Source organism: Pseudoclavibacter helvolus, from assembly GCF_014191305.1.
GTDB classification, from domain to species: domain Bacteria; phylum Actinomycetota; class Actinomycetes; order Actinomycetales; family Microbacteriaceae; genus Pseudoclavibacter; species Pseudoclavibacter helvolus.
This window is the reverse complement of the sequence record NZ_JACHWJ010000001.1, coordinates 229,941-343,409: the sequence shown is the minus strand read 5'-3', so window position 1 is coordinate 343,409 and position 113,469 is coordinate 229,941. Positions and strand designations below refer to the sequence as shown.

Sequence of the window (113,469 nt, the reverse complement as noted above, 5' to 3'; positions counted from 1 at the left end):
GCGAGGTCGAGTTCGAGTCGTCCGCTCTCCTCGGCACCGGCGATCGCACCGGAACCCCAGCTCGCGGCCGCGATGGTGAGCAGCAGGAATCCCATGAGCCCGAAGAACGTCGCCTGCGTGTACCCGGCTCCCGACCCGATCTGGTCGTAGCCAAGCGAGCTGACGAGCTCGGCGGGCAGGCTGTCGATGATGGCCTGCATCTCGCCGTTCCCGCCGATGCTGGGGTACAGGGGCAGGTAAAGGAAGAGGACCGCGGCGAGCCCAGCCGTCCACAGGGCCACCCCACGCCACGATTCTCGCAGCGCGCGAGCGAACACCGGCAGGCCCCTAGACATGGCGGCCTCCACGTCTCGCCTGCCGGTTCGTGCCCTGGGATGCACCCGGCGGATGCTCGCGACGGGAGCCACGCTCCGGCCGAGCTCCGTACAGCTCAGACCCGGACGGCTGAGACCCGTACAGCCGCAGCACCGACTCCTCGAGGTCGGGCTCCTCGACGGCCAGGTCAGCGACGGTGTGGGCCGCGGGGACCTTGCCGAGCCCATCGATCTCGCCCTCGACCGTGGCCGACACGCGGATCGGCCCCGGCGCGGTCGCGTTGTCGAACGTGACGTTGTGGAGGTTCGGGGCCGTGAGAGCTCGGCGCGAAGCGAGCTCTCGTCCGTGCCGAGGAGTCCGGCGTGCACTCGGCGCACCGCGCTGAGCCGCAAGGACGCGACGTCGCCCTCGGCGACGGCGCTGGCTGAGGAAGTCGAGGCCTCCGTGATCGAGGTGGTTGGTGGGCTCGTCGAGGAGCAGGAAGTCGTGGTCGGCCCCAAGCAGGCAGGCGAGGCGCACCCGGTAGCGCTGACCGACGGAGAGTTCGGCGAGGGGCCGTGTCTGGTCGGTCTCGGCGTCGAGGGCCTCGAGAGCGATGAGCACGCGCCGTTCGGCGCCCCAGGCGTCGAGCGCCTCGGCGACCTCGAGGGCCGCCGCGTAGCGCTCCTCGGCACGGGGGTCTTCGCCGCCGAGCGCCGCACCTGCCCGGTCTAGCTCGGCGAGCGCCGCGATCGGCTCGGCTATCGCGGCGGCGATGGCTTCCCCAACGGTTCGATTGTCGTCGGCGCTCATCTCCTGTTCCGCGAAGCCGAGCGTGCCGATGCGCCGAACCGTGTCGCTGTCTGGCACGAGCGTCCCCGCGAGCACGTGCAGGAGCGACGACTTGCCGCGCCCGTTCTCGCCGACGATCGCGACGCGGGAGCTCGACGTGACCACGAGATCGACCGAGGTGAGGACCTTCGTCTCGCCGCGCAACAGCGAGACGTCCGAGATAGTGAGTTGCGCGCGGTGGCGCGCTGGAAGAGAGATGGAGGTGGCGTGCATGGTGATTCGTTCCTTCAAGGAGACGCACCGGATGCCATCGGCAGCGCAAAGAGGCGTGCCACGGCAGGGTGCGCGAAACGGCGACCCGGGAGGGTCAGAGCAACCGGCCACCGCCCGCTCGGAGGATCTCAACACGAGATCGAGCTCAACGAGCGCGGAAGGCCTACTCAGCCGTTAGGAGAAAATCAGAAGGAACACGCCATCACGGTACCAGCGTCGTCCTGGCCCGTCGAGAGCGTGCGGCCCGTCGCGACCGAATGCGCGTGGCGGCGAGGTCAACAGCACACGCCAGCAGGCCCGCGAGCGCGTACACGAGCAGGTCGCGCGGGTCGAAGCCCGCCCCGAGGACGAGGCTCGCCGGAGCGAATGCCTCGGCCGCGCGAGCTGGAACGTCGGTGAGCTGGAGAAACTCGACCGCAAACGACCAGCAGATCGCGAGGCTGGCGAGCAGCCAGGGGCGGGCGCGTGGCGCGAGCATCATGACGCCGTGGTACATCGCGACCGTGTACAGCGCGTCGCCCGCGACATCGGACACCGGACCGGAGGGCAGCAGGAAGTGCGTCGCCAAGCCGAGCGCAACCGTCACGATGAGGAGAGTCGCCGCGGTGATCCGACGGCGGAGTGTGCTCGTCCCGCCTGCTCCTCGGGCCCCGTCAAGTCCGCCCGCTTCGCCTGATCCCCGTGCTCCTGCTGCTCGCCCTGCTCCCCCGGTGGGGCCGGCCCCGTCGCTGGGACCGGGCCGAGCGCTCACACGGCACCGCCCTGCGCATCAGTCAGCCCGGAAAGCGCCCCGACTGCCCGGAGCCCAGAGACGACAGCCCCGTTGAGTGTCTGCTCGAGTCCGGTGTGCTCCCCCGCGAACGCGACTCGGCCGGCCGCCACGGCGAACGCGTCAAGGTCGGCCGGGGTCCAGCCGAGGGACGCGGCCGAGTAGGAGCCGCGCGTCCACTCGTCTGCGCTCCAGTCGGTGAGCAGCACCTCGCCGTCGATCACCAGCTCAGGGCGCATCGCGCGCAGCTGCGCGACCCAGCCCGCTGGGCCCTCGGCCGTGCGCAGGGCGTCGAGGGTTGTACGGCTCCCGGCGAAGCAAGAGAGGCCCGGGATGCGGTGCTCTCCGTCAGCGGAGAGGGAGCGCCACGACCACCAGGTCAGGTCAGGGCTCTGCAGGGCGATGTCGTCGTCGACCGCACTGAGCGGAACCCCGAGCTTCGCGGCCGTGCCCATGATGCGGTGGTCGAGGGCGGTGCGCTGCGCCTCGGGGAGGTCGAAGCCGAGCCGCAGTTCGCGCAGGATGGGCAGCGGTACCGCGACGACCGCGGCATCGCCGTGCAGCCGAGAGCCATCGGCCAGCGTCGCCTCGACCCCAGCCTCCGACTGGTCGAGCGCCGTCACGGGATTCTCGAGCCGCACGGCGGCCCCGAGTCGTCTGGCGAGCTCGATCGACAGCGACTGGTTGCCCCCGACAAAACGCCCGCCGTCGTCGATAAAGGGCTGCCCAGCGTCAGGGTCATAGAGGAACGCGGAGGCGGCGCTCACGAGGTTCGGGTCGCTCGCGAGCGACGTAACCATGCGCCGATACACCGGGTTGCGCTGGTACCCGGGTCCAAGCGCCTCCCGGTGCACCTCCTCGACGGAGACCCGCGTGAGCCCGTCGCCGAGCATGCGCCGAAGCGTCTCGGTGATGCGCGACGTCGTGGCCTCAAGCTCGGCAAACGAGACGTGACTGCCGTCGACGGTGCGCCTGGCGTACCGCACGTTGTGGCTCAGGATGGGCACCCCGACCTCGGCCGAGAGGCGGCGAATCGCGAACTCGGTCGGGAAGACGTACTCGCCGCCACGTTCGGTGAGCTGGCCGTTGCCGAGCCGCTGCGACCAGGTGCGACCCCCGACTCGGTCGCGAGCCTCGAGCACGGTGACGCTGTGGCCGAGCTTCCGCAGCTCCCAGGCCGAGGTGAGGCCCGCGAGCCCAGCTCCGATGACGATGATGCGCATGGGTTCTCGCCGCCTTCCGTCGTGGCGACCGTGCGTCGGCCGCTCCCCGATTCTCGCGCAGGCCAAGCGCATCATGTGCGCATCCCGCGCGCAGCCCGCGCGCATCCGAGTTGATTTGCTCCCGCCCAGGTCGCCTCAGCGCTGGAGCCAGCACTGGAGTCAGCGCCCGAGTCAGGGCTGGAGTTGGGCCAGCCGCCCGTCGACCAAGTTCACGGAGCTGTGTAGGCGCGGGAGGTGCGTGAGGTCGTGCGTGACCAAGAGCGTCGCCGTCTTGAGCTCTTCCGTGAGGCGAATCACGAGGTCGATGATGGCGGCGCCGCGTTCCTGGTCGAGGGCGCTTGTCGGCTCGTCTACCAGGAGGGCGCTCGGGTTGTTCATGAGTGCCCTCGCGATGTTGACCCGCTGCCGTTGGCCTCCTGAGAGCTGGTGCGGCCGCTTGGCGCGGTGATCGGCGAGGCCGACGGCAGCGAGCAGCTCGTCGGCGTGCGCGGATGCGGCTTGTCGGCGCCCACGACTCCCGGGCTCGCCGAGTTCGTTCATCACGAGGAGCTGCTCGCGGGCGGTGAGCGAGGGAAGGAGGTTCGCCTGCTGGAAGACGATGCCGATGCTTGATCGGCGGAGGGTTGCCGACTCCGAACGGGTCAACGTGCTCGCATCGACATCGCCGATGAGCACGCGGCCCGAATCTGGTCGGATGAGGGTGGCGGCGACGGCGAGCAGGCTCGACTTCCCGGAGCCGCTCGGGCCTGTGATGCCGGTGACGGTGCCTGGCTGTGCCTCGAGGCTGACGCGGTCGAGCGCCGTCAGGCGGCCGTCCCCGTCCGGGAAGGTGAGCGTGACGTTGTCTAGTGCGATCATCGGTTGCCTCCGAGGGCGGTAAGGGGGTCAGCGGTGGTGACGGATCGCAGCGCGAAGGCTGCGCCGGCGAGGCCAAGGGCGATCATGATCGCGCCAGGCAGGAGGGTCGTGAGCGGGCTGAGGAGGAACGGAAGTACCTGTCCCGCGAGGGTCCCGAGGATCGCGACGAGCGCCACCCCGGTGCCGATCCCGGCGAGGAGCACGAGCAGGGCTTGGCCGAGCGCGTCGCGAGCCAGCGATGCTGTGCTGGCGCCGAGGGCCTTGAGCACCGCGATGTCGCCTTGCCGTTGCATCGTCCACACCGTGAAGAAGGCGCCGATCACAAGACCCGAGATGCCGAAGAGCATCGCGACCATGAGCAGCAGCGAGCCAACTTCAGAGCGGAACGCCGACAGCGCGGTGAGCGAGCTGATGAGGGTCTCCGAGACGACCCCGGTCTCCGCATCCACGGCCGCCCAATCCGGGTCGCCGGAAACGGCGAGCACGGTCGCAAATGCATCGGGTGCCCCGGTCGCTTCGGCGAGGGCCCGCCAGTCCTCGAGTGCCACCTCGACGACGGGTGTGTGGCTGTACCAAGATTCGGGACCGACGGCTTCGACTCGGAAGCTCGAACCCCCGATCGTGACCTCGTCCCCGACTGCGGCGGTGAGCTCTTGGGACGCCGACTCGGAGAGCACGATAGCGCCGGGGGTCGAGGGTGACGAGGCGGTGAACCCTGCGGCCACGCCGAAGACGGCAACCGCTGCGCCAGACGTGGCACTCTCGGCGCGCAGTTGGCTGATGCCGATCGGGGCGACGCTGCTCACGCCTGGCATCGCGGCGAGCGCATCCGCTTGGTCACTCGTGGGCGACGAGGTCGAAAAGCTTGGGGCGTCGTCGCCGGCCGGCACCGTGAAGGCGAGGCGGTCGGCCGGGAGGGCGAGGACGCCCGAGATGTTCTGGGTGGCGAGGCCCCCGGTCAGCCCGCTGAGAAAGCCGACAAGCACGGTGATGAGTGCGACGACGGAGCCGATGAGCAGAAATCGACCCTTCGCGAAGCGCAGGTCGCGGAGCGCGACGAACATGGTTGGTCCTTTCCCGCCGTCGGTTCCGGCGGCTCAGACAACCCTCCCGCTGAGCCCCGTTGCCGGGCATCGGCCGTCCGCACACTCCTCCCGCGCTGCAGGGTGGAGGCGCCGCTCCAACTTTCGAAGGATGCCTCTCCTCCTGCCCGTGTCTAGGCTGAGCGCCATGTCCCCAACTGCGCTCACTCCCGTCTTCGTGGGTCTGCGCACGGGTCTCCACGCGCTGCTCTTCGGCCTGCTCGCGCTCGTTGTCGCCCGCGCTTTGGTCGCACCAGGCCAGGGCACGCTGGTCATCGTCGGCGCGGCGGCGCTGTTCGGCGTGACGTACGGCCTCGGAGTCTTCGCGAGCTCGCGCACAAGGTCGGTGCCGGGCCCTGACTCCGGCCGTCTCCTCTGGCTGACCGCACTGACTGTCGAGTGGATGCTCCTCCTCTGGCTCTCACGCGAGGCCGCGTACCTCGTCTTCCCGCTCTTCTTCGTCTACCTGCACCTGCTTGGCCGAGCGGCCGGGATGCTGGCAGTCGCCGCGACGACTGCCATCGCCGTCATCGGCCTGGGCTTGCACGAGGGCTGGTCGGTGGCTGGCGTCATCGGCCCGTGCATCGGGGCTGGCGTCGCCGTGCTCATCGGCCTGGGGTACAAGGCACTCGCGAAGGAGGCCAGGGAGCGCGAGCAGCTCATGCGCGAGCTGCTCGAGACGCAGGACCACTTGGTGGCGACCGAGCGCGAGGCGGGGACGCTCGCGGAGCGCGCGCGGCTGGCCAGGGAAATCCACGACACGGTCGCGCAGGGCCTAGCCAGCATCCAGATGCTCCTGCATGCGGCGGAGCGGGCCGAACCGGAAGGGCCGGGAGTCGCGCACGTGCGCCTGGCGAGGGAGACGGCCGCCGACAACCTCGCGGAGACGCGGCGGTTCATCCGTGAGCTGTCGCCGCCCGACCTCGACGGCATGGACCTAGAGCACGCGCTGCGGCGGCTCGCCGAGGCGACCACGGCGGCCCACGGGGTGCGCGTCGACGTTTCGGCCAGCTCTGCCGCGCTGCCGATGGCCGTGCAGACCGCACTACTCCGCATCGCCCAGGGCGCGCTCGCGAACGTGGCGCAGCACGCGGCCGCAACGCGCGCCACCATCGCCCTTGACAAGACCAAAGCCGGGCTGACCTTCACGATCTCCGACGACGGGCGGGGGTTCGATTCGGCCGTAGACGCGCACCCGACCCGACCGCGCAGCGACTCGTTCGGGCTTGTGGCCGTGCGCGAGCGCGTGCAGCAGCTGGGTGGGACCTTGGACGTCGCCTCCGCGCCAGGGCGGGGCACGATCCTGACGGTCACGCTCCCAAAGGAGGCCATCGAATGACCAGCATGATCAGAGTTGTCATCGCCGACGATCATCCCGTCGTTCGGGCGGGGCTCCGCGCACTCCTCGGCGTCGAGGCCGACATCGACGTTGTGGGCGAGGCGTCGAGCGCCGACGAGGCCGTGCGGGCAGCGGCGGATGAGCGCCCCGACCTCGTACTCATGGACCTGCAGTTCGGTGCGCGCGAGAACGAGAGCGGGGCGTCTGCGACCAAGCGCATCCGCGCCCTGCCTGATCCACCGCACGTGCTTGTCGTGACGAACTACGACTCAGACGGTGACATCCTCGGCGCCGTCGAAGCCGGTGCCAGCGGGTATCTGTTGAAAGACGCGCCGCCCCATGAGCTGCTCGCGGCAGTGCGGGCCGCCGCCAGCGGAGCTAGCGCGCTTGCGCCTCCCATCGCCTCACGCCTCATGGACCGACTCCGCGCACCGCAGCAGAGCCTCTCGCCTCGCGAGATCGAAGTGCTCCGGCTTGTCGCCGACGGGCGTTCCAACACGGAGGTCGCAAACGAGCTGTTCGTGACCGAGACGACCGTGAAGTCGCACCTCGCGCACGTGTTCACGAAGCTGGGCGTGACGTCGCGCACGGCGGCGGTCTCCGAGGCGAGGGCGCGCGGCGTCCTCCGCTAGCCGCCGCGGCGTTGCCCGCGAGCCCTCAAGCCCGAGTACTTCGGAGGTCGCGTGCCCGATTACCCGAATGCTCAAATGCTCAAATGCTCAAATGCTCAGATGCTCAGATGCTCAAGGTCTCGTGATCCGAGCCACGCTCGACACCACCGGCCACTCAGATGGCGACTGCACGAAGTCGCGCAGGCAGCGGGCGTTCCTGTGCCTGAGTCGGATCTAGATCGGATCTAGATCGGAACTAGAACGGTGGCGTTGTGACTTCGTTTGGCTGCGCCGGCGGGGTGCCGCTGACTGGGCGCCGACGTTCGTCTCGACTCGACGGTACGGTACCGCCGGGTCGGGGCAGTTCGGCGCTGGGCCTGAAGATCACGCCGTAGGGTTCGGGTCGGTCGATGTAGATCTTCCCGCTCGGAGTCGTCCACTCGAGAATCCCGCCGCCTAACTGTCTGACTTGCCAGGCGGTGTGGTGTTTCACGATGTGGTGGGCGAGGCAAAAATCGCTCAGGTTCCAGACGGCAGTCTTCCCGCCGTATTGGTGGTCGATCGTGTGGTCAAGTTCGCATCTCGCGGCCGGTTGCCGGCAGCCGATGAAGCGGCAGTGCACGTCGCGGGCTTGCAGAAACGCGCGCATCGCGGGGGTGGGTTTGTAGGAGTCGACCGCCTGCACGGCGCCCGTGACGGGGTGCAGGAGCACGCGAATGAAGGCTGGCGCGGTGGCGGCGAGGCGCTTCGCGTCCTCGAGGGGCATGGGCGACATGCCATCGAGGAGCGCCGGAGCAAAGCCCGACTGGTTCAGGCCGCCGGTGTTGGGGGCGGCGAGCATGCTCGTCGCCGGGATGCTGACGTGAGCGGTCGCTTGGATGCCGCGGGCGGCGGTGGCGGAGGGGTTCATCGGGTCGCTCGTGAGGAGCATGTCCGCGATGACATCCGACACGACCTGATCGAGGGTGCGCTCGTCGGGCGCGAGGGCCGTGCTGTCTCCACCGCTCGCCGGGTTCGCGCTCGTGCCGGCTGCAGGATTCTCGCCGACTGCTGCCTCATCGATGTGCGCGCCGGGCTTGGGCCGTGCCTTGATGATCGCTTTCCCCTGCTTCCGCGCCCGGTCTAGGACGGCGTTCGCAACAAACGAGCTCATCAGCACACGCAGGACACTCATCCCGTCGCCGAGATCCTCGACGCTCGCGCGGCGGCGCTTCTTCACCCGCTCGTAGCGCTGATCGATAGACTCCCCGGTGAGCTCCTCCGCGACCCGCTCAGCCGCCTTCTGCAACGCCCTCGGCGGCAACGGTTCCACCCGCACTCGCTCGAGCATCACCTGCAAGAACTCGGCACGACGCAGCGCCTGCTCCGCGGGATCCTCGTGGTTCACCTTCAGTCCGACGCTCGCGAGCGTGTTCGCCTGCGCGGGCGTCGCCAGGTTCTCCTCGAGGGCGAGCGTGAGCGCCGGAAACTCCCGCAACGTCACGGACGCCGACGCGAGGTGCCCCTGCGCGGTCCCAGCGGCGAGCTTCACGAGCAGCCCCACCTCGTTCGCGATCGACCGCACATGCATCGCCGACTCCGCGCATCCCTCCGCGACATCGAGCGCGTGCCCGAACTCGTACGCCGCCGCATGCGCCTGCAACTGCAACGCAGTACCGGCCGCGAGCATCGCCGCAGCCGCCTCCTCCAACGCAAGAATCTCCGACCGCCGCGCCGCGACCGACGCCGGATCCGAAGGATCAAACCCAGAGTCCGGGAGGTCGGAGCTACGGTGCTTCTGCATGCCCCAGAGTTTACCGGACCGGTCCGACATTTGGGAGGTTCGTGGATAACTTTTCAGCCCGAGAACCCTTGCCCACAGGGCCCTCCGGGACTTATCCCCAGATTTGACGGGAACTAACGTCTTATTGTTTTAGTATTTAGATTCGAATGAAGAGATTTCGATTGCAAGAACTCGGGTTCACATAGCTTTTCCCTGTGGACCCCAGACCCCAAGAACCCGACCGCACGAATCTCTAGTTCGTCTCTCCGCGCAGCAGCTGCACGGGGTCGACGCCCTGGCGCCGCAGGTGCCTGTTGGTGAGCGCGCACGCGATCGCGATGACCGCAGTCATGCCGAGCGTCGCAAGCAGCTGCTCCCTGGAACCCTCGTTGAGCATGGTCAGCACGATGATGACCGCGAGGATCACGCCGGCCAGGATGCTCAACCAGGGGAAGCCTGGCATACGGGCCGCGAGGGTCTCGCCGCGCGCATCCGCTCGCCTTCTGAGGACGAGCTGCGACGCCGTGACCATTGCCCAGAGGACGATGAGCGTCGAGCCGACGACGTTGAGCAGCGTCGGGAGGACAGCGTCCGGCGCGAGGAAGTTGAAGATGACAGTGAGGAAGCCGACCCCGACGGAGACGAGCACGGCGACGGTCGGCGTGCCGTTGCGGGCGAGGCGCTGCATGCCGCGGGGCGCGAAGCGGCGCTCAGACAGCGAGTAGACCATGCGCGAGGCACCGTAGAGGTTGGCGTTGAGCGCCGAGAGCAGAGCGATGACGATGATGACCGACATGATGAAGTCGACGCCCGGGATGCTCGTGAGGGCGAGCACAGCCGCGAACGGGCCCGCGACGACTGCCGGGTCCATCCACGGCAGCGCGGCGACGATCACGAAGACCGAGCCGATGTAGAAGAGCAGGATGCGCCACAGCACGCTGCGCACGGCGCGGCGGATGCTCGTGGCTGGGTCGCGCGTCTCGGCGGCGGCGATCGCGGTGAGCTCGGTGCCGCCGAAGCTGAACATGACGATGAGCAGGGCTGCGGAGATGCCGAGGATGCCCGTCGGGGCGAAGCCGTCGTGCGCGACCAGGTTGGAGAGCCCGGGCGACGGGACGTTTGGGATGAGCCCGAGCAGGAGGGCAGCGCCGAGCACCAAGAACCCGATGATGGCGGCGACCTTCAGCACGGCGAACCAGAACTCGAAGGAACCGTAGCGTCGCACCCCGAGGAGGTTGATGAGCGTAAAGGTCACCATGAAGGCGAGCGCCCACACGCCCTGCGGGATGCCTGGCGTCCAGGCCGCGACGATGGCGGCGGCTCCCGTCGCCTCGGCGGCGATGACGATGACGAGCTGCATCCAGTAGAACCAGCCGAGCGTCGCGCCTGCCGTCGCGCCGAACGCCTTCGCCGCGTACACGGAGAACGCGCCGCTCTGCGGGTCGGCGGCCGCCATCTCGGCGAGCATGAAGAGCACGAGGATGACAAGCAGGCCCGCGACGGCGTACGACACGATGACGGCGGGCCCGGCGACGGCGATCGCCTGGCCGGAGCCAACGAACAGGCCGGCGCCGATTGCGCCGCCGAGTCCCATCATGGCGAGCTGGCGTGGCGAGAGCGAGCGCTGCAGGTGGTGCGCCTCGCTCGCCTGCCTGGCGACGGCTTGCGGGTCTCGCGCTGCCTCGTGCTGGCTGGAGTTTTCGGATGCACTGGCTGAAGTCACAAGCCGGAAGTCTCTCACGATTGCAGAGCTCGGCTTGTCGCCTGTGGAGAAGCGCGAGCCGACGCGTATCGTCCGCGTATCGAAACCCGCATACGCCCTCGCAACACGCCCCTCGAGAGGCTGTAGCCATGAGCTACAGCCGAGCAGACCAGACCCTGGAACTCCCGACCACGCGGGCGTTCGCCAGCACCCAGCCGCGACAGCGCACGCGGCGTCCGTCGCGCGCGCCACGACTGTTGGTTGCTGGCCTCTTCCTCGCCTACCTCGTGCTGCTCACCTGGCTGATCGTGTGGAAGCTCGAGGTGCCGTTTGTGGGCTGGGGCGAGACAAGGCACCTCAAGCTCATGCCGTTCGTCGCGAGCGAGGGGTACGCGGCCAGCCGACCCCTCGAGGTGCTCGCCAACGTGGCCGTGTTCGTGCCGTTTGGCCTCTGCACGGGTTTCCTGTGGCGCGTAGCGCCCGGCCCGAAGACCTTCTTCGCCGCGGGCTTCGCGAGCCTCGCCATGGAGACGACGCAGTTCGCCCTCGCCGTCGGCAGCTTCGATACAACTGACATCATCGCGAATACCGTCGGCGCGCTGATGGGTGCGGCGATCATCGCGCCGAGCGTGCGACGCGCGGCGTTCAGCTAGGCGCGGTCACGGGCGCCCGCCCCGCCTGCCGCACCATCCGGCGCGGGAGGCAGCCGCACGATCACGCGCAGGCCTCCCCCATCGCGCGCTTCGAGCTGCAAGGCACCGCCGTGCGCCTTGACGACGCTCTTCACGATCGCCAGCCCGAGCCCCACGCCGGCGTGGTCGCTTCTAGTGCGCTGCTCGCCGCGCTGGAACGGCTCCGTGAGGGTGGCGAGCAGCTCTTCACTGATCGGGCTGCCCGTGTTCTCGACGACGAGGACCGCCGCGTCCGCGGCCGCGCTCGTCGTGAGGCGAACCGAGCCGCCCAGCGAGACGTTGTGCACGATCGCGTTGTGCAGCAGGTTCGTCGTGAGCAGGCTCAGCAGCGCGGGCGAGCCGATCGTGGATGCCGCCTCCCCCGCCGTCTCGATGGCCACGCCCCGCTTCTCGGCGAGCGGCAGCAGCGTCTCGGCGGCTTCCTCGGCAACGAGCGACAGGTCGACCCGCTCGGTCGCGAACGTGCCGTGCTCGGTGCGACTCAGCACCAGCAGCGCCTCCGTGAGCTCGATCGCCCGCGAGTTCACCGAGTGGAGCCGGTCGAGCACGGCAGCGTGGTCGTGCTCTGGGTCCTTGCGCGCAACGTCCAGCAGCGTCTGCGAGATCGCGAGCGGGGTGCGGAGCTCGTGGGATGCGTTTGCCGCGAAGCGCTGCTGCTGCGCGACGTGCGCCTCCAGCTGGGCGAGCATCGCGTCGAAGCTGTCGGCCAGCTCGGTGAACTCGTCACTCTTGCCAGGGAGGCGGATGCGGTGCGACAGCGACCCGGCCGCGGCAGCCCGCGTGGCGACCGTGATGCGGGTGAGCGGGGCGAGCATCCGACCGGCCAGGAACCAGCCGCCCACCAGTGCGATGACCAGGAGGAAGAGGAGGGCCCACGCCGCAGCCGGCACAAACGCGCGCACGAGGTCGGTGCGGCCGGGGAAGAACGTCCACTCGCTGGCCATCGCCTCGGCGGGTACGTAGCGGAGCAGGAAGGCGTAGACGACGGCGAGCAGCAGCGCGCCCGCGATCATGAGGAAGGCCGCGTAGCTGAGGGCGAGCTTCAGCCGAACGCTGAGGCCTCGCTGCCGTGTCACCTGGGTTCGTTCTCGTCGAGCACGGAGCCAGCTTCGGCGTCGATGCGGTACCCGACGCCTGGCAGGGTGACGATGAGCCACGGCTCGCCGAGGCGCTTGCGCAACGCGGAGACCGTGATGCGGACGGCGTTCGTGAACGGGTCGGCGTTCTCGTCCCAGGCCTTCTCAAGCAGCTCCTCGGCGCTGATCACTCCGCCGCCTGCGCTCATGAGCACCTCAAGCACGGCGAACTGCTTGCGGGTGAGCGCAACGTAGCGGCCGTCCCGGTACACCTCGCGGCGGAACGGGTCGAGCTTCAAGCCGGCGATCTCGTGGATGGGTGGGCGGCTGTGCGCGCGGCGGCGGTTCAGAGCGCGGAGACGCAGCACGAGCTCCTGCAGCTCGAAGGGCTTCGTGAGGTAGTCGTCGGCCCCGAGCTCGAACCCGGACGCCTTGTCGTCGAGCCGGTCGGCGGCAGTGAGCATGAGGATGAGGACCCCGCTGTTCGAGGCCACGATGCGCTTGGCGACCTCGTCACCCGAAGGGCCGGGGATGTCACGGTCGAGCACCGCCACGTCGTAGTCGTTGACGCTCAGCAGCTCGAGGGCGGTGTGCCCGTCGCCGGCGATGTCGGCCGCGATCGCCTCGAGCCGCAGCCCGTCGCGGATCGCCTCCGCCATGTAGGGCTCGTCTTCAACCAGCAGCACACGCATGAGCCGATGATACGAGTCGCGGCATATCGCCGGCGTATGCGAATGCCGGAACGTCCGGGCAACGTCGCATTGCCTGAACTTGTCTCATGACGCTCACCAGCTCGCCCCGCCACCAGCGCACTCTTCCGAACCTGCCGAAGCGGCCGAACCTGCCGAAGCGAAAGCGAACCGCGCGGCTCCTCGTGGGCGGCGCTGCCCTCGTCGCCCTAGCAGGTCTCGGCGTCGCGCTCCTTTCGGCGCAGCACGGGCAGAGCACGGCGTCGCAGAGTGAGCCGCCAGTTCGGGATGCGGTGCTTGCGGCGCCCAGTGCCGCAGAGGCGTCCGGCGACGCAGCGACCGGCAGCGCCCCAAACGTGGGCAACGTTGGTGCCGAGAACCCCGATGGCCGCCTGCAGTTCGGCACGACGGCGTTCGATGCCGAGTACGCCGGCATCAGCAACCTGTCCCCCGGGTTGCTCGCTGCGCTTCAGGCGGCGACCCGAGACGCCGAGTCTGAGGGCGTCTACGTCATGGTCAACAGCGGGTGGCGCTCTCCCGAGCTTCAAGCCCAGCTGCTGCGGGATGCGCGTGCCGAGTACGGCCCGGAAGAGGAAGCCGCGCGGTGGGTCGCCTCGCCCGAGACCTCGCTCCACGTGTCTGGCGATGCTGTGGACGTGGAGGGAGGCGGAGCCGCCGACTGGCTCGCCACCAACGGAGCCAGGCACGGCCTCTGCCAGACCTACCTCAACGAGCCGTGGCACTTCGAGTTCCAGGCGTCAGCATCCACGACTGGATGCGCTGAGCCATATCCGGACCCAACCTACGACCCGAGGCTGCGCGGCTGACTCGCCAGCGCTCTGGCCGGGCGGACCCGCTAGCGTCGGCGTTGCCGAGGAGCATCACCTTGGGGTTTCAGGACCACATCCAAAGTCACTGCTGCAGAGACAACCAACGATAAAAGCGGATCTTCAAGACCTCGGTGTATTTCGAGCACGTAATGATCAGCCTTTGTGAACGCCTCTCGAGCGAGCCCTGCACGCGTTTTCGTGACTCGAGCGATCTCCGTGCCATTGGCGTCTTGGATATTGAAGTTCCAAGCGCGCCAGTCCTCTGCGTTGATAGTGCCAACGACTTCACCATCCGCCTCCATGCGGAAGCGATCATTGAACCTACCTCCGAGCGCGGAGGCGAGCAGTCCGAGGTTGTCCTGAACGATGTGCCCGACATGCGTTCCATCGCCGCGCATGACCGACACTCTCGACTTCACGATTGTGGTTGGTTTAGTAAGAGTCAGCAGCGTATTGCCGCCAGCGTCTGAAATCTGAAACCGCTTGGTGCTGTTGCTCGATGCAACAAGTCCTGCCATGGCAGAGCCAAGCTGACGCACCTGACCCATTGGGCGTCCCAGTTGGTCGAAGATCGCATACTCGACACGCTTCTCGATCAGCTTCGCCTTTTGATGCACGACCAAGACTCTCTCTGAGAAAAGAGTTCCTCCACCATCGTCGTTCGGGCTGCCAAGGCCCAATTTCTGGATCTGGCGCTGGGCGCGTTTGTTGGTTGGGACCTCTGGCGCCTTCGATCCTCGACGCTCAGCGGTCGCAAATGGCGCCGGCGGGGGAACTGTCGGTGAGTCCAGCATTTGGGTGCCGTTGGCTCCCACGTGCTCGGTCCATCGGAACCCATCCCAAAAGCGGTGTTCAAATCGGCCGAACGGATCAGGGAACCATCCCGCTGGTGGGTGCGCTGTCATCGAGAGAGGCTACCAATTTGCGGCGAGGACCGGCACGTCGAGACAAGCCCAAGGCAGCAAACCTGTCAGTCCGCAGACGGCCGCCGCCGCTGGGCCTTCGTCGCCGACCGCTGCCCCTTCGATTCGAGCCGTCGCCGCTGGGAGCCCTTCGTGGGCTTCGTCGGGCGGCGCTTCGGGCCGGGTGGCGCGAGGCCTTCGCGGACCAGGCCAGCGAGCTTCTCGAGCGCGGCCTCCCTGTTGCGCAGCTGCGATCGGCGTTCCGAGGAGGTCACCGTGAGCACCCCGTCGACGAGGCGCTTCTCGAGACGCTCCAGGAGCACCCGCCGCCGGTCGTCGGTGAGCACCTGCGATTCGCCGATGTTCCAGGAGAGTTCGACTCGACTATCGGTGGTGTTGACGTGCTGCCCGCCGGGGCCGGAGGATCGCGAGAATCGCCAGCCGAGCTCCGCGGCCGGAATCGTGAGCGAGCGCGACACCTCCAAATCCATGTGCCAAGCCTTGCACGCCCCGCAGCATGCGGAGGTGGCGCGGCGCGCGGACGGCACACAAAACAACCACCGCCACCTCCCTGACTTCAGGAGGTGGCGGTGGTCGTCAGCGGATTCCCCTAGCGGGAGCCGCGGTGTCGCTCAGCCGTTAGGCCTTGCGGCGGCGGAGCAGGAGCGTCGTGCCGAGGCCAGCGAGGATGAGCGCGATGGCTCCGCCCGCGAGGAGGCCGACGTTCTCAGCGCCGGTCGTGGCGAGACCGCCGCCCGGAGCTGCCGATGCGGTGGGCGTAGCAACCGGCGTCGTGCTCGCCGGAGCCGTCGTGGTCGGCGTGACCGTCACGGTCACAGGGGGCGTCGCCGTCGCGGTTGCCGTCGGCGTGCTGGTCGCCGTCGCCGTCGCCGTTGGCGTCGGGGTGGATGTTTCAGTTGGCGTCGGCGTGGTCGTTTCCGTAGCGGTCGGCGTCGTGGTCGGGGCAGCCGTGACCACAACGGTGGTCGTGGCCGTCGCGGTCTGGCCGTCGACGGTCGTGAGCGTGACGGTCACCGCGTACGTGCCGGGCGCACCCCAAGTTGCCGTTGCCTCATCGTCAGCGCCTGGCGCGACGTCGGGGTCACCCTCGACGAGCGTCCAGGACCACGTTGCGACATCGAGCGGCGCGCAGTCGGCTCCGCTGATGGTCGGCAGCGCGATTGCCTCGCCAACAACACCCGAGTACGACTCCTCCGTGAACTTCACCCACGGACGCGAGACAACTTCGCCGGTGAGGCGCTCGAGGATCTCGTCGATGGTCTCCGCGGAGCCGTCGAGCGTCGTGACGAAGCCGCCCGTTGCTGCTGCGAGTGCCGTGTACTGGCCCTCACCGTCAGCGAACGAGCTCGTGAGCAGTGGGAAGACCTGCGTGTTGCTGGCGTTGAGGTCAGCAGTGACGCTGGCTGCGGTGAGCGTCGGGTCTGCGACGTCCGGGTCGTGGAACGTCTCATCCGTGATGAGGATGATCGCGTGCGGTGCGCTCGGGGTCCACGAGAGGTTGTCGAGCGTGTGGTTGAGCGCGTACAGCACTGCCTCGGGGCTGTCACCGCCGCCGTATGCGGAGAGCGTCTCGGTCGCCGCCGCGAATGCTGCCGCGTCGGTCGTGAAGTCGGTTGCGGTCTGGGCGACGATCGTGTCGCCAGCATCCTTGTATTCGACGAGCGCCACACGCCCGCCGGCGGCGCTGATCGTGTTGGCGGCCGACACCGCGGTGTCCTGGGCAGCGGAGATCGCACCGCTCATGGACCCGGTCGTGTCGATGAGGATGGCCACGTCTTGCGGTACGGCCTCGCAGGTCGGGGCCGGCTCGGCGGGAGCTGGGGCCGCGAATGCGGGGCTCGCGACGGCGAAGAGCCCCGCGATTGCGATGCCGCTGATGACGGCGGTGAGTGAACGTCGGACGCGCTTTGGCATGCAGTCAGCCTTTCAACGGACGTGCGGTGGGCACGTGACCTGGGAGAGCGGAGGCGCCGAAGGAGTGAATGCTTCAGCGGATTCAGGCCCACAATAATCGAAGCTGAGCGTTTGCAGTGAGAAATTTACATTAACCACCGGACTAATGGATGCACTTAATCCTTGGTGTCACTCCCGTCACATTCGTCACAGGGCCCAGAATGCTCCATAGGCTTACGTCATGACGGCCCTGATCACCGATCTGACGCATCCACTTGTCTCCGGCATGCAGATCTACCCGGGTGACCCCGAGGTGCGGGTCGCCTCCGCCGCGTCCCTTGACGACGACGGCGTCGTCGTCCACCGACTGCATCTGGGCACGCACTCCGGCACGCACCTGGATGCGCCCTCGCACTCGATCGCCGGTGGCGACACCGTCGAGCGCATCGCACTCGGGCGACTCTTCGCTCCACTGCATCTCGTCGACGTGACCGCGCTCGCGCAGCCGCAGCCGCAGGATCGAGCTCGGCGAGGTAGCTGCTCAGCTGGATGCGATCGAGGCCGGCGCGATCGTCGTGTTCAGGACCGATTGGTCGGAACGGTTCGGGCAGCCCGACTACCTCGACCATCCGTTCTTGGATCCGGCGATCGCGAAGCGCCTGCTCGAGGTCGGGGTGAGCGTCATCGGGGTCGACACGCTCAGCCCCGACCAGACCGACGCGAGCGCTGCATCCGCCGGATTGCCGTTCCACGAGGCGTTCCTCGGCGAGGGCGGTGTCATCATCGAGAATCTCGTCGGGCTCGCCGCAGTCGACACCACTCGACGGCCGTGGCCGTCAGCACTCCCCCTGCCCTTCGCGGGCCTCGACGGCTCACCCGTCCGCGCGGTCGCGGTGCACCTCTCGTGACCGTCGAGCCGGTCTCGCACATGCTCTCCGAGATGGTGGCAGACAAGAACGCCTCCCTCGGCGAGCACCGTTCGTGTGGTGCGAGGCGAGGCCGGCGGAGGACTGCGGCGAGGCCGGTGTCTGCGTCCGAGGACTACATTGCTCGAAGCGCGTCGAGAACCTCCGCAGACGAGGCGACCTCCGCCAGAGCCGGGAAGACGTTCGCGAGCGAGTGCTCGTGGGCGGCGGGCCGCGGATCCGAGATCGCGTCAGCGGCGATAACGACGTTGTACCCGAGGTCGTAGGCGGCCCGAGCCGTCGACTCGATGCCGAACGTCGTCGCGAGACCGGCGAGCACGAGCTGCGTGACTCCCCGAGCCCGCAGCTGCGCGTCGAGGTTTGTGCCGGCGAAGGTGCTGAGCGCGGCCCGCGAGACCTGGATCTCACCTGGCCCGACCGCGAGCCCCTCGTCGAGCTCGAGCAGCTCGTCTGGCCAGACCCGTCCGCTACCCCCAGCCGCGCCCCGGCCCGGCGGGGTGCCCGTCGAGATCGCGAATACGACAGTGCCGCCTGCCTCTCGGAACCCCGCGAGCAGGGCTGCGACGCGCTCGCGCAGGAGGGCAAGCGGCACCACGACGGCGTTGCCAACCGTGAGCGCCTGCAGGTCAACGACAACAAGTGCCGTCTTGGGATCGAGAGTGAGCATCCGCTGCCCTACTGGAAGACCACGACGACTTTGTCGGTCGCGCCGGGTGTGGCCGCCAACTTGAGGGCACGATCGACCTCGGCGAACGGAACGACGTCGCTGATGATGTGCTGGTACTGCTCCCACTGCTCGATGATCGAGTCGGTGACCTCGAAGATCTCCGTCGGGTAGCCCATGGAGAGGCGGATGTCGACCTCGGTGGTGAGGATCTCCTGCAGGTCGATCTCGACGGGCGTCTTGTGGACGGCGACGATGGTCAGCACGGCGCGGTTCTTGGCCGCCTCGAGCGCCGTCTTGATCACGACGGGCACACCGGCCGCGTCGAAGTAGACGTCTGTGGCGGGCTTCGACCCGCGACCCATGAAGCCTGGTACCTCACCGTGCAGCTCCTTGAGGCGTTCGATGACGTTCTCCTCGGCCGAGTTGATGACTGCATCCGCGCCCACGAGCAGGGCCTTCTCGAGGCGGTTCGGCACCACGTCGACCACCACGACGTGCTCGACTCCCTTCGACTTGAAGCCGATCGCCGCTCCGAGGCCGACCGGCCCCGCCCCGAAGACGACAACCTTCGAGCCCGCACCCGCGCCCGACCGGTTCACCCCGTGGTAGGCGACCGCCATGGGCTCGTTGAGCGCCGCGACCGCCCAGGGAATGTGCGCCGGGATGACCCGGAAGTGCACGCCCGGCTGCGCGTCGAAGAGCACAACCTCCTCGGCAAGCGCGCCCTGGGCGCCGCCGTTGCCAATTATGCCGTCGCGGTTGGCCATGGGGTTGATGACAACGTGGTCACCGACGGCGACACCCTCGACGTTCGCGCCAACCTGCACCACCACGCCGGCAGGTTCATGCCCGAGGGGCGTCCGGCCGATGCGGGGAGGGATGCCGCCGTTGTGCACGTAGAAGACGTCCGACCCGCAGATGCCGCACGCCTTAATGCGGACGACAACATCCGCATCCCCCCGCCTCCGGTCGGTCGACCTGCAGGAGCTCGGCCTTGTCGGTACCTGTGACGATGAATGAGTCCACTGTGCTGCTCTCTATCTCTTGAATCTCTGGGGTTGCGTGGCGGGCGTGCTGTTGTCTTGGCGGGTGGATGCGCGTGCTTCAGCGCCCGGGAAGCGGCACTCGGCCCGAGGCGACGGCGGCGACGTTGCCGCCGTCGACGAGGAGGTCGATGCCGGTGATGTAGGTCGCCTGGGGTCCGACGAGGAACGTGACGGCGTCGGCGATGTCGCTCGGCGTGCCGATGCGGCCGGAGCCGGAATGCTCCACCATCGCGCGCATGAAGGCGCCGGAGGGGCTGTCGAGTTCGAGGCGGCCCATCGCCGTCGAGATGACTCCGGGGCTGACGCTGTTGATGCGGGCACCGCGCGCGCCCCACGTGCCGCTCGCGTGCTGCACCTGGATGCGGTTGGCCTGCTTCGAGAGGCCGTAGGCGACGCCGGCGTTGCCAAGCACGTCGGGAGCGAAGAAGGGCAGCTCGAGCAGGCCTTCCGGGGTCGAGATGCGGATGGCCTGCGCCTGCTCAGGTGAGAACGGTGGGGTGAGGTAGCTCGAGGAGCTCGAGATGAGGACGCCCGCGCCACCAGGTGCGACGACGTTCCCGAACGCTTCGAGCACAAGGGCCGCGGCCAGGAGGTCGATGCGCAGGACGGCTTCGAGCGGCGCCTGGGTTGGCGAGACACCGGCCGTGTGGACAACCTGCGTGACCGGCCCGAGCTCGGCAGCAGCAGCGGCGAGCGCCTCGACAGACTCGCGCGAGGAGACGTCCACCTTTGCCGTGCGCACGTCGAAACCGTCGGTCTCCATGGATGCGGAGAGCCGGTCGAGCAGGTCCGTGTTGAAGTCCGCGAGCAGGGTCGTGCGACCAACCGCGAGGCGCCGCGCGATAGTCTCGCCCATTCCTCCGGCGCCGATGATGACCAGGACATCCGACATGGTGCCTCCTTTGGCAACGAATGATTTACGAGACATTGTGCACCGTAAATCGCGGATAGCCTGGGAGCATGACATCTGCCACCGCACAGCGAGGACGCCCGAGGAGTGAGACGTCTCGCCAGGCGATCCTCGCGGCGACCCGAGACCTGTTGCTCGAGGGTGACTACGACTCCCTGACGACGGCCGAGATCGCGAAGCAGGCCGGGGTTGGCCGGCAGACCGTGTACCGCTGGTGGAACTCGAAGGCTGCAGTCGTCGCGGACTGCGTCATCGAGGGCCTGGTCATGCTCCCGCTGGAGACGCCCGCCGCGACGGGGGAACCTGCCGCCGACCTTCGTGTCTGGCTCGAGCTGTCGCACGAGCGCCTCGCATCGCCGTCGACGGCACCGCTCGTGCGCGCCCTGACTGCCGCTGCGACAACCGATGCGCAGGCGACTGAGAAGATGGCCGAGCTGTTCGCACCCGTGCGCGAGGCCCTGCGTTCTTCGCTGGCTATTGGCATCGAGTCAGGACAGCTCCGTCCGGGCACGAACCCTGACGCTGTCGTCGACCTCCTCGTGGGAAGCCTCATCTACGCGGTCGTGAGCCGCGATGCATCCGCTCGCGACCGGGCGCAGGCCGCTCTGGATGTGGTCCTCGCCGGGATCCGAAAGTAGGGGGCGGCCGCCCCACTCGAGGAGGAGCACCTCAGGTTCTGCGCCCCTGGCGGACAACGCCGAACTTGGGCGGCTCGAAGCCTAGGCTGAGCCGTCTGCTTACGGAAGGAACCGCTATGAGCATGGAAGGCGTGGCCTGGAGTTCGCTCTACAAGATCTCGAACGCCAAGAACAGCAAGAACGGCATCTCCCGTGAGTCGGTGCGGCGGATCTTGACGTTCGCGGTGCCCTACCGGTCGAAGCTGGTGATCTTCATCGCACTCTCGATCGTGGGCGCTGTTCTCGCGGTCGCGACGCCGGTGCTCGCCGGCCGGGTGATTGACGTCATCGTCGCGAAGGGCGCGGTCTCCACGATCGTGTGGCTCGCCGTCGTCATCGCTCTCGTCGCCATCGCCGACGCCGCCGTGTCGCTCGTGACGCGCTGGTACTCGGCGCGGATCGGCGAAGGCGTGATCCTGGACCTCCGCACCGCCGTCTTCAACCACGTGCAGAAGATGCCGATCGCGTTCTTCACCCGCACACGGACGGGCGCCCTCGTGAGCCGCCTCAACAACGATGTGATCGGCGCTCAGCAGGCCTTCAGCGGCACACTGTCTGGCGTGGTCACGAACCTCGTGGCGCTCATCCTGACCCTGATCGTCATGCTCAGCACGTCCTGGCTCGTCACCGTGCTGGCCGTGATCATGCTCCCCATCTTCCTCATCCCCGCACGCCGGATGGGCAGCCGCCTGGCCGCGCTGCGTCGCGAGGCCGCCGACCACAACTCGGCGATGAGCACGCAGATGACCGAGCGCTTCTCGGCGCCCGGTGCGACCCTCGTCAAGCTGTTCGGTCGGCCGGATGAGGAGGCCGAGGAGTTCCGCGTCCGCGCGGCCCGCGTTCGCGACATCGGAGTCCGCACCGCGATGCTGCAGTTCGTCTTCTTCACTGCACTGATGCTCGTCTCCGCGCTTGCCCTCGCCCTGGTCTACGGGCTTGGCGGCGTCCTCGCGCTCGGCGGCCAGCTGGAAACCGGTGACGTGGTCACCCTGGCGCTGCTCCTCACCCGCCTCTACGCGCCGCTGACGAGCCTCGCGAACGCGCGCGTCGAGATCATGAGCGCCGTGGTCAGCTTCGAGCGCGTCTTCGAGGTGCTTGATCTTGAACCGCTCATCCAGGAGAAGCCCGACGCCATCACCGTTCCCGAAGGCCCAGTTTCCGTCGAGTTCGACGATGTCCACTTCGGCTACCCGTCCGCCGACAAGGTGTCGCTCGCCTCGCTCGAGGAGGTCTCGACGCTGGATACTCGCGGCGGCGAGGAGGTGCTGCACGGTGTGTCCTTCCGGATCGAGCCGGGGCAGACCGTTGCCCTCGTCGGCACCTCCGGCGCCGGCAAGTCGACGATCGCGCAGCTCCTCTCGCGCCTCTACGACGTCGACAGCGGTGCCGTGCGTCTTGCGGGCGCGGACGTCCGCGACGTCACCTTCGCCTCCATGCGGCACACCCTGGGCATGGTGACGCAGGACGGCCACTTGTTCCACGAGACCATCCTCTCCAACCTGCGCCTCGCCCGGCCCGAAGCGACCGACGACGAGGTGTGGGATGCGGTGCGCCGGGCGCGGCTCGAGCCGCTCATCCGCTCGCTGCCCGACCAGCTGGACACCATGGTTGGCGAGCGTGGCTACCGCCTGTCTGGCGGTGAGCGCCAGCGGATGACCATCGCGAGGCTCCTGCTCGCCCAGCCGCGGGTTGTCATCCTCGACGAGGCGACGGCCGCGCTCGACTCGACGTCGGAGGCCGCCGTGCAGGCGGCCCTCAGCGAGGCACTCCAGGGGCGGACGGCGATGGTGATCGCCCACCGGCTGTCCACCATTCGGAGTGCCGATCAGATCCTTGTGATCGAGGATGGCTCGATCGTGGAGCGCGGCACACACGAGGAACTGCTCGCCGCAGCCGGGCGGTACGAGGAACTGCACCGGACGCAGTTCGCCGTGCAGAAGAATGTGGCGGCGGATGAGGATGCGGCGGGAGTATCCTGAGTTCGACGCGCGAAGGCGCCTCTTAGGCAACTGACCGGAGCGCGGTCCGCGTAGGGTGATCGGATGCCTGACATTTCCTCTTCAGACCCTGCGCCCGTTCCTGTAGACCTGCCGCTCGAGCAGCGGCTGGCGGCTGCCGTCGAGCGGTACGGCCAGCCCGAGTTTGTTGAGCGAGCACTCAACCTCATCAAGGGGCATGACGAGGGCGACGACCTTCTTCTCTTTGTCGGCGGCGATCACGCGCAAGGAATCCTCGACGGTGCGCCTGTCCTCTACTGGCCGGAGCTCTGGGGCACGCGAGCACTGCTGTACGTCTGGGATGAGTCGGCCGCGCCTGCGGTGATCGGCACGCTCGGCAACCCGGCTTGGCGCGTCCGTGAAATGGGAGCAAGGGTTGTCGCGGCGCGCGCGCTCCCAGCAGCATCCGAACTCGCCGGACTGCTCGGCGACAGCGTGACTCGAGTGCGATCGGCAGCCGCGAGGTCGTTGGGAGCCGTAGGCGCGGTCGAAGACGTGGAACTCCTGCGCCCGCTGCTGAAGGATCCCGAAATCGAGGTGCGGCGAAGCGCGCAACAGGGCATCGACGCGGTGCGCGCGAGGTTCCCGAAGAACTGAGGCGCGTCCCGCTTGAGCGCGATCCACCGACTCTGTGGGAGGTCGAATCGGCAACGAGGCTCAGAGAATTCGATCCGGGCGCGCATGCTGATGAGGTCCCGACACCGACCGCGTCTACGAATCCGGCGTCGTCATCTCCGGGTCGAGAGCAAGATCCGCCTCTTCCCCCATAAACGTGTCTGTGCACAGCAGATCGCGCATCCGATGCGCGCTCTGGACAGCCTCGTTCAGAGCAATGATTTCTCAGACGCGCAGCGTGGCATCGGGTCTCGAGGGCGTCACCCGATGACAGATCTGGCCGAACGTCGGATTCGACTTATCGAACTGGCCAAACCATCTCGGTACACAAAGTCCACAATGCGATAGACTCGTGGTATGAAAAGTGGAGATGAGCTCAAGTCACTCTTAAACGTTCGCGAAACAGCGAATCTTCTTGGGGTGCACGAGAACACAGTCAGGAACTGGGTCACGGCGGGCACCCTCATTTCGGCGCGTGTGCCTGGCTCGAAGCAGCATCGCTTCGCTCGAGAAGAGGTACTGCGTCTTCAGAAAGAGCGTGGTTCAAGCGCTTCGTCAGTTGCGCCCGCACTCCGCACGGACGGACCGGAGCTTATTACCGCGAACGAACTGAACGTCTGGGCTGCTCGCGATGATGCGAAGGCCGCCTTTCCCGAACTGATGCGCCGCCTTCTCGCGGTGACTACCGGCATCAGCAATCTGCAAGTCCGTGCTCACGAAGGTGTGGCGGCGCCTGGTTGGGACGGCACCGCCACGTCTGCAGGTAGCGCGCACCTCCCGGCCGGCGAGCTGCGCCTCGAGTTCGGCACGGACGCAAATCCGAAAGGAAAGGCTCAGAGCGACTACGACAAGCGGGTGCTCGCGCTCCCCGCTGACGCGAGTTCAGTCTTTGTCTTCGCCACGCCGAGAAACTGGGCTGGCGGTAGTGCGTGGGCTTCCGATCGCGCCGCCGAGAAGAAGTTCTCTGACGTGAAGGCTATCGATGCGCACGCTCTGGAGAGTTGGCTCCAAGAATCTCCGTCCGTACATCGTTGGATTTCGGAGCGATTAGGCTACCGACCGCGAGACGCACAGACCATCGAACGGTGGTGGCAGGCTTTTCAGGGTCGCACGACGGTGGCGCTCCCGGCTGACTTCTTCGCGGCTGGACGCACCGCTGAGGCCGACGAGTTGCGTGCAACCCTTACTGCTGCAGGATCCGGCGATGGGATCTTGGCCGTTCAAGCGCCGTGGCGCGATGAGGCCCTTGCCTTCACGTTCGCCGCCTTGGCTGCGCAGAGCGACCTTCAGTACCGGGCCATTGTTGTCACCGACAGCGCCGCCTGGCAGCGGCTGACCGAATCGCGGTCTCCTCTGATACTCATTCCGTTGTTTTCCGATGTGCCCGACCTCGCGGCCGCCGTCGACAACGGACATCGGGTGATCTTGATCGCCGAGTCTGGTGACATCATTCGAAACGCCAAGAAGATTGAGCTCCGCAAGGTAGACCGCGCAACCGCTCGCGAGGCGCTTAAGGCCGTCGTGTCCGACTCGAACAAGGCCGAGGCGATGGTGGCCCTTGCGCGTCGCAGTGTGCCCGCGCTCGTTCGTTCGATCGCGCGCGAACCACGCTTCCGAGCCCCAGAGTGGGTCACCAATACCGATCAAGCCGCAATCCTCGCACCGCTCGTTCTGGTTGGTTCGTGGACGAACGCTGAAGGCGACATCACAGTAATCGAAAGGCTGACCGGACGATCACGCGACGATATCGATCGCCTTTTGAAAAGTCTCGCGGGCCGTGCGGATGCACCGTTCGTTCGTTCGGGCGGCACCTGGCGCGTCACCTCGCCGGCAGAGGCTGCTCTTCTTCTCCTACCGACGCTCACTGATGGTGAACTATCGAAGTGGGCCGAGGTTGTCGCAGATGTTCTGTTGACACCGGACCCCAACCAGGGCATGGATGCCGTCGCTCGTCTGACCGCGAGCGCCCAAGGCACCAACCCGACCCATTCAGAGACGCTCAGAAAAGGCGCGGCGGACGGACTAGCGCTCGCCGCCGCGAGTGACGTCGAGCTTCCCGCTGACCTAGCCATGCAGGGGCGGGTCAGCCGGCTCGTTCACGATCTACTTCAAGCTGCGAACGCCGACGACACAGGAACGACCTGGGCTCGACTGGCCAGCGTCCTGCCCAGCTTGGCGGAAGCCGCCCCGGAGATATTTCAGGATGCGGTTGAACTCGACTTGGACCGCACCGGCCCGATTCTTCGCACGATGTTCCAAGACAGCGGCACAGACACTCTTTTCGGACCATCGTCGCCACACCCCAACTTGCTGTGGGCACTCGAGACGCTGTGCTGGTCGCCGACCTATTTCGGTCGGGCGGCAGCGCTTCTTGGAAGGCTGTCCGCGCTGGATCCCGGTGGTCGGCTAAGCAATCGTCCGCTCGAGAGCCTGCAGAATGTCGCCGCGGGCTGGTTGCCTCAGAGTGGCGCGAGCGTCGACGACAAGCTCGCCGTTATCGCGCGTATCCTGCAGCGCGAACTCGATGTCGGCTGGAAGCTTGCCCTCGGCGTCTGGCCTGAGAGTCACGCAGTTGCTTTCCAGCCGCACGCTCCAACGTATCGCGACTGGTCGCCCATCCGGCAATCGGTCACCTATGCGGACTGGGGGCATTTCGTTCATGAGCTCGTCAGCCTCGTCACCGCCTCTGCTGGGACCGACGCAGCACGCTGGAAGGAGCTTGTTCCGCGGATCAATGAACTGCCACCCCAGGAACGAGTCACAGTCCTAGCCAAGCTCCGCGAGGTCATCGGCGCTCAAGACTGGTCGCCCGAAGACGTGTATGCGGTTTGGGAAACGCTGAGCAGCGAGGCAGATCGGCACGAGGAGTACTCCGACGCCGAGTGGGCTATGCCCGCTGAGGACGTGGTCACGTTCCGCGAACTTGCCGACGCCCTTGCGCCCACCCAGGACGGGCGACGGTTCTCCAGTCTCTTCGACTGGCGGGCTCACGTACCCAATCTCAAGCTGGGCGACGACGGATACGACATCGAACTCGCGCGACTTCAACGCGAGGCGCTCGACCACGTACTTGTGCTCGGCTCAGACGCACTGCGCTCGCTCACCATCGATGTCAAGACACCCCATGTCGTGGGACGGCTGCTCGCAGGCACGGCCAATGCACCAGATCAAGAGATTCTCGGGTGGCTGAGTTCATCGGAGCCCAACTTGAATCAAGCAGCGTTGAACTACGTGGGTGTGAAAATCCACGAAGGCGGGATGGAGTGGCTGAAGGAAGCCTTAGCAAGCCCGGCGCTTCAGGAGGCCGAAGCTCGAGAGATTCTGATGGCGGCAGTGCCCCTCTCCCGCCAGTACTGGACTGAAGTGTCCTCGCTGGGCGAAGGACTCGAAGAGGCCTATTGGAAGCGAGCTCAGCCCTTCGCTGCGGCCTCTGCTGATCGGGTGGAGGGTGTTCGGCGCTTCGTTCACCATGGTCGCCCTTGGGAGGCGATGGCACTTCTGAGCATCATGCTGCACGAGCATCAGGAACCGGAGATCAGTCTCGTCAAGGAGGTGTTCGACGCAATACGTCGAGGAACGGAGCCTCCCCAGAACACCACGATGAGCGGCTACGACGTCGGTAAACTCATGGAATACATGGAACAACGGGTGCCCGACGACGACGAGCTCCCAGGCTACGAGTTCATGTTCTTTGAGCTTGTCCACGACCATGAGCCTTCGGGCGCCCTCTACCGGGCGCTGAGTAAGGATCCCACTGACTTCGTCAATATGGTGAGCGCCATCTTCCGCGCGGAAGGGGAGCCCAAGCGAACACCCACCCCACAGGAGCAGGCCTTCGCGCACCTATCCTTCTCAGTGCTCCGCAACTGGCGCACGCTCCCCGGACTCGCGGACGACGGCAATATCGACGCCGACCACCTCACGGAATGGGTACGCGCCGCCCGCCTTGCCCTCGCGGATAGTGGGCGAGCATCGATCGGCGACGAGCAGATCGGGCAGGTACTTGCCTCGAGCCCCGTTGGGTCAGACGGGGTTTGGCCGGCCGAAGCCGTTCGGGAAGTCATCGAAAACGTTGGCAATGCACGGATCGACACGGGCTTGCACATCGGCAGGACCAATCAACGTGGTGTGACTTCGCGTGGCCTGTTCGATGGCGGCGATCAGGAGCGTGTGCTCGAACAGCAGTACCGGGAAATGGCTAGCAAGATCGCCACACGGTGGCCACGCACGGCTCGCATCCTGCGGGGCATCGCAGACAACTATCAGCATGAAGCCCGCCGTAACGACGCAGAAGCGGAACGAATGGGCGACGACGGATGATGTTCTTCCCCTCAACCACGATGCATCGCCGGGCGGCATCGGCGATCAACTTCCGTAGCAGCCGATCCGCGCCGAGAGGAGCTCGCTTGCTGGCTGGCTCCGCCGATCGATCGTGTCCCACAACCACTTCGACATCGTCAAGCATCTCGATGAACAGCCCCCGCTTCTCGGCCGTTTCAATGCGAGCGCCAGTGCCGGATGATTGCGGCATCTCGCAACGATCCTCCCCTCGGAGTTCTTCACTCGAGAGACATGATGATCCGGACCAAACGAGTCCGTGCACAGACCCGCTGAACGAAACTGGACAAGCGGAGCAGCGTGTCCAGCCCGGCGAGCAAGCCGAGTGAACATTCCTAATATCGACTTTGCCCGCGTGCGGTCGTTGGGCGCTGGCGGCCAGCGCGACGGATACGAGCAACTCATCTGCGAGCTGGTCGCGCAGGAGCCCGCGGACGCCGATGCGAAGTTCGTGTCCCTTCACGGAGCCGGAGGCGACGGAGGCGTCGAGTGCTACTGGACCCTCCCCGGCGGCGCCGAGCACGGGTGGCAAGCGAAGTACTGGACCAGCCATGCCGCCGTTGATAAGTCACAGCTGGACGCATCCGTCAGAGCTGCCCTCACCAACCACCCGGATCTCACCAGGTACATCATCGCCATCCCCGCCGATCCAACCGGCCGCACGAGCGGCAAGGGGAAATCGCTGCTGGAGAAGATAAACGACCCCGGTGGCTGGCTCGACGGCTGGCAAACGATGGCGGCCGACCACGGCATGACCGTCACCTTCGAGTTCGAATGGGCAACGAACACCGCCGCACGCCTAACCCGCTTGGACGCCTCGGGCACCCAGCGGCGGTACTGGTTCGACGCCGACGTTCTCTCCCAACAGTGGTGGATCGACCGACTGCAGGACGCGACCGAGGCTGCTAGACCTCGGTACAGCCCAGAGTTGAACGTGGACGTCCCTGCCGCTCTAAGCATCGCCGCGCTCTGCTCGGACGTTGAGTGGTGGCAGGTCGTCCTCGGCCAGGTCGACGAGCTCACGGAATCGACACAACGCCTGCAGCACGCCGAAAGCGGTGCAACGGCGGCTGATCTGGATGCTGCTCGTAACGCCGTCACGACCGTCATTGAGGCACTTAGGACATGGGAGCGCGCCCGGACGGATGCTGAGTTCCATCGCCTCGACCAAACCCTCAAGACCATCATTGCTGTGGTCAGGGAGCAGGAGGCCGTCGAGGTGGATCGGATGAACGCCACGCACGAGCACTGGGACACCGCGGGGTGGAGGCAGTATCAGCGCGAATACATGGTCCAGTTCCCGGCCGAAGCCGTCGATGCTCTCCGTGACGTGGGCGGGAAACTCGCAAATGCGATCGAGCTCCTCATCAGCCCCCTCGGAACGCTCGCCAGTTCGCAAGTTGCGCTGATGACCGGACCCGCTGGCATCGGCAAGACCTACCTCGCCCTCGATGCTGCGACCCAGCGCCTTCAGAAGGGTCGGCCCAGCATCGTGATGCACGGTCGCTGGTTCAATGACCACGCCCCACTCACCCACCTCCGCGACGTTCTCCAGATGCCAGCCGACCTGACCAGCGAGGAGACGATCGCTCTCCTGGACCAAAGCGCGCGCGCCGCAGGAGCACCCACCCTGCTCGTCATCGACGCGCTCAACGACACCCGCCCCCGGTCGGTTTGGCGGGACAACCTCGACCGCCTCATCTCCATCGTCAGCAGATACCCGCACGTTCGGTTGCTGCTGACCGCGCGCACCCACTACGTCAACCAGATCCTCCCGCCCGGCATGTCCATTCCCCGATTCGAACACACGGGATTCGAAGGCGTCGAGTTCGAGGCGGTCAGCGAATACGCAGCGTTCTACGGCCTCGAGCCTCCGACGTCACCACCGATCCACGGCGAGTTCGATAACCCGCTCTACCTCCGGTTAGTCTGCGAAGCGCTGCAATCCGATGGCCGCCTCTCGCTCGACCAGGCCAACATGGGGCTGGGCGAGCTCACCAAAATCGTCCTCGACCACGCGAACGAGGCCGTCAGCAACCGCATCGACGCATCAGTGTCCGACCAGATCGTTCACCGCGCGATGCACGTCCTGGCCGGCGCTATCGCAGACCAGGACGGCGCCCCGCTCACCCGCGTCGCCGCGCAGGCGGTGCTGAACCCGATCTGGTCCGATAACAGTGTGGAGAAGTCCCTGCTCGATGGACTCATCGCGCAAGGTCTTGTCGAAGAAGACGTTATCCCGGACAGCAGCCCTTACGGCACCGACATCATCACCATCACCTTCGAGCGCATCGGCCACCATTTGATCGCCTCCGACGCTCTCGCGCACGTGAACGACGCGGCTGGCATCCGCACTCAGCTGTCCGGTCGCCTCGGAGACCTCATCGGACTCGACACGACCATCGACGTCGGACTCCTCGAAGCGGTCTCGGTGGTCGTCGCCGAACGCTTCGGGCTCGATCTACCCGCCTTCACTGCCGAGATCCCCGACACCGCAGCCCGCGACGCTGCCGTTATCGCCGGCACGGCCTGGCGAGCTGTGTCCTCCATCACTCCCGACACGGGCAGCATCATCACCAACGCTTTGCGCCGCCGTGAGACCTTCGACGCAGGCCTCACGATGCTGTTCAGGCTCGCAGCTCGCCCTGGCCACCCGCTCAACGCCGACTTCCTCCACGAGTTCCTCAGCGGACTCAACATGGCGGCCCGTGATCAATTTCTGGCCGGGTGGCTGCACACCAGTCACGGCACCAGCGGAGCGGTCGACCGTCTCATCCGCTGGGGAGGTGAGAAACCACTCGACCAGGTCGGCGCGGAAACCACACGCTTGTGGGTCACCGCACTGCTGTGGGCAACTAGCGCGACGGATCGTCGCGTTCGCGAGCCAGCCACCATCGCCGCAGCCCGCCTGCTCGCGCGCCATCCTCACCAATCCGCCGCCCTGCTCGAACGATTCTGCGTCGTCGACGACGAGTGGGTCGTCGAACGCGCGCTTCAGGTCTCCTACTCGGCGCTGCTGTCCAGCGGCAGCGGCGCGGACTGGACTGCAGCGGCCAGCGTCGTCTGGGCCGCATTCTTCGCAACCTCCGCAGACCTGACCCCCAACGCTGCCGTTCGCGACGCCGCACGCTGCATCCTCGAAGCGGCACACGATCGCGGAGCGCTCCCCTCAGAAGTCACGCCCAACCGTTTCCGGCCCCCTTACAGCAGCACCTGGCCGCTGACGTGGCCGACGGAAGACGACATTGCCCCTTACGACAACACCGACTACCCGAAGCTCGTGCACTCCACCACGGCCGACGACTTCTTCATTTACCATCTCACGCACGAGCTCCTTGATCGGCCAGGTGTTGACGTCGCAGCCGGCGCGCGATGGGTGGTCGCAGAGGTCATCCGGTTCGGATACCAACCCCGCCTGCCTTCGAATTTCGACGGCTACGTGCTGGGTAAGTACGGGCCGGGGCGCGGGAAGCCGAAGTGGATCGAACGGATCGGCAAGAAGTACCAGTGGATCGCGCTCAACCGGCTTGTCGGGCATCTATCCGACCACGCGCCTAGGACAAGAGACTCTTGGGAAGCCCCTCCGCCGGCAGTTCCTGGACCCGAATCCTCCATCGTCCGGCAGGTCGACCCCACAGTGACCGAGTTTGAACCCGCGAGCGATGCGCCCCGTCCCTGGGTGCCGGCCTACAACTGGGACGCGAAGATTGGAAGAACTGACGCCCAATGGGTGGCTGATGACTCCGACCTGCCCACTATCGATGTCACCTCCGCCGAACGAGACGGACGCCCCTACATCGTTGTGTCGGGCTCATACAGCTCAGACCTCACCGGCGACACCACGAAGCGCACCCACCAGGTCTGGACCAACCTCTACACCCACGTGGTGAGCACCGACGATCTTCCCGTCGCCCTTGGCGAACTCGAAGGACGGGACTTGATCAACGGCCTTGGGATGTCTCGGCTCCCCACTAGCTACAACGGGTACGTCGGCGAGTACCCGTTCGGGCACCACCACGGCGAGACGCTGAGTGTCGTGAAGCACGAGTGGACGAACCCACTCACCGTTCCGACGCGACCCGCAGTGTGGGAGCTGCTCGGCGAGAACGAGTACGCGCCAGGAAACCTCGAAACCATCTCGTTCGATACCCCCGCTCCTGAGTTCTTTGGACCCGCACCGGGCATCCTCCACTGGAACGGCCGTAACGGGTGGACCGACGCGAGCGGCCAACTCATCGCTGTTCTGCGGCACTCTGTCAACGTCGGCCAGAACGAGCTCCTGATAGACGCCCACTTCCTGCAGGACTGGCTCACCGCGGAGCGGAAGTCGCTGATCTGGGTCGAGAACACGGGGAAGGACGTGTACCGGGAGATGGGTTCGGGCAAGTCCTATCCGGGTGCGCTCGTTCGTTCCCAGGTCAGGGCGTGGACCCCGGGACAGGACCTGCGCACCGTTTCACCGGGCTGGCAGCGCATACCCGCCCGCGAGGATTGATATCGCGATCGGCTCGACTTTTTCCAACGAGGAGCATCGATGCCACCTTTAGTAGCTCGAAACTTTCACGAACGAAGGGCTCCTCGTCAGAGGCTCGCTTGAGCTTCTCGACATCAACGACGTGAAGCTTCGAGCCTTTCCGGATCGAACGGGCTGTGCGGGACGACAGCTCAGGGTTCATCGGCATACCCAAGCAACTCTTCATGTGATGGCGAATCCTCGCGCCAGTGGGCGTTCGCGCCGTCCGGCTTTGTTCGGTGGCGCGCTGTCGTCAGGACGAGCTCATCCTTCGCCCGTGAGATAGCCACGAAGAACTCGGCCTTCACGTCGGCGTCCTTTTTGCCCCAAAAGAACTGGGGCTCAACGCCGAAAACGATGACCTTCTCGAACTCCATACCCTTGCATTTGTGCACAGTCAGGATCCGGACGGCATCTTCTTCCGACAGGCGGTCGAGCGCGGCGACCGGCTCACCGTCGACCGCCAACTCGCGCTTGAAGCCACCGGCGGCTTCCTTCATCACGTCATTGAGCCGCGAGCCCTGCTGATACGACGGCGACAGCGCATTGAGCGCCGGACGCGTTACGAACTCGACGAACGAGTTGATGAGCGGCTTCCACGAGGCGAAGCCCGACGTATCAAACCCGGCAGCGCGCACGGTCAGCCGTGCTTCACGGAGGAGCGTTCGGAGCTTGCTGTCCAGCACGCCGTCAGCTTCTTCGATTCCGCCGCGCGTCACCATGCGCACCAATTCCGAGTACGCCTCGGGACGGCCGTCGTCCGCGACGACCCGGAGGAAGTTGAAGATCAGGGCGGCAGCGGGCTCCGCGGTCAGATCCTGGGACTGCTGCTCGTTGCGGTACGGGATGCCAGCAGCGGTGAGGTGCTCCCCCAAGACGCGCGTGATGAGGTGCGGCTGTTGACGAGCCAGCACTGTGATCTCCCGTGACGGCACTCCTTCGTCGAGCCAATCGCCGATCATCTCCGTGACCGAAGCTGCTTCATCCTCGTCGGTGTCGAAGCGGAGCACTTTCAGGATGCCTTCTTCGCCTTCGAGGTCTTCGTCCGGGCTCACCGCGGACGGGTCCATCTCCAAGATCATGCGGTTCTGCATCCGGCGCAGCCGAGGCTTGGATCGGAAGTTTTGATAGAGCTGCAGAGCAGTCGCATCGAAGTCGTCGGCGAAGGTCGCCATGACACCTTCGAGTGCGTCCGCGAAGCCCATGATGCGCTGCTTGGTGTCACCGACGCCGATGAGGTGCACGCCGGTGCCGGCGAAGGCTTCTTTCAAGAAGGCGTACTGCGCCGTCGTTGCATCCTGAAACTCATCCATGAATACGTGGCTGTAGGTCTGTCGCAGCGCGCCGCGGGCGTAGTCGTTCTTCTCGAGGATCTCCAGCGCGAGAGGCACGAGGTCATCGAAGGTGATCTGCTGGTTCTGGATGCGCGTGCGGGCATCGATCCGGTAGTCCGGGTTCAGCGCGTTCTGGCCCGTGAGTGCCGGACGGTAGTTGTCGATGAGGCGCTTGGCAAACGCGTGGAAGGTGAAGCTGTCGAAGCGAGCGGCGTATTGAGAACCGGAGCGTAGCCGAACGCGGGACTGCAGGTTGCGGGCGGCGTCGACCTTGAACGAGATCGCCAGGATGCGCTTCGGGTACGGGCTCGCTCCCGTCCGAAACAGGAAGTCGGCGCGCTGGGCGAGCAGCTCGGTCTTGCCTGCGCCAGGGCCAGCGGTAACGACGACGTTCGCGTTGGTCTCGCTGACTGCTTTCAGAGCGTTCGGCTCGAGCTCCAGCCCGCCGACCGCAGTCCAGTCCTCTGGCGGAATCACTCGGGAAGCGCCTCGAGTTTGGCCTGCAGGTCCGCGACCAGGCGTTGCAAGACCTCGGGGAGATCCGCCAGGAGTTGCTCGTTAGTCAGGGCCGCCATCGCCTTGAGGTGCGACGCGGGCTTGCTCTTGAGATCAAACAAGCGGTGGTAGTCATCGAAGAGCTCGAAGGCGTCCTCGGGCAAGTGGTCCTCATTCGCGTGAGATTTGCCGAGCACGGCGGCGATGGTCTTCTCGTCGGGCGCTTCGACCGACTCCACCCCGTATGCGTCGGGGAAGGCCTCGAGCATCATCAGGTCGAGGTCTACCGGGTGGGAGAAGTAGACGCTCTTTTGCTCCAGCGCATAGATCGGGCCGTGACCGATCTTACGGCTCACATCGTTGTAGACGGGGAAATCGACCACGTCGTCCCACTTGGCGAGCCCGTCAATCTGGGCGTCCGTGAAGGTATCTGGGTTGAGTTTGTTGTACTGCTTAAGTGCGTTGCTCACGCGACCCCACCCTCCCTGGTACCGACCGGAATCCAGATCAACCAGGGTAACGTGCGGGATCTCCAGTTCGTTCAATAGGCGCCAGAAGTGATTGACGTGGCGACCGCCCAGCGGGACAACGGAGACTGACGCGTCATCTTCCGCAACGCCGGCCGCAGCAAGTACGCGCGGCAACACGATTTGCTCACTATCGCCCTCACCGAGAACGACCAAGCGCGAGAAGTAGAGCTCGGGGAACGCCAACACCGCCTCGCGAACGTACTTCGCCGTTTCGTCGTTCTTGGACGGTAGGACGATCCGACGCACCTGAGACTGACGATCACCGTCAAGACGGAGGAAGCAGATGGCCTCAGGATTGACGCGGCGCAGCAGGGCAGGTGAATGGGTTGCAATCAGCGCTTGCGAGTCTCCATGCTCGGCGGCCTTGCGGAGCTGCCGGATGATGCGACCGAGGTATTGCGGAGCAAGGCTGTTCTCCGGTTCCTCCAGCGCGATGATGGTGTGCACCGGCGGTCGGAGTCGGTGCTGATCGAAGGCCGTCTCCGTGCCGTCCAACACCTCCCGCGCGAGCGACTGCCAGGCGAGCACTAGCGAAATGTAGAGCAGAGACTTCTGGCCATCGCTGAGCCGATCAAACGGCAGCGACGAACCGGCCGGAGACGGCGCGAACGAGACCGTCAGCTGACGCAGCACACTCTCCAGGTCGCCACTGCCGAACGCGATTGAAGGGTCAGTGAAGAAGGCGCCGGAGTGAAGCCCAGACCATTCCCCAGCAAGCTGCACGCCGATGCTTTTGACCGCTGCGTTCCCTGCAAGCGAGTCGGTGAGATCCTTGGACAGCGTGTCGAGCGTGGTGCGCTCCGCTGTCCAGTCGGCAGCACGCAGCGCCCGTCCGACGAGCGAAGCGGTGGTATAGGCGATGAGCTCAGCGGGATCGCGGCGCGCAGGCAGGTAGTGCACTTCGATGTTGGCGCGGTCGAATCGGGACATATCAGCTCGCTGCGTCGGCGTCCCATCGGCGTCAGCTTCGAGGATGTACTGGAGCTTCTCCTCGATGACATTGTCCGGAGCGATCGTGGCGGTAAGTCGGACGCGGATTCGAGGTACTCCGTCTTCAGTTGCGATGCGCATGTGCGCGAAGTTAGGCGGGACAGACGGATGGTCGCCGTCCTCGCCCGATTCCGGGACCTCGATGTCTACTTCGATCCAGAGCTCGGGCCCGTCTGCATGCACCTCGACAGCGGTGCGACCGGCGGCGATGTGGAAGTCGGAGTGTCGGATCTTGCGCTGCGTAGGAAGCGGGCTGAACAGCCGCGACAGCGCCTCGAGCACCGCCGTCTTTCCGGCTCCGTTCGGGCCAAGTACGTAGGTGATATCACGCAGCGCGATCGTGGTCGGCGTCGGACCGAACGATTGGAAGCCAGAAATACGGAGGTAGGTGATCTGCATTAGACTTCCTTGTCTCGCTGCACACGGGCAAGTGCTCCTGAAGCCGAGTAGTCAGCGGGTTTGTGCGAAACCACCTCATCCTGTTGATCAGGTGGAGCACATAGATGGTGACCGGCCCATTATCGTGTGCGTTCTTCGTGCAGAACCAGCAAACACGCCGCGACTACGCGCAAGCGACTGATCCCCGCGACGTCGAAGCGAGCGGCTTCCTTCGGAGATAGGTCCGCCTCGCGAACATGGCGCCCGGGACCTCTGAGATTTCGAGGCCTAGTGAGGACCATTGGCTCCGCTGAATGAGAGGTAGAAGCAAGCTCTGCACAAGGCACGTCGGATGCGGGCCGCGATCCGGAAGGGAACGCGAGCGTGCTGCGACAAGGCGCAGCAGCGCGAGCGGTAGGTGAAGGACATCGACCTCTTCGGGAGGGGGTGCCGTCGACGAGCCAGGTGAACTAGGGCTGCAGGCAATGCAGTTCCACCCAAACGAGCACTAGATGAAATAGTAGACGCAGGTGCAAGAAGTTCCGGATGACGTCGACTAGACACCTTACGAGCGGATGCAGGCGGACTACGAGCCACATCTGCGAATGCCTGGGCCCATAGAGCGACGCTGTGCCCCCGTCCTCAAAATTCCGCTAAGGCGCCAGCATCGAGAGACCATTAACCGGACCGACACAACCACTCAGACCGGCGATCCCAGGTGACTTGGACGTGATCGTCATCTACGCGACTTACGGCAAAGTCCTTTGCAAAGTCAGCAAGGACTACCAACCCGCCGGCATCCCGAGAGACCCTCACCAGAAAAACGAAATAGCCCGAACCTGCAACTGCAGGTTCGAGCTATTTCGATGTCTTGCGACATCTCACCGTCGGGCTGACAGGATTTGAACCTGCGACCCCCTGACCCCCAGTCAGGTGCGCTACCAAGCTGCGCCACAGCCCGTGGCTTTGTTCTCCGCGTGGACAACTCGACCATCCTAGCGGAACCTGAGAGCTCCGCGCACCACCGTGTCGCCGACGTGTCGCGAGCGGCGGTGTGGCGCGCGGAGCCACCGCTGGCTAGTTGTAGAGCATCCCGCCGTCGACCAACAGCACCTGGCCGGTCACGTACCCGGCGTTGGGGCTCGCGAAGAACGAGACCACGCCCGCGACGTCCTCTGGCGTCTCGATGCGGCCGAGCTGAATCGACTCGACGTTCTCCTTCAGGTTCTGGCCGAGCGGCTTGCCATTGATCTTCGACAGCTCGCTGTCGATGAGCTCCCACATGCCCGTACCAACGATGCCGGGGCCGTACGCGTTGACCGTGATGCCGTGCGTCGCCAGCTCCTGCGCTGCGACCTGCGTGAGGCCGCGCACCGCGAACTTCGACGCCGAATACGCGCCGAGGATCGGGAAGCCCTTGATAGCCGCGATCGACGCCGCCGAGATGATGCGCCCCTTCACTCCCCGCTCGATGAACGACTTCGCCGCGGCCTGAATGCCGTAAACGACCGAGTTCACGTTGATCTGGAAGATCTTGTTGAGTTCCTCCTCCGTGACCTCGAGGATCGGCTTCACCTGCGCGATGCCAGCGTTGTTGACGATCACGTCGAACCCGCCGAGCTTCTCGACCGCCGTCGCGACGGCAGCCTCGACGTCTGCCTTCTTCGACACATCCGCCGCCACGAACACGGCACGGCGACCGAGGGCTTCGATCTCCGCGACGACCCCGGCAGCCTTCTCCGCCTGGAAATCGAGGTCGGCAACCACGATGTCGTAGCCATCCGCGGCCAGCTTCAGCGCGATCCCGCGCCCGATTCCCTGACCTGCTCCGGTGACAAGCGCGACCTGTGTGTCGGTCATGACAACTCCTAACTCGAGGTGCGGCCGAGCAGGCTTCGCCTGCGGCCGCTGAACGACGCCACGGTAGGACCGCATCCACGCCACCTGCGAAGGCACCGGATGCACGACTCGGCTCCCCCGCGGCATGCCGCACGACGACATCCCACGCAACCCTCGGCAACCCCCGAACACCTCCTTCAGGTAACCCGCACGCGAATGGGGTTGAATCGACTCCTGGCGCCCAGACTCCAGCACGATGCCAGCAGACGCAGCGACGCGAGCCGGTCCGCCAGAAAGGCGACGGCATGACGCTCCCCCTCGAAGCGGCGTTCCCCTCCACTCAAGACCTCACCTCATACTCGCGGCTCCTCAGCGACGTCTACGACGCGGAATTCTCCGGCAAGCGGGCCCCCGCACATCCGCGCGACGTGATCGCCGACTCCTGGGCACGGCTTCGCCGCCGCGGAATCCGCCCGAGTCGCGGGCCCGCGAGCGCAAAGCAAGCCGAACCCACCACCGCTGGAGCCGCCGCAACAAGCGAGCTCGACTCCGATGCCCTCCTGCTGACGTCGCTCATCCGCGCGAACCTCGGCCACCTCTCGACTCTGCTGCGCGACGACACCGCCGTCCTCGTCGTCAGCGACCGCCACGGCCGCATCGTCGCCCGCAGCGGCGGCACGCAGATACTGTCCCGCGCCGACGACCTCGGCTTCGTCGAAGGCGCAGCCTGGGGCGAGAACAGCGTCGGCACAAACGCCATCGGCACAGCCCTCGCCACCCGCCGCGCGGTGCAGGTACACGGCGCCGAGCACTACTCCCGCTCCCAGCACCTCTGGAGTTGCACCGCAGCCCCCGTCCGCGACCCCAGAAACGGACGAACGCTCGGCACCGTCGACCTCTCCTTCGAAGTCGCCGACGCGCACCCCATGTCGCTCGGCCTCATCTCGCTCCTCGCCCAGGCGGCGACACAAGACCTCCGCGAGCGCCACCACCGCGACATCGCGGAGCTGCGAGCCGCGAGCTTCAGCGCCACCCGCGACCTCGACCACCCGTGGGCCGTCGTCGACGAATGGGGATGGATTGTCGCTTCTCACGGCGTCGACGTGAGCTCCCGCATCCCGCTCCCCCGCGGCCTGCAGGCAGGCGACACCTGGACCACACCATCCGGGGAGGTGTTGATCAGCGGGCTCGACCGAGGGTTCCTGCTCGTCCCTGCACGCGCGTCCACGAGGCAAGCGGATGCACCACCCGAGACCGCGATCACCCTCACGGCCACCAGCACGGGTGCGCTGGTCGAACTGGCCACCCCAACTGGCTCGCGCGAAGTTCGCATCCCTTCCCGCCAAGCCGACATCCTCTTCCTCCTGGCCGCCGCGCCCCGAGGACTCACGGCACCCGAGCTCTCCACCCGCATCTACGGGACGCCGGAACACGACGTGACCGTGCGGGCGGAGATCAGCCGCCTGCGTCGCCACCTCGGGGACGTGCTTGTCGCCGCCCCATACCGGTTCGCGCCCGGCATCACCGTCGTCGGGGCCCGCTGAGTCGGAGATCCCCGCCCGGTAGGCGCAACAACGCCTGGACTGTCGTTCTTCGGCCAACTTCTCACCGACCCCTTGGCGACCCTGCGACCCCTGGCTACGCTCGGCGCGGGGGCACGACAGGAGCACACGATTGATCACTGAGCCGCAACCGCCGATCCAGGTTCCAAGCACCGGCACGAGCCAGGCGCTGCCGACCGAGACCGCAGTTGCCCGGCCGGCCCCACGCGGCAGCTACCCGCTCATCACGGGGCTCTACGTCACCAAGTACGTGGGTATCGGATTCCTCGCGAGCGCCCTCATCGTGATCCTGCGCGGCACCGGCACCCCGCTCGACCAGCTTGGCCTCATCTCGCTTGTCGGCATCATCTGGCCCATCAAGTTCTTGTGGGCACCGATCCTCGACCGCTGGGGTTCCGCACGCTTCGGCCACTACCGCGGCTGGATCCTCGTGCTGCAGCCCCTCATGGTGCTGACGATCCTCGCCATGCTCCCCTTCGGCGACCTCACCGACCTCGGGGCGATCGTGGTGCTCGCGATCCTCCTCGCCTGCCTCTCGGCGACCCAGGACACGGCCAGCGACGCCCTCGCGATCCGCGCCATGCACGGGCAGGCCCGCGGCATCGTCAACGGCATCCAGGTCATGGGCGGCTACCTCGGCAACCTCCTCGGCGGCGGCGTCACACTCATCATCTACGGCGTGGCCGGCTGGACGCCCGCGATCCTCTTCCTCGCCGTCGTCACGGCGCTCCCCCTCATCACCCTCGCCCTCTACCGGGAGCCGGCGCGCGCCACCGACCGCGCGCAGCCGACCCTCGGCCAGGCATTCCGCGCGCTGGGCACCGTCCTCAAGCAGCCGGGCGCACCCACCTGTGCCCTCGCCGTTTCAGGCACCGCGATGCTCGTCGCGACCGTGCCGTTCATCCTCATCGCGTTCGGCGGTGCGCCATTCGCGGGCACCGCCATCACGCTGGGCCTGGTGATGTTCGCGTACACGGCCCTCAGCGCCGTCATGCTCACCGTGTCGATGGACTACGCCCGACCCTCCACAGCAGGCACCGACTTCACGCTCATCGTCTCGATCGCGCAGCTCGCGTCATTCCTTGCATCCGCCCTGTCACTCGTCGCCGCCGAGTACTTCGGCTACACGAGCGTCGCCTGGTTCTCCATCGCGCTCACTGGCGCGGCCGTTGCCCTGGGGCTCCGCCACCTGCGCGTGCACGGGGCCTACCTTGCGTCACGCGCGTAGGCGCGCTTCCATCGCCGTTGCCCTCTCCTCGCCGCTTCTCTTCCCCCCACCTCGTTCTCCAGAGCGGCTTCGACGCGAAAACCGCCTCCAAGCCGCGCCCGCGCTCCGAGCGACCGAGGAGATCTCGGAACATTGAGTGAGAACGAGATGCCCCAGAGGAGGGTGGTCACGCAGAGGGCGAGGCCACCCGGCATCAAAAACGCTAGGTCCCCCGTCCATCACGGCAACCTCGACGGGCTTCCCGTCATGACGGTATCGAGTCGCACGACCCACGCATGAGGAGGTGGTCATCCATCCCCGAAGCGCCGTCCTCCCGCTCTCATTCCACGACGAACTGCTCCAGGACGATCTTGATCGTCTCGGCGTCCACGCCGACGCTGAGGTGCAGAGACGGGCGGGCAAGGATCGTTGCGTACGCGCCCCGAACCCTGGACGCTTCCTGCTTGGTGACATCATCTCCGACTCGGTCGCCTCGGGTGACGAGGGCGGCGAGGATCGACAAATCGTTGAGGTGGCGTTCTGCCTTGACGCCCTCGCCGATCAGCATTGCGGATGCCTTCGCGATGACGGCTCCCTGAAGCGTGGGTCGAATGACGGTGCCGGTGACGCCCGCGACGGTGACCCCGATCACCTCGGAGCGATCCAAAGCGCCTTGGCCGCCAGGTGCGGCGATGGTACGGCCGCCCGTGACGCCGGTGCGATTGTCGGCGCGAACCCCCAAGAAGCGCGGAATGAGGACATCGATCTGCGCGTCACCCTTCACCCAGCGATGCTGCACACCCTTGACACCTTCGAGGATCGACGGCGACTCGCCGAGGGACTTGAAGCCAAGGTCGGTGAGAGTCTTGGTGAAGTCGAAGAGCATGGTCGGATGGGCCCGGATATCGAGGACGGCGTCCGCGTCCTGCGTAGGCCGCGGCGGGTTCGCCTCGCGCTCCCAGCAGAGCGAGTGGACCATCTGCCCGCCGACGAGCGCCCAGCCCTCCGGGTTCGCCTTGTAGACCTCGAAGAGCGCGTGCCACGCCTCCGCCTGGGCTGGAGTCATGGCTGGGGCGGTGATCATCAATCGTCCACCTTTCGGAGGAGTTCGGCTACGCGGGATCGCTCGCGGACGCCGTCATGGTGCGCGAGGTCTACGAGGAGTAGCCCGAGAGGCAGGGGTGACGGTGGTTTCTCATCGGCGAGGTGCAGGAGGACGTTGGGCCTCTCGGATGGGCGAAGCAGGTATTCGCGGCGGATCGCGGCGGCATCATCCTTGGCGATGCGGGCTTCGAGCTGGCCCGCGGCGGCGATCTCGGCGCGCGGATCGCTGAATCCGGACTTGACGATGCGCTCATCAGCGGCGAGATCGGCGAGGTCGCTGGGAGCCACCTGGAGCTTCAGAGGCGCCTGCTCGCGGATCCAGGCGCCGAGGATGCGGTCCGGATCGGGGCTGTGCATGAGTTCATTGCGGTAGCGGCGGAGTCGTGCACGTTCGGATGCCGAAAGCCCTTCAGGGGCATCTCCGGAGAGAATCGCAAGCAGGTTCGCGCGCATCCGGTCGGCCAGCGGGCGCGAGAGCGCGGGGCGGTGCGCCGACGACTGGTCGATGAGCCACTGCCTACCCACCCGGCGGGCCGGAATGGCGCCTTGCTCGATGAGCGCGCGCACGCGACGAGGGGACACCCCCTCACGCTTCGCGAACTCCGCAACGCTCTCTTCGGGCATATACACAAGCATACCGCTAACGGTAGGGATATGTGTATGGTGGCGACCGTTCGCTGCAACTATGCGCGGAACATGCACCGGCGACGACGTCGGTGCCCGGCAGCGACGGCCACGCACGCCGGGCGCTACGCGCGACTGCATCTGCCTCTCGGGTTTTGTTCGCACAATTGGCTTCCTGGGAATAGCCTGGTACCTGCGCAACGTTGCGAACCCAGTCCCCTATCTCAGAAGCAGAGGTCCGCAACATGCAGGTCATGCCCGAACTCACCCCCTTCCGGCGCGGAATCGCCCTCTTCGCGCTTGCGCTCGGAGGCTTCGGCATCGGCGTCACCGAGTTCGCCACCATGGGCCTGCTGCCCGACATCGCGCGCGAACTGCTCCCCGGCTTCGAGCAGAACCCGGATGCGGTGATCGCGCAGGCGGGCATCCTCATCTCCGCGTACGCCCTCGGTGTTGTGGTCGGTGCCCCCGTGTTCGCGGTGCTCGCGGCCCGCATGTCGCAGACGAAGCTCGCCTTCTGGCTGCTCGGCATCTTCATCGTCGCCTCCGCCGCATCCGCCCTCATGCCCGACTTCGGGACAACAGCCGTCATGCGCTTCATCGCGGCGCTCCCCCACGGCGCCTACTTCGGTGTCGCCTCGCTGCTCGCCGCCCGCATCATGGGCCCGGGCAAGCAGGGCCAGGGCGTCGCCCTCGCGCTCTCCGGCCTCACGATCGCCAACATCTTCGGCGTGCCCCTCGCGACCTGGCTCGGCCAGGCCAGCGGCTGGCGCTACGCGTACATCCTCGTCGCCGCCATCTTCTTCGTCACGTTCCTCCTCGTCTTCTTCTTCGTGCCCCGCTACCCCGGCAACCCCGAACGCAGCGCCATGAAGGAGCTCATCGCCTTCAAGAACCCGCGCCTCTGGATCATGGTCGCCGTCGGCGCCATCGGCTTCGGCGGGTTCTTCGCCGTCTACTCGTACATCGCAGAAGTCACGACGCGCGAGACGGGCCTCGGCCCCGGCATCGTGCCCTGGGTGCTCGCGACCCTCGGCGTCGGCATGACCCTCGGCAACCTCATCGGCGGATGGGCCGCCGACCGCAACCTCACGCGCACGATGTTCGTCGGTTTCGGCTCGTTCATCGCCTCGCTCGTGTTCTACAGCCTCATCGCCTCGAACCCGGTCGGCCTCTTCATCGCCGTGTTCTTCCTCGGCCTCACCTCGTCGTCGCTCCTCCCGGCCATCCAGTCGCGACTCGTGCGCATCGCCGACGAGGCCGCCCTCTTGGGCGCCGCCATCAACCACGCAGCCTTCAACGTCGGCAACAGCCTCGGCGCGTGGCTCGGCGGCATGGTCATCGCGGGCGGCCTCGGCTACCTCGCACCCGGCTGGGTCGGCGTAGTCCTCGCCGTCCTCGGCATGGCGCTCACCGCACTCGGCGTCTCGGTCGAGCGACGCGACAAGCGCCACTCGCTCGACACGACCGGCCTCCGCACGATCCCCGCGGCCGAGCGCGCCGAGGTCGGCGCGTAGTCGACGCCGGGCGCTCGCCGCCCCTAGCGGCTCGCCTCACTGTTGCTCGCCACAGCTGTGGACGATCAGGCCGAAATCCCGTCACGAGCCTCACCAACGACCCAATCCAGACAATCAGCGTGATGGCAGGCGCTGGCCCCTGTGGAGAGATTCCCCGGGCAATGGTGGAATTCCGCTAGAGTCCCCCGCGACAGTTGGGGGACCATGGAGATCTGAGGTGCACACACACGGAGCGGGATGCCGTGTCAGAACGATGCAAGGACGTGCGAGTACCACCTGGCCACCGGAGGCATCACCGTCCCGAGCGAGGCTTCCCCGCTCACGACTCTGAGCGAGCAGTCCGCACCCCGGCGGAGTGCTATCCGCAAGTTCGACCCGCCCGCCCACGACGCTCGCTCGAGTGCCGCACGATCAGCCCCTCGCCCGCAGCAGACAATGACGGAACCGTCAGGCTCAAGCGGCGGGAATCGAGCTGAGACCACCCCAGCACCTGTGCGGCGCAAGCCTCACCTCGCGGCGTGGTTCGGTCAGCTGACCTCTTCCGCTGCGCGCTGTCGCAGCCGCGGCAGGTAGCCGACGTAGCCCGGGCGCGACAGCCAGCCGAAACCCACGAGGGCCTCCACGCTGAGCGCTGTGATCGCGCACCAGAGCGGAACCCCGAGCCACACCCAGGCGAGCGCGGACGTGGCCGGCACGCTCAGTACCTCGAGCGTGAGACCGAAGTCGGCGATGAACGTACCGACCGCCACGACGACGCAGCTGACGAGCGACCCGAGCAGCGCATACAGCACGCTCCAGCGTGCATCCCTCACCCCGCCGACCAGCCACGCCGCGAGCTCCGCGAAAGCGACCGCCAGGACAGGCAGCAGGAACTGGCCAGGCGCCACCGGGCGGATGCCGTCCTCCGGCGTTGTCCCCCACACGCCCCAGAGCACCAGCACCGCGAACGTCACAAGGAAAGCCACGAACTGCGCCGCAAAACTCGACGCGTACCAGCTAAGACCGGGCAGAAAAGCCCGACTGCGCACACTCATGAAGACCCCCATCCCCCGTGGGCCCGAATGTAGCACCGGCCAGGGACACCCCAGCCTCTGCCGGGCGCCGTCGAGTCCACATACACGCGCCGGCCTCGGAACTCCGAGAAAGCGGCCACGCACTGCACAGCATCGCTGCCCGGGCGCGAGCGAGGGCGCCGCGGCGCGCACCGCAGAGACCAGCTACTGCACCGTGGACGCGAAGAGGTTGAGGCCGAGCTTGTTCGAGAGGTGGCGGGAGGCGCGGATGCCGCGAACGCTGTTGCCTGCCGCGTCCAGTGGCGGGGAGAACGTCGCGAGCGAGCCCTTACCCGGGGCGATCGCTACAATGCCGCCAGAGACGCCGCTCTTGCCCGGCATGCCCACCTCGAACAGCCAGTCGCCGCTCGCCTCGTACATGCCGTTAGTCGCCATGACGGAGAGCACGTCGCGGCTCACGGACGGGTCGACGACGTCGATCCCGGAGATGGGGCAGTCGCCGCCGTCGGCGAGCGTCGCGCCCATCGTCGCGAGGTCCTCGGCCGTGACGAGCAGCGAGCACTGGCGCGTGTACAGCTCGGTGACCTGCATGGGATCGAGGGAGATGTGCCCGTAGCTCTCGAGGAGACGCGCGATGCCGCGGTTGCGGGTGTTGGTCTCCATCTCCGACTCGTAGACGCGCTCGTCGATCTCGAGCGTGTGCCCCGCGAACTTCGAGAGCCCTTCGTGGATGAAGTCCCACTTCTCGTCCCACGTCTTGCCCGGCACGAGCGACGTCGTCGCGAGCGCTCCCGCGTTGACCAGCGGGTTCATGGTGCGGCCGCCGTTGAGCTCGATCGCCATGACCGAGTTGAAGGGCAGGCCCGTGTTGTTCACGCCGATGCGCTCTCGCACCTCGACGTGGCCGAGCTCCTGCACGACGAGCGCGTAGACGAACGCCTTAGAGATCGACTGGATCGAGAACTGCAGCTGCGCGTCCCCGAACGAGAACCGTTGCCCCGTCGCCGAGGTGAGGCTCAGGCCGAACCACGACGAGTCGGCCTCGGCAAGCGCCGGAATGTAGTCGGCGACCCGCCCGTCCTGCACATCGCGGTAGCGCTCGTAGGTCCCCGCGAGGATCTCACGCACCTGCACGGGGTCTGGCAGGTTGCCCGTCGAGACGACGCGGGTGTCCGGGCTCACGAGGTCGGGTTCGTGCGGGAACTCCGTCGGATGCTCGAGCACCGCTGGCAGCGCGGCGTTGCCCGCCTGCCCTTGGCGCGTTTGTCCTGGGCGGGCTGAGTCGGGGAGAGTCGTCATGACCCCGAATCTAGTCTTGAACGGTGCCGGACGCGAAGAGGTTCATGCCGAGCTCGTTGGACAGGTGCCTGGCGGCTTTGATGCCGCGCACGCTGTTGCCGGCGTCGTCGAGGCGCGGCGAGTAGCTCGCGAAGCCGCCCTTGCCTGGCGCGATCGTCACGAGCCCGCCGGAGACGCCGCTCTTGGCGGGCATCCCGATCTCGTACAGCCATTCGCCGCTGGCTTCGTAGAGACCGTTCGCGGCCATCACAGCCAGGGCGTCGCGGGATGCCCCCTGCCCGATGACCTGCTCGCCCGTCTTCGGGTTCCTCCCGCCGTCGGCGAGCGTCGCACCCATGACGGCGAGATCCTCCGTGCTCACGAGCAGCGCGCACTGGCGCGTGTACAGCTCGGTCACCTCGTGCGGGTCGAGGGTGATGTGCCCGTAGCTCTGCAGGAGGCGCGCGATGCCCTGGTTGCGGATGTTGTTCTTCCGCTCGGACTCGAACGCGTCCTCGTCGATCTTGAGGTCGCGCCCCGCGAAGGCGGAGAGGCCGCGGAGGATGAAGTCCCACTTCTCCTCCCACGTCTCCCCCGGCGCGAGCGCCGAGGTGGCAAGAGCGCCCGCGTTGACGAGCGGGTTCATGGTTCGGCCGCCGTTGATCTCGATCGCCATGACCGAGTCGAACGGCAGCCCGGTGTTGTTGACGCCAACAAGCTCGCGCGCCTTCGTGTGCCCAACCTCTTCGCGCACGAGCGCAAACACAAACGCCTTCGAGATCGACTGGATCGTGAAGAGCAGCTCCGCGTCGCCGCGGCTGTACGCCTGCCCCTCCGTGGAGACGATGCAGATCCCGAACAAGTCGGGATCCGCATCCGCCAACGCCGGAATGTAGTCGGGCACCTCGCCGTCGTCGACCGACGAGAACTGCTCGTACGTCTCGTCGACCGCCGTCTTCACGTCGTCCGAGTCGGGGAGCTGCCCCGTCGAGATCGCCGAACGGCTCGAGTGCACCATCTCCGGGTCGTCGCCGAACATGTGGGTCGCGTCTACGGTTCCGGTGCCAGTCACAGCGGAAGGCTAGTCGAGGCGCACGGGAGCAAGCTCCGACCAGACGTCACCCGGCCCGGGGTTCTCGGCTGCGGATGCGCCGCCCAGGTGCTTCGCGACGCCCCACACCGCGTTGAGCGCGGTCGTGACCGCACCCTCAGCCCAACCGGCCGTGAACGAGATGTCGTCGCCCGCGAGGAAGATGCCCCGCTGCGTGGCGTCGAGCTCGTCCTGCACGAAGTGCCCGAAGAGGCGCTCCTGGTACCGGTAGTGGCCAGGCAGGTTGTTCTTGAACGCGCCCATGTAGTTGGGGTCGGCCTCCCACGACACCGTGATCGGCTCGCCCACGATGTGGGCGCCGATGTCGAGGCCGGGGTAGATCTTGTCGAGCGAGTGCAGCATGAGCCGCGTGCGCTCCGAAGCGTCGAGGGCGAGCCACTTGAGGGCGTCGTCGTTCCACGTGTAGGAGAGCAGGATGACGGCGGGCTTGTCCGGCCCCTCATCGATCAGGTAGGTCGCCCGCGGGAGGCGGTCGGTGAGCGTCATACTCATGACCGGCTTCCCTGTCTCGGGGTCGAGGTCGCGCCAGAAGGGGCGGTCGACCATCACGAACGTCTTCGACGAGAGCATGTAGTGGCTCTTCTCGATGGCGGTCCACATCTCCGGCGAGAAGAGCTCCTCGTCGGTGTCGATGCGGGCAGACAGCAGCCACGACTGGCAGGTCACGATGGCAGAGGCGAACTCCTGCGTGCGCCCCCACTTCTCCGTGATGCTGACCCCGCCGTTCGACCCGCGCTTGATCGCCGCGACCGCCCCGCGCGGAACCCCGCCGTGGAGGCTCGCGAGGCTCGTGCCCTCCGGCCAGTGCTCAAGTTCGGCCGGCTCGTGGTGCCACAGGTCGACGGGCAGTTTCTGCGCCCCGCCCACGATGCGCCGGTGCGCGTCGTCGGCGTTCGTGAACACGACCCGCAGGATCTCGAGGATCGAGTTCCCGAAGTCGCTGTCCCACCCGCCGGTACCGAAGCCCACCTGGCCGAAGGCCTCGATGTGCTCGAAACTGAGATCCCTGAAGGCCGCGCTCTCTGCCACGAATCCATAGAACGAGCGGTTGTCGAACTTGTCGACCAGCTCGTTCCATGCAGCCTTCAGGGTCTCGGTGTCACGCGCCCGGATGGCGTCCTGGATGCGAACCAGGTCGGCCTCCTCCGTCAGCGCGCGCTTCCACGCCTCCGCTACCTCCGTGAAGAACGGGGGCAAGTCGGCGGGAGTCTCTGCGTAGAACGACTTGCCGGCGAGCTCGATGACCGTCGACGGCGTCACCTCGGCAAGTGGGTTCGGGAACGCCTGCGTCTCGAGGCCAAGCAGGTCGACGTAGTGGTAGAACGCGCGGCCCGACTCTGGGAAGCGCATCCCGCCCAGGTCGGCGACGACGCTCGGCGCCGCGTCGAACGAGCGCGTCTTGAGCCGCCCTCCGATGCTGTCGGCCTCGAAGATGACAGGCTTGAGGCCCATCTTCATGAGCTCGTACGCCGCGACAACACCGGCGACGCCGGCGCCGACCACGGCAACCTCGGTACCGTGGCGGTGCTCCGGTACCGAGCCGAGGCCTGCCGGGTGCGAGAGGAACTCGTCGTAGCTGAACGGGAAGTCCGGGTTGAGCATGGTCACAGGCGCGTCGTCCTGCGGCTGGGATGCACCTTCGGCGCGCTGCGGGCCGCTCGGCATCGGGGTCGCGATGGTCACTTGTGCTCCTTCATGATGACGGGGGTCGCGGCCGTTGCCGCGTTGACGTAGTCGTTCTCGCTCATGGCGCCGACGATGGAGTGCTTCCGACCGTACGCGAAGTACAGCGCGACTCCCACGACCATCCAGAGCCCGAACACCATCCAGGTGGTGCCGCCGAGCGTGACCATGAGGCCGAGGCACATGACGATGCCGAGGATCGGCACGACGGGGAAGAACGGCACCTTGTAGCTGCGGGGCAGCTCGGGGCGGGCACGGCGCAGGTAGATGACCGAGAGGTTGACGAGCGCAAACGCGAAGAGCGTGCCGATGCTCGTCGCATCCGCCAGCTCGCCGAGCGGGATGAACGCAGCCACGACGGCGATGATGACGCCGACGATCACGGTTCCGGCGACCGGGGTGCCGGTCGAGGGGCGGACGCGGCCGAAGATCTTCGGCACCATGCCGTCGCGCGCCATACGGAACAGGATGCGCGTCTGCCCGTAGTAGACGGTGAGGACGACGCTCGCGATGGCGATGACGGCGCCGACCGAGAACATGAGCGCGAGCAGCGGCTGGCCGGTGATGTCGGTGAGGATGCGCACGAATGCGGCTTCGCCGTCGTTGAACTCGGTCCACGGCAGCGCGCCGATGGCGGCAACCGCGACGAGGATGTACACGGCCGTGACGATGACCATCGAGAGGATGATCGCGCGCGGCAGGTCCTTCTGCGGGTTCTTCGCCTCATCGCCTGCCGTGGAGGCGGCGTCGAAGCCGATGTACGAGAAGAAGAGGCGGCTCGAGGCGGCTGCGACGCCGGCAGCGCCCATGGGGGCGAGCGGCTCGAAGTTCTGCATCGTGAACGCCGTGAAAGCGATGAACACGAAGACGAGCAGCACAACGACCTTGATGGCGACCATGACGGTGTTCACCCAGGCGCTCTCCTTCGCGCCGCGCACGAGCAGGAGCATCGCGACGATCACGAGGGCCGCGCCCGGCAGGTTGAAGAAGCCGCCGTCCAAGCCGATCGGGTTGGCCAGGGCGGGCGGCAAGGCGAGTCCGAAGACGCCGAGCGCCTCGTTCACGTATTGGCCCGCGCCGACCGCGACGGCCGCGACAGAGACGCCGTACTCAAGTACGAGGCACCAGCCGCACACCCAGGCGACGCCCTCGCCCATCGTGGCGTACGAGTAGGAGTAGCTCGAGCCAGAGACGGGCACCGAGCTCGCCATCTCGGCGTACGAGAGCGCCGAGAGGAGCGCGGCGAGACCCGCAACGGCGAATGCGATCCAGACCGCTGGGCCCGCGAGCGGGACCGCGGTGCCGAGGATCACGAAGATTCCCGTGCCGAGCGTCGCGCCGACGCTGATCATCGTCAGCTGCCACATGCCGAGGGTGCGCTTGAGGCCGCCCTCGCCGGACTCGACGAGCGACTCGTCGGTGAGCTGCTCGAGCGGCTTGCGGCGCAGGAGCTGCGCGCCGAGCGGCGTGCGCGACCTGCTGGTCGCAGTGGGTGATGTCGCCATTGACGGTTCCGTTCTTGATCAGGGATCGATCAGCTCGGTGTGAGCGTGGCCATCGTATGGTCGCACCGCGCACCGCATCCACGGGCGATATGCTCGGATCGTCGCGAAGATGCGACAGAATGCACGAGAGCTGTCATGCCATCACCATCGTCACCGCACGGCCAGATCACGCTCGCCCAGCTGCTTGCCCGGCCCGAGCTGCACCTCGAGGTCGTCGTCGAAGGCGCATTGGAGACCAGCATCCGCTGGGTCGCCTCGAGCGACCTGCCAGACCCGACCCCGTACCTGCTCGGCGGCGAGTTCCTCTTGACCGCCGGCGTCGGCCTGCGCGGCCTGGGCGACGACGAGCTCGCGACCTACGTCGACCGGGCCGTCGCGGTCGGAGTCGTCGCGATCGGCATCGGCATCGGCCCCGTCTTCACGTCCGTTCCGACGGCGCTCGCCGATGCGTGCGATGCGCGCGAGCTCACGCTGGTCATGGTCCCGAACGACACCCCCTTCGTGTCGGTGACCCGCACCTTCGCCGAGATGACCGAGCTCCGGCGAGTGGATGCTCTGCGCACCCTCGCCGACGCGACCCGCAGGCTCCTGCGAGCCGCCTCGGCCGACCAGCCAGAGACGGCCGTCGCGGCGGCCCTCGCCGAGCGTCTCCATTCCTGGGTCGCCATCGTCGGTCAGGGCGGAACGGTCCGGGCCAGGGCGGGGCAGGTTCCGCCGGCGCCCGTCCTCGGCGCGCTCGCGGAATCCGCTGACCCTGCCAGGGGCGGGGCGGCGGCCTACCCGCTGCGCAGCCTCGGCGGGGCAGCCCTCGGCACCCTGCTGGTCGAGGCCGCTCCCCCTGCAGGATCGACGGCGCACGCCTTCCTCACGACAGCCCACGGCATGCTCGAGCTCATCGCGAGGCAACGCACCTCTGGCAGCGTCGCGCCTGGCCAGCTGCTCGTCCCGCTCCTCCTTGAGGCGGAGGACGTCTTCGCCCGCCCGGACATCGGGCAGGACGGCGAGCTGTGGCGCGAGCTGCTCGCGCAGGCCGCCGGCGGCGACGCACGGGTCAGGACGCTGCGGGTTGTCGTCGGTTGCGCCCCGGCCGCGGCGAAGGCCACCAGCGAGCTGCACCGGTGGCGCAGCCTCTTCGACACGAAGCTCGTCACGATTTCAGCGGAGCACGCCGCGGTGACTCTCATCACGCGCCTCGACGTGACGGAACGACGGCTCGCGTCGCTCCTCGACGAAGGCTGGAGCTTCGTCGTCGGCCGACCCGTCGCGCCAGAGCAGCTCCGCGCATCCGCCGCCGAAGTGCGCGCCCTCGAGCGTCGCGCGCGGGAGGACGGCGGGGTTGTGCGCGTCGGCGCCGACCTCGCGCCAGTGCACTCGTTCATCGGCGCGGCCTCCGGCAGGGCACTCGCCGAACGACGGCTCGAGACGCTCCTCGCCCTCGAACCGGAGGCCCGCACCGCACGGCTCGCGCTGCTCCGAGCCTGGCTGCACGCGAACGGGCACTGGGATGCGACGGGCCGCGAGCTGGGGATGCATCGCAACAGCGTGCGGCGTGGCATCGACCAGCTGCGCGCGCTGCTGGGGCTCGATCTCGACGACGCACGCGTGCGCGCCGAACTCGTCATCGCCCTGGATTACGTGGAGTAGCTACCCGGCGAACCACTCGGTCAAGACCCAGAGCAGGACCAGCGCCCCGACGAGGATCGCGAACAACGGCGCACCCGCCACGACCACCTCACCGAGGCTCGCCCCGCTTCGGTATCGACGCCGCACCTGCAGCGGGGAGAGCGGTTCGCTGACGAGAGTGACGCGGCACCCGGCCGAGCCAAGCGCATCCACGACCGCGCGACCGTGCGGCGTGAACGCCGCGATCGTGTTGCCGTCGCGCCGCAGGACCACTCGCACGGCAGTTCCCGGCCCCATCCTCGCCGGAAGCAGCAGGCGCTCGATGACGACAACCTCGTCGATGACGGCGAGCGGAATGACCCGCTGCCTTCGCCAAGCTGATGTGATCACGAGACCGGGCTCCTCGACTCTCGCTTCGACGAACCGACCGAAGAACACCGCCCCCACCGCGAGCGCCACGGCCCCGAGGAGCGCGAGCACCGCGCCGCCCACCGAGCCCTGTGCCCACGGCCCCGCGGCGACCTCGACGAGCGCGAACCACGCGAGGCCGACGAGGAACGCAACGGCAGATAGGACAAGAAACCATCGTCCAGCCCGTACCGACATGCGTCTCCTCCATTCACCCAGCCTCGCGCCGCTGGCCGGGCCTCTCCGCCTCATGCCCCTTGCGAGCGGCCACCCGCACGAGCAAGCCACAAGGGTAGCCCGCGCCACACCGCAGCGACCCGCCGCCGGGGTAGGCTTCGTCCACGCTCCCCCGGGCGCGCAGCCTGCCTCCACGCTTTTCGTGGTGCGTGACCCCGCTGCATCACGTGGCACGAGCTGAGGTGACTTCGACGTGACCCGTTCCACCGAAACGCGAGCACTGCCGGTCCCGATGCGGACTGCCCGCGGTGATGCGCTACGCCCGGCGCTCCTCCTCATCGCCGTGCTCGCGCTGGCCCTCGGTGGCGTGCAGCTCGCGGTCGGGGCGAACTCGCCCGTGCCGTTCTGGGTGCCAGCCGCGTTCACCGCCGTCTTCTTCGTCTGGACGGCCGCCGGAGTCATCGCCTGGTGGCGTCGCCCGCTGAGCATGGTCGGCGGGCTGCTGCTTGTCGGCGCCGTCGCCATGTTCCTCGGCGGTGTCGGCAACCTCGGCTTGCCGGTGCTCGTCGAGCTGAGCACCATCTTCGCGACCCTCATCCTCTCGGTGACCGTGCACCTGCTGCTCGCCTTCCCTTCAGGGCGGCTGCACGGGCGACTGTCGATCACGACGGTGGCCGTCGGCTACGGGGTGACGCTCTTCCTCCAGATGCCCCTCTACCTGCTGCCGCCCGAGTCGACCGCTCACCTCGTCGCCGTCTGGGTGCAGGCGGCCGTCGGCCTGGGCGTCATGGGCGTCACCGCGGCACTCCTCATCCGGCGCCTGCGCTCCGCCGACCCGAAGAACCTCCGCGTGCTGCTGCCGCTGTACCTGTACGGCATCCTGGCGGTGCTCAGCATCCCCCTCTCCGCGAACGTGCTCCGGGTGCTCGGGACCCCCGGCGAAGTGATCGGCTCGATCCAGCTGGTGGTCATCGCGGGCATCCCCATCGCGTTTCTCCTCGGTGTGCTCATCGGCGGTTTCACGCAGACCGTCGAAGCGGAAGCGCTGAGCTCGTGGCTGAGCCTGGCCGGTTCCGCGCGAACGGTGGTCGGCCTGGCACTCGCCCGCTCGCTCGGAGACGACTCGTTGCGGGTCTCGTACTGTGCCGAAGACCGGCAGTCGTTCGTCGACGAGGAAGGGCTCGACGTCGACGTGCACGCCCAGACCGCGCCCCGCCTCTGGGAGGAGGTGTACGTCGAGTCACGCCTGGTCGGCGCGATCAGCTACGACAGCCGTATGATCGCCGATCCCGACTCCGTGCGCCGGGCCGGCCGCGTGCTCGCCATCGCGCTCGACCGCGAGCGCCTCACCGCCGCGCTCCTCGCCAGCAACGAGGCCCTGCAGCAGTCGCGGCTCCGCATCGTGGAGACGGCCGACCGCGAGCGCAACCGCATCGCGCGGGACCTGCACGACGGACTCCAGGTGCAGCTGGTACTGCTCGCGCTCGAGGCCCAGCAGATCGCGAACTCGGTCGACGCGCATCCCTCGACCGTGTCCGAGGCCACCGCCCTGCGCCGCCGCATCGACACTGCCGCGGCCGACCTGCGCAGCCTCGTGCACGCAGTGCTGCCCTCCGCGCTTGTCGAGCGGGGGCTCACCGCGGCCGCCGAGGACCTCGTCGACCGGCTCGAAATCCCGGCGAGGCTCGTGAGCGACACCGACGAGCGCACGCTCGCGCCCGCCACCTCGCAATCGGCGTACCTCATCGTCGCGGAGGCTCTCACCAACGCCGTCAAGCACTCGGAGGCCCGCTCGGTGGATGTGACGATCACGCAGGCTGGCGCGCTCCTGAGCGTGACGGTGAAAGACGACGGACGCGGCGGGGCTCGCGTCGAGGACGGCTCCGGGCTCAAGGGGCTCGTGGATCGGATCGACACCCTCGGCGGCTCCTTCGAGCTCGTCTCGCCGGTCGGGGCCGGAACAGAAGTGCGAGTGGAGTTGCCATGCGGGTTGTGATCGGCGAAGACGAGGCGCTGCTTCGGGAAGGCCTCGGCCACGTGCTCACGAACGACGGCTTCGAGGTGGTCGCCTCCGTGGGCACTGCCGTCGAGCTCGAGGTCGAAGTGGAGCGACTCGCGCCCGACCTGGTGATCACCGACATCCGGATGCCCCCGAGCTTCACCGATGAGGGGCTCGTCGCCGCGCTCCGCATCCGCCAAGCCCACCCTGAGGTTGCCGTGGTCGTGCTCTCGCAGCACGTGCAGCGGAGGTACGCGAGCGAGCTCATCGGGCAGCGAGACGGCGGCGTCGGCTACCTGCTCAAGCAGCGCATCGCCGACGTGCGGGCGTTCACCGCCGACCTCCGACACGTACAGGCTGGCGGCACCGTGCTCGACCCCGACGTCGTCGCCGTGCTCGTGGCACGCGCGACGAAGATCAGCGGGCCCGTCGGCGAGCTGACGCCTCGCCAACTCGAGGTGCTCGGCCTTATGGCCGAGGGCCGCAGCAACAGCTACATCGCCGCGCACCTCGGCTCGTCTGAGAAAGCGGTTGTGCACCACACGTCAAACATCTACGACGCGTTCAGCCTGCCCGTCGCGGCCGACGACCACCGGCGCGTGCTCGCCGTGGTGCGCTACCTGGCCGCTGCGGGCGATCTGGGTGCGGGCTCGGGCATCCGCTGAGAGCATCCGCTCGCGTGCCGCCGAAACTTCGGCTTGCGCGGATTTGTAACAGACGCCGGTTTCTGGGCATGTAGTAGATGTGAGCCCGAACAGACTCGAGAATCAACGCGCGGAGCGCTTCTCCGCGCTGTACGACGACAGCTACGTCGACGTGCTGCGCTTCCTCGCCCGCCGCACGTCGCTTAATGCGGCTGAGGACGTCGCACACGAGGTCTTCCTCACCGCGTGGCGCCGCCTCGACGACGTGCCAATGCTCCGCGATGAGGCGCGCGCCTGGCTGTTCGGGACCGCGCGCAACTGCCTGCTGCGCGAGTGGCGCGAGGCCGGCAAGCGGAACGAGCTCAGCGTGCGGATCGCCGACGCAGCATCTACCCTACGGCTCAGCGACGAAGCACAGACAGCCGACACCCGCCTCGACCTTGCCTCCGCCTGGAGCCGGCTCGACCCCAGTCATCAGGAGGTCCTCTCGCTCGCGATCTGGGAGCAGCTCCCCTCCTCGCTCGCGGGGACGGTGCTCGGCATCAGCGCGCAGAGCTACCGCGTTCGCCTGCATCGCGCACGCTCGGCCCTGCGGCAACACCTCGACGAGCCAACGCCACCACAGCACTTCCCCTCGACCGTGACGGAGCACCAGGCATGAACGTCGACGACGAAACCCTGAAGCAGCTGCGAAAGCTCGACGCTGCATCGTTCACGACCCTGACCGACGAGCAGCGCGCGAGGGCACGGTCCGGCAAGGCGAGCATCCTCGCCACCCCGCTCGAGGGTGCAGCGCAGCCGCTCCCAGCCGGTCGATCACGGAAGGGCCGCGCACGCACTCGCCCGCGCCTCGCGTGGAGCATCGGCCTCGTCGCCGTGACGGGCGCAGCCGTGGCTGCCCTGGTCTTCGCCGCGACCACCTATCTCGGCGACCCGGCGCCCGTCGTCGGCACCACCCCGGTCGCGACAAATGAGCCGTCACCGTCAACGCCCTCACCCGCAGATCAGCCGCAGCTGACCAAAGCCGAGGCTGTTGCCGGATGCGTCGAGGCGTGGCGCCCGGACCCGGACATCCAGTCGAAGGAGCAGTACGAGAGCTTCTACGTGAACGACAGATCAATCACGAACGTCGTCGACGGCGAATGGCAGATCACCCTCGTGCCAACGCAGCGAATCGAAGCGGAATGGAACCTCTACTGCACGTCGTCCGACGACGTCGTGATCATCTACACCAATGGCTACGAGGACTGGCCGACGATCGAAGAAACGCAGACCACGACGATCGCTGAGACGGTTCTCCTCGCAGCCAACCGAGCTCCGGCAACGGTCATGGAAGCTCGAATAAGCGGGACGCTCGGGCTCAACGAGGGCGGCTGCTGGGTTGTGATCCAGGGCGAGTACCAGACGCTGCTGCAGTTCCCCTTCGGCTCCGCCCTCGCGCCGGATGGCCGTGGCGTAGAGGTTCCTGGTGTCGGCGTTGTCGGGGTGGGCGACACAATCGAGGGCGGTGGCGGAGTCGATTCGGCTGCGCCCGAGACCCCCGCGGTCTGCGGGGGCCCGGCCCAGCCGATGGCCTTCTGGCAGGTGCCCTGACTCGGCTACCCCTCCACAGGTTTGCTGTACAGCTCCCCGATGAGGGCCCTCGCGATCATGGTTGCCGGCCCCTGACCGTTCGCCGCCGGGGCGAGGTTCGCCCAGACCACCAGCGTCACGTCGGCCTCCGGGTCGTAGCCCATGAAGGAGTTGAAGCCGGGCAGTTCGCCAGTGTGCCCATAGAACTGTCCGAAGTGGGCGATGTTGTAGCCGTACGTCGGATCTGCCGGGTTCTTGCTCGTGGGCTGGAAGCTGTCCATCCGCGCCTGCTGCATGTCCGGTTCGAGGATGTCGCCACTCTTGCCGCCGAGTGCCTCCACCCAGTCGGCCAGGTCACCGGCCGTCGAAATACCGGATCCAGCCGACCATGCCCACGACGGGTTGTCGAGGGTGCCGTCGTTCGGCGTGAACGTGCCCTCCTCGACCTGCTTCATGAGGTCGGGCGGGAGCTTCGATGAGCCGATCGTGTTGACGTTGGTCCACCAGAAGTAGCCGTCGGAGTGCGGGGTCGGGATGCTGCTGTCGCCGATCTCCGGGAACGACGTCTCGTCGAGGCCAAGCGGCGTGAAGATCCGCTCCTGGTAGATGTCGGCGAGGGGCTTGCCGTCGAGGTCTTCGGCGATGAGGCCGAGGAGGATCGTGTTGGTGTTCGAGTAGTGGTAATCGGTGCCCGGTTCGAAGTCCACCGGAAGCGGCAACGCCATCTTGATGAGCTCCTCCGGCTCCCACACGCGATCGGGGTTCTCATCCAGTGCCGTGTTGAGCTCGAGCGTCTCCGTGTAGTTGGCGAGGCCGCTCCGCATGAGCAGCATCTGCTCGATCGTGATGTTGTCGCCGTTCGGCACGTCGGGCCGGTACTTCGACACCGGGTCCTCGAGCGCGATCTTGCCCTCCTGCACGAGCTGCAGGATGACGGTGCCCGTCCACGTCTTCGTGTTGGAGCCGACGCGGATGTGGTCGTCGACCGAGACGGGCGTGCTGCCGCCTGGCTTCGTCACGCCGTAGGTCGCCGTGAACTCGCCCTCCGGCGTCCGCAGCAGCATCACCGCGCCCGGCTGGCCGAGCGCCTCCGCAGTCTCCTCGAAGACGGCTGTGACCGCTGCTTCATCGAAGGGCTTCAGAGTGGATGCGGGAGCCTCGGTCTCGGCGGCCTGAGCAGAGCAGGAGACCAGCGCCAGGGCCGCGACCATGGCGGCCGCCGTGTACGCCGTTCTTCTCGCGATCTTGGACATGCGCTTTCTCCTCGTGGATTTCGTGGGAAGTGCGTGGTCAGTACGCCTGTTGGATGATCGCCGCGACCTGGCCGACGTTGTCGTTCGCTTCGAAGACGCCTGGCATGCCGTCATAGAAGCCCTGGTTGACGATGATCGTGAAGGCCAGGTTGCGGCCGCCCTCGGTCTGCATGACGCCGCCGAGGGTCTTCGTGCCGAGCCGCAACCGCCCGTTGAACGAGTCGCCACCGACGAGGGTTCCCGTCTTGGCGTACACCTTGCCCGCCGCTTGGCTGTCTTTCTGGACGTCGGCGAGCGAGCCGTCAACGCCGAGGATCGGCATCGTGTCGCGCCAGCGCTCTGCATCGGGCCGCGCAGCCATGAGGGCCTGGATGTCGACGGCGTTCTGCGGTGTGATGTAGTTGCCCTCCAGCCCGGAACCATCCACGAGGGACGTCTGGGTCGTGTCGAGGCCCGCCTCAGCCCAGATCTCCTGCGCGACGCCCATGCCTTGCTTGTCGCAGTTGGTTTTGCCCGCCTCAACCGCAAGGCGGCAGATGAGGGTCTGTGCGCCTCGGTTGTAGCTGACCTTCATGACGTAGGTCACCTCTTCCTCGAGCGAGAGCGATTCGAGTTCGGCAACCGAGGGCAGCGCCTCGACGGCTGCCCAATCAGGCAGCGACGCCTTCGGGTTGGTCTTCAGCGGGTCTGCCGTCACCGTCACACCCGCTCGCTCGAGCGCCTCGATGAAGGCCGTGCGGGCAAACGTCGAAGGGTCGTCGAACTCGAACACTCTGAGCACCGGGTCGGCGTCTGCCGTGATCGTGCCCGTGACGACAATCGTGTTCGGCGCATCCGCCGACACCTTTGGCGCCTCGATCTCCGCTTCCTCGCCGGCTCCGACCGTCTCGACTTGCAGGTCGAGGGTCCAGGCACCGACCGAGGGCGTGAGCGCCGCCGTCGCCGGCTGCCCCTCCTCGCCGGGAGTGATGAGGATGTCGAGCAGGTTCTGGTTGATGACGATGGGCGTGATCGGCTGCTTCGCGAGCGTGCCCTGGAAGAGGCGGTCGTCGATCACGACGTCGCCGTTCACCGTCGTGATACCTGATGCCTTCACCTGCGCGGCCAGTTCGTCGAGGCCCGTGAGCGGGTCCTCGGTCGTGAGGGTCGCACCGGGCAGCGGGTTGGCGTCGTTGTGGTCGAGGTTCGTGAAGCTGACGGTGCCGTCGTCCTTGGTGCGCCCGCCCATCGTCAGGTCGCCCTGTCCGACGAGCACGAGGTCGCCGTCCAGGGTCCCTGCCGTGACTTCGCCCGACTGCTTCACGGGCGTCGTGACCGTGTGATCCGGCCCCCACTTCACCCAGGCCGCGCCCGCACTGTACGTCTTCACGAAGGAGCCGGGCTCCGCGAGCTTGCCCCCGTCGAGGTCGATGAGCGTCTCGCCAGTATCGAGGTCCTCGACCGAGATCGACCAGCGGCCGCTCGCGAACTGCGGCTGGTTCATCACCTCGAGCGCCTCATCCGGGAGTCCAGGAACCGAGACGAGCGTCGTGCCGTCCCAGACCGGGGCGTCCGCGTTGTTTGCATCGGCCGCGACGCACCCCGTGAGCAGCAGCATCGTGACGGCCCCCGCCGTCAGAATGCTTGCGCCGCGGCCGAGCTCTGTTCGGCGCATCCGCTCGGCACCCTCGCCCGAGTTGGGCTTGCCGGCGATCATGCGCCCATTCCGTTCGCGAGGGCCTCAGCCAGCGCACGGAACCCCTGATCCGCAGGATGCGCATCCGGGTTGTTCGATTCGTTCATGTAGACGACGATGCTCGCCCCGGTCGCCGGGTCGTGGAAGGTTGCGGCCGTGAAGCCGAGCCCCTCGCCGTTGTGCCCGAGCCACCCGTTCGTCTCGCCCATGCCGACCGCGTAGACGTCGTACGGAGGACTCGGGATCTTGTGCCCGACCTGACGCAGCTCCTGCGTCTCCGGCTTCAGCAGTGCACCGCTGCCGAGCGTCTCGGCCCACGCCCTGCCATCCTCGAGCGTCGAGAACAGGGAGCCCGCCGCGCCCAGGATCGAAGGGTTCTCGTCCATGGGAACCGGCTGGCCATCGACGATGACGTAGCCCGTGGGATGCGGGCCCGTCCAGTCGGCGACATCCGTCAGGTACGACGTGCCCGTCTGGCCGAGCGGCGTGAGGATGCGCTCGTCGAGCGCCTCCTCGTACGGCTTGCCCGTGACCTTTTCGATGACGGCGCCGAGCAGGTTCGTGTTCGCGTTCGTGTACAGGTACTCGGCACCCGGCTCGAACTTCGCAGGCTGGTCGATGACGAAGCTGTTGAGGTCCTCGAGCGTGTAGATCCTGGTGGGGTCCGCTTCGAACTCGTCCGAGAACGCCTGCGTGACGTAGTCGGCGTTGCCGCTCGACATGTTCGCGAGCTCCAGCAGCGTGATCTTGTCGCCGTTCGTGATGCCGTCCACGTACTGGTCGATCGTGTCGTCGAGGCTCAGCTTGCCCTCGTCGGCGAGCCGCAGGATGAGCGTGACCGTGTACGACTTGGTGATGCTGCGGATGGGCCACGACATGTCAGTCGTGACGGGGGCGTTCTCCTCCACGTTGGCCAGCCCGGTCGCGGTCGTCCACGAGCCCTGGCCAGGGACCCAGACGCCGGCGGCCACTCCCGGCACGTCGTGCTCTGCCATGACCTTGTCGAGGGCCGCCTGCAGTTCGTCCTGAAGCTCCGCGGGTAGCTCACCTTCGGGCACCGCGGGTCGCGTTACCTCAGGCGACGTGGGATCCGCGGTACTGCCAGACGCGTCGCCGCCCGCGTTTGCGCATCCGCTCGCCAGCAGGCTAACAACAGCAGCCATGGCTGCCAAGCCGAGAAATCTGGCGGTTCGTCTGGGCACATGTTGGGTCGGCATGATTCCTCATTCGTCGAGGTTCCCTGAGAGGCGTCGGGGGATGACATCTCGGGATTCAGACTCGCGGATGAGCGTGCGTCCGGGAAGGGACCTAGGTCCCTCATTTACGGGAGTTTTTCGCCTTTCCCGGCAGCGCCTACTTCAGCAGTCGCCTGAGGCTCGGACGAACTCGCGTGCGCGGCATCCCTGCGCCGGCGCGATGCCTGCCGGTACACGACCCAGAGGATCGCCGTCGGCATGACGAGGAGGAGCCGTAAGACGATGTCGCCGGTTTGGAAGGATGCAGCGACCACGAGCGCTGAGAGCAGGACGAGCCCCGCGAGTATCAATCGACGCTTCGTTGTAGTGCTCATCCGTGCCCCCGCTCGCCGGCCCCGTCACGGCTTGGTGGTTGTACCCAATTACGCCAGGCTCCTCGTTCCCTAGAGGCGCCAAGCCGCTGCGTCTGGGCGCTCGTGCGGTCAGGCTTCTCCCGAACGCACCGCATCCGCGTGCATCGCCGTCTGTAGGAGCGCCGACGCGAGCGTGAAACCTGAGAGGTTCTCCCAGCCGACCGACCAGGTGAGCCGAGAAGCGACCTCGAAGATCGAAGCCTCGGGATACGACGCGAGCGTGCTCGCCACCTCGTCGGTGCGCCGCCGGTGGTGCTGCGCGTGCTCGGCGCAGCGCTGCGCGAGGCCCACGAACCGGTATCCGTGACCCGGAACAGCCTCCTCTACCCCGAGGTCGGCGATGCGTCGCAGCGAGCCCTGGTACTGGACCACCGGGTTTCGCCCGTCGTCGCCACCGAGGCCGAGGCCAGGGTGCAAGACGGGCGACACGTGGTCGCCCGTGAAGGCGAGCAGCGCATCCTCGTCAACAACGGTGAGGTGCCCCGGCGTGTGCCCGGGCGTGTGGATGGCGCGCAATCGCCGACCCGGAACCTCCAGCAGCTGCCCGTCGTCGACCAGAACATCGGCGCGCAACGACACGGGCGTGGCCGACTTCCCAACGAGCTCCAGGATCTCGGAGTGGCGGTCCACCGGCACTCCCCAGCCGAGGAGCCTGACACGCTCCGCGTCGACGTTCGGGCGGTCGGCAGCCAGCCGATCGAGGGCGAGCTGCTCGTCTCGCTGCAACACGAGAGGCGCAGCCGTCGCATCCCGGAGCCGCTCGGCCAAGCCGAGGTGGTCGTGGTGGAGGTGCGTCACGATGATCGAGTGCACCTGGTCGAGGCGGTGTCCAGTTCCCTCGATAGCCGCGATCAGCGCGGCGAGGTTCTCGTCAGACCCTGACCCCGGGTCGATGATGTGCACGCCGCCTGCGTCGTCGGCGACGATCGACGCCAGCGTGCACGGGATGTGCCCGCCCGGCATCGCGATACCGACCGTCCAGATGCCGTCCCGCACGAACTCGAGCGGCGCGACTCGCCCCTCGCGCCAGGCTGTATCCTGCACGGCGCTGCTCGCCTCGATCCCGGACGCCGTCATGACGCCGACACCGGATCGTGCGGATTGACTCGAGTGGTGCATCCCATGCCAGAAGCCTAGGACGCCACACGCACTCGGTCAGCGCGACCCGTGAATGTTCTAGCTGCGCACCGCGAACATCGACACGAGCTCGTACACGACGTGCGCCGCAGCAACACCCGTGAGCTCGGCGTGGTCGTAGGCAGGCGACACCTCGACGACGTCGGCGCCGACGACGTTGAGGTCAGCGAGACCGCGCAGGATCTCGAGTAGCTCGCGGCTCGTCATGCCGCCAGCCTCAGGTGTGCCGGTGCCCGGCGCGTGGGCGGGGTCGAGCACATCAATGTCGATGGAGATGTAGAGCGGGCGGTCGCCGATGCGCTCCCGCAGCTGCTGCACGACGGCGTCGGCCCCGCGGCGGTAGATGTCGGCCGAGCTGACGATGCCGAAGCCGAAGCGCTCGTCGTCCTCGAGGTCCTGCTTGCCGTAGAGCGGCCCGCGCGTGCCGACGTGGCTGAGCGCATCCGTGTCGAGCAGGCCCTCCTCGAAGGCTCGACGGAACGGGGTGCCGTGTGTGTAGGCCGCGCCGAAGTACGTGTCCCACGTGTCGAGGTGCGCGTCGAAGTGCAGCATCGCAACAGGGCCGTGGATGCGCGCCATGTTGCGCAGGAGCGGCAGCGCGATCGTGTGGTCGCCACCGATCGTGACGATCTTCGCGCCCGTGTCGCTCAACGCCTTGGCGGCGGCCTCGACGGTGCCGAGCGCCTCCTCGATGTCGAACGGGTTCACGGGCACGTCGCCGGCGTCGGCAACCTGCTGGGCCGCGAACGGCGACACGTCGAGCGTGGGGTGATAGGGGCGCAGGAGTCGGCTCGACTGCCGCACGTGCGCCGGTCCGAAGCGGGCTCCGGGGCGGTACGAGACGCCGCTGTCGAAGGGAACGCCGAGGATCCCGACGTCGAGCTTCTCAACCTCGTCGACTCGGGGCAGCAACGCGAAGGTCGCTGGCCCCGCGAAGCGCGGAACCTGTGCCGAATCGGTTGGTCCGACGTTGCCGTCCTGCGTTACCCGAGGCGGGTTCGTCCAGAAGAAATCGTTGCTCACTGTGGGGCCTCCTTGCCGCGTGCTTCTTGTCCGAAGCTAGCGAAACGAGGCATCAAGGGGCGAGCACTTTGCATTCGAACTACTCACCTCGGTGCAAATTGCCCGACAAGAGCGATCCCGTCGAGCCTCGCAAGAACGATCGCTGCCCGGCGTTTCCCCCTCTGGGCGTGTGCCGAGAGGGGGAAACGCCGGGCAGTGATGGATCAGCGACGCCTCAGGAGAGCTCGCCTCGAACGAGGCGCCGCACGACGCCGGTGAGCACATCGAGGCCGGCGACGAGGTCGCCTGGCTCCGTGTACTCCCCCTCGTTGTGGGAGATGCCGTCGACGGAGGGCACAAAGAGCATGACCGTGGGAACAAGCTCCTTCATGTTCGTCGAGTCGTGGCCGGCGACGGTCATGATCTCGCCGTTCGAGAGGCCGAGCTCCTCGGCGACGGACCTGGCCAGCTCGACGCCGTCGGGCTGGTACGGGTTGACGTCCCACGAGTGCGACAGCGTGCGCTCGATCTCGACGTCGGCCTTGGCCTCGATCTCCGCGAAACGTGCGTCGAGCAGCGCGTTGGCTTCGGCGAGGATCGCCTCGTCGTCGCAGCGCAGGTCGAGCAGCAGCGTCACTTCGCTGGCGACGACAACCGGCGAGTTCGGGTACACGTCGAGCTGCCCGACGGCCGTGTGCAGCTTTCCTGGGAAGCGGTCGGTGAGCTCGCGCGCGAAGACGACAAGCAGCGAGGCGCCGTAGAGCGCGTCCTTGCGGTCCTCCATGACGGTCGCGCCTGAGTGGGCCTGCTCGCCGCGCACCACAACCCGGTACTTACTGGCTGCCCAGGTCGCGGTGACAAGCCCGATGGTCGTGCCGGCGTTCTCGAGCAGGCGCCCCTGCTCGATGTGGATCTCGGCGCAGAGCGCGGCAACGGGGCCGGCGCCTTCGCCCAGGAATCCGGTGGGACGCAGCGCTTCCTCGACGCTGATGCCCGCCTTGTCGCGCACCGCCAGGGCAGCCTCGAGCGGGAGCACGCCCGTGTAGACCGACGAGCCCATCATGGAGGGTACGAATCGAGAGCCTTCCTCGTTGAACCAGTTGACGACCGCGACGTTGTACTTCGCGCCCTCGACAGCGCCCGCTGCCGCCTCGTCAGCGATGCGGAACGCGGCGTGGGCCGCGGCGAGCACCCCGTAGGCCCCGTCGTACTTGCCTGCCGTCGGCTGCGAGTCCATGTGCGAGCCGATGAGCACGTAGGGCGCACCGGGCACGAGCTCGAGCAGCCCGAACTGGTTGCCGATGCGGTCGTACTCGACCGTGAAGCCTCGGCCCTCGAGCAGGCCCTGGAACCAGCGGCGCTGCTCGTTGTCCGCCTCGCTCGCGGCCTGCCGGTCGACGCCGCCGTGGCCCGTCGCCCCGAAGCCGCCCATCGTGTCGAAGTCGCGGAGGAACGCGTCGTGGCTCGCCGAGGGCGCGGCGGTGGATGCTGTGGTGTCGGCCTGCGGCGTCGCGCGGTCGTGCTTTTCTGTCTGCTCCGTCGCGCGGTCATACTTCTCGATCATTGAGGGCTCCAGTTGGGGTCGGCTGGTGCGCCGAGCTCGGCGATGATGTTGAGCGCCGGCTGGGTCTCGTAGCCGGCGAGGGCCGCATCCGACCACCAGGCGGTGTGCGGCGTGATGAGGGTGCCGGGGTCGGTGCGCATGGAGTCGCTCGGGTGCGGCGGCTCCCCGTCGAGGACGTCGGCCGCGTAGGTGCGCAGTGCGCCGCTCGCGAGTGCCGCCTGGACGGCGGCTTCATCCACGAGTGCGGCTCGTGAGACGTTCACGACCACAGCGCCGGCGGGCAGCAGCGCGAGCGCTTCCTCGCCGAGGATGCCGCGCGATTCCGCGGTCAACGGCAGATGGAGGCTGAGCGAATCGGATGCTCGCAGCAGCTCCGCGAGCGAGCCGACGAGCTCGACCCCCTCAGGCGCGCGCTGCGCGTAGGGGTCGAAGGCGAGGACTCGGCCGAAGCTGGGCCGCGCGATCTCGGCGAGCCTGCCGCCGATGCGCCCGAGGCCAACAAGCCCGAGGGTGAGGGAGCTGAGGCGTCGGGGCACCTGGAGGCGGGCCGTGGCCTCGTCGGTCCACTCGCCGCTACGCACGAGCTGCAGGCTGCGCAGCAGGGAGCGCTCCGCGGCGAGCAGGAGCGTGAGCGCGTGCGCCGCGACCTCTTCCGTGGCGACCCCTGCGAGCGTCACGACCTGCACGCCTCGCGCGGCTGCCGCATCCGCGTCGATCATGTCGGTACCGACGGAGCTCGTCGCGAGGACGCGAAGCGACGGCAGCTGGGCGAGCACGTCGGCCGTGATGCGCGCGTAGCCGACGACCGCCGCGACCGCGTCGAGATGCTCGCGCGGTACCACCGCGTCGAGGCCTGGGGAGGTCGGCAGCTCGAGGTGGGCGGTCGCGTACCCGGCCTCTCGCAGGAGCCTGGCGGCAGGTTCCTGCGAGAGGTCAGTGGTGTCGGTGAAGATGACCAGTGGGCGAGTCATGTCCGCGGGCTCACTTGAGAACGCGCGCCAGGAAGCGCTTCGTGCGCTCGTGCTGCGGGTTCTGGATGACGTCCTCCGGGGCGCCCTCTTCGACGATGACGCCGCCGTCCATGAACACGACGCGGTCGCACACGTCGCGCGCGAAGCCGATCTCGTGGGTCACGACAACCATCGTCATGCCCTCCTTCGCGAGCTTCGTCATGACCTGCAGCACTTCGCCGACAAGCTCCGGGTCGAGCGCCGATGTGGGCTCGTCGAAGAGCAGCACGCTCGGCTTCATCGCGAGCGCGCGGGCGATAGCGACTCGCTGCTGCTGGCCTCCGGAGAGCTGTGACGGGTAGTTATCGCCCTTGTCGGCGAGGCCGACCTGCTCGAGCAGCACCTTCGCCGCCGCGATGGCCTCGGACTTCTTGTGGCCGAGGATCTGCACTGGCGACTCGATGATGTTCTCGATCGCCGTCATGTGCGGGAAGAGGTTGAAGCGCTGGAACACCATGCCGATGTCCCGGCGGCGCTTCGCGATCTCGTTCGGCCGCAGCTCGTAGAGCTTGCCGTTCTTCTCCTTGTACCCGACGGGCTCCCCCGCGACTCGGATGACGCCGCGGTCGGCACGCTCGAGGTGGTTGAGGCAGCGCAGGAGCGTCGACTTTCCAGAGCCAGACGGGCCGAGGATGCTGACGACCTCGCCCGCGTGCACGTCGAGCGAGATGTCCTTGAGCACTTCGACGCTGCCAAACGATTTGGCGACGTTGCGCAGCTCGATCATGGGGGCAGCCTGCGTGGATGCTGGCATCAGCGGAGCACCTCTCTGCTTGTTCCTGAAGACCTGCGGTTGGGCAGAATCGAGTTGAGCACTCGCTTCCACACGGGATCTGGGGTCGCGAAGCCGCGCGACTTGCCGAGCTTGCGCTCGAGGAAGCCCTGGCCGATGCTCGCGATCGAGGTGAGGATCAGGTACCAGATGCTCGCGACGAGCAGCATCTCCATGCGGCTGAAGTCGGCGGCACCGATCTGCTGCGCTCTCGTGAGCAGGTCGCCTGCGCCGATGACGGACACGAGCGAGGTCTCCTTGAGGAGCGTGACGAGCTCGTTGCCCATGGGCGGCACGATCGAGCGCAGCGCCTGGGGCAGGATGATGCGGAACATGATCTTGCCCTGCGTCATGCCCAGCGCCTCTGCAGCCTCCTTCTGACCCGGGTCGATGGAGATGATGCCGCCTCGGATGATCTCCGACATGTAGGCGGACTCGTTGGCGGCGAGGCCAAGCACGGCCGCGGTGAGCGGCAGGATGAGGGCGTTCGTGTCGAGCTGCACGAAGACCAGGTCGATCTGCGGGAAGAACAGCGCGAGGTTGAACCAGATGAGGATCTGGACCAGGATCGGCGTCCCGCGGAAGATCCACACGAAGCCGCTCGAGATGGCGCGCAGCACCGCGTTGCTGGAGATGCGCATCACGGCGAGCGTGATGCCGCCGATGATGCCGAGGATCATGCTGACGACCGTCAGCATGATCGTGATGAGGAGGCCTTGCATGATGGCCTCTGCGAAGACTCTCGAGCCGACCTTCTCCCAGCGGATGCTCGACCCCGTCGCGACGTCGTAGGCGAGCTTCGCGAGGAACAGGAGCACGATCGCGGCGAAGATCCATTGGCCGTAGTGCCGCAGCGGGACGATTTTGGGGGCGTCGGCCGCGGGCACGACGGGGGCGGTGGAGACCGCTCCCGTCGCGCCCGTGGAGGGGCCGGTCGAGTGCGTCACGTGTTCTTCAGCTCCGTTGTGGTTCTTCGTGCTTGTCGCTGTTACTCGGCGCCGTTGATGACGACTTCGGTGACGGCTCCGCCTTCCTGGCCGTGGGCGGCCAGGATCTCGGTGTAGGTGCCGTCGTCGATGAGCGACTGGAGTGCTGCCTGGATGGCTGCGCTCAGCTCGTTGTCCTTCGCGACCGCCATGCCGAGGGGCTCAGGCTGGAAGGGCTCCTCGTTGGCGAGCTCGAAGCCGCCTGCCTGCTCGACGTTGTAGCTCGCGACCGGGTACTGGCTGACCGACGCGACTGCGCGGCCGGACTGCACCTGGATGAGGGCGTCGTTGTCGGTGGCCTGCGCCGAGATCTGGATGGGGCTCGATGCGCAGATGTCGGTGTTGAACGCCTCGAGGATGCCCTGCTGCGCGGAGTCGCGGAGCACGGAGACGGCCTTGCCGCAGAGGTCGGCCTCGGCGGAGATGCCCTCTGGGTTGCCCTCGGCGACGACGATGCCCTGGCCAGCGTTGAAGTAGTCGACGAAGTCGTAGTTCTCCTGGCGCTCCGGGGTGTCGGTCATGGCGGCGACGACGACGTCGTAGCGAGCCGTGTCGAGCGACGGGAGGAGGGTGTCGAACGCGACGTTCTCGATCGTGACCTCGAGGCCGAGCTTCTGCCCGACGGCCTTGATGAGGTCCATGTCGAGGCCGATGACGGTGGCGCCGTCGGAGTCGAGGTACTCGTAGGGCGGGTAGTACGCCTCGGTGCCGACCGTGAGGGTGCCGGCGTCTGCGATCTCCTGCGGGAGGAACGCAACTGCCGCCTCGTCGACGGCGACCTCGGAGACGTCGGCCTCCGGGGTGTCGCCTGACGCGCATCCTGCGAGCAGTGCGGTGAGTGCGACGAACGAGGCGCCAGCCAGGCCCGCCTTCATGAGCTTCTTGGATGCCATGTGAATTTCTCCTTCTCTTGACCACCAGCAGTGATCATCTGTAGGCAACATGCGTAATCTAGGAGGCAACTTGCCGCGAAATGCGCCAAGTCACGCAGGGTTTACAAGGGTGTTACGTGCCGAGCGAACGCTCGGTCTGTGCAGGCAGCTGACAGTACTGCGTGGATGGAACTCAGGTGGTGCCTCCCCACGCCGCGGGCGCCAGCACCCAGAGGAGCTCGACCCCCTCGGTCGAGTCGCGCGTGTGCCACGTGTGCGGCTCGCGCCCGTCGAGCGTGATCGAGTCGCCGGCCTCGAGCTCCCAGGTCTCTGAGGCGAGCACCACCGTGATCGACCCCTGCAGCACGTGCAGGAAGTCGACCTCGCAGTTCACGGAGTAGAGCTCCTCTCCCCCGGTGCCGGACATGCCGGCATCGACGCGGGAGCGGACGACCTGGAAGCGCGGGTCGTTGCGCGGGCTGAGCAGGCGCTCGTACACGTTGGTGCCGCCGAGGTTGATCTGCGGCGCGTCCTCGAAGCGCACGAGCTTCGCATCCGGTGCGCTGAAGAGCTCGCCGACCTCGATGTTGAGCACGTCGCAGAGCAGCACGAGCGTGGAGACGCTCGGCGACGTCTGGTCGCGCTCGACGCGGCTGAGGAAGCTCTTGCTGAGCCCCGTCGCGCTCGCGAGTTGCTCGATCGTCATCTGCCGCAGCTGGCGCACCGACCGGAGCCTGCCGCCGATGGCGGCCGGCTCGTTGCGGGGCACAACGGGCAGGGCTCTCATCGGTGCACCGCCGGTCTGTGCGTGTGGGTCGGCTCGAACAGCTCGAGCGTGGCGGGGAGCACGAGCACGCGCGGTCCAGGGGTGCGGATGCTCTCGGCGAGCTCGGCCGCGAGCGTCTCGGGCTCCACGGCCCTCGACTCGACGCCGAACGCACGCGCGACCGCCAGGTAGTCGGGTCCGGTGAGCTCGGTCGCGGTCGAGCGCCCGTAGGCCTCGTTCATGTAGCCGCGGAGCACGCCGTAGCCGCCGTCGTCAACGACCAGCCAGGTGACGCTGAGCTGCGACTGCGCGAGCGTCGAGAGCTCGGCGACGCTGTACAGGCCGCCGCCGTCGCCGGAGACCGCGACGACCGGGGCGCCGTTGGGGAACTCGCGGGACCGCGACGCGAACGATGCGCCGATCGCTGCGGGGAGCCCGAAGCCGAGGCCGCCGCACTGGGCGTTCTCGTAGGCGCCGCCGCGCGCATCCCACGCCGACCAGGCCCAGTAGGCGCTGATCGTCATGTCCCAGAAGGTCGCCACGTCGTCGGGGATCGCCGAGCGCAGAGTGTCGAGCAGCTCGCGCTCCTTGGCGAGCGGCTGCGCGTCGAGCCTCGTGCGCACGGTCGCGAGGAGCTCGTCGATGGCGGGGCGCGCATCCGCCCGCTCGCCTGCCCCGATGGCCCGCAGGCGATCGAGCAGCCCCTGCAGCGCGAGGCCGGCGTCCGAGCGCAGCGTGATCGTCCCGTCGTGGTTCGCGCCGAGCACCCGGGCGTCGGCGTCGATGTGCACCACGACGCCCTTGGGCGCGAAGCGGAAGTAGTTCGTCGTCAGCTCGCCGAGCCCCGTGCCGATGACGAGGAGCACGTCGGCGTCCTCGAGGAACTCGGTGGTCGCGATGTCCTCGATCCAGCCCTCGGCCGAGAGCGGATGCGCCCACGGGAACGCACTTCGGCCGCCGAAGGTCGTCACGACCGGCGCCTGCAGCTGCTCGGCGAGTTCGACGAGCAAGCCACCTGCACCGGAGCGGACCACGCCTGCACCCGCGTAGATGCGGGGCGTCGTCGACCCGGCCAGGAGCCTGGCGACCGAGGCGAGCTGTGCATCCGACGCCTCAGGCGCCAGCGCGTAGGCCTCGGCCGCGATGCCGCCGAGCTGCCCTTCGGTGAGTTCGACGCTCGCCTGCTGCACGTCGTGCGGCACCTCGACGTACGCGGGGCCTGCTGGCGCGCTCTGCGCCGTGCGCCAGGCCTCGACGAGCGTCGGGACGATCTGGTCGACCGAGCGGATGCTCCACGTGCCCTTCGCGATCCCCCGGAAGTGCGACTCCTGGTCGCGCAGCTCGTGCAGGTACCCGTGCGCCTGGCCGCCGATGCCCGGCGTCGGCACCTGCGCCGAGATGAGGAGGACGGGCGAGCTCGCGGCCGCCGCCTCCTGGAGACCAGGCAGCGCCGTGAGGGCGCCCGGGCCGGCAGACAGGAGCAGCGGGGTGACCGTGCCGGACACCCGAGCGTGGCCGTCGGCCATGAACGCCGCGTTGTTCTCGACGCGCGCCCCGAGGTAGTCGAGCGAGCTGTCGCCGAGCGCGTCGAACATCGGCAGCGCGTGCTGGCCGGGCAGCCCGACGACCCGCTCGGCGCCGAGCGCCTCGAGCGTCCGGATGACGAGTTCCCCGCCGGTGACCTTCTCAGACATCGTTACCAGTCCCTCTGGAGTTCCATCGTCGAGCAGTGCAGCCCGCCGCCGTTCTTATTGATCTCGCGGTACGTGACGGGGATGATCTCCACGCCGTACTTCGAGTTGAGGAGCTCGGCCGTGCGCGGCAGGTGCGACGGGAACAGCAGCTTGCGGCGGTCGAGCGTGAGGAGGTTGCACGCCCAGTCCTCCTGCGGCGCGACGTCGACCGTCTCGATGCCGAGCTTCCAGAGGGCGTCGAGGAAGTCGTACGGCGCGATGCGCGAGTTCACGAGCGCGAGGTCGTCGTCGAGCATCGCGCAGCACAGGTCGAGGTGGATCTGGTAGCCGGGCATCTGCGAGTGGACGAGCGTGATGCCCTGCTCCTCGAGGATGTTGCTCAACTGGCGGTACCCCTCGACGTTGCAGCGCACGGAGGTTCCGAAGAACGCGAGGTCGGGACGCACCTTGATGAAGCTGCCGCCCTCGACGAGGCCAGTGCCCGTGATCGTGCCGAGGATCGGCATGCCCTGGGCCGCGACCGTCTGCGTGATCGACTGCTCCTCGCCGCGGCGCATGCGCGGGGCGAGCCGGCCGATGATCGCACCGCCGGGGATCGTGACAAGTGGGTCTCGCGTGAACACCGACTTGGTGAAGCTCGGGGCCAGGTCTGGGGCCATGACGACCTCGACATCGTTGTCCTCGAGCACCTTGACGAAGCTGTCGAACTCGGAGTGCAGCTTCTCGAGGTCGGGGAACTCTCGTCCTGACCAGTACCAGCGACGGTCCGGGTCGACGTAGGCGCCGATCTCGGGCATCCACGTGGCGTCCCCCGCCTTCTCGACGGCCTCGAGGCCCGCGCTGGGGCGGCGCATCATGATCGTGCGGAGTCGGCCGACCTCGTCCTGGGCACCCCATTTGCGGCCCCAGTACTCGGGCAGCTCCGTGTCGGCGAGGAAGCCCGGTTCAGCTTCTGGGCCGAGGAGGCGGTGGAAGGCGCCGTCTGACATCTCGAGGGTGGGGTCGACGTCGGTCATGTGAAAACCTTTCGTGGTCGCGTCGTTGCGACTTCAAGAAGTTTCGCTCACGACATCATGCGTTGTCTAGTGCGAAACTACGGCTGCCTGTTTCCGAGCGCGTGACACCCGTGTTTCCAGCCCGTAACTTCTGCTGAGTCCATGCATAGCCACGTTTCTGTCACTATGCAGTCACGACCCAGTACGAAGTGCAGCGCGAGGCCGTCATCCCGGCAGACATCGAGCGCGTTCACACCCTCATCAACTCGTTCCACAAGTGGAGTTCCTGGTCACCGTGGGAAGACGTCGACCCTGCGATGCAGCGGCGATTCTCCGGTCCGGAAGCGGGCCCGGACGCCCACTACGAGTGGGAGGGCAACCGCAAGGCGGGCAAGGGCTCCATGACGATCGTCGCCTCCGCGCCGCAGCGCATCGACCTCGTCATCGACTTCGACTTCGACAAGCCCTTCAAGGCGCACAACCCGACGTCGTTCATCCTCGAGCCCATCGACGGCGGCACGCACGTGCGGTGGGTCATGACAGGGAAGCACACGGGTATGGCCGCCGTCGTGTTCAAGTTCATGTCGATGGACAAGCTCATCGGCCCCGACTTCGAGCGCGGCCTCAAGCGGCTCGAGGCTGCCGCCGTCGCCTGACGCGGAGGGCGTGGGCGGAGGCTCGAGGCGGAGGCGGAGGCTCGGCGCAGACCAGCTGAGTCGGCTCAGAGCAGCGGAAGGTCCTCTACCGGGGCTTCGCCGAGCGCCTCGCGCAGCAGCGGCAGCGCGGCCGTCCACGCCATCGTCTCGATCTCGGCCGACGTCGAGTCCGCGGCGATCCCCTCCAGGTCTTCGAACCCCGAATGGCGCACGGTCAGGGCCGAGCCGCCGTCTGCGGGTTCGATCGTGAACTCGACAACCGTGCTGTTCTGCGGCTGCGGGTCCTCCTCCGGCACGGCGGCCAGCCGGTAGCCGAAGCGGCGGGGCGACTCCACGAGCATTACCTCGCCCCGGAAGGTGCCGTGCTCCGGCCAGTGCACGGCCAGTACGCCGCCAGGCTCGGCCTCGATCGTCGCGCCGCCAAACGCGTACCAGCTCGCGAACGATTCCTGCTCGGTGAGCATGCTCCACAGCCGCTCGGGCGCAGCCTCGAAGGTGATGGACTTCTCGACGATCTCGGGCGCGTCAGCCATGGTCGCTCCTCAGCTCGGTGGATGCTCGACTCCCCATCTTCGCAAACCTCGGCGGGAAGCGCCCCCAACCCGCAGCTCCGTTCAGACGACGAGGCCGCCCCTCAAGCACTTCACGGCACCAACGCAGAGGGCCCGTCGCCAGGAGAATCCTGGTGACGGGCCCTGCGCGCGGCAACCGCTGAGCTCAGCGGCGCCCGGATGCGCCTAGTGCATAGTGGGCGCTTCTGCGCCCTCTCGCCTCGGGGTCGACTTCACGAAGAACGTGCCAACGATCGTGACGAGCGAGATGCACGCACCCACGAGGAACGCCGAGTGGATGCCCTGCGCTTCCGCCGAGATCGGGCCGAAGCCCTGACCTGCCGCCGCGACGGTCGAGTTCGCCATGACGACGACGAACATCGCCGTGCCGGCAGCACCCGCGAGCTGCTGCGCCGTCGTGACGACCGCGGAGCCGTGCGAGTACAGCGACTTCGGCAGGTCGCCGAGCGCGCTGGTCATGAGCGGCGTGAACATGAGCGCGAGGCCAACCGACAGCGTGACGTGAGCGGCGATGACCATCCACTGCTCGGAGTTCTCGCCGAGCATCGTCATGCCCCAGATCGCCGCGCTCACGACGAGGGAGCCCGGGATGATGAGCGGTTTCGCGCCGAAGCGGTCGAACAGGCGGCCGACAAACGGCGCGAGGAGACCCATCGTGAGGCCACCGGGCAGCAGGGTCAGGCCTGCACGCAGGGTGTCGTAGCCGAGCACTTCCTGCATGTAGATCGGGAGCAGGATGATCGTTCCGAAGAGCGACATGAAGCTCACGGCGAGCAGGACAAGCGACACCGTGAACTGGCGGCTCGTGAAGACGCGCAGGTCGAGGAGCGCGACGTCCCGCTTCTGCAGCGAGATCTGGCGCCAGATGAAGGCGCCGAGCGCGAGCGCACCGACGGTGATGGGCACAAACGCCGGGATGAGCGCCGTCGCCGAGCTCTCGCCGAGTCCGGAGAAGCCGTAGACGAGCCCACCGAACGCGAAGGCCGACAGGATGATCGACAGGACGTCGATCTTCGCCTGGCGCGGCTCCGTCACGTTTTTGATGAAGAGAGCCCCGAGGACAAGCGCGACGATAGCGATGGGAAGCACGAAGCCGAACATCCAGCGCCACTCGAAGACCTGCAGGATGAGGCCGGAGACCGTCGGTCCGATCGCGGGTGCGACGGAGATGACGATCGAGATGTTGCCCATCGTGCGCCCGCGGCGCTCGGGCGGAACCATGTTGAGGACGGTCGTCATGAGCAGCGGCATCATGATGGCGGTTCCCGAGGCCTGCACGATGCGGCCGAGGAGCAGGACCTCGAAGCCTGGAGCGAGGAAGCTCAGCAGGGTTCCGAGCGAGAACAGCACCATGGCGGCGATGAACACCTGGCGCACGTGGAAGCGCTGCAGCAGGAAGCCCGTGATCGGGATGACGACGGCCATGACGAGCATGAAGGCGGTCGTGAGCCACTGACCGGTGGCCAGCGGGATGCCGAGATCGGCGTTGAGGGCTGGCAGCGCCACGCCCATGATCGTCTCGTTCAGGATGACGACAAACGCCGAGACCAGAAGGAGTGGGATGACGAAGCGAGTGCGCGGGTCGCTGCCCTGCTGGCTCGCGGAGGCGGCCGAGCCGGCGGATGCTGGCTGGGCTGGGGTCGGTTCGGCGTCGCGTGTCGCGGTGCGCGAGTCGGTCACAGTACTCCTTGAAAGGTTCAGATCTTGGTGCACGGGCACGCCCGCACGGTCGTTCTTAACGCCGGAAACGCTCGAGGCATTCCCCGGCGCGTCGCTCAGCGGGTCGCGGCGAAGGCGACGTGAGCTGGCGGAAGGTGGACGATCACCGGCTGACCTTCGTGCAATCCCCCTGGAATGCCTGAGCCGGTGTCGAGCGGAAGCCGCGCGGTGAGACGGGCGGATGGTCGCTCATCGCCGAGAAGAAGTGTAACGCTCACCGAGCCCAGATCGCGTTCGACGTGCAGAACCTCCGCGCGCCAGGTGTTCGGGGCGAGCGGCCTGGCCGCCGCGGCCGGTTCCTGAGCGTCTCCCGCCCCGGGGAGAACAAGCTCGAGACGGTCGGAGCGGATGCTCGCGAACATCCGCTCACCCGTTGCGTTCCGAGGATCGGGCGCCCCCGGCATGCCGCCTTGCGACAGGAGTTGCCCCCGAATCTCGCCAAGCGCGCCGTGCACCGCGACCCCCCGATCGCGCAGCGCGACCTCGAACCCGGTGCGACCGACGAGCGCAGCGACGTAGGCGGTCGCGGGCCCCGCGGCGAGGACTTCTGGCGTGCCGAGCTGAGTGATCGCACCTCGCTCGACGATCGCGATCCTGTCGGCCAGCGCAGCAGCATCCGCCGGGTCGTGCGTGACGACGAGGGCTGCCCCCTCGAAACCCGCGAGCACGCGGCGCAGCTCGGCACGAACTTCCGAACGCGATTCCACGTCGAGGGCCGCGAGGGGCTCGTCAAGCAGCAGGACACGAGGCGAGGTCGCGAGCGCCCGAGCGAGCGCAACCTTCTGCGCCTGCCCTCCAGAGAGCTCGGCAGGGCGACGGGACGCGAGGTCGTGGATGCCGAGGCGCTCCAGCCATTCGGCGGCGACTCGGCGCGCCTCCCCGCGGCCGATTCCTCGAGCGCGCAGCCCGAAGGCCACGTTGTCGAGCGCGCTGAGGTGGCCGAAGAGGACGTAATCCTGGAAGACGACGCCGAGCTGTCGCTCCCTCGCGCCGAGCCGTATACCCCCGGGCGCCTCCTCCGCGAGTCGCCCCCCAAGCTCCAAGGTGCCCTGTTCGAGTGCCGCGAGGCCGGCGATCGCGCGCAGGAGTGTGGACTTGCCTGCCCCGTTCGGGCCGAGCACGGCGAGCACCTCGCCGGGCCGCACCTCGAGCTCGTACCTCGCGTGGAAGCCGCCGACGGCGACGCTCGCGCGAATGGCCAGCCCCGCGCTCATCCGCTGCGCCCCGAACCACTCGCCCGCACGCCACTCGCCCGCACGGACACAGAGGCGCCGAGCACCGCCGGAGTCCCTGCGACGCCGGACACCCAGCGACCACGCAACGCGAAGAGCACAACCACCGAGACAAGCAGGAGCAGCAGCGCGAGCGCGATCGCCGCGTCCGGATCCGACTGCATCGCGAGGTAGGTGGAGATGGGCATTGTTCGCGTGACGCCAGGGAGGCTGCCTGCGAGGGTGATGGTCGCGCCGAACTCGCCGAGGGCGCGGGCGAAGGCGAGCACTGCCCCGGCCCCGATCGCGGGCCCGACCATCGGCAGCGTGACCCGCGAGAAGGTGAACCATCGGGTCGCGCCAAGCGTCGCCGCCGCGTCCTCGACCCGGCGGTCCGCCCCCAGCAGCGCCCCCTCGACAGCGATGACGAGGAACGGCAGGGCCACGAACGTATGGGCCACGACAACCGCGGCGCTCGTGAACGGGAGGCTGAACCCCGTGAGCTGCGCGATGGGGGCGCCGAGAAGGCCGGAGCGGCCGAAGAGCAGCAGCAAGGCGAGGCCACCGACAACCGGCGGGAGCACAAGCGGGACAAGCACCAGCACCCGGACCACGCGGTACAGGCGTTGCCCCGGGATCTCCGCGAGCGAGACGAGCCACCACGCGAGCGGCACTCCGATGACCAGGCACACAAGCGTCGCCGCAACCGCGCACGAGAGGGAGAGCCAGAGAGCCTGCCCGACCAGCGGTTGTCCGACGATCTCCGGGAACTCGGCCCACGGCACGCGCAGGACGAGGGCGAGGATGGGCAGCACGAGCAGCGCCAGCGCCACCAGCGCGAAGGGGGTCAGCGCAGCAGGCGGGCGGCGACTCACCCCGGTCATGTCATGCTGAGGAAGCCGGCTTCCTCGAAGACCTCGACGCCTCGAGCCGTCAGGATGAACTCGGTGAACGCGGCGGCCGCTTCCGGGTTCGGTGCCGCCTTGAGGGGCACAATGCCGTAGTTGTTGACGGCGTCGAGCGCTTCGGGGAACTCGATCGGATCGACCTCCAAAGCCGCCGACTTCGCGTCGGTCGCGTAGACGAGGCCGGCGTCGACCTCGCCGAGACTGACCTTCGTGAGCACTGCCTTGACGTCGCTCTCGAGGGTGTCGGGCTTCGGCACGATCTCGGCCTGCTCGAATACCTTCGCCGCAGCGGCACCGCACGGAACCTCCGCGTCGCAGAGGGCGATCTTCAGATCGGGGTCCGCGAAGTCTTTGAGGCCCGTGATGCCGGCGGGGTTGCCCTCCGGGGTCACGATGACCAGCGCGTTGTGCGTGAACGTGGCCGGCGTCCACTCGACGAGCCCCGCATCCACGACCGTCTTCATCGTCGCGTCGCTCGCCGAGGCGAACACGTCGACGGGTGCGCCGCCCGTCACGATCTGCTCGGCGAGCGTCGAGCTGCCGCCGAAGTTGAGGGTCACCGTGACGCCGGGGTGGTCGGCCTCGAATTCGCTCGCGAGCTGCGTGAATGTCTCGGTCAGCGAGGCAGCCGCATACACGGTGACGGTGCCTGTGGGGCCAGTCTCTGAAGGTGAGGGCGAGGCGTCCGCGGTGCCGGATGGGCCTGCCGGCCCGGCCGCGGGCGTGCAGCCCGCGAGGGCAGCCAGCATTAGGACGCCTGCGGAGGCCGTGAGGGCGCGCACCGCCCCGAGTCTCCGCGTCTTAGACACTGTGCACTCCGTCGATTCCCACGTTGGTGGCCTTCACGCTCGCGACGACAACACTGCCGACCTCGAGGCCGAGCTCATCGACGGCTTCGCGCGAGACCAGTGAAACGATTCTGAACGGGCCTGCCTGGACGTCGACCTGGGCCATGACCGTGTCGAGCGTCAGCTTCGTGACGATGCCGCGCATCCGGTTGCGAGCGGATGCGGGTGGCAGGTCTACGAGGTCGGCACGCGGGCTGCTCTCCGCGAGTTCCTTCGCCAGGGCCGCAAGCTGCGCGCCGGAGACGGTCTTCGCGCCGACGTCGCCCTCGAGTTCGAGTCGGCCGCTCGCGCCCCAACGACGCACGGTGTCGTCGCTGACGCCGAGGAGCGAGGCTGCCTCGCTGACGCGGTATCGCTGTTCTGGCATGTGGGCATCCTCTCACGCGAAGCCGCAGGTGCGTCGATCAACCCTGGTCGAGACCCGCACCTGCGCCTGGAGGGCTCGAGCGGGCACGAGCGCGCGTGCCGCTCAGTCCCAGCTCTCAGCTACCGCAGGATCTCGACGAGAAGCACCCACGCGTTGAGGGTGGCCCCGGCGAACGTGAGCAGGAACCCCGCGGCGACCCAGTAGAGCGCATCCCACGTGTCGAACGCGAGCACTCCGCCGATGAGCATCGGCAGGAGCTGCAGGACGGTGAACGCCGCCCGCAGCACCTGGTCGCGCAGGTGCCCGTGGGGGTTCTTGAAGCCGATGATGCTCGTGCGCCAGTACAGGGCCACCACGATCACGGTGAACGCGAGCGTCACGCCGCCGAACGCCATGTTGCTGATGCCGGGGATCAGTCCGGCGGCTCCGACGATGACGATGAGCAGCAGGGACGCGATGGTCGCGCCTGCCCTCGACGGCATGCTCTTGATCGTGATGATGGTCGCGACGTTCACCGACATGGCGACGATGATGAGGCCGGCAAGCGCGGCGCCGGCGCCGACCGTGGCAACGAAGAAGCTCTCCCAGGCGTCGAGACTCACTGGCTGGCTTCCGCGTCGTCGGAGTTCAGGATGCGGTCGGGGCGCGAGTAGATGACCATCGACTCACCACGCAGGAAGCCGATCAGGGTCATTCCGCTGGCTTCGGCGAGCTCGGCCGCAAGCGAAGAGGGTGCGGAAACCGCGGCGAGGATGGGGATGCCCGCCATCTTCGCCTTCTGCACGAGCTCGAAGCTCGATCGGCCCGAGACCTGCAGCACCGTGCCGGTCAGCGGCAGCCGGTCGTTCTGCACGGCCCAGCCGACGACCTTGTCGACCGCGTTGTGCCGGCCCACGTCCTCCCGCAGGACAAGCAGCTTTCCCGTCGCGGCGTCGAAGAGGGCGGCCGCGTGCAGCCCGCCAGTCTTCTCGAAGACGGCCTGCTGCTCGCGGAGCTTGTCGGGGAACGTCACGAGCAGCTCCGCGCCGACCGTCACGGGGTCACCCGAGACGTCGTAGCTCGACGTCAGCTCGACGGCGTCGATGCTCGCCTTTCCGCACAAGCCACACGAGCTGGTCGTGTAGAAGTTGCGCGCGAGGTCGGGGTCCGGCTGCGGCGTGCCTGGCGAGAGTCGCACGTCGAGCACGTTGTAGGTGTTGAGGCCGTCGGCCGTGCCGTCCGCGCCCGCGCAGTACATCGCGGACTGGAACTGCTCCCCGCGGGAGATGACGCCCTCCGAGACGAGGAAGCCTGCCGCGAGCTCGAAGTCGTTCCCTGGCGTGCGCATCGTGATCGCAAGCTGCTGGCCGCCGACGCGGATCTCGAGCGGCTCTTCGGCCGCGAGGAAGTCGGCCTTCCGACTCGGGGGCTTCCCGAGACTCAGCCGCGTGACGCTTCGCCGCACTGTGATCCGACCCACGCGCTCATGCTAGCCGCCGCCGCGCATCCCGCGCACGGGCCCGCGCAGGGCCCGCATCCGCTGCCGGCAGAGGAAGTGTGGTCGTCAAACCTCGAGTTTGACGACCACAACTCAGCCCTCGGCGCGAACTGAGGTGGTGAGCCCGGCACCACAGTCACTGGCGGCTCGGGATGCGGCGGTAGGGTGACGCCATGCGCCTCGCCCCGCTTGTTGCACCGTCCCCCGAGCTTGGCGGCGACGAACTCGCCCGCACCGCGCGCCAGCGCCGCCTGCCGGAGCTCGGCGAGGTCGGGCAGCGCCGCCTCGCCGCCAGCCGCGTGGCGGTCCTCGGCGCGGGAGGCCTCGGCGCGCCGGCGCTCCAATACCTCGCGGCGGCCGGCGTCGGCACGATCGGCGTCATCGACGCGGATGCGGTCGAGCCGAGCAACCTGCACAGGCAGGTCATCCACGGCATCGGCGACGTGGGCGAGAGAAAGACCGCGAGCGCCGCCAGGAGCCTGCGCGAGCTCGCACCTGACGTGACCGTGATCGAGCACGACGAGCGACTCGACGAGTCGAACGCCGCGACGATCCTCGGCGGCTACGACCTCGTGCTCGACGGGGCAGACAACTTCGCGACGCGCTACGCCGTCGCCGATGCCTGCGTGGCGCTTGGCCTGCCGCTCGTGTGGGGGTCGGTGCTGCGCTTCGACGCGCAGCTGAGCGTGTTCTGGTCGAGCCCGCCGGCCCCGGCCGAGGGCGTCACGTTGCGCGATGTGTTCCCCGAGCCGCCGCCCGCGGGCTCCGTGCCCTCGTGCGCCGAGGCCGGTGTGCTCGGCGCCCTCTGCGGCGTGGTCGGCTCGATGATGGCGGTCGAGGCGATCAAGCTCGTCACCGGCATCGGAGAGGTGCTGCTCGGTCGGCTTCTTGTTGTCGAGGCCCTCACGATGCGTGTGTCCGAGCTGCCGCTCCGCGCGGTTGCCGTTGGCGCTTCCGCCCAAGCCTCCGCCGCAGGCTCTTCAGAGCACACCCCGCAGACGTCCGCACGCAGCGAAGCACCGGCTCGCCCGCAACCGCCAGCCCCCCGCGACTACGACCCCGTCGTGGATGCGGGCGGCCACTTCGTCGACGTGCGCGAGCCGGACGAGTACGCGGTCGACGGTCTGCCAGGCGCCTCCTCGCTGCCGCTGAGCGAGCTGCTGCAGCTCGAGCACGACCCGGGGAGTCTGACTGCGCGTCTGCGCCGCCTCGCCGACGAAGGGGCGGGAACCGAGCAGGCAACGCTCAACCTCTACTGCGTCTCCGCCACGCGCGCGAGGCGGGCGGCGCTGCTGCTCGCCCCACTCGGCATCGAGGTTCGCGTCGTGCAGACGCCCGAGCTGAACGCGCTCCGCGCTCCCGCGGGAACAGCGTCCGCGAGCTCGCGCGAGAGCGCCGCCCAGAACGGGGCGTCCTCGTGATCGAGGTCGAGGCCCAGCTCGCAGACGTGCTCGCGGCGACCGTGCCGCTGCCAAGCGACACGGTGCCGCTCGCCGCGGCCCACGGCAGGGTCATCGCGGAGACGGTCACGACGAGGTACGCGCTCCCGCCCTGGACCAACTCCGCCATGGACGGCTACGCGGTGCGCGCTGCGGACGTGGCAGCGGCGAGCAAAGAGATGCCCGTCGCCCTGGATGTCATCGCCGATCTGCCCGCGGGCACCTCGGCCGACCCGCGCATTCTGGCGGGCCAGGCGGCCCGGATCATGACCGGTGCGCCCGTCCCGGCCGACGCCGATGCGATCGTGCCAGTCGAAGCGACCGACGGCGGTGAGGAGCGCGTGATCATCAGCGCGCCCGCGACGCCAGGGGTGCACATCCGCAGGGCCGGCGAGGACCGCCAGCCGGGCGACCCGCTCGTCTCCGCCGGCTCGCGTGCAAGCGCGGAGGCGCTCTCGGCGCTCGCCTCGGCCGGCTACGGCACCATCGCGGTCTCGCGCCGCCCGCGTCTCGCCGTCATCGCGACGGGCAGCGAGCTCGTCGCGCCGGGCGAGCCGCTCGCCCGAGGGCAGATCCCCGACTCCAACTCACTCCTGATCTCCTCGCTGGCCGTCGAGAACGGCGCCGAGCTCGTCGACGTCGTGCGGGTCTCCGACGAGGTCTCCGAGCTCGACGCCGCGCTGCGTTCGCTCGCGAAGCGCTGCGACGTCATCGTGCTCACCGGCGGCGTCAGCATGGGCGCCTACGACCCCGTCAAGGAGCTTCTCTCCCCCGACGGGCAGGTGCACTTCTCGAAGGTCGCCATGCAGCCAGGCAAGCCGCAGGGGTTCGGCCGCCTCGCCGAGCCGTGGGTCGCCGACGACGAGCTCGGCCCCCTCGTGTTCGGGCTCCCGGGAAACCCCGTCAGCGCCTGGGTCTCGTTCCTGGTCTTCGTCCGGCCATGCCTGCGCGCACTGCAAGGCGCATCCACCGTCGAGGACCCGCGCCTCAGCGCACGCGCCGAGATCGACTGGCGCACCCCGCCGGGACGGCGGCAGTATCTGCCTGCGCGCATCCGCACGACGGATGCCGGGGTCACGGTCTCCCCCGCCGCCGCGAGGGGGTCCGGCTCGCACCTCGTCGGCAGCCTTGCCGACGCCAACGGCTACGCCATCGTCGACGCGAGTGTCGAGCGCGTGTACGAGGGCGACGTCGTGCAGGTCGTGCGCCTGGTGTCGGACGTGGATGCCAGACTCTGAGCATGACGAACTTCACGCACCTGGACGCAGCCGGCCACGCACGCATGGTCGACGTCACCGAGAAGCAGCCGACGGTGCGGGCCGCGACGGCCTCCGGCATGGTCTACTGCGGCGAGCAGGTGCTCGAGGCGCTCTCCAACGACTCGGTACCGAAGGGCGACGCCTTTGCTGTGGCGCGCATCGCGGGCATCCAGGGCGCGAAGAAGTGCGCCGAGCTCCTACCCCTCGCCCACATCATCGGCGTGCACGGGGCGAGTGTCGACCTCGAGCTGCGTGACGACGGCGTGCTGATCACCGCGACCGTCCGCACGGCCGACCGCACCGGCGTCGAGATGGAGGCGTTCACGGCGGTCTCGGTCGCCGCCCTCGCGCTGGTCGACATGGTCAAGGGCATCGATAAGTCGGTGACGATCGGCGACATCAAGCTCATCGCCAAGACCGGTGGGAAGTCGGGCCCGTGGAAGCGCGAGCAGTAACGCAGCCGACCCGCGGCACCGGCGCGGAGGGCGAATTCGACGCGGTCATCTTGGCGGGTGGGCGCGGGTCGCGCCTCGGCGGAGCCAGCAAGGGCGACCTAGAGGTCGGCGGGCGGCGCCTCGTCGACATCGCCGTGAGCGCCGCGCGGGAGGCCGGTGCCGCCCGCATCGTCGTGGTCGGGCCCGTCACCGTGGATGCTCCTACCGTTGTCGTCCGCGAGGAGCCGCCGTTCGGGGGGCCCGCGGCCGGCCTCGCCGCTGCGCTCCCGAGGGTCGCCGCGCAGCGCGTACTCGTGCTGGCCTGCGACCTGCCAAGGGCCGCCGAGCTCGTGGCGCTGCTCCTCGGCAATGGCGGGCAGCGGCGTGAAGGCCGGCACGAGAGCGCCCGGGACCGTGCTGATCGGCCCGGCGCAGACGGACGCGTGGTCGTCGACGGGGACGGGCGCACGCAGTGGCTCGCCGGGCTCTACCGGACCCAGGCGATCAGGGACGCGGTCGCCACCTGGGGGCAGGCAAACGTGGACGGCCTCCCGGTCCGCCGCCTCCTTGAACCGCTCGACCTCGCGCCGCTGCGCGACGAGGAGGGCGCCAGCGCCGACATCGACACCCCGGAACAGCTCGCGACTGCCCGAGAGCGCGCCACCCAGACGGGCGACGTGGGCCTCGAACCGCGAGCCGCGCACGCCCCAAACGAAGACCCAGACGTAGCCGCCAACGAGGAAGGACCCTCAGCGATGACCGAGAAGCCGAAACACCTGCCGCCGGAGGCGCTCGACGAGTGGCTCGCGGAGGCCAAGCGAGTACTCGAGATCGACGACGACCTCGACATCGGCGCGCTCCTCGACGTCGCCAAGGAGGTGGCCCACAGCGTTGCGCGCCCGGCTGCCCCGCTCACGACGTTTGCGCTCGGGGTAGCACTTGGCAGGCAGAGCACCGCCTCCGACTCACCCGAGGTCTTCGCGCGCCTGGCGGAACTCGTGACCGCACGCGCTCACGCCTGGGAGGTCGGAGCATGAGCGCGCTATCTCGCGTCCGCGTCTTCGCGGGGGCAGCTGAGGCCATCGGCGGCAGCGAGTTCTCGCTCCAGGTCGACTCCATCGGGGCACTCCTCGCCGAGCTCAACCCGTCCACCGATGCGCACGTCGCGGACGTGCTCGCGCGCTGCTCGTTCCTCGTCGACGGAGTGCGTACGTCCGACGCCGAGGCGCGCATCGCGCCGGGCGCATCCGTCGACGTCCTCCCGCCCTTCGCGGGCGGCTGACCGGCGCCCTCACCGAGCCGCCGCGTTCGCTCCATCTCAGAGCGCGCCGCGCTCGCCGACCCGCCGACGGCACCGGGCCTACCTAGCCGCCGATGGCGTTCATCCCGCGGGCGGGCTGCAGGAAGCTCGGGTCGTTGATGGCGTGGCCCGGAAGCTTGTTGTGGATGCACGAACGCAGCATCGAGTCGGCTGCCAGCTCGGAGGCGCTCCAGTCCCCCACGGCGTGACGCGCGCGCGCCGCGTCGTCGCCGTCTGCCGCGAAGCCCGGGTCCGCGCGCAGGATAGGCATGAGGTCGTACTCGCTCGTTGAGAACAGGCAGTTGCGGAGCTGGCCGTCAGCCGTCAGCCTGAGCCGGTCGCAGTTCCCGCAGAAGGGGGCAGTGACGGAGGCGATGACGCCGACCGTATGCGGGCCGCCGTCGATCCTCCAGCGTTCGGCGGGCGCGCCGCCGCGGCCCGGCACCGGCTCGAGCGCGAACCGTGCGGAGAGCGCGTCGAGCAGCTCCTCTCTCGTCACCATTTGCTCGCGATCCCACGTGTGGCCAGCGTCGAGGGGCATCTGCTCGATGAACCGCATCTGCGCGTCGTGCGCCATGGCGAACTCCACGAGTTCCACGATCTCGTCGTCGTTCACGCCGCGCATCGCGACGGCGTTGAGCTTGAGCGGGCGAAGCGACGAGGCCTGTGCCGCGCGGATGCCCGTCAGCACCTCGTCGAGCTTGTCGCGCCTCGTGAGCGACGCGAACCGGTCGTGGCGGAGCGTGTCGATCGAGACGTTGAGGCGGTCGAGGCCCGCGTCGATGAGCTGCGGCAGGAGCCTCGGCAGCAGGATCCCGTTTGTGGTCATGGCCACCTGCACGGGCCCCAACGGCCCCTCGATGGCGGAGATGCGCCGCACGATCTCGACGACGTCGCGCCGGAGCAGCGGCTCACCGCCGGTCAGGCGGAACGTCGTGATGCCAGACGCGGCCGCGAGCTGGGCCAGGCGCACGATCTGGCTCGTCGTGAGGATGCTGTCCTTCTCGAGGAACTCGTTGCCCTCGGCCGGCATGCAGTAGGTGCAGCGCAACGAGCATTTGTCGGTCAGCGAGATGCGGAGGTCGCGGTGCACGCGGCCGTGTGTATCGACGAGCGGGTCGCCTGGCGCGGCGGGGAGCTGCGCCTCCACACGCCGCGGGCGGCGGGCGATCGTAACGGGGACGGCGGTCATGGCAGGCCGACCCAGGACGCGCTGCCGTCGGCCTCGTGCTGCTGCTTCCAGATCGGCACCTCGGCCTTCACGGCCTCGACAAGGGCGCGGCTCACGTCGTACGCGTCGCCCCGATGCGCGCTCGCGACGCACGCGATGAGGGCGATGTCGCCAACCTCGAGGTGCCCGATGCGGTGGCTCACGGCGATGCGCACCCCATCACGGCTGTGGGCGGCCACGAGACCCTCGAGCACGCGCTCCGCATCCGGGTGCGCCGTGTAGTCGAGCGAGACGACTCGGCCCTCGGCCTCCGGGTCGTGGTCCCTGATCTGCCCGACGAAGGTCACGACGGCGCCCGCGTGCGGGTCCTCGACGGCGGCCAGGTGCTCCGCGAGCAGCAGCTCGTCGGGGGTCACTCGGGTAAGAGGGCTGGCGCTCACGGAGTGTGGTCTCCGCCACGCAGCTGGTCGAGGACGTGCGGGATGAGCGGTGCGAGCAGCGCGACGCCGTCGCGGGCGGCCCCCGGTGAGCCGGCGAGGTTGACTACCAGGCTCGGGGCTCCGCGGCCCGGACGATCGATGATTCCAGCGAGGCCGCGCGAGAGGACGGCGGTCGGGACCCGGTCGCGCGCGTTTGCTCGGAGCGCTTCCGCGATGCCTGGGAGCTCACGGGTGATGAGCGGCCAGGTCGCCTCCGGCGTCTCGTCCCGCGGCGAGAGCCCCGTGCCGCCGAGCGTGAGGATGATCTGCGCGTCCGCATCCGCCGCCTGCGCGATCGCGTCGCGGACGACCGTCGCGCCGTCGGCGACGACACTCAGCGTCACCGCCGTGTAGCCGTGGCGTGCGAGCTCCTCGATGGCGGCCGGGCCGGAGAGGTCCTCTCGCTCACCTCTTGCCGAACGATCCGAGACCGTGATGACGGCGATCGTGGCCTGCTGCTCGTGGCTCGGCGCTTGCAGCCGAGGGGACGCTTCCTGCATGGACCGAGCGTACCCGCTGGCCCTCGGCGCAGGCTCAGCCCGCGAGCGCGCCGGTTCCCGCCGCGATGCCGAGCAGCGCAACCGCGATAAGCGGGAAGGTGCCCTGCACGGCCCCTGCGCGCAGCTTCGTGCGGTCGTTCGTGATGAGCACGATGGCGGCGAGCAGCATTGACCCGGCTCCCGCGAAGACAAGCGTGGCCCCGACGGCGGTGTGCCCAGCAACCGCGAGGACGACACCAAGGCCGGCCATGATCGCGAGGAAGAGGTTGTAGAAGCCCTGGTTGTAGGCCATGGGCTTGAGCGTCTCAGCAACCTCGAGCGAGGGTACGCCGAACGTCCTGCGCGTCGACTCGGCGGTCCAGCGCACCGATTCGAGGATGAAGATGTAGACGTGGAGGAGCGCCGCGAGGGCGGCCAAGACGAGAGCAGCAGTAAGCATGGGAGCTCCTAGATCGGTGTATTCTGAAACGAACGTTACAGTATCGGAGGCCGCATGGCGCGCACGATGAGCTTCGACCGCCAGGACGCCGTTGCCGGCGCCCGCGCACTCTTCTGGCGCCGAGGGTACGACTCCGCCTCGACGGGCGATCTCGAGGCGGCAACCGGATTGAGCCGGTCGAGCATCTACAACACGTTCGGCAGCAAGCGAGGACTCTTCGACGCTGCGATCGAGAGCTACCTCGACGACGTGGTGCGCCCACTGCTCGCACCACTGCAGGCCCACCCCGTGGCCCCGGCAGCCCTCGACGACTACCTCGCGCGACTCGCGGCAGCCATCGCCGCGCAAGACCGGCGCGACGAGGTTCGCGGCTGCTTGCTGCTCGCGACCGCCTCGAGCTCCCTCGCCGACGACCCGGAGATCCGGGCATCCATCACGGGCTACCGCGCAACGCTCGAGCACGCAATCACGCGCGGCACGAGCGCCCTGGCCCTTCCCGACGCGACGGGCACACTCGTCACAGCCGCCGTCGTCGGCGCCCTCACCATGGCACGCGTGGACACTCGATCGGCGGTGGATGCACTCAGTGCGGCCAGGGTCACCATCCGCGCCTGACACCAAACCCGAATCTTCATCAACCGAACGGTTGACAAGCCGGCGCGACGGGTCCACGATGGACTCATCAACCATCTGGTTGACGAAACGATCCGAGGAGCCATGAACGCCGACGCGCTCTCCCCAGTCTTCGCCGCCCTCGCGGACCCGACCCGACGCGACATCGTGGCCAGGCTCGCCGGTGGCGACGCGACCGTCGGCGAGCTCGCGGCCCCGTACGACGTCTCCGTGCAAGCCATCTCGAAGCACCTCCGCGTGCTCGAGGACTCCGGCCTCGTGACGCGCACGAGTGACGCCGTCCGCGCTCCCCGGCACCTCGAAGCGGAGGTCCTGAGCCTCATGACCAAGTGGATCGAGCGGTACCAAGCCACCGCCGAGGCACGCTACCGGCGCCTCGACGCACTCCTCGAAGCGACCGACGAACACCCGCAACCGCGAGCATCCGCCCCAGACCAAGACCCAGACCCAGACCCAGCACCCTCGAAAGGAATCCCATCATGAGCACCACCTCAGCCAAAGACACCGTCGTCACCGTTGGCGAAGACGTGCCGAACGTTGCCGTCGTGCGCGAGTTCGACGCGACCCCCGAGCGCGTCTTCCGTGCTTTTGTCGACCCTGACCTCTTCGCGAAGTGGGTGGGCCCGCACGAGGTCTCCACGAACATCAACCACTGGAACGCCGTCACGGGAGGCGCCTACCGGTGGGCGAACCTGCAGGACGGCGAGGAGATCGCGAGCTTCTACGGCTCGTTCCACGAGGTGCGCGAGAACGAGCGCATCGTGCAGACCCAGACCTTCGAGATGATCCCGGACGGCGTGCTGCTCGAGACCATCACGTTCGAGCCGCTCGAGGGCGGCCGCACGAGAGTTACGAGCACCAGCCTGCTCGAGTCGTTCGCGATGCGCGACGGCCTCGTCGTGAGCGGCATGGAGTACGGCGTGCGCGCGGGCTACGAGAAGCTCGACGCGCTCCTCGCCGCCTGACGCGTGCCGCTGCCCGCCACGAGCATCCACAATGCATCCCGCCCGCTCCTGACCAACTTGCGTGACGAAAGCCTCGAGAGCCAGCATGGCGTGCCGGGTCCGGGGCTTTCGTCACGCAAGTTGGTCAGGTGGGGGGACGGTCAGGTGGCTGTATGCACACCAGGCCTCCTCGCGTCAGGCCGCGAGCGCCGCCTGCGGGAGCCGGTCGAAGAGCTTGTCGAAGACGGCGAGCCGGTCGAACTGCAGCGCGTAGTCCCTCGCCTTCACGGCGAGCAGTCGACGCTCGGCGGCCGTCGTCTCGAGGACCGCCGTGTTGAGCGCCTCGGCGATCGACGATGGACTGTTGACCGGAACGATGAGGGCGTGGTCGCCCACGGCCTCCCCCACCCCTCCCGTGACGGTCGTGATGACGCGGCCACCGCCGGCCAGCATCTTCTCCGCGAGGGCGATGCCGAACGTCTCGATGAACTCGGGGCGCGGCTTCGTCGGCAGCACAAACGCCGCGCACCCGGCCATCAGGAACGGCTTCTCCGCGTCTCCGACGTCTTCGAGGAAATGGATGCGGTGCGCGAGCGGCGAGGCCGCTCCGATCGCCTTGAGTTCCTCCGCCTGCGGCCCGCGGCCCGCGATGACGAGCTGGATCTCGGGGTCGTCCGCGACGCGCGACTGCTCGAAGCCCGCGATGAGGTCCTCGACCCCCTTGGCCTCCGTGAGCCTGGAGAGGAACATGACGTAGCCGTCGCGCTTGAGGCCGCGCGCCTCGACGGCAGCCGTGATGTCGGCGTCGGCCAGGTCAACGTAGGCGCTCGAGTCGATGGCCGGGTAGGAGATCTCGATGCGGTTCTCGCACTGGGGCGCGTAGCGGGTGCCGTGCTGCGCATCCACCTTCGCGGCCTCCCCCACGATGAGGTCTCGGGTGTACTCGGAGACGGCGACGCACACGTCTTGCGACAGGTAGGCGGAGAGGATGTGCGCGGCGGCGCCGAGGCGGCCCTCCTCGACCGCGTGCTTGACGACGTTGGTGACATCGGAGCCAACCGCCTCGGCGATGGTCGTGACATTGACGGGGAGGCCCGTCGAGCGCGCGACCGTGAGGGCTTCGGCCACGGCGAGCGTGTGCGGGCTGAGGTACAGCGACATGCATACCGTCGGGACACCGTCGGTGAAGAGCTCGACGAGACGGCCGACGAGTCCAGCAAGGTAGCGGCCGTCCGGCACCTTGTAGTCGCCAACGGGCGCCGGGCGGTCGACGTAGATGCCGTCGCTGTACGGCATGACGGTCTCGAGCGGCTTGAGCGGCAACCCTGCCGCCTGGAGGCGCTCGATGGGCCAGGTGACGATGCGCACCTCGTCGAAGCCGCGCAGGCGTGCGGCCTCGGCGAGGTTGCGTGCCTCGACGGAGTGCCCGCAGATGACTGGATCGGCGCGGACGACGATCACGAGGCGGTTCTGGATCTTGTTCATGAGGGTCCTCCCGGGGTTGGGGTCGACGGCTCGCCGTCGACGGTGGGTGGGGTAACGGGGGTGGATGCTGCGGTCGGGATGGGTGAGGTGACTGGGGTGGCAGCTGGGGCCGGGAACGAGGTCGGAAGGTCCTGTGCTCGCGTGCCCCAGTCGCTCGGCTCGGGGCCGAGCTCGAGGTGCAGTTCCTGCGCCGCCATGAGCTCGCTCGGCGACAGCCAGCTCCTACTCAGCGGCCGCCCGTCGAGGTGCGCGCTCTGCACGTACTGCACCGGGCCGCCGTGGGCTGGCTCGCGGAAGCCGGTGGTCGTGACACGGAAGCGCTCGCCGTAGACCGCGAGCGACGATTCGGCGAACGCCGGCGCGTTGACGAGGAAGCTCGCCTGGCCTGCGACCGGGAAGAGCCCGAGCGACGCCCAGACGTACCAGGAGCTGAGGCCGCCCGAGTCGTCGTTGCCAGGCAGGCCGCCTCGTCCGGTCGCGTACTGCTGGGTGATGACGGCGTGCACGATCTCTGCGGTCCTGTCGGGCCGGCCTGCGTAGTGGTACGCCCACGGGGCTTCCATGTCCGGCTCGTTGTTGAGCCCCTCGAAGCGTCCGAGTGCGTAGCCGGCGGCGAGTTCCTCGATGCCGGGCGATCTGCCTGGCTGCGTGACAGGCTGCGCCCCGTAGCCGAAGAACTCGTCGAGCTGCGAGACGAAGCCCTCCGGCCCTCCGCTCAGCTGCATCCGCCCTGCCATGTCGTGGAGGATGCGGAACGAGTAGTTGTGCTTCGAGCCCTCGTAGAAGTTCGAGTCGACGAGCAGCCCGGTCTCGGGGTCGAACGCGTTGCGCCACTGCCCCGCGCGCTTCTCGAGCTGCTGCACAAGCTGCAGGTCGCCGACCCGAGCTGCGACCCGAGCCGTGCACCAGTAGCCGAACGCGAGGTCGAGCGTGTGGGTGATGGGATGCGCGACCCCGCGCAGCAGGAACTCCTCGCCGTAGGTGCGCCGCAGGTCGTCTGCCATGTGCACGAGCGCCCAGTCCCAGTCGATGCCGGACAGCCCGAGCTGGCAGAGGTCGGCGAGGAAGGTGTGCGCCAGCGCGCTGCCCTGCCTGGAGAAGCGGTCGCTGCCTTTTGCCATGCGGTAGCCGATCGGGAAGTTGCCCTCCTCTTGGCAGATGGTGAGGAGCGCGTTGGCGAGTTCGACGGCCTTGTCAGGGCGCAGCGCCGTGAGTAGGGGCAGCTGGGTCCGGTAGATGTCCCACATCGTCGACAGGTCGAACACAAACGGGCCGTCGCTCGGCCAGAACGGGCTCTCGTTGAGCGCGAAGGACGGCTTCACGAACGAGTGGTAGACGGCGGTCGAGAACACGGTCTCGCGCTCGGCCGAGCCGGTGTCGACCTCGATCTCGTCGAGCAGGTCCTGCCAGTCGCGCTCGGTCTCGGCGAGCCGGTCCGCGAACCTGCCCTCGCCGTCTCCACAGTCGGCCCTGAGGTTCTTCTCGGCCTGCTCGACACCGCGCAGCGAGAAGCCGATGCGCACCTCGACGACCTGCCCTTCCTCGCTCGGGCCGGCCCACATGAGGCCGAAGGGTCGCAGTGTGGTCGGGCGGATGTGGTCGAAGTCGAGGCGCGTGCCGCCCGGCATGAGCCGACGGTCGTGCCACAGCATCTGTCGCCACTGGGGCGTATCGCACTCGATGTGCACGGCGAGCGGGGCGCCCTCCGCGACGATCTCGCCAGTCGCGACGCCAGGCCTGACGGTCTCGAGGTGGGCCCGCAGCGGCACGGTCGCCCCGTACGGGATGGCGAGCCCGCCGAGGGAGAAGTCGACCACGACGCGCGCGCTCGAGTGCTTCGGGAACGTGTAGCGATGCACGGCGCTCTTCGGCCCGACGGTGATCTCGGCGCGGATCCCGTTGCCGAGCGTCGCCGCGTAGTAGCCGGGCGATGCATCCTCGTCGTCGAGCGACCACGTGCGGCCGAGCACGTCGAGCGGCTCGATCATGGGCGTGACCCTGAAGTAGTTGTAGTACTTGCGGATCGCCCCGGTGCCAGACTGCTGGAAGTGCGTGAACCCCGACGCGAGCGGCCGGTCGTAGATGGTCTCAGGCACCCCTTCGAGGCTGAGGTCGTATTTCCCGTAGCCCGTCGGATAGGCACCTGAGTAGGCGCAGGCCGACACCATCCCGAGCGGATACGTGGCGCCAGGATGCGTGTTGCCGATCTGCGGCTTCGGCCACCACCAGGTCGCGGCGAGGCCCGTCTGCGGCGGCAGCGCAGTGGGCTCTGTGCCGATGAACGGGTCTACTCGGGTGGTCATGGTGTGAGCCTGAAGGGGCCCTGCTACGGGAGTGTGGACGTCAGGTTACGTTCACGCGTCGGGAGACTGTGCACGCCCTGGGTCGAGACCCGCCCGTGGCGGTGCGACGGGGCTCAGACGAGCGGCTGTCCGCGACGGATGCGCCTGCGGACATCCGCGAGGAGGAGGCGGTACACGAGCCCGGACAAGGCAAGCGGGAGCGCACGCTCGATGCGCACCAGGACGGCCCTCTGGCGGGCGAACCAGGCCTCGTCGGCAGACGTCCAGCGGACGCGGAGCGCGCTACGGAACTCGGGAGGCAGGAAGCCGACGGTGAGCCGCTGATGCCAGGCCCGGAGCCGCTCGGGCAGCACCCCCGCCGCGAACTCGAGCCGCGCGACATCCAACAGGTAGGCGCGCACCTCGTCGTCGACGCGAAGCTTCGCGAGCTCTGCGCGCCAGTACTCGTCGAAGGCACCGATACTGGCGGGCCAGGAACTCGGCGGCATCTGGAGTGTGGTGCCGAACACGCGGCCTTCGAGCAGGAAGCGCTCGGCTGCCGCCTCCGGCTGTGGCCCCTCGACGAGCTCGAGCACGTCGCGGGAACCGACGAAGAGGCACGCCGCGACCCATTTCTGCAGTTCGATCCTGAGCGCAGAGTAGTCCTCGGTAGCGTGCGGGTCTCGGTCAGAGCGGACCTGCGCATGCTGGCGTGTGACGGCCCGACGGTACGCGCGGCGCTCATCCGGCGTGCCCAGCACGGCCACCGCGAGATAGCTCAGGGTTGTCCTCGTGCGCTTGACGGGATGCACGTCGAGGCGGCCGCTTGCCACCCTGCTGTGCGCCACCCCCTGCCCCACTGCGGGGTTGGTGAGCTGCATGATGACGTTCGCGGCGCCCATCGCGAGCGCCAGCAGGCGCGAGCTGCGTGGGAGCTCGACGCAGACGATGTCGTCGACGGAGGAGGAGGTCCACCGCTCCGCTGGGGCTGCCCCTCGGAGCGCGGCCGGGCGGCCGTCAGACGCTTTGCGCACTCAGGCTCTTCGCGATGGCCTTGAGCTCCGTGCTCGAGCAGCCGGCGAGCGGCGATGCCCGCTTGAGTGCCGCGATCGCGAGCTTGCGAACGCGCTTGCCCTCGGCCGTCAGCGTCAGCACGCGCGAGCGGCGGTCGTGCTCGCTCTCCCGGCGCTCGACGAAGCCGCGGTCGACAAGACGATCGGAGACGAAGGTGAGGTTCGACGCGTTGCAGTGCAGCTTCGTCGCGAGCTCCTTCATGGCCGGCGGCTGCGCATCCGGGTCGATGGCCCACAGCGCCTGCGCGGTCGGGAAGGTGAGGCCAAGCGCTTCGAGTTCCCGCTCAGCAGCCTCGTTGGTGCTCTGCGCGGTTTCGTAGACGGCACGAAGCGCCCGTTCCAGCGAATCCATATTCAGTACCTTACGCCACGGAAATATTTCAGCAATCGAAGCGTTGTACTCTGAGTCTCGAAACGTTCGAGGCTTGAAGGAGTGTGACGATGAAGACCTTCGCCATCACCGGTGCCACGCAGGGCGTCGGCTACTTCGCCGCGGAAGAACTCGCGCGCCGCGGCCACCACGTTGTCCTCCTCGGGCGCAACATCGACAAGCTCAACACGGCGCTCATCTCCATCACCGAGCAGGTGCCGGATGCGAGCACCAGCCGCATCCTCCTCGACCTCACGTCAAGCGAGTCGATCGCGAGCGCCGCCGCCTCGCTGAGCGCCCGCGAACGCCTCGACGGACTGCTGCTGAACGCCGCACACATGGCACCTGGCGCGCAGCGCGAGCACGACTCCGCCGGCCGCGAGCTGACGATGTCAACCAACCACCTCGGGCACTTCGAGCTCACGGCGCAGCTCATGGATGCGCTCGCCGCACCGAAGCCGGTTACGCACGACGAGGAGCCAAGGAAGAGCCGCGTCGTCGCGGTCGGCAGCCTCGCGACCCGCATCTACCCGTTCGACCTCGAGGACTGGCAGAGCACCCACCTCTACGAGCCGCGCCGCGCGTACGCCGCGTCGAAGCACGCGCTCGAGATGTTCACTTTCGAGCTCGACCGTCGACTGCGCGCGGCGGACGCCGCGGCTGAGGCGCTTGTCGTCGACCCGGGCATCCCCGTCAACGGGGCAACCCCGGCTCGCACGGGAGTGAGCGAGCCGACCGCGTGGCAGCGCTTCGCGTCGCGCCTCGCTGGCCCGTTCGCGCACGGCAAGCACCGCGCTGCGGCCATCGCCGTGCATGCACTCACGAACGAAGCGGTCGCGGGCGGCGACTACCTCGGCCCAGCGCGCACTCTGCGCGGCACCCCGGTGAAGCTCGACAAGCCGGCCACCCAGCGTGATCGCGAGCGCGCCGAGCGCCTCTGGCGCCTCAGCGAGGAGTCGACGTCCGCTACCTTTCGCCTGAGCGAGACGGTCAGCTGACGCCCCCTACCCCCGCTACACCTCGACGGTACCGCCCACTCGTCTGAGGTGCTCGCGCAGCGTGAGCTGCGGGTCACTTCGGCGCGCCTGGACGTAGGCGGAGAAGTCCACCTGGTCGCGCAATGTGGTGCCGAGGCGGATGCGCGAGGCCTGCGAGCGCTCGACGTCTCGGATCTGCAGGGCATGCATGAGCACCTCGTTCGCTCGGTCCTCCTGCACGAAGATCAGTCCGTCCTCGTCGCCGAAGGCGGTATCGCGCGTGCGGATGGTGTGCTCGCCGAACTCCGCAGACGAGAAGGTATTGCGGCGTCGCTCGTCGAGGCGCTTCGGGCCCGCCGGGAGGGCACCGAGGCTGAAGACCGGGAGGCCGATGTCGCGCAGGTCGCGCGTGTCACGGTGCAACCCCCAAATGGCAATGCCGGAGAGCCCCGCCGCCTTCGCCTCGAGCGCGACGAGGTCGCCGACGCAGCTCTCGTCGGTGCGGCCCTGGTTGTCGACGATGAGCACGTCGCCGGGATGCGACCGTTCGATGGCCTCGAGAAACACGTCAACGCTGCCGAAGTGCCGCACCGGCAGACACCGCCCCGCGAGGCGCGGTGCGCGATCGGACACGGCGGTCACCGCCGCGGGTCCACAACGGACCTGCAGCCCGGCTCGCACACAGCCATCAGCGATGTGCGCGGTCGAAAGTCCCGTCGCATCGGTCCACAATTGCGCGATCTCCTGCACGGTCGACTCCCTGAACCTCACACGAGCACTCGTTGCCGAGTGCCTGAACGCCCCCACATTCGGCGAGGTCACGATACGGCATCCTCAGGTGTGAAACACTTTGCACATGGACGCGCATGAGATTCGCAATGCCTACCTCGACTACCAGGAGCGACTCGGGCACGTCAGGATCGACAGAGCCCCGCTCATCCCCCGCGGAGACGGCTCGACGCTGTTCACCGGCAGCGGCATGCAAGCCCTGCTGCCCTACCTGCTCGGCGAGGATCACCCCGCGGGCACTCGCCTCACGGACAGCCAGCCGTGCGTGCGCGCGCAGGACATCAACGATGTCGGCGACAACCGCCACACGACGTTCTTCGAGATGCTCGGGAACTGGAGTCTCGGAGACTACTTCAAGGCCGAGCAGATCCCCGCGTTCCTCTCGTTCCTCGTCGACACGGTCGGGCTCGACCCGAACCGCCTCTACGTCACGGCGTTCATCGGCGACGAGGCGGCCGGCATCCCCCGCGACGACGAGGCCGCCAGCATCTGGCAGAAGGCCTTCGCCGAGCGCGGGATCGAAGCGGGAATCGTCGAGATGGGCAGCCAGGCAGACGGCGATGCTCGTGGCGTGAAGCCAGGCGAGCGCATCTTCTTCTACGACGGCAGCGAGAACTGGTGGTCGCGCGGCGGCTCCCTCGAGGCGACGCCTATCGGCGACCCTTGCGGCCCCGACAGCGAGGTCTTCTACGACTTCGGCCCTGAGCACCACGACGCGTCCTACGGCGAGGCGCACCCGGCAAGCGACAGCGGCCAGTTCATGGAGATCGGCAATCAGGTCTTCATGCAGTACCGGCGCCTCGAGGACGGCTCGTTTGTCGAGCTCGAGCGACGCAACGTCGACTTCGGCGGAGGGCTCGAGCGCATCGCCGCGGCAGCCATCCACTCACCGGACGTCTTCCGCATTTCGCTCCTGCGCCCGATCGTGGAGCAGATCGAGCAGCTGAGCGGTGAAAGCTACGAAGAGCACACGCTCTCGATGCGCATCATCGCGGACCACCTGCGCGGCGCCACCTTCCTGGCCGTCGACGGTGTTGTGCCGTCGAATAAGGAGCAGGGCTACGTCATGCGCCGGCTCGTTCGTCGCGCCATCCGCGAGGCGCTCATCCTCGGCATCTCGGAGAACTTCTTCGCCGAGCTCGTGCCGACGATCGCCGACCTCTACGTCAACGACTACCCGGAGGTGCTCGAGCGGCGCGACCAGGTTGTCGCAGTCCTCGTCAAGGAGGAGCGCTCGTTCCGACGCACGCTCAAGGGCGGGCTGAAGGCGCTCGCTGCCTACAAGGGGTCGACCCTCACCGGCGGCGACGTGTTCCTGCTGTCCGACACGCACGGGTTCCCCCGCGAATTGAGCGTTGAGGAGGCGAAGCGCCAGGGCATCGACGTCGACCCCGCCTGGGAGGCAGAGTTCCTCGGGGCGCTTGAGGAGCAGCGCGCTCGCTCACGCGGTGCGACGAAGCTCGGCACGGCGGGCCTCCCCCACCAGGAGGCACAGGCCAAGCAGGAGACGCAGGCCTCCAAGGACCAGGGATGATGTTCCGCTGGCGCCGGAAGTCTCGAACGGCCTCGACGAGCCAGCAGACGAAGCCGAAGAAGAAAACAGGGCTGCCGCCCGTCATCTTCCCGGAGCTCTCTGAGGCGATCGACGACGGCATCCTGCTCGCGCTTCGCATCGTCAGGCTCGACGTGAAGAACGCGATCATCAAGCGCACGGTCGGCGAGAAGGTGCCTTTTGCTGCAGCCGACTACAGGGATGCAGCCAACGCGTCACTCGACCGGGTGCTCAAGGAGCTGCGGTACTCGGCCGAGCGGGTGGCTGGAGTGCGAGACCGGGCCCGACCGGGCAGGTCGCTGAGCGCCCACGACTACCGGCACGCCGACATCGAGACGCTGAGCTTCCGTGAGCGCGCGTCGCAGGCGGTCAGCGAGCGAATCGAGGCGGATCGCGAGGACGAGGCGTACGTGGACGGCCTCATCGAGCGGGCGAGAGCCGATGCGTGGACCGAGATCTCGGCGCACATCGAGCGGGAGCTGCTCGACCCGTGGTCGAAGGACAGCCCGCGGATGCAGCTGCCGTCGTCGCCCGAGGACGACCCTGAGCGCGGGGAGCGCTTCGACGATCTCGAGAAGGAGCTGCGGAAGCTCGCTCGCGAGGCGAAGATCCAGGAGCGTCGCGACGCGAAGCAGCGCGAGCGCTCCTGAATCTCCTGGCCTGGTGTCGCGCGAGCGCGACCCCGGCCGTCGTGACTGGCACGACGCTACTTGGCGAGGATCGTGTAGAGGGCCTTGCGGGCGTCGTCGAGCACCTTGGTGGCTTCCTGCTGCTGCTCCTCGGTAGCGCCGAGTCTGAACTGCTGCATGACGCCCATGAACTGCATGGCCGACTCGCGGAGGCCGCTCGCCGACTCTGACATTCCGGCAACCCCGCGCCAGCCCTGCTCGAGCTCTTCTGCGTGCTCGGCGACGTAGGTGCGGCCGGCCTCGCTCAGCTCGAAGACGGGCTTCTTTTCGGTCCCGCCCTGTTCGATGAGTTCCTCGTCGACGAGCTGCTGCAGCGTCGGGTAGACGGAGCCGGGGCTCGGGCGCCAGACGCCGTCGGTCTTCTCGGCGATGCCCTTGATGAGGCCGTAGCCGTTCGATGGGCCCTCGGCGAGGAGGGAGAGGATTGCGGCGCGGACGTCGCCCTTTCCCGCGCGGCGGTGGCCGCGAGGTCCGAACTTGGGGCCGAAGCCAGGACCGTGGCCTGCGCCAGGTCCGAAGCCCGGGCCGAAGCCGCGGCCAGGACCAAAGCCGTGGGAGAAGCGGCGGACGCGCTCGTCTTGCTCGCCCTCGTGACCGAATCCGCGGCCACGCTCGGAGGCGTGCGCCCGGTCGGCGTCGAACGGGTGGTGATTGTGGTTGAAGTGCTTACGCATGCGTGAACCTTTCTGCCGGAGCTGCACGGTGCAACTCCGATAGCTCGACGATATATCGGTGAATAATCGGTGTCAAGCGATATATCGAAGAATGTTCAGGGGTTCCGAGCACGGGCGTCAGGATCGCGCGTCGCGGAGCCTCCGCAGTTCCGGCATGACGCACTCGCTGAGGAGCGGCGCGAGGTCGCCGAGGTCCGCCGTTGGGCCGGGGTACGCGTCCACCCACCGGAGCTCGTCGATCTCGGCCCTGGCGCGCGGCGCTCCGGTGAGTGTGGCGAGGTACACGGTGCCGACGAGGTCGGTCGCGGCCTCGTTCGCTGCGGCGGTTGTCCACTCGCCGAGGAACGTCACGTCGGCGGCATCGAGATCGATGCCAACCTCCTCTTCTATCTCGCGGATCGCGGCTTCCTTCGGCGTCTCCCCCGGCTCGAGCTTCCCGCCAGGAAGCATGAACTTGGTGGTCCCCCGCTTGCGGACAGTGAGCACCTGCCCCTCGGAGTTCTCGAAGCAAATGGCGGCGACAGTAAGCACAGAAGCGGGCACGCACCAAGGATAGGTGCGTGCCCGCGAGCGGCGAAAGGATGCGGCGCTGGTCTTCGTTCTGCTCCTACTGCTCGAGCTCTCCGACCGTCACTCGAACCGTCTGCTCCTGGCCGCCGCGCACAAGCACGGCCTCGACCTGCGTTCCCGGCTCGAGAGCGCGGATCTGCGCCGTCAGGTCGGTCGAGCTGGACACGCGGTGGCCTCCGAAGGAGGTGATCACGTCGCCGGCCTGGATACCGGCCTGTGCCGCCGGGCCGCCCGCCGTGAGCTGCGCCACGTAGGCGCCCGCGACGCTCGAGTCTGCCGCCGTCGGGTCGGTGACGCTCGCGCCAAGGAAGCCGTGCGCCACCTGGCCGTCAGCGATGAGCTGTTCGGTCACGCGCTTCACGAGGTTCGAGGGCAGGGAGAAACCTACGCCGATGTTCCCGGCCGTCTCGCTGCCGCTGCTTGCACCGGCGATTGCGACGTTGATGCCGATGAGCGCTCCGTCCTGGTCGACAAGCGCACCACCCGAGTTCCCCGGGTTGATGGCGGCGTCGGTCTGGATGACGGGCAATGCAACGGAGGACGTACCCTGCGTCGTGGTCTGCCCCTCCGCCGAGTTAGGGTCGCCGCGCCAGAAGTTGTACGGGCTGTCCTCCTGCGTCCCATCGGATTCGACTTCCTCTGGGACAGCCGAGGAGCTGACCAGGATGCCGCGGTCGAGGGCGCTCACGACGCCTTCCGTCACCGAGTCGGACAGGCCGAGCGGCGCGCCAATCGCGACAGCGACGTCGCCGACGTTGAGCGAATCCGAGTCGGCGAACGTGATGGGCGTCAACGACGTGTCCTCGACCTTGATGATGGCGAGGTCGAGCACGGGGTCGCCCGCAACGAAGGTCGCTGCGAGGAGGCGACCATCGCTGGTCTGGACCGAGAGCTCCGCGTTGCCTGTCGCTCCGTCGATCGTCGCGACGTGATTGTTCGTAACGATGTAGCCGGCACCGTCGACGACCACGCCGGACCCGCTGGCCGCCGTCTGGCCGGAGGATGCGGAGATCGTGACGACGCTCGGGGAGGCGACAGCCGCGATGCTCGTGACGAGCGTCGCATCCTGCGGGTTGTTGACGGTGATCGACTGCGAGCTGCCGGCACCTGCGGCTACCTGGGAGGAGCCGAACCCGCCGACGACCGCGCCGCCAACTCCGCCGCCGACGACGCCTCCCACGAGGAGTCCGGCCGTGAGCAGTGCAACCGCGCCAAAGCGGCGCTTGCGGGGATTGGCTTGCTGGGTTGTCGTCTGTGCGCCCGCCGGGCCCAAGCTGCTCGATGATCCGAAGCCGTCGGCGGGGTGAGCCGCGTTCGGGTACTGCGCCGTTGGGTACTCGGAGGTTGCGTACCGACCCGTCGGCGCCTCACCGGGCACGTACTGGCCCGGCTGGTGCTGACCAGACGCCGAGGAGTACTGCGGAGCGAAGGAGTGCGCGTCCGGGGCGTGTGGGGCCTGCGCATTTGCGGGGGTCTGTGGGGTGAAGGGCTGCTGGGGGAAAAACTCTTGGTACGGCTTGGCGCCGTCCTGCGGGTTCGTTTCCGGGAAGGAGGGGGTGGACATGTGTGGTTCCTTTCGACACCACCGAGCATGCAGACCCGGGCTATGGCCTTCCTATGGCGAAGCTGTGGCTCAGCTTCGACCCGAGATCGCATGCACCCTGACGCGCACTTTCACGACGGTTCCGGCTGGGAGCACCGCGAGCGCCGCGGTCTTGATTCGCGCCGCGAGCCCTTCCACGATCTGACCCTGCGGGCTCGACGAGTCGACGCGCACGCGGACCGTGATCGACACGACCCCTTCGGACGTGCCAACTTCGACGTGCAGGGAGCCGAGGTGGATGCCGACGATGGGCAGCAGCTCGACGACTCCTGGGGTCCCGAGAGCCGCGGCTTCGACAACCTCGGCGACTCGCTCACGCTCGATCATTCCGCGCTCCTCACATCAGCGATGACGATATCGATGCCAGTGATCTCCAGCGTCGTGTGGCGCGCCAGCGCGTCGGCGATCGCGTCCCGCACCCGGTCCGCGAGCGGATGCAGCGGCCTGAGTCCAAGCACCGTGACGGAGACGGTCACGTGCACGGGGGCGCCTGGCTCGGTCACTTCGCCGTCAAGAACACACCGGCCGATCAGCACGCCGTCGATCGCGTCCCCGGTCCGTCTGATCAGCTCCCGAACGACGCCCTCGCTCTGCGAGAACTCAAACTCCGGCTCCACCGAGGCGAGCGGGATCTCGCGGCCAGCGCGTGCATCCATCGCGATACCGCGGAGCATCGACTGCAGCCAGGCACCACTCGGCGCTGGTGTCGCCGCCGACTCAGCTTCGATGAGGTCGTGGGACGCTCGTGCGACCCGTTCGAGAGCAGCCAGCGCGCGCTCGCACTCTGGGTCCTCCTCGATGGCCGCGTTGTAGGGCTGGCGGCCCGCGTCAAGGTACTCCGAGAGCTGCGTCAGCGTGTAGCCCGCGGCGCCGATCGTCGGCTCGACTTCTTCGCTCATGCCCATTCCTCCATGCCACGCAGGAGCGCGAGCCTCGCCCGCGAGAGGGCTCCTCGCACCGTCGACGTGTTCGTTTCGAGCTGTTCCGCGATCTCGGCGTAGGTGAGCCCCGCGGTCTCTTTCAGAATCCAGCACTGTCGTTGCAGTTCAGGCAGCGACGCGAGCACCTTCGAGGCGGCGTCGAGCTTCGCGTTCAGCTCGAGCTGCGCCAGGGGGCCGAGCTCCCGAGACTCCGGGGCGTCGACGTCGTCAATGTCCTGCTCGAACTTCCGCCTCCTGAGCCGATCCGTCGCCTTGCGCGCCGCGATCTGCACGAGCCAAGCTCGGACGGCTTCCGGGTCGCGGAGCAGGTCGAGCCGGTTCCAGGCGACGATGCAGGCGTCCTGGACGGCATCCTCCGCGTCGGCCCGAGACGAGAGCAGTCTGATCGCCGTCGCGATCATGAGCCCCCAGTGGCGTCGGATGAGCACCTCGAACGCTCGCTCGTCGCCGTCCCTCGAACGGGCGACGAGCAGCGCATCTGGCGCATCAGCAAGGTCAGGCACGAAGCAACAGTAGGCCAAGCGAAACTCACGATTCCTGCGTCTCGACCGACATGTTTCCAGCAGGTAAACTCCACACGCGCGCGGGTGCCCGCGCGCGGCTACAAAACACTGGGGGAACACCTTGAGCTTTTTCCAAAGCCTGATGCGAACGAAGAGCATCGAGGCATCACTAGCGGACTCACACTCCGAGGAGCGGTCGCTCAAGCGATCCCTCGGCGTGTGGGACCTCGCGATCATGGGCGTCGCCGTTGCTGTCGGCGCCGGAATCTTCTCCGTAGGAGCGAAAGCGGCCGCCAATAACGCCGGCCCATCGATCACCATCGGATTCCTGCTCGCGGCCGTGACCTGCGGCCTCGCGATCATGGCATACGCCGAGTTCGCGTCGTCAGTTCCCGTCGCCGGCTCCGCCTACACGTTCACCTACGCGACGCTTGGCGAACTGCTGGCCTGGATCATCGGCTGGGACCTCATCCTCGAGATGCTGTCGGCGTCCGCGGTCATCGCGAGCTACTGGGGCGTCTACCTACAGGAGGTCGTGAACATCTGGGGCTGGGATATCCCGCCCAAGCTCAGCATCTTCGGGCTGTTCGACCTGAACTGGGCCGCGTTCTTCATCGTCGCCGTCCTCACGACGCTGCTCGTGCTCGGCACGAAGCTCTCGTCGCGCGTCAGCGCCGTCCTGACGATCCTGAAAGTCGCGACCGTGCTCTTCGTCATCGTCGTCGGCGCGTTCTTCGTGAAGGCAAGCAACTACACGCCATTCATCCCGCCGTCGCAGCCCGCACAGGACTCGGGCACGGATGCGTGGCACCAGTCGCTCTTCTCGTTCATGTCCGGTGCTGAGCCGAGCATGTACGGCGTCTTCGGCCTCCTCGCCGGCGCCTCCATCGTGTTCTTCGCGTTCATCGGCTTCGACGTCGTCGCGACAAGTGCGGAAGAGGTCAAGAACCCGAAGAAGAACCTCCCTCGCGGCATCTTCCTCGGCCTTGGCATCGTGACCGTGCTCTACCTTTCGGTGAGCCTCGTCATCACGGGCATGGTGTCCTACAAGGATCTCGCGGCCGCCGAGACGCCGTCGCTCGCGACCGCGTTTGTGCTCGTCGGCGCAGACTGGGCCGCCCAGATCATCTCGATCAGCATCCTCCTCGGCTTCACGACCGTCATCCTCGTGCTCCTCATGGGGCTGGCACGCGTGCTCTTCTCGATGAGCCGCGACGGCCTGCTCCCCCGCTCCTGGAGCATCACGAGCGAGAAGCGCAAGACCCCGATCCGCCTGCAGATCGGCGTCGGCATCGCCGTCGCGCTCCTTGCAGGTCTGACGAACGTCGACTGGCTTGAGGAGATGATCAACATCGGCACGCTCTCCGCGTTCGTGCTGGTGAGCCTCTCGATCCTCGTGCTCCGCAAGAAGTACCCGAACCGCGAGCTCGCCTACCGCATGCCGTGGTCGCCGTTCCTGCCGATCCTCTCGGCCGTGCTGTGCTTCTGGCTCATGCTCAACCTCTCAACGCTCACCTGGCTTCGCTTCGCCATCTGGCTCGCCATCGGCCTCGCGATCTACTTCCTCTACAGCCGTCGCAACTCGCGGCTCGGGAAAGAGCGGGCCTCCTACACGGAGATCCTAGGCGCCGAGCTCAAGTAGCCCCCGTCCTCCGACGCAGAACGGCCCCCGCTCACCTGACGGTGAGCGGGGGCCGTTCTGCTTCGCGAGCGTGGCGCCTAGAGCTGCGAGAGCTCCTTGCGGTGCGGCACGATGGGCGGCTGCACGCCGCCGAGCTGCTCGATGATGCGCACGACCTGCGTCGAATAGCCGAACTCGTTGTCGTACCAGACGTACAGGACGAGGTTCTTGCCCTGAGAGATGGTCGCGAGGCCGTCGACGATGCCGGCCCTCGTCGTGCCGACGAAGTCAGTGGACACGACCTCGCTCGACTCGATGTAGTCGATCTGCTGGCGGAGCACGGAGCTCAGCGAAACCTGGCGCAGGAAGTCGTTCACCTCGCCGCGGGTCGTAGGACGCTCGAGTGTGAGGTTCAGCACGGCCATGGACACGTCTGGGGTGGGGACGCGGATGGCGTTGCCCGTGAGCTTGCCCTCGAAGTGCGGGAGCGCCTTCGCGACGGCCTTGGCCGCACCCGTCTCCGTGATGACCATGTTGAGGCCGGCGGCCCGACCGCGCCGGTCCCCCTTGTGGAAGTTGTCGATGAGGTTCTGGTCGTTGGTGAACGAGTGCACGGTCTCGACGTGCCCGTGCACAACCCCGTAGCGCTCGTCGATGACCTTGAGCACCGGAGTGATGGCGTTGGTCGTGCAGGACGCCGCCGAGAGGATGCGGTCGTCGTCAGTGATCCCGGCGTTGTTGATGCCGTAGACGATGTTCTTGAGCTGCCCCTTGCCAGGCGCAGTCAGCAGCACGCGGCGCACTCCGGGGCTCTGGAGGTGCTGCGAGAGGCCCTCCGCGTCGCGCCAGCGACCAGTGTTATCGACGACGATGGCGTCACGGATGCCGTACGACTCGTAGTCGACGGTTGCCGGGTCGTTCGAGTAGATGACCTTGATGACCGTGCCGTTGGCCTGGATGGTCGAGGCGGCCTGGTCAACCGAGATCGAGCCGGCGAACGCGCCATGCACCGAGTCGCGGCGCAGCAGGCTGGCTCGCTTCTCGAGGTCATTATCGCTGCCCTTGCGGACGACGATAGCGCGCAGGCGCAGCCCGCGCCCGGTCCCGGCGTGCGAGATGATGATGCGCGCGAGCAGGCGCCCGATGCGGCCGAAGCCGTAGAGCACGACGTCAGCGCCCGAGTCCGGCGACCCCGTGCCGATGACTTCGAGCAGCTGGCTGGCCAGGAACGTGTCGAGGTCCTCCCCCTGGGCCGCGAACCGCGTGGCGAGCTCGCCGAGGTCGATGGAGGCGGTGCCGAGGTCGAACTCCTGGAGGCGCTCGAGGATGGGCAGCGTCGCGTCGAGCGAGAGCTCGACGTCGTTGATCCGGCGCGCGAAGCGGTGCGCCTTGATGATGTCGATCGCCGACAGGTTGATGAGGCGGTGACCGTAGATCGAGGTCACGACGTTTCGCATGCGGTACAGGTTCCCGATGAGCGGGATCATCCGCTCGGCGATTCCGACTTTCTCCAGCCACTGGTGCTGCGTCTGCTCGGACTTTTCCATCATCGAATGGGACCCCTCAACGTCGAAAGTTCTCGTCTGATCACCAGACCCGCCTGAAATCCAGGCTTGGGCAAAATCCTACGGTTCTGCGCGCGCCGACGTGCGCTGAGAAGCGGCAAGGAGCATCCGCGTATTCACGCAGAGAGAAAAAGCTGCCATTTTTGCAGGAGAGCCCGGGCACGCAGAAGGGGCCAGCCCGCCGACCCTGACGGGTCGAACTGGACTGGCCCCATCGAACGTGAGCGTTCGATCAGCTGCGCTTGGCGCGCTTCTCGCGGACGCGCATGTTCGTGATGATCGGCGATCCCTCGAAGCCGTACACCTCGCGGAGGCGGCGCTGGATGAACCGGCGGTAGCCCGGGTCCAGGAAGCCCGTCGTGAAGAGCACGAATGTCGGCGGGCGCGTCTGCGCCTGCGTGCCGAACAGGATGCGCGGCTGCTTGCCGCCACGGAGCGGGTGCGGGAACTCCGCAGTGAGCTCGGCAAGGAAGGCGTTGAACTTGCCCGTCGGGATGCGGGTGTCCCACGAGTCGAGGGCGAGCTCGAGCGCTGGCACCAGCTTCTCGAGGTGACGGCCCGTCTTCGCGGAGATGTTGACGCGTGGCGCCCACGCAACGTGGGCGAGGTCGCGCTCGACCTCACGCTCGAGCTGCCAGCGGCGTTCGTCGTCGAGCATGTCCCACTTGTTGAAGGCGAGCACAAGCGCGCGACCCGACTCGAGGACGAGGTCGATGATGCGCAGGTCCTGCACGTTGACTGCCTCGGTCACATCGAGAACAACAACGGCAACCTCGGCCTTCTCGAGCGCCGCAGTCGTGCGGAGCGACGCGTAGAAGTCGGCACCCTGCTGCAGGTGCACGCGGCGGCGGATACCCGCCGTGTCGACGAAGCGCCAGATCTTGCCGCCGAGCTCAACCTGCTCGTCGACCGGGTCACGGGTCGTGCCTGCGAGGGAGTTGACGACAACTCGCTCTTCGCCCGCTGCCTTGTTGAGGAGGCTCGACTTGCCGACGTTCGGGCGGCCGAGGATGGCGACGCGGCGAGGTCCGCCGATCTCCTCTTTCGCGACCTTGGAGACCTCTGGCAGGATTTCGATGACCTTGTCGAGGAGGTCCGCGACTCCGCGTCCGTGCACGGCGGAGACCGGCCACGGCTCGCCGAGGCCGAGGCTCCACAGCTGCGCCGCGTTCGGCTCCTGCACGGCGTCGTCGACCTTGTTCGCGACGAGGATGACGGGGCGGTCCGTCTTGCGGAGCAGCTTCACGACGTGCTCGTCGGTGGCCGTCGGCCCGACGTTCGCGTCGACGACGAAGAGGACCGCGTCGGCGAGCTCGACGGCGATCTCCGCCTGCTGGGCAACCGAGAGGTCGATGCCCTTGGCGTCTGGCTCCCAACCGCCGGTGTCGACGATCGTGTACCAGCGGTTGTTCCACTCGGCCTTGTACGAGACGCGGTCGCGCGTGACACCGGGGGTGTCCTCGACGACGGCCTCGCGGCGGCCGATGATGCGGTTGACCAGCGCGCTCTTGCCGACGTTCGGGCGGCCGACGACCGCGAGCACGGGAAGTGCTGGCAGGTACGTGATGGCGTCGCCGTCTTCCGAGGCGCCGAGCAGCACCTCGAGGTCGTCTTCCTCGAGCTCGTAGTCGTCGAGGCTCTGGCGCAGCGCCTGGGTGCGCTTCTCCACTACCGTCTCGTCGAGCTCCTCGAGGCGCGCGACGAGCTCCTCGCCGCCTGCTGGGTCGAACTCCTCGGAGGCCTCGGTGGCCTCGGTGGCCTCGTCGTTCCGTCCTTGGTCGTCAGTCATCGTGACTCCTTCGTGTTGTCGTGTCTGACAGCGCTTGGGGCGGCTGCCAGCGACGGTGCTGTCGTCTGGTGCGGACCGGGTGTCGCCGAGGCGACGATCCGCAAGAATTCCTCGACGGACTGCTCGAAGTCGAGCGTTGTCGTGTCGAGCACCGTGACGCCGTAGGCGGCCTCGGTGAAGTTGGTGACCTTGGCATCTCTGGCATCGCGTGCGGACACGGAAGCTGCGACCGCGGCGACCGCCTCGCCTGCCTTCTCGCCGGTCCTGCGCGCGATGCGCACGGCCTCGTCTGCGGTCATGAGGATGCGCGCGGGGGCATCCGCCGCCACGACCGTCGTGATGTCCCTGCCCTCCGCGATGATGCCCGGGCTCGTCGTGGCCGCCATCGTGCGCCTGAAGAGCGCGGTGAGGGCCTCGCGGGCGGCTGGCACGCGGGACACGCGCCAGACATCACCGGAGATGGCGGTGTCGCGAATGAACTCGGAAACGTCAGTCTCGCCGACGCGCACCCAACGCTCGTCTGGGCTCTGCGAGATGCTGTAGAGCTCGACGAAGCTCGGGAGCAGCGCGGCGACGGCAGTGGCGTCGTCGAGGTCGCATCCGCTGTCGATCGCGAACCAGGTGATCGCTCGGTACGCTGCGCCGGTGTCGAGGTAGCCGAAGCCAAGGCGCCTCGCGCTCTCGCGGCAGACGCTCGACTTGCCAGAACCCGCCGGCCCGTCGACCGCGACGACCATCGGTGCGCGTTCGTCGCGTGCTTCCTGAGGCACGCTCGTGGAACCGGTCATGCGGCGATCCTCCATCCGCGCTGTTCGAGCTCGTCGACGAGCTTCGCTGTGGCGGAGGGCACCACCGAGATCACGACGAGCCCGACGTTCGAGGCCTGCGCGTGTTCCATCCGGAAGTCCTCGACGTTGACCTCGGCGTCGCCGACGTCGCCCATGAGCTTCGCGAGCTGCCCTGGCTTGTCGTCGATCATGACGGTGACCGAGTCGAACTCGCGCCGTGATGAACCGTGCTTGCCTGGCAGCCGCGCGACCCCGGCGTTGCCCGTCGCGAGCTGCTCGGCGATGATTCGCCCGGAGCCGAGCTCGTGGCTGCGCTCGAGGGCGCCGGCCACCTTGTCGAGGTCGGCCTGCAGCTTGCGGAGGACGGCTGCCGTCGGGCCGGCGTTCGCCGTCAGGATCTGCGTCCACAGCACGGGGTCGCTCGAGGCGATGCGCGTGAGGTCGCGCAGCCCCTGGCCCGCGAGCGCGGTCGCCCCGTCCTCGTCGTCGACGAGCCTCGAGGCGAGCAGGGTGGAGACCAGCTGCGGCATGTGCGAGACGAGCGCGACGGCACGATCGTGGTCTGCCGCCGTCATGGTCACTGGTGTCGCACCGAGGTCGAGGGCAAGTCCTTCGATCTCCTGCAGCGCGAACACGCTTGTCTGCTCGTGGTGCGCGATTACCCAGGGGCGTCCTACGAAGAGGTCGGCGCGGCCGGAGAGCGGCCCGCCGGTCTCGCGGCCCGCCATGGGGTGCGAGCCGAGGTAGCGGCTGATGTCTGCGCCGCGCGAGACGAGCTCCGCGAGGGGGGCCGATTTCACGCTCGCGACATCGGTGACGATGGCGTCCGGCCAGCGTTCGAGCTCGGCCGCGACCACCTGCCCGGTCACGTCAGGAGGCACGCAGACGACGACGATTCTGGGGGCGGCTCCCCCTGGGGCGTCGGATGCGAGGGTGCCGGCGCCGTAGTCAACCGCGAGTCGCAGCACCGATGGCGAGATGTCGTCGAGCTGGACGTCGACGCCGAGCCTGCGCAGGGCGTGCCCCACGCTTGTGCCGAGCAGCCCGGCACCGACCACCCGTACCGGGGAGTTGGTTCGAGTTGGCGTCATCGACGACCTTTCGATTTGGCTGGAGGCGCCTGCCTCGGGCCTCGGCCCTGCTTCGACTCTCGCGCTTGGCCAGCTGCCTGCGTGGGGGCGCCGCTGTCGCGCTGCTCTCCGGCTCGCCGGGCGAGCTTCAGGATGCGGCCGAGCTCCAGTGTAGTGAACTCTCGCATCTCCCCCTCCCGCAGCGTGCCGAGGTTCAGCGGGCCGAAGCTGCGACGCACGAGCGCCGTGACGGGGTGGCCGACCTCCTCGAGCATGCGACGCACGATGCGGTTGCGGCCAGAGTGCAGGACGATCTCGACGAGGGAGGCGGTCCGGCTCGGCTGGTCGGCGAGGAGCCTGGCGCTGTCGGCCTTGATGAAGCCGTCCTCGAGCTCGAAGCCCTGGCGGAGCCGCTGAAGTGCCTTTGCCGAGACCCGCCCATCCACGCGCGCGATGTAGGTCTTCTCGACCCCGAAGGACGGGTGTGCGAGCACGTGGGCGAGCTCTCCGTCGTTCGTGAGGACCAGCAGCCCGCTCGTGTCGATGTCGAGCCTGCCGACGTTGTAGACGCGCTCGTCGAACTCGCGAGCGAACTCGTGCAGGTCCGCTCGCCCCTGCTCGTCGCGCATCGACGAGACGACGCCGACCGGCTTGTTCAGGACGACGTAGCGCTTGCTCGGGTCGAGCTGGATGGGGGTGCCATCGACGGCGACCTCGTCGCGGTCCGGGAAGATGCGGCTGCCGAGCTCGGTCACGACGACCCCGTTGACCTCGATGCGCCCCTGCGTGATGTACTGCTCGCACACACGGCGTGACGCGACGCCCGCCGCCGCGAGGGCCTTCTGCAGGCGGACACCGTCCGTGCGCTCCGGTGCCGGTTCGGCCTCGCTCCCGGGAAGCGGGATGTCGTCGAAGTCGTCCATCGAGTAGCCGCCCTCCGGTCGCGCCTGCGCCGCCTGGCGGAGTGCCGCGGCCTCGTCGACCGTGCGGTCGTTGTCGCCGCGGCGCGGTGCGCGCCCTCGCTGGTCACTCATGGAATCCGTCCTGTCCTTCGTCGAGCAGAGGTGAAATCTTTGGCAACTCGTCAAGCGAGTTGAGTCCCAGGTGCACAAGAAGTGCCTGGGTCGTGACGTAGCGGATGGCCCCGGTCACTTCGTCGTGGCCGTCTTCTGCGATGAGGCCACGTGCTACCAGAGTACGCACCACCGAGTCGACGTTCACAGCGCGCACCTGCGCCACCTGCGAACGCGTGATGGGTTGGCGGTACGCAATGACGGCGAGCGTCTCGAGCGCGGCCTGCGACAGCTTCGACGGCTGACGGGTGAGCACGAAGTCGGCGACGATGTCGTCGAGGTTCTCGCGCACGTACAGCCGCCACCCTCCGCCGACCTCGCGCAGCTCGAAGCCTCGCTCCGGCCCCCCGAGATCGCCGTTGTAGTCGGCGACGAGTCGGCCGACGGATGCGCGCACGTCGGAGACGGGGCGGCTGACCGCCCCGGCGATGGTCACGAGCGAGAGCGACTCATCCGCGATGAACAGGATCGCCTCGACGGCGCGGTCGAGGTCGACGCCGGGCTGCTCGTCGAGGTCGTCCGACGGGCCCGGTGCTACCGAGTCAGTCATCGTCATCCCCGAGGCTCGCGAGCTGGGCCGCATCCCACTCGTCGGCGTCCCACGTCACGATCAGTTCGCCGAGTGGCGTCTCCTGCTCGAAGCTGAGGGCGGCCCTGCGGTACAGCTCGAGGAGCGCGAGGAAGCGGGCGATGATCACGCCGCGGGCGCTGGCGTCGGCGACGAGCTCCCGGAACGTCCGCGGCTCGCCGTCCTGGAGCAGGGCGACGAGGATCCTCGCCTGTTCACGGATGCTCACCTTGGGAGCGTGCAGGTGCGTGAGTCCAACGGTCGGGATCTCGCGCGGAGCGAGCGCGAGCGTCGCGAGGGCGGCGAAGTCCGCGGCAGAGAGCGTCCAGACCAGTTCCGGGATGCGCTCACGGAACTTCGCCTCGAGCGGCACCGCGCGGGTCGTGCGCTGCCCTTCGACGCCGAGCGCCGCGGCGAACCACGTGGAGACCTCTTTGAAGGCCTTGTATTGGAGGAGGCGCGCGAAGAGCAGGTCTCGTGCTTCGAGGATCGCCACGTCCTCAGCATCCACATACTCGCCCTGGGGCAGCAGGCTGACGATCTTCATGTCGAGGAGTGTTGCCGCGACGACGATGAACTCGCTCGCCCGATCGAGCTCCTCCGGGGTGGACAGGTCGTTGAGGTAGCCGATGAACTCACTCGTGACGCGACTCAGCGACACCTCGGTGATGTCCATCTCGTGCTTCGAGATGAGCGTCAGCAACAGATCGAACGGCCCCTCGAAGTTGCTCAGCGAGACACGGAAGTCGGCGTCCGGCGAGGCCTCGGTCTCGGCTTCTGCAGAGACGCCGCGTCCGACTGAGGTACCCCGTGTGGTCAGAGCGCTAGGCGACGGCGCCACGTTCGATCAACTCGCGCGCGAGCTGGTGGTAGGCCTTCGACGCGGTGTGCTCTGGAGCGAATCGGACGATCGGGACCCCGGCGACGGATGCGTCGGGGAACTTGACCGTGCGCCCGATGACCGTGTCGAAGACCCGGTCGCCGAACGCCTCGTAGACGCGGTCGAGCACCTCGCGTGAGTGCAACGTGCGGCCGTCATACATCGTGGGGAGGATGCCGTCGAGCTCGAGCGACGGGTTCAGCCGGTCGCGCACCTTGTCGACCGTCTCCACGAGGAGCGCGACTCCGCGGAGCGCGAAGTACTCGCACTCGAGCGGGATGACAACGCCGTGGCTGGCCGTGAGGGCGTTGACGGTGAGGAGGCCAAGCGACGGCTGGCAGTCGACGATGATGACGTCGTACTCGCTCGAGACCTTGCGCAGCACGCTGGCGAGGATCTGCTCGCGCGCCACCTCGGTGACAAGGTGCACTTCGGCTGCGGAGAGGTCGATGTTCGCCGGCATGACGTCGAGGCCGGGGAACGCGGTGGCCTGGATGACCTCGTGCGGGTCCTTGACGGTGCCGATGAGGAGGTCGTAGACGGTCGGCACATCGTACGTGCGGATGCCCAGTCCGGCGCTCAGCGCGCCCTGCGGGTCGAAGTCGACGGCAAGCACGCGGCGACCGTACAGCGCGAGAGACGCGCCGAGGTTGATGCTCGTCGTGGTCTTCCCGACGCCACCCTTCTGGTTGCACATCGAGATGATGCGCGCGGGGCCGTGGCTCTCCAGCTCTTCCGGGACATCGAAGTGGTTGTAGAGTCGCGTCGACACCGCGCTTGCGCTGCGGGGCGTGGATTCGATCGTCTCTTCGCTCATGACCCCTGCATCCTATCCCCGCCTTGGCCTCAGCCGAGGTTGGCGCGCGGATGGCTCGTCGCGTAGACGTCACGCAGGGTGTCGGCCGTCACGAGGGTGTAGATCTGCGTCGTCGAAACGGAGGCGTGCCCGAGCAACTCCTGGACGACTCTGACATCGGCGCCGCCCTCCAGCAGGTGGGTCGCGAACGAGTGTCGCAGCGTATGCGGAGAGACCCGACCCGCGAGGTCGGCCCGAGTCGCGATCGCGTCAAGCAGGTTGAAGGCGCTCTGCCTGGAGAGGCGCGCTCCCCGTGTGCCGAGGAAGAGCGCCGGGGTTGCGCTTCCGCGCGTAGACAGTTCCCGACGTGCCCGCACCAGATAGCGATCGAGCGCCCGCTGGGCGAAGCTGCCGACCGGCACGATGCGCTGCTTGTTACCCTTGCCGCGTACCCGGAGGATGCCGGGTTCGATCAGGTCGTCGACGTTGAGGTCGACGAGCTCCGAGATTCGGGCGCCGCTCGCGTAGAGGAGCTCCACGAGCGCCGTATCCCGCATGGCCTCGAGGGTCTCGCCTTCGGCTGCCTGCAGGAGGCGCTCGACCTCCGCGACGCTGAGCGCCTTCGGGAGCCTCGACGGCAGCTTGGGCGCGCGCACGCGCGCCGTCGAGTCCGCTTCGAGCACCCCCTCGTCGAGCAGGAATCGGTGGAAGCCCCTCACCGATGAAAGGGCCCTGGAGACGGAGGAGGCCGCGAGGCCCTCGCCTTCGCGCAACCGCACGAGGAACGCGGAGACGTCTGCTGGCGACGCGTCGGACACCGATCCCAGCCCACGGGCCTCGAGCCACTCGAGGTACTTGGCGAGGTCGCGACGGTACGCGCCGAGGCTGTTGCTCGACAGGCCGCGCTCGATCGTCAGGTGCCGGAGGTACGTGTCGAGCAGGGCCGCATCCGTCTTCGCCGCGCGCGGATCCGCAGCCATGGTGCGCTGACTACTCCGGGCGTCCGGGCGAGCGGGTCGGCCAGTCCGCC

At 67.8% G+C, this 113,469-nt stretch carries 104 protein-coding genes, 1 tRNA gene and 2 pseudogenes (2 of these 107 running past the window's edge); 32 read left to right on the top strand and 75 right to left on the bottom strand.

All coding sequences use genetic code 11. The annotated features are described in order from the left end of the window. The 6 genes and pseudogenes from FHX72_RS01505 to FHX72_RS01480 form a co-directional block, all read right to left on the bottom strand. On the bottom strand, positions 1-335 hold the 5' portion of the coding sequence (locus FHX72_RS01505; protein WP_183622600.1) for an ABC transporter permease subunit. The gene continues 466 nt to the left of window position 1, outside the view; only the first 335 of its 801 coding nucleotides appear in the window; the start codon lies at positions 333-335; its stop codon lies beyond the left edge, outside the window. A gap of 391 nt (positions 336-726) precedes the next feature. Next, positions 727-1,359, bottom strand: a pseudogene (locus FHX72_RS19545) (ATP-binding cassette domain-containing protein); the annotation flags it as partial. A 202-nt stretch (positions 1,360-1,561) separates the two neighbouring features. Next, complete coding sequence (locus FHX72_RS01495; protein WP_183622598.1) at positions 1,562-1,945, bottom strand: DUF2809 domain-containing protein; 384 nt, start codon at positions 1,943-1,945, stop codon at positions 1,562-1,564. A 161-nt stretch (positions 1,946-2,106) separates the two neighbouring features. Continuing rightward, positions 2,107-3,351, bottom strand: a complete 1,245-nt coding sequence (locus tag FHX72_RS01490; RefSeq protein ID WP_183622596.1) for a flavin monoamine oxidase family protein — start codon at positions 3,349-3,351, stop codon at positions 2,107-2,109. A 171-nt stretch (positions 3,352-3,522) separates the two neighbouring features. After that, entirely contained in the window at positions 3,523-4,209 is a 687-nt protein-coding gene (locus tag FHX72_RS01485) for an ABC transporter ATP-binding protein (RefSeq protein WP_068494426.1), read from the bottom strand. Further along, the gene (locus tag FHX72_RS01480; protein WP_183622594.1) at positions 4,206-5,273 is read right to left on the bottom strand and encodes an FtsX-like permease family protein; all 1,068 of its coding nucleotides are present in this window, start codon (positions 5,271-5,273) and stop codon (positions 4,206-4,208) included. Before FHX72_RS01480 ends, FHX72_RS01485 begins: the two co-directional genes overlap by 4 nt. 166 nt (positions 5,274-5,439) lie before the next feature. Here FHX72_RS01480 and FHX72_RS01475 point away from each other — a divergent pair, with 166 nt between their 5' ends. Then, a complete protein-coding gene (locus tag FHX72_RS01475) occupies positions 5,440-6,630 on the top strand; it encodes a sensor histidine kinase (protein WP_183622592.1) in 1,191 nt (396 codons plus the stop codon). A gap of 5 nt (positions 6,631-6,635) precedes the next feature. Then, on the top strand, positions 6,636-7,262 hold the full coding sequence (locus tag FHX72_RS01470) for a response regulator (protein WP_183623934.1): 627 nt from the start codon (positions 6,636-6,638) through the stop codon (positions 7,260-7,262). Positions 7,263-7,497: 235 nt separating this feature from the next. Here the strand turns inward: FHX72_RS01470 and FHX72_RS01465 are convergent, their stop codons facing one another. Together FHX72_RS01465 and FHX72_RS01460 are read right to left on the bottom strand one after the other, a co-directional pair. Further along, complete coding sequence (locus FHX72_RS01465) at positions 7,498-9,024, bottom strand: HNH endonuclease signature motif containing protein (RefSeq protein WP_183622590.1); 1,527 nt, start codon at positions 9,022-9,024, stop codon at positions 7,498-7,500. Positions 9,025-9,256: 232 nt separating this feature from the next. Then, entirely contained in the window at positions 9,257-10,726 is a 1,470-nt protein-coding gene (locus FHX72_RS01460) for an amino acid permease (protein ID WP_235812616.1), read from the bottom strand. Positions 10,727-10,854: 128 nt separating this feature from the next. Between FHX72_RS01460 and FHX72_RS01455 the strand changes: the two genes are divergently transcribed. Further along, positions 10,855-11,358 (top strand): VanZ family protein, encoded by a 504-nt coding sequence (locus FHX72_RS01455; protein WP_068477457.1) that lies wholly within the window; start codon positions 10,855-10,857, stop codon positions 11,356-11,358. On the opposite strand, the gene FHX72_RS01450 is transcribed toward FHX72_RS01455, so the two are convergent. After that, entirely contained in the window at positions 11,355-12,473 is a 1,119-nt protein-coding gene (locus FHX72_RS01450) for a sensor histidine kinase (protein WP_338109995.1), read from the bottom strand. The two genes, FHX72_RS01455 and FHX72_RS01450, sit on opposite strands and share 4 nt — an antisense overlap. Continuing rightward, positions 12,470-13,165: a response regulator transcription factor gene (locus FHX72_RS01445; protein WP_183622588.1), complete on the bottom strand. Its 696-nt coding sequence runs from the start codon at positions 13,163-13,165 to the stop codon at positions 12,470-12,472. The genes FHX72_RS01450 and FHX72_RS01445 overlap by 4 nt, the downstream gene beginning before the upstream one ends. Before the next feature lie 86 nt (positions 13,166-13,251). On the opposite strand from FHX72_RS01445, the gene FHX72_RS01440 reads away from it, so the two are divergent. Further along, positions 13,252-13,989 carry a M15 family metallopeptidase gene (locus tag FHX72_RS01440; protein WP_183622586.1) on the top strand — a complete coding sequence of 246 codons (738 nt, stop codon included), beginning with the start codon at positions 13,252-13,254 and terminating at the stop codon, positions 13,987-13,989. Between the two features lie 29 nt (positions 13,990-14,018). Here the strand turns inward: FHX72_RS01440 and FHX72_RS01435 are convergent, their stop codons facing one another. The 3 genes from FHX72_RS01435 to FHX72_RS01425 form a co-directional block, all read right to left on the bottom strand. After that, positions 14,019-14,897, bottom strand: a complete 879-nt coding sequence (locus tag FHX72_RS01435) for an LURP-one-related family protein (RefSeq protein WP_183622584.1) — start codon at positions 14,895-14,897, stop codon at positions 14,019-14,021. Between the two features lie 65 nt (positions 14,898-14,962). Beyond that, a complete protein-coding gene (gene arfB / locus FHX72_RS01430; RefSeq protein ID WP_183622582.1) occupies positions 14,963-15,385 on the bottom strand; it encodes an alternative ribosome rescue aminoacyl-tRNA hydrolase ArfB in 423 nt (140 codons plus the stop codon). A gap of 148 nt (positions 15,386-15,533) precedes the next feature. Beyond that, on the bottom strand, positions 15,534-16,829 hold the full coding sequence (locus tag FHX72_RS01425; protein WP_183622580.1) for a vWA domain-containing protein: 1,296 nt from the start codon (positions 16,827-16,829) through the stop codon (positions 15,534-15,536). Between the two features lie 220 nt (positions 16,830-17,049). Here FHX72_RS01425 and FHX72_RS19310 point away from each other — a divergent pair. Continuing rightward, positions 17,050-17,256: pseudogene (locus FHX72_RS19310) on the top strand (cyclase family protein); the annotation flags it as partial. A gap of 127 nt (positions 17,257-17,383) precedes the next feature. Then, a complete protein-coding gene (locus FHX72_RS19305) occupies positions 17,384-17,716 on the top strand; it encodes a cyclase family protein (RefSeq protein WP_338109994.1) in 333 nt (110 codons plus the stop codon). A gap of 133 nt (positions 17,717-17,849) precedes the next feature. Here FHX72_RS19305 and FHX72_RS01415 read toward each other — a convergent pair whose 3' ends face one another. The 3 genes from FHX72_RS01415 to FHX72_RS01405 all read right to left on the bottom strand — a co-directional run bounded on the left by FHX72_RS01415 (position 17,850) and on the right by FHX72_RS01405 (position 20,339). Next, positions 17,850-18,401 (bottom strand): cysteine hydrolase family protein, encoded by a 552-nt coding sequence (locus tag FHX72_RS01415; protein WP_183622578.1) that lies wholly within the window; start codon positions 18,399-18,401, stop codon positions 17,850-17,852. An 8-nt stretch (positions 18,402-18,409) separates the two neighbouring features. Continuing rightward, complete coding sequence (locus FHX72_RS18675; RefSeq protein WP_377605018.1) at positions 18,410-19,297, bottom strand: zinc-dependent alcohol dehydrogenase; 888 nt, start codon at positions 19,295-19,297, stop codon at positions 18,410-18,412. A 208-nt stretch (positions 19,298-19,505) separates the two neighbouring features. Beyond that, positions 19,506-20,339, bottom strand: coding sequence for an SDR family oxidoreductase (locus FHX72_RS01405; protein ID WP_183622576.1), 834 nt, complete (start codon positions 20,337-20,339; stop codon positions 19,506-19,508). Between the two features lie 68 nt (positions 20,340-20,407). On the opposite strand from FHX72_RS01405, the gene FHX72_RS01400 reads away from it, so the two are divergent. The 5 genes from FHX72_RS01400 (at position 20,408) to FHX72_RS01380 (ending at position 32,479) form a co-directional block, all read left to right on the top strand. Then, positions 20,408-20,995 carry a TetR/AcrR family transcriptional regulator gene (locus FHX72_RS01400; protein WP_068477477.1) on the top strand — a complete coding sequence of 196 codons (588 nt, stop codon included), beginning with the start codon at positions 20,408-20,410 and terminating at the stop codon, positions 20,993-20,995. 116 nt (positions 20,996-21,111) lie between these two features. Further along, a complete protein-coding gene (locus FHX72_RS01395) occupies positions 21,112-23,013 on the top strand; it encodes an ABC transporter ATP-binding protein (protein ID WP_183622574.1) in 1,902 nt (633 codons plus the stop codon). A 63-nt stretch (positions 23,014-23,076) separates the two neighbouring features. After that, positions 23,077-23,628, top strand: a complete 552-nt coding sequence (locus FHX72_RS01390) for a HEAT repeat domain-containing protein (RefSeq protein WP_183622572.1) — start codon at positions 23,077-23,079, stop codon at positions 23,626-23,628. A 375-nt stretch (positions 23,629-24,003) separates the two neighbouring features. Continuing rightward, positions 24,004-27,966 carry a helix-turn-helix domain-containing protein gene (locus FHX72_RS01385; protein WP_183622570.1) on the top strand — a complete coding sequence of 1,321 codons (3,963 nt, stop codon included), beginning with the start codon at positions 24,004-24,006 and terminating at the stop codon, positions 27,964-27,966. A 343-nt stretch (positions 27,967-28,309) separates the two neighbouring features. After that, complete coding sequence (locus tag FHX72_RS01380) at positions 28,310-32,479, top strand: NACHT domain-containing protein (protein ID WP_183622568.1); 4,170 nt, start codon at positions 28,310-28,312, stop codon at positions 32,477-32,479. Between the two features lie 170 nt (positions 32,480-32,649). Here the strand turns inward: FHX72_RS01380 and FHX72_RS01375 are convergent, their stop codons facing one another. From FHX72_RS01375 to FHX72_RS01360, 4 genes are all read right to left on the bottom strand, one after another. Then, the gene (locus FHX72_RS01375) at positions 32,650-34,308 is read right to left on the bottom strand and encodes a UvrD-helicase domain-containing protein (RefSeq protein WP_183622566.1); all 1,659 of its coding nucleotides are present in this window, start codon (positions 34,306-34,308) and stop codon (positions 32,650-32,652) included. Then, positions 34,305-36,245: an ATP-dependent nuclease gene (locus tag FHX72_RS01370; RefSeq protein ID WP_183622564.1), complete on the bottom strand. Its 1,941-nt coding sequence runs from the start codon at positions 36,243-36,245 to the stop codon at positions 34,305-34,307. Before FHX72_RS01370 ends, FHX72_RS01375 begins: the two co-directional genes overlap by 4 nt. Before the next feature lie 866 nt (positions 36,246-37,111). Next, positions 37,112-37,185 (bottom strand) — tRNA-Pro (locus FHX72_RS01365). Between the two features lie 116 nt (positions 37,186-37,301). Next, entirely contained in the window at positions 37,302-38,084 is a 783-nt protein-coding gene (locus FHX72_RS01360) for an acetoin reductase (protein ID WP_068477607.1), read from the bottom strand. Positions 38,085-38,368: 284 nt separating this feature from the next. On the opposite strand from FHX72_RS01360, the gene FHX72_RS01355 reads away from it, so the two are divergent. Together FHX72_RS01355 and FHX72_RS01350 are read left to right on the top strand one after the other, a co-directional pair. Beyond that, entirely contained in the window at positions 38,369-39,607 is a 1,239-nt protein-coding gene (locus FHX72_RS01355) for a helix-turn-helix domain-containing protein (RefSeq protein ID WP_183622562.1), read from the top strand. 130 nt (positions 39,608-39,737) lie between these two features. Continuing rightward, positions 39,738-40,853, top strand: a complete 1,116-nt coding sequence (locus FHX72_RS01350) for an MFS transporter (protein WP_183622561.1) — start codon at positions 39,738-39,740, stop codon at positions 40,851-40,853. A gap of 319 nt (positions 40,854-41,172) precedes the next feature. On the opposite strand, the gene FHX72_RS01345 is transcribed toward FHX72_RS01350, so the two are convergent. Next, positions 41,173-41,916 carry a hypothetical protein gene (locus FHX72_RS01345; protein WP_244963954.1) on the bottom strand — a complete coding sequence of 248 codons (744 nt, stop codon included), beginning with the start codon at positions 41,914-41,916 and terminating at the stop codon, positions 41,173-41,175. Next, positions 41,916-42,560, bottom strand: a complete 645-nt coding sequence (locus tag FHX72_RS01340; RefSeq protein WP_183622557.1) for a helix-turn-helix domain-containing protein — start codon at positions 42,558-42,560, stop codon at positions 41,916-41,918. The genes FHX72_RS01345 and FHX72_RS01340 overlap by 1 nt, the downstream gene beginning before the upstream one ends. 254 nt (positions 42,561-42,814) lie before the next feature. On the opposite strand from FHX72_RS01340, the gene FHX72_RS01335 reads away from it, so the two are divergent. Beyond that, positions 42,815-44,077 (top strand): MFS transporter, encoded by a 1,263-nt coding sequence (locus FHX72_RS01335; RefSeq protein ID WP_183622556.1) that lies wholly within the window; start codon positions 42,815-42,817, stop codon positions 44,075-44,077. Positions 44,078-44,604: 527 nt separating this feature from the next. On the opposite strand, the gene FHX72_RS01330 is transcribed toward FHX72_RS01335, so the two are convergent. The 5 genes from FHX72_RS01330 to FHX72_RS01310 form a co-directional block, all read right to left on the bottom strand. Beyond that, positions 44,605-45,042 carry a hypothetical protein gene (locus FHX72_RS01330; RefSeq protein WP_068477619.1) on the bottom strand — a complete coding sequence of 146 codons (438 nt, stop codon included), beginning with the start codon at positions 45,040-45,042 and terminating at the stop codon, positions 44,605-44,607. A 252-nt stretch (positions 45,043-45,294) separates the two neighbouring features. Next, a complete protein-coding gene (glsA, locus tag FHX72_RS01325; RefSeq protein WP_183622554.1) occupies positions 45,295-46,389 on the bottom strand; it encodes a glutaminase A in 1,095 nt (364 codons plus the stop codon). Positions 46,390-46,399: 10 nt separating this feature from the next. Continuing rightward, positions 46,400-47,440, bottom strand: a complete 1,041-nt coding sequence (gene glsA, locus FHX72_RS01320; protein ID WP_338109991.1) for a glutaminase A — start codon at positions 47,438-47,440, stop codon at positions 46,400-46,402. A 9-nt stretch (positions 47,441-47,449) separates the two neighbouring features. Then, positions 47,450-49,162: a flavin monoamine oxidase family protein gene (locus FHX72_RS01315; protein ID WP_377605034.1), complete on the bottom strand. Its 1,713-nt coding sequence runs from the start codon at positions 49,160-49,162 to the stop codon at positions 47,450-47,452. Next, the gene (locus FHX72_RS01310; protein WP_183622552.1) at positions 49,159-50,667 is read right to left on the bottom strand and encodes an amino acid permease; all 1,509 of its coding nucleotides are present in this window, start codon (positions 50,665-50,667) and stop codon (positions 49,159-49,161) included. Before FHX72_RS01310 ends, FHX72_RS01315 begins: the two co-directional genes overlap by 4 nt. A gap of 135 nt (positions 50,668-50,802) precedes the next feature. Here FHX72_RS01310 and FHX72_RS01305 point away from each other — a divergent pair, with 135 nt between their 5' ends. Beyond that, on the top strand, positions 50,803-52,311 hold the full coding sequence (locus FHX72_RS01305) for a PucR family transcriptional regulator (RefSeq protein WP_183622550.1): 1,509 nt from the start codon (positions 50,803-50,805) through the stop codon (positions 52,309-52,311). Here the strand turns inward: FHX72_RS01305 and FHX72_RS01300 are convergent, their stop codons facing one another. Continuing rightward, positions 52,312-52,896, bottom strand: a complete 585-nt coding sequence (locus FHX72_RS01300) for a hypothetical protein (protein WP_183622548.1) — start codon at positions 52,894-52,896, stop codon at positions 52,312-52,314. A 232-nt stretch (positions 52,897-53,128) separates the two neighbouring features. Between FHX72_RS01300 and FHX72_RS19540 the strand changes: the two genes are divergently transcribed. The 4 genes from FHX72_RS19540 to FHX72_RS01280 all read left to right on the top strand — a co-directional run bounded on the left by FHX72_RS19540 (position 53,129) and on the right by FHX72_RS01280 (position 57,111). Then, positions 53,129-54,871, top strand: coding sequence for an ATP-binding protein (locus tag FHX72_RS19540; protein ID WP_183622546.1), 1,743 nt, complete (start codon positions 53,129-53,131; stop codon positions 54,869-54,871). Then, positions 54,859-55,539: a response regulator transcription factor gene (locus FHX72_RS01290; protein ID WP_183622544.1), complete on the top strand. Its 681-nt coding sequence runs from the start codon at positions 54,859-54,861 to the stop codon at positions 55,537-55,539. The genes FHX72_RS19540 and FHX72_RS01290 overlap by 13 nt, the downstream gene beginning before the upstream one ends. A gap of 79 nt (positions 55,540-55,618) precedes the next feature. Next, a complete protein-coding gene (locus FHX72_RS01285) occupies positions 55,619-56,179 on the top strand; it encodes an RNA polymerase sigma factor (protein ID WP_068477636.1) in 561 nt (186 codons plus the stop codon). Beyond that, positions 56,176-57,111: a hypothetical protein gene (locus tag FHX72_RS01280; RefSeq protein ID WP_068477639.1), complete on the top strand. Its 936-nt coding sequence runs from the start codon at positions 56,176-56,178 to the stop codon at positions 57,109-57,111. Before FHX72_RS01285 ends, FHX72_RS01280 begins: the two co-directional genes overlap by 4 nt. A gap of 5 nt (positions 57,112-57,116) precedes the next feature. Here FHX72_RS01280 and FHX72_RS01275 read toward each other — a convergent pair whose 3' ends face one another. The 14 genes from FHX72_RS01275 to FHX72_RS01210 all read right to left on the bottom strand — a co-directional run bounded on the left by FHX72_RS01275 (position 57,117) and on the right by FHX72_RS01210 (position 72,446). Then, entirely contained in the window at positions 57,117-58,343 is a 1,227-nt protein-coding gene (locus tag FHX72_RS01275; protein WP_183622542.1) for a serine hydrolase domain-containing protein, read from the bottom strand. Between the two features lie 37 nt (positions 58,344-58,380). After that, positions 58,381-60,039: a D-alanyl-D-alanine carboxypeptidase/D-alanyl-D-alanine endopeptidase gene (dacB, locus tag FHX72_RS01270; protein WP_221186677.1), complete on the bottom strand. Its 1,659-nt coding sequence runs from the start codon at positions 60,037-60,039 to the stop codon at positions 58,381-58,383. Further along, a complete protein-coding gene (locus tag FHX72_RS01265; RefSeq protein ID WP_183622540.1) occupies positions 60,036-61,181 on the bottom strand; it encodes a serine hydrolase domain-containing protein in 1,146 nt (381 codons plus the stop codon). The genes dacB and FHX72_RS01265 overlap by 4 nt, the downstream gene beginning before the upstream one ends. A 158-nt stretch (positions 61,182-61,339) precedes the next feature. Beyond that, a complete protein-coding gene (locus FHX72_RS01260) occupies positions 61,340-61,588 on the bottom strand; it encodes a hypothetical protein (protein WP_156479744.1) in 249 nt (82 codons plus the stop codon). Between the two features lie 108 nt (positions 61,589-61,696). Then, positions 61,697-62,746, bottom strand: coding sequence for an MBL fold metallo-hydrolase (locus FHX72_RS01255; protein WP_183622538.1), 1,050 nt, complete (start codon positions 62,744-62,746; stop codon positions 61,697-61,699). A gap of 57 nt (positions 62,747-62,803) precedes the next feature. Next, positions 62,804-63,787 carry an agmatinase gene (gene speB, locus FHX72_RS01250; RefSeq protein WP_183622536.1) on the bottom strand — a complete coding sequence of 328 codons (984 nt, stop codon included), beginning with the start codon at positions 63,785-63,787 and terminating at the stop codon, positions 62,804-62,806. 214 nt (positions 63,788-64,001) lie between these two features. Further along, complete coding sequence (locus FHX72_RS01245; protein WP_183622534.1) at positions 64,002-65,330, bottom strand: M20 family metallo-hydrolase; 1,329 nt, start codon at positions 65,328-65,330, stop codon at positions 64,002-64,004. Further along, the gene (locus tag FHX72_RS01240) at positions 65,327-66,301 is read right to left on the bottom strand and encodes an NAD(P)-dependent oxidoreductase (protein ID WP_183622532.1); all 975 of its coding nucleotides are present in this window, start codon (positions 66,299-66,301) and stop codon (positions 65,327-65,329) included. The genes FHX72_RS01245 and FHX72_RS01240 overlap by 4 nt, the downstream gene beginning before the upstream one ends. 10 nt (positions 66,302-66,311) lie before the next feature. Next, positions 66,312-67,094 (bottom strand): amino acid ABC transporter ATP-binding protein, encoded by a 783-nt coding sequence (locus FHX72_RS01235; RefSeq protein WP_276510444.1) that lies wholly within the window; start codon positions 67,092-67,094, stop codon positions 66,312-66,314. Beyond that, positions 67,094-68,059, bottom strand: a complete 966-nt coding sequence (locus FHX72_RS01230; RefSeq protein WP_068494341.1) for an amino acid ABC transporter permease — start codon at positions 68,057-68,059, stop codon at positions 67,094-67,096. The genes FHX72_RS01235 and FHX72_RS01230 overlap by 1 nt, the downstream gene beginning before the upstream one ends. 41 nt (positions 68,060-68,100) lie before the next feature. Next, positions 68,101-68,991 (bottom strand): ABC transporter substrate-binding protein, encoded by an 891-nt coding sequence (locus FHX72_RS01225; RefSeq protein ID WP_183622530.1) that lies wholly within the window; start codon positions 68,989-68,991, stop codon positions 68,101-68,103. 172 nt (positions 68,992-69,163) lie between these two features. Continuing rightward, positions 69,164-69,757: a helix-turn-helix domain-containing protein gene (locus FHX72_RS01220; RefSeq protein ID WP_068494338.1), complete on the bottom strand. Its 594-nt coding sequence runs from the start codon at positions 69,755-69,757 to the stop codon at positions 69,164-69,166. Next, positions 69,754-71,430 carry a thiamine pyrophosphate-binding protein gene (locus FHX72_RS01215; protein ID WP_183622528.1) on the bottom strand — a complete coding sequence of 559 codons (1,677 nt, stop codon included), beginning with the start codon at positions 71,428-71,430 and terminating at the stop codon, positions 69,754-69,756. Before FHX72_RS01215 ends, FHX72_RS01220 begins: the two co-directional genes overlap by 4 nt. A gap of 2 nt (positions 71,431-71,432) precedes the next feature. Beyond that, positions 71,433-72,446: a dimethylarginine dimethylaminohydrolase family protein gene (locus FHX72_RS01210; protein WP_183622526.1), complete on the bottom strand. Its 1,014-nt coding sequence runs from the start codon at positions 72,444-72,446 to the stop codon at positions 71,433-71,435. Positions 72,447-72,634: 188 nt separating this feature from the next. On the opposite strand from FHX72_RS01210, the gene FHX72_RS01205 reads away from it, so the two are divergent. Continuing rightward, positions 72,635-73,081, top strand: a complete 447-nt coding sequence (locus tag FHX72_RS01205) for an SRPBCC family protein (protein ID WP_183622524.1) — start codon at positions 72,635-72,637, stop codon at positions 73,079-73,081. Positions 73,082-73,146: 65 nt separating this feature from the next. Here the strand turns inward: FHX72_RS01205 and FHX72_RS01200 are convergent, their stop codons facing one another. From FHX72_RS01200 to fdhD, 8 genes are all read right to left on the bottom strand, one after another. Beyond that, complete coding sequence (locus FHX72_RS01200; protein ID WP_068477670.1) at positions 73,147-73,614, bottom strand: SRPBCC domain-containing protein; 468 nt, start codon at positions 73,612-73,614, stop codon at positions 73,147-73,149. A 204-nt stretch (positions 73,615-73,818) separates the two neighbouring features. Next, positions 73,819-75,333, bottom strand: a complete 1,515-nt coding sequence (locus FHX72_RS01195) for a DHA2 family efflux MFS transporter permease subunit (protein WP_183622522.1) — start codon at positions 75,331-75,333, stop codon at positions 73,819-73,821. Between the two features lie 95 nt (positions 75,334-75,428). Then, complete coding sequence (locus tag FHX72_RS01190) at positions 75,429-76,586, bottom strand: ABC transporter ATP-binding protein (protein ID WP_183622520.1); 1,158 nt, start codon at positions 76,584-76,586, stop codon at positions 75,429-75,431. Next, positions 76,583-77,467: an ABC transporter permease gene (locus tag FHX72_RS01185; RefSeq protein WP_183622518.1), complete on the bottom strand. Its 885-nt coding sequence runs from the start codon at positions 77,465-77,467 to the stop codon at positions 76,583-76,585. The genes FHX72_RS01190 and FHX72_RS01185 overlap by 4 nt, the downstream gene beginning before the upstream one ends. Continuing rightward, positions 77,464-78,273 carry a molybdate ABC transporter substrate-binding protein gene (modA, locus tag FHX72_RS01180; protein WP_338109989.1) on the bottom strand — a complete coding sequence of 270 codons (810 nt, stop codon included), beginning with the start codon at positions 78,271-78,273 and terminating at the stop codon, positions 77,464-77,466. The genes FHX72_RS01185 and modA overlap by 4 nt, the downstream gene beginning before the upstream one ends. A 19-nt stretch (positions 78,274-78,292) precedes the next feature. Then, a complete protein-coding gene (locus tag FHX72_RS01175) occupies positions 78,293-78,706 on the bottom strand; it encodes a TOBE domain-containing protein (RefSeq protein ID WP_183622516.1) in 414 nt (137 codons plus the stop codon). Positions 78,707-78,825: 119 nt separating this feature from the next. Beyond that, a complete protein-coding gene (locus FHX72_RS01170; RefSeq protein ID WP_183622514.1) occupies positions 78,826-79,308 on the bottom strand; it encodes a hypothetical protein in 483 nt (160 codons plus the stop codon). Continuing rightward, positions 79,305-80,165 carry a formate dehydrogenase accessory sulfurtransferase FdhD gene (gene fdhD, locus FHX72_RS01165; protein ID WP_183622512.1) on the bottom strand — a complete coding sequence of 287 codons (861 nt, stop codon included), beginning with the start codon at positions 80,163-80,165 and terminating at the stop codon, positions 79,305-79,307. The genes FHX72_RS01170 and fdhD overlap by 4 nt, the downstream gene beginning before the upstream one ends. Positions 80,166-80,356: 191 nt before the next feature. Here fdhD and FHX72_RS01160 point away from each other — a divergent pair, with 191 nt between their 5' ends. Genes FHX72_RS01160 through FHX72_RS01140 form a run of 5 tightly spaced genes read left to right on the top strand, consistent with a single transcriptional unit; the run spans position 80,357 to position 84,597 of the window. Continuing rightward, positions 80,357-81,604 carry a HesA/MoeB/ThiF family protein gene (locus FHX72_RS01160; RefSeq protein ID WP_183622510.1) on the top strand — a complete coding sequence of 416 codons (1,248 nt, stop codon included), beginning with the start codon at positions 80,357-80,359 and terminating at the stop codon, positions 81,602-81,604. Further along, on the top strand, positions 81,601-82,860 hold the full coding sequence (locus FHX72_RS01155) for a molybdopterin-binding protein (RefSeq protein WP_183622508.1): 1,260 nt from the start codon (positions 81,601-81,603) through the stop codon (positions 82,858-82,860). Before FHX72_RS01160 ends, FHX72_RS01155 begins: the two co-directional genes overlap by 4 nt. A gap of 2 nt (positions 82,861-82,862) precedes the next feature. Further along, positions 82,863-83,336, top strand: coding sequence for a cyclic pyranopterin monophosphate synthase MoaC (gene moaC, locus FHX72_RS01150; RefSeq protein WP_068477691.1), 474 nt, complete (start codon positions 82,863-82,865; stop codon positions 83,334-83,336). Then, a complete protein-coding gene (locus tag FHX72_RS18660) occupies positions 83,318-84,352 on the top strand; it encodes an NTP transferase domain-containing protein (protein WP_183622506.1) in 1,035 nt (344 codons plus the stop codon). The genes moaC and FHX72_RS18660 overlap by 19 nt, the downstream gene beginning before the upstream one ends. Next, positions 84,349-84,597: a MoaD/ThiS family protein gene (locus FHX72_RS01140; protein ID WP_183622504.1), complete on the top strand. Its 249-nt coding sequence runs from the start codon at positions 84,349-84,351 to the stop codon at positions 84,595-84,597. The genes FHX72_RS18660 and FHX72_RS01140 overlap by 4 nt, the downstream gene beginning before the upstream one ends. An 82-nt stretch (positions 84,598-84,679) precedes the next feature. On the opposite strand, the gene moaA is transcribed toward FHX72_RS01140, so the two are convergent. The 4 genes from moaA to FHX72_RS01120 are packed head-to-tail and all read right to left on the bottom strand — an operon-like array spanning position 84,680 to position 87,204. Then, entirely contained in the window at positions 84,680-85,807 is a 1,128-nt protein-coding gene (gene moaA / locus FHX72_RS01135) for a GTP 3',8-cyclase MoaA (RefSeq protein ID WP_068477698.1), read from the bottom strand. Continuing rightward, positions 85,804-86,226, bottom strand: coding sequence for a molybdenum cofactor biosynthesis protein MoaE (locus FHX72_RS01130; protein WP_068477700.1), 423 nt, complete (start codon positions 86,224-86,226; stop codon positions 85,804-85,806). Before FHX72_RS01130 ends, moaA begins: the two co-directional genes overlap by 4 nt. Next, the gene (locus FHX72_RS01125) at positions 86,223-86,765 is read right to left on the bottom strand and encodes a MogA/MoaB family molybdenum cofactor biosynthesis protein (protein ID WP_183622502.1); all 543 of its coding nucleotides are present in this window, start codon (positions 86,763-86,765) and stop codon (positions 86,223-86,225) included. The genes FHX72_RS01130 and FHX72_RS01125 overlap by 4 nt, the downstream gene beginning before the upstream one ends. Positions 86,766-86,799: 34 nt before the next feature. Beyond that, positions 86,800-87,204 (bottom strand): DUF1304 domain-containing protein, encoded by a 405-nt coding sequence (locus tag FHX72_RS01120; RefSeq protein ID WP_068494307.1) that lies wholly within the window; start codon positions 87,202-87,204, stop codon positions 86,800-86,802. Positions 87,205-87,258: 54 nt separating this feature from the next. Here FHX72_RS01120 and FHX72_RS01115 point away from each other — a divergent pair, with 54 nt between their 5' ends. The 3 genes from FHX72_RS01115 (at position 87,259) to FHX72_RS01105 (ending at position 88,802) form a co-directional block, all read left to right on the top strand. Next, complete coding sequence (locus FHX72_RS01115; RefSeq protein ID WP_183622500.1) at positions 87,259-87,819, top strand: TetR/AcrR family transcriptional regulator; 561 nt, start codon at positions 87,259-87,261, stop codon at positions 87,817-87,819. A gap of 102 nt (positions 87,820-87,921) precedes the next feature. After that, on the top strand, positions 87,922-88,320 hold the full coding sequence (locus tag FHX72_RS01110; protein ID WP_183622498.1) for an ArsR/SmtB family transcription factor: 399 nt from the start codon (positions 87,922-87,924) through the stop codon (positions 88,318-88,320). After that, entirely contained in the window at positions 88,317-88,802 is a 486-nt protein-coding gene (locus FHX72_RS01105) for an SRPBCC family protein (RefSeq protein ID WP_183622496.1), read from the top strand. Before FHX72_RS01110 ends, FHX72_RS01105 begins: the two co-directional genes overlap by 4 nt. A 174-nt stretch (positions 88,803-88,976) precedes the next feature. Here FHX72_RS01105 and FHX72_RS01100 read toward each other — a convergent pair whose 3' ends face one another. From FHX72_RS01100 to FHX72_RS01085, 4 genes are all read right to left on the bottom strand, one after another. After that, complete coding sequence (locus tag FHX72_RS01100; RefSeq protein ID WP_183622494.1) at positions 88,977-90,266, bottom strand: glycosyltransferase; 1,290 nt, start codon at positions 90,264-90,266, stop codon at positions 88,977-88,979. Beyond that, entirely contained in the window at positions 90,263-92,569 is a 2,307-nt protein-coding gene (locus FHX72_RS01095) for a glycoside hydrolase domain-containing protein (protein WP_068477845.1), read from the bottom strand. Before FHX72_RS01095 ends, FHX72_RS01100 begins: the two co-directional genes overlap by 4 nt. Positions 92,570-92,682: 113 nt before the next feature. Next, positions 92,683-93,582, bottom strand: coding sequence for an oxygenase MpaB family protein (locus FHX72_RS01090; protein ID WP_183622492.1), 900 nt, complete (start codon positions 93,580-93,582; stop codon positions 92,683-92,685). Then, the gene (locus FHX72_RS01085) at positions 93,566-93,973 is read right to left on the bottom strand and encodes a MarR family winged helix-turn-helix transcriptional regulator (protein WP_068477849.1); all 408 of its coding nucleotides are present in this window, start codon (positions 93,971-93,973) and stop codon (positions 93,566-93,568) included. Before FHX72_RS01085 ends, FHX72_RS01090 begins: the two co-directional genes overlap by 17 nt. Before the next feature lie 89 nt (positions 93,974-94,062). On the opposite strand from FHX72_RS01085, the gene FHX72_RS01080 reads away from it, so the two are divergent. Then, positions 94,063-94,989, top strand: a complete 927-nt coding sequence (locus FHX72_RS01080; protein WP_183622490.1) for an SDR family NAD(P)-dependent oxidoreductase — start codon at positions 94,063-94,065, stop codon at positions 94,987-94,989. Between the two features lie 15 nt (positions 94,990-95,004). Here FHX72_RS01080 and FHX72_RS01075 read toward each other — a convergent pair whose 3' ends face one another. Beyond that, positions 95,005-95,718 carry an RraA family protein gene (locus FHX72_RS01075; protein ID WP_338110066.1) on the bottom strand — a complete coding sequence of 238 codons (714 nt, stop codon included), beginning with the start codon at positions 95,716-95,718 and terminating at the stop codon, positions 95,005-95,007. A 106-nt stretch (positions 95,719-95,824) separates the two neighbouring features. Here FHX72_RS01075 and FHX72_RS01070 point away from each other — a divergent pair, with 106 nt between their 5' ends. Then, positions 95,825-97,291 carry an alanine--tRNA ligase-related protein gene (locus FHX72_RS01070; RefSeq protein ID WP_082775102.1) on the top strand — a complete coding sequence of 489 codons (1,467 nt, stop codon included), beginning with the start codon at positions 95,825-95,827 and terminating at the stop codon, positions 97,289-97,291. Next, positions 97,288-97,959, top strand: a complete 672-nt coding sequence (locus FHX72_RS01065) for a hypothetical protein (RefSeq protein ID WP_156475615.1) — start codon at positions 97,288-97,290, stop codon at positions 97,957-97,959. The genes FHX72_RS01070 and FHX72_RS01065 overlap by 4 nt, the downstream gene beginning before the upstream one ends. Positions 97,960-98,015: 56 nt before the next feature. Here the strand turns inward: FHX72_RS01065 and FHX72_RS01060 are convergent, their stop codons facing one another. The 6 genes from FHX72_RS01060 to FHX72_RS01035 all read right to left on the bottom strand — a co-directional run bounded on the left by FHX72_RS01060 (position 98,016) and on the right by FHX72_RS01035 (position 102,289). After that, positions 98,016-98,672, bottom strand: a complete 657-nt coding sequence (locus FHX72_RS01060; protein WP_068494292.1) for a PadR family transcriptional regulator — start codon at positions 98,670-98,672, stop codon at positions 98,016-98,018. A 117-nt stretch (positions 98,673-98,789) separates the two neighbouring features. Then, complete coding sequence (locus FHX72_RS01055) at positions 98,790-99,215, bottom strand: NUDIX hydrolase (protein WP_209438682.1); 426 nt, start codon at positions 99,213-99,215, stop codon at positions 98,790-98,792. 64 nt (positions 99,216-99,279) lie between these two features. Next, complete coding sequence (locus FHX72_RS01050) at positions 99,280-100,806, bottom strand: S1C family serine protease (RefSeq protein WP_183622488.1); 1,527 nt, start codon at positions 100,804-100,806, stop codon at positions 99,280-99,282. A gap of 69 nt (positions 100,807-100,875) precedes the next feature. Further along, positions 100,876-101,172, bottom strand: coding sequence for a hypothetical protein (locus FHX72_RS01045; RefSeq protein WP_183622486.1), 297 nt, complete (start codon positions 101,170-101,172; stop codon positions 100,876-100,878). Beyond that, the gene (locus tag FHX72_RS01040; protein ID WP_183622484.1) at positions 101,169-101,744 is read right to left on the bottom strand and encodes a hypothetical protein; all 576 of its coding nucleotides are present in this window, start codon (positions 101,742-101,744) and stop codon (positions 101,169-101,171) included. The genes FHX72_RS01045 and FHX72_RS01040 overlap by 4 nt, the downstream gene beginning before the upstream one ends. Next, the gene (locus FHX72_RS01035; protein WP_244157512.1) at positions 101,741-102,289 is read right to left on the bottom strand and encodes an RNA polymerase sigma factor; all 549 of its coding nucleotides are present in this window, start codon (positions 102,287-102,289) and stop codon (positions 101,741-101,743) included. The genes FHX72_RS01040 and FHX72_RS01035 overlap by 4 nt, the downstream gene beginning before the upstream one ends. Before the next feature lie 142 nt (positions 102,290-102,431). On the opposite strand from FHX72_RS01035, the gene FHX72_RS01030 reads away from it, so the two are divergent. Next, entirely contained in the window at positions 102,432-103,931 is a 1,500-nt protein-coding gene (locus tag FHX72_RS01030) for an APC family permease (protein WP_068477862.1), read from the top strand. Positions 103,932-104,008: 77 nt separating this feature from the next. Here the strand turns inward: FHX72_RS01030 and FHX72_RS01025 are convergent, their stop codons facing one another. From FHX72_RS01025 to FHX72_RS00980, 10 genes are all read right to left on the bottom strand, one after another. Next, on the bottom strand, positions 104,009-105,460 hold the full coding sequence (locus FHX72_RS01025) for a glyceraldehyde-3-phosphate dehydrogenase (protein WP_183622480.1): 1,452 nt from the start codon (positions 105,458-105,460) through the stop codon (positions 104,009-104,011). A gap of 247 nt (positions 105,461-105,707) precedes the next feature. After that, positions 105,708-107,264 (bottom strand): ribosome biogenesis GTPase Der, encoded by a 1,557-nt coding sequence (der, locus tag FHX72_RS01020; RefSeq protein WP_068477866.1) that lies wholly within the window; start codon positions 107,262-107,264, stop codon positions 105,708-105,710. Then, the gene (cmk, locus tag FHX72_RS01015; protein WP_183622478.1) at positions 107,261-108,052 is read right to left on the bottom strand and encodes a (d)CMP kinase; all 792 of its coding nucleotides are present in this window, start codon (positions 108,050-108,052) and stop codon (positions 107,261-107,263) included. Before cmk ends, der begins: the two co-directional genes overlap by 4 nt. Next, complete coding sequence (locus tag FHX72_RS01010) at positions 108,049-109,143, bottom strand: prephenate dehydrogenase (protein WP_183622476.1); 1,095 nt, start codon at positions 109,141-109,143, stop codon at positions 108,049-108,051. The genes cmk and FHX72_RS01010 overlap by 4 nt, the downstream gene beginning before the upstream one ends. Further along, positions 109,140-110,045 (bottom strand): pseudouridine synthase, encoded by a 906-nt coding sequence (locus FHX72_RS01005; protein WP_082775108.1) that lies wholly within the window; start codon positions 110,043-110,045, stop codon positions 109,140-109,142. The genes FHX72_RS01010 and FHX72_RS01005 overlap by 4 nt, the downstream gene beginning before the upstream one ends. Before the next feature lie 103 nt (positions 110,046-110,148). Next, positions 110,149-110,745, bottom strand: a complete 597-nt coding sequence (gene scpB, locus FHX72_RS01000) for an SMC-Scp complex subunit ScpB (protein WP_068477894.1) — start codon at positions 110,743-110,745, stop codon at positions 110,149-110,151. Next, positions 110,738-111,604, bottom strand: a complete 867-nt coding sequence (locus tag FHX72_RS00995; RefSeq protein ID WP_082775104.1) for a segregation and condensation protein A — start codon at positions 111,602-111,604, stop codon at positions 110,738-110,740. The genes scpB and FHX72_RS00995 overlap by 8 nt, the downstream gene beginning before the upstream one ends. Further along, a complete protein-coding gene (locus FHX72_RS00990) occupies positions 111,588-112,460 on the bottom strand; it encodes a ParA family protein (protein ID WP_068477870.1) in 873 nt (290 codons plus the stop codon). The genes FHX72_RS00995 and FHX72_RS00990 overlap by 17 nt, the downstream gene beginning before the upstream one ends. 29 nt (positions 112,461-112,489) lie before the next feature. Then, positions 112,490-113,419 (bottom strand): site-specific tyrosine recombinase XerD, encoded by a 930-nt coding sequence (gene xerD / locus FHX72_RS00985; RefSeq protein ID WP_068477872.1) that lies wholly within the window; start codon positions 113,417-113,419, stop codon positions 112,490-112,492. A 10-nt stretch (positions 113,420-113,429) separates the two neighbouring features. Next, a protein-coding gene (locus FHX72_RS00980; RefSeq protein WP_183622474.1) for an NUDIX domain-containing protein crosses the window boundary here: on the bottom strand, positions 113,430-113,469 show its final stretch. The gene runs 605 nt beyond the window's last position; only the last 40 of its 645 coding nucleotides appear in the window; its start codon lies off the right edge, out of view; it ends in the stop codon at positions 113,430-113,432.

Excerpts from the sequence above, each read along its gene's own strand:
- FHX72_RS01490 (WP_183622596.1), bottom strand. The coding sequence starts at position 3,351 with ATGCGCATCATCGTCATCGGAGCTGGGCTCGCGGGCCTCACCTCGGCC.
- FHX72_RS01485 (WP_068494426.1), bottom strand. The coding sequence starts at position 4,209 with ATGATCGCACTAGACAACGTCACGCTCACCTTCCCGGACGGGGACGGC.
- FHX72_RS01480 (WP_183622594.1), bottom strand. The coding sequence starts at position 5,273 with ATGTTCGTCGCGCTCCGCGACCTGCGCTTCGCGAAGGGTCGATTTCTG.
- FHX72_RS01475 (WP_183622592.1), top strand. The coding sequence starts at position 5,440 with ATGTCCCCAACTGCGCTCACTCCCGTCTTCGTGGGTCTGCGCACGGGT.
- FHX72_RS01470 (WP_183623934.1), top strand. The coding sequence starts at position 6,636 with ATGATCAGAGTTGTCATCGCCGACGATCATCCCGTCGTTCGGGCGGGG.
- FHX72_RS01465 (WP_183622590.1), bottom strand. The coding sequence starts at position 9,024 with ATGCAGAAGCACCGTAGCTCCGACCTCCCGGACTCTGGGTTTGATCCT.
- FHX72_RS01455 (WP_068477457.1), top strand. The coding sequence starts at position 10,855 with ATGAGCTACAGCCGAGCAGACCAGACCCTGGAACTCCCGACCACGCGG.
- FHX72_RS01445 (WP_183622588.1), bottom strand. The coding sequence starts at position 13,165 with ATGCGTGTGCTGCTGGTTGAAGACGAGCCCTACATGGCGGAGGCGATC.
- FHX72_RS01440 (WP_183622586.1), top strand. The coding sequence starts at position 13,252 with ATGACGCTCACCAGCTCGCCCCGCCACCAGCGCACTCTTCCGAACCTG.
- FHX72_RS01435 (WP_183622584.1), bottom strand. The coding sequence starts at position 14,897 with ATGACAGCGCACCCACCAGCGGGATGGTTCCCTGATCCGTTCGGCCGA.
- arfB (WP_183622582.1), bottom strand. The coding sequence starts at position 15,385 with ATGGATTTGGAGGTGTCGCGCTCGCTCACGATTCCGGCCGCGGAGCTC.
- FHX72_RS01425 (WP_183622580.1), bottom strand. The coding sequence starts at position 16,829 with ATGCCAAAGCGCGTCCGACGTTCACTCACCGCCGTCATCAGCGGCATC.
- FHX72_RS01415 (WP_183622578.1), bottom strand. The coding sequence starts at position 18,401 with ATGCTCACTCTCGATCCCAAGACGGCACTTGTTGTCGTTGACCTGCAG.
- FHX72_RS01405 (WP_183622576.1), bottom strand. The coding sequence starts at position 20,339 with ATGTCGGATGTCCTGGTCATCATCGGCGCCGGAGGAATGGGCGAGACT.
- FHX72_RS01400 (WP_068477477.1), top strand. The coding sequence starts at position 20,408 with ATGACATCTGCCACCGCACAGCGAGGACGCCCGAGGAGTGAGACGTCT.
- FHX72_RS01395 (WP_183622574.1), top strand. The coding sequence starts at position 21,112 with ATGAGCATGGAAGGCGTGGCCTGGAGTTCGCTCTACAAGATCTCGAAC.
- FHX72_RS01390 (WP_183622572.1), top strand. The coding sequence starts at position 23,077 with ATGCCTGACATTTCCTCTTCAGACCCTGCGCCCGTTCCTGTAGACCTG.
- FHX72_RS01385 (WP_183622570.1), top strand. The coding sequence starts at position 24,004 with ATGAAAAGTGGAGATGAGCTCAAGTCACTCTTAAACGTTCGCGAAACA.
- FHX72_RS01370 (WP_183622564.1), bottom strand. The coding sequence starts at position 36,245 with ATGCAGATCACCTACCTCCGTATTTCTGGCTTCCAATCGTTCGGTCCG.
- FHX72_RS01360 (WP_068477607.1), bottom strand. The coding sequence starts at position 38,084 with ATGACCGACACACAGGTCGCGCTTGTCACCGGAGCAGGTCAGGGAATC.
- FHX72_RS01355 (WP_183622562.1), top strand. The coding sequence starts at position 38,369 with ATGACGCTCCCCCTCGAAGCGGCGTTCCCCTCCACTCAAGACCTCACC.
- FHX72_RS01345 (WP_244963954.1), bottom strand. The coding sequence starts at position 41,916 with ATGATCACCGCCCCAGCCATGACTCCAGCCCAGGCGGAGGCGTGGCAC.
- FHX72_RS01340 (WP_183622557.1), bottom strand. The coding sequence starts at position 42,560 with ATGCCCGAAGAGAGCGTTGCGGAGTTCGCGAAGCGTGAGGGGGTGTCC.
- FHX72_RS01335 (WP_183622556.1), top strand. The coding sequence starts at position 42,815 with ATGCCCGAACTCACCCCCTTCCGGCGCGGAATCGCCCTCTTCGCGCTT.
- glsA (WP_183622554.1), bottom strand. The coding sequence starts at position 46,389 with ATGACGACTCTCCCCGACTCAGCCCGCCCAGGACAAACGCGCCAAGGG.
- FHX72_RS01310 (WP_183622552.1), bottom strand. The coding sequence starts at position 50,667 with ATGGCGACATCACCCACTGCGACCAGCAGGTCGCGCACGCCGCTCGGC.
- FHX72_RS01305 (WP_183622550.1), top strand. The coding sequence starts at position 50,803 with ATGCCATCACCATCGTCACCGCACGGCCAGATCACGCTCGCCCAGCTG.
- FHX72_RS01300 (WP_183622548.1), bottom strand. The coding sequence starts at position 52,896 with ATGTCGGTACGGGCTGGACGATGGTTTCTTGTCCTATCTGCCGTTGCG.
- FHX72_RS01290 (WP_183622544.1), top strand. The coding sequence starts at position 54,859 with ATGCGGGTTGTGATCGGCGAAGACGAGGCGCTGCTTCGGGAAGGCCTC.
- FHX72_RS01280 (WP_068477639.1), top strand. The coding sequence starts at position 56,176 with ATGAACGTCGACGACGAAACCCTGAAGCAGCTGCGAAAGCTCGACGCT.
- FHX72_RS01275 (WP_183622542.1), bottom strand. The coding sequence starts at position 58,343 with ATGTCCAAGATCGCGAGAAGAACGGCGTACACGGCGGCCGCCATGGTC.
- dacB (WP_221186677.1), bottom strand. The coding sequence starts at position 60,039 with ATGATCGCCGGCAAGCCCAACTCGGGCGAGGGTGCCGAGCGGATGCGC.
- FHX72_RS01265 (WP_183622540.1), bottom strand. The coding sequence starts at position 61,181 with ATGGCTGCTGTTGTTAGCCTGCTGGCGAGCGGATGCGCAAACGCGGGC.
- FHX72_RS01260 (WP_156479744.1), bottom strand. The coding sequence starts at position 61,588 with ATGAGCACTACAACGAAGCGTCGATTGATACTCGCGGGGCTCGTCCTG.
- FHX72_RS01255 (WP_183622538.1), bottom strand. The coding sequence starts at position 62,746 with ATGCACCACTCGAGTCAATCCGCACGATCCGGTGTCGGCGTCATGACG.
- FHX72_RS01245 (WP_183622534.1), bottom strand. The coding sequence starts at position 65,330 with ATGATCGAGAAGTATGACCGCGCGACGGAGCAGACAGAAAAGCACGAC.
- FHX72_RS01240 (WP_183622532.1), bottom strand. The coding sequence starts at position 66,301 with ATGACTCGCCCACTGGTCATCTTCACCGACACCACTGACCTCTCGCAG.
- FHX72_RS01235 (WP_276510444.1), bottom strand. The coding sequence starts at position 67,094 with ATGCCAGCATCCACGCAGGCTGCCCCCATGATCGAGCTGCGCAACGTC.
- FHX72_RS01225 (WP_183622530.1), bottom strand. The coding sequence starts at position 68,991 with ATGGCATCCAAGAAGCTCATGAAGGCGGGCCTGGCTGGCGCCTCGTTC.
- FHX72_RS01220 (WP_068494338.1), bottom strand. The coding sequence starts at position 69,757 with ATGAGAGCCCTGCCCGTTGTGCCCCGCAACGAGCCGGCCGCCATCGGC.
- FHX72_RS01215 (WP_183622528.1), bottom strand. The coding sequence starts at position 71,430 with ATGTCTGAGAAGGTCACCGGCGGGGAACTCGTCATCCGGACGCTCGAG.
- FHX72_RS01210 (WP_183622526.1), bottom strand. The coding sequence starts at position 72,446 with ATGACCGACGTCGACCCCACCCTCGAGATGTCAGACGGCGCCTTCCAC.
- FHX72_RS01200 (WP_068477670.1), bottom strand. The coding sequence starts at position 73,614 with ATGGCTGACGCGCCCGAGATCGTCGAGAAGTCCATCACCTTCGAGGCT.
- FHX72_RS01190 (WP_183622520.1), bottom strand. The coding sequence starts at position 76,586 with ATGAGCGCGGGGCTGGCCATTCGCGCGAGCGTCGCCGTCGGCGGCTTC.
- FHX72_RS01185 (WP_183622518.1), bottom strand. The coding sequence starts at position 77,467 with ATGACCGGGGTGAGTCGCCGCCCGCCTGCTGCGCTGACCCCCTTCGCG.
- FHX72_RS01175 (WP_183622516.1), bottom strand. The coding sequence starts at position 78,706 with ATGCCAGAACAGCGATACCGCGTCAGCGAGGCAGCCTCGCTCCTCGGC.
- FHX72_RS01160 (WP_183622510.1), top strand. The coding sequence starts at position 80,357 with ATGCGCCTCGCCCCGCTTGTTGCACCGTCCCCCGAGCTTGGCGGCGAC.
- moaC (WP_068477691.1), top strand. The coding sequence starts at position 82,863 with ATGACGAACTTCACGCACCTGGACGCAGCCGGCCACGCACGCATGGTC.
- FHX72_RS01140 (WP_183622504.1), top strand. The coding sequence starts at position 84,349 with ATGAGCGCGCTATCTCGCGTCCGCGTCTTCGCGGGGGCAGCTGAGGCC.
- moaA (WP_068477698.1), bottom strand. The coding sequence starts at position 85,807 with ATGACCGCCGTCCCCGTTACGATCGCCCGCCGCCCGCGGCGTGTGGAG.
- FHX72_RS01125 (WP_183622502.1), bottom strand. The coding sequence starts at position 86,765 with ATGCAGGAAGCGTCCCCTCGGCTGCAAGCGCCGAGCCACGAGCAGCAG.
- FHX72_RS01120 (WP_068494307.1), bottom strand. The coding sequence starts at position 87,204 with ATGCTTACTGCTGCTCTCGTCTTGGCCGCCCTCGCGGCGCTCCTCCAC.
- FHX72_RS01115 (WP_183622500.1), top strand. The coding sequence starts at position 87,259 with ATGGCGCGCACGATGAGCTTCGACCGCCAGGACGCCGTTGCCGGCGCC.
- FHX72_RS01110 (WP_183622498.1), top strand. The coding sequence starts at position 87,922 with ATGAACGCCGACGCGCTCTCCCCAGTCTTCGCCGCCCTCGCGGACCCG.
- FHX72_RS01105 (WP_183622496.1), top strand. The coding sequence starts at position 88,317 with ATGAGCACCACCTCAGCCAAAGACACCGTCGTCACCGTTGGCGAAGAC.
- FHX72_RS01100 (WP_183622494.1), bottom strand. The coding sequence starts at position 90,266 with ATGAACAAGATCCAGAACCGCCTCGTGATCGTCGTCCGCGCCGATCCA.
- FHX72_RS01095 (WP_068477845.1), bottom strand. The coding sequence starts at position 92,569 with ATGACCACCCGAGTAGACCCGTTCATCGGCACAGAGCCCACTGCGCTG.
- FHX72_RS01085 (WP_068477849.1), bottom strand. The coding sequence starts at position 93,973 with ATGGATTCGCTGGAACGGGCGCTTCGTGCCGTCTACGAAACCGCGCAG.
- FHX72_RS01080 (WP_183622490.1), top strand. The coding sequence starts at position 94,063 with ATGAAGACCTTCGCCATCACCGGTGCCACGCAGGGCGTCGGCTACTTC.
- FHX72_RS01070 (WP_082775102.1), top strand. The coding sequence starts at position 95,825 with ATGGACGCGCATGAGATTCGCAATGCCTACCTCGACTACCAGGAGCGA.
- FHX72_RS01065 (WP_156475615.1), top strand. The coding sequence starts at position 97,288 with ATGATGTTCCGCTGGCGCCGGAAGTCTCGAACGGCCTCGACGAGCCAG.
- FHX72_RS01060 (WP_068494292.1), bottom strand. The coding sequence starts at position 98,672 with ATGCGTAAGCACTTCAACCACAATCACCACCCGTTCGACGCCGACCGG.
- FHX72_RS01050 (WP_183622488.1), bottom strand. The coding sequence starts at position 100,806 with ATGTCCACCCCCTCCTTCCCGGAAACGAACCCGCAGGACGGCGCCAAG.
- FHX72_RS01045 (WP_183622486.1), bottom strand. The coding sequence starts at position 101,172 with ATGATCGAGCGTGAGCGAGTCGCCGAGGTTGTCGAAGCCGCGGCTCTC.
- FHX72_RS01040 (WP_183622484.1), bottom strand. The coding sequence starts at position 101,744 with ATGAGCGAAGAAGTCGAGCCGACGATCGGCGCCGCGGGCTACACGCTG.
- FHX72_RS01030 (WP_068477862.1), top strand. The coding sequence starts at position 102,432 with ATGCGAACGAAGAGCATCGAGGCATCACTAGCGGACTCACACTCCGAG.
- FHX72_RS01025 (WP_183622480.1), bottom strand. The coding sequence starts at position 105,460 with ATGATGGAAAAGTCCGAGCAGACGCAGCACCAGTGGCTGGAGAAAGTC.
- der (WP_068477866.1), bottom strand. The coding sequence starts at position 107,264 with ATGACTGACGACCAAGGACGGAACGACGAGGCCACCGAGGCCACCGAG.
- cmk (WP_183622478.1), bottom strand. The coding sequence starts at position 108,052 with ATGACCGGTTCCACGAGCGTGCCTCAGGAAGCACGCGACGAACGCGCA.
- FHX72_RS01010 (WP_183622476.1), bottom strand. The coding sequence starts at position 109,143 with ATGACGCCAACTCGAACCAACTCCCCGGTACGGGTGGTCGGTGCCGGG.
- FHX72_RS01005 (WP_082775108.1), bottom strand. The coding sequence starts at position 110,045 with ATGGACGACTTCGACGACATCCCGCTTCCCGGGAGCGAGGCCGAACCG.
- scpB (WP_068477894.1), bottom strand. The coding sequence starts at position 110,745 with ATGACTGACTCGGTAGCACCGGGCCCGTCGGACGACCTCGACGAGCAG.
- FHX72_RS00990 (WP_068477870.1), bottom strand. The coding sequence starts at position 112,460 with ATGAGCGAAGAGACGATCGAATCCACGCCCCGCAGCGCAAGCGCGGTG.
- xerD (WP_068477872.1), bottom strand. The coding sequence starts at position 113,419 with ATGGCTGCGGATCCGCGCGCGGCGAAGACGGATGCGGCCCTGCTCGAC.